101 protein-coding genes, 2 tRNA genes and 2 pseudogenes (1 of these 105 running past the window's edge) are annotated in these 115343 nt (G+C 54.1%); 53 read left to right on the forward strand and 52 right to left on the reverse strand.

The window, feature by feature from the left end:
• Positions 1 to 724: 724 nt before the first annotated feature.
• The 6 genes from FKN99_RS07705 to FKN99_RS07730 form a co-directional block, all read right to left on the reverse strand.
• A complete protein-coding gene (locus tag FKN99_RS07705; protein ID WP_172117333.1) occupies positions 725 to 1186 on the reverse strand; it encodes a DUF2892 domain-containing protein in 462 nt (153 codons plus the stop codon).
• 137 nt (positions 1187 to 1323) lie between these two features.
• Positions 1324 to 1737, reverse strand: a complete 414-nt coding sequence (locus tag FKN99_RS07710; RefSeq protein WP_041158399.1) for a DUF6691 family protein — start codon at positions 1735 to 1737, stop codon at positions 1324 to 1326.
• Entirely contained in the window at positions 1734 to 2195 is a 462-nt protein-coding gene (locus FKN99_RS07715; RefSeq protein ID WP_041158400.1) for a YeeE/YedE family protein, read from the reverse strand. Before FKN99_RS07715 ends, FKN99_RS07710 begins: the two co-directional genes overlap by 4 nt.
• 5 nt (positions 2196 to 2200) lie before the next feature.
• On the reverse strand, positions 2201 to 3967 hold the full coding sequence (locus tag FKN99_RS07720) for a SulP family inorganic anion transporter (protein ID WP_172117334.1): 1767 nt from the start codon (positions 3965 to 3967) through the stop codon (positions 2201 to 2203).
• 7 nt (positions 3968 to 3974) lie between these two features.
• Positions 3975 to 4421 carry a TIGR01244 family sulfur transferase gene (locus FKN99_RS07725; protein ID WP_041158402.1) on the reverse strand — a complete coding sequence of 149 codons (447 nt, stop codon included), beginning with the start codon at positions 4419 to 4421 and terminating at the stop codon, positions 3975 to 3977.
• A 20-nt stretch (positions 4422 to 4441) separates the two neighbouring features.
• Positions 4442 to 5356: an MBL fold metallo-hydrolase gene (locus FKN99_RS07730; protein WP_039857571.1), complete on the reverse strand. Its 915-nt coding sequence runs from the start codon at positions 5354 to 5356 to the stop codon at positions 4442 to 4444.
• A gap of 167 nt (positions 5357 to 5523) precedes the next feature.
• Between FKN99_RS07730 and FKN99_RS18120 the strand changes: the two are divergent.
• The 5 genes and pseudogenes from FKN99_RS18120 to FKN99_RS07750 all read left to right on the forward strand — a co-directional run.
• Positions 5524 to 5742, forward strand: a pseudogene (locus FKN99_RS18120) (transposase); the annotation flags it as partial.
• 4 nt (positions 5743 to 5746) lie between these two features.
• A complete protein-coding gene (locus tag FKN99_RS07735; protein ID WP_083868688.1) occupies positions 5747 to 5821 on the forward strand; it encodes a YgaP family membrane protein in 75 nt (24 codons plus the stop codon).
• Between the two features lie 292 nt (positions 5822 to 6113).
• Positions 6114 to 6890 carry a sulfate reduction electron transfer complex DsrMKJOP subunit DsrO gene (gene dsrO, locus FKN99_RS07740; RefSeq protein WP_039857572.1) on the forward strand — a complete coding sequence of 259 codons (777 nt, stop codon included), beginning with the start codon at positions 6114 to 6116 and terminating at the stop codon, positions 6888 to 6890.
• Positions 6874 to 8103 carry an NrfD/PsrC family molybdoenzyme membrane anchor subunit gene (nrfD, locus tag FKN99_RS07745; RefSeq protein ID WP_041158403.1) on the forward strand — a complete coding sequence of 410 codons (1230 nt, stop codon included), beginning with the start codon at positions 6874 to 6876 and terminating at the stop codon, positions 8101 to 8103. The genes dsrO and nrfD overlap by 17 nt, the downstream gene beginning before the upstream one ends.
• Positions 8096 to 11191, forward strand: coding sequence for a molybdopterin dinucleotide binding domain-containing protein (locus FKN99_RS07750; RefSeq protein ID WP_039857575.1), 3096 nt, complete (start codon positions 8096 to 8098; stop codon positions 11189 to 11191). Before nrfD ends, FKN99_RS07750 begins: the two co-directional genes overlap by 8 nt.
• A gap of 883 nt (positions 11192 to 12074) precedes the next feature.
• On the opposite strand, the gene FKN99_RS07755 is transcribed toward FKN99_RS07750, so the two are convergent.
• Entirely contained in the window at positions 12075 to 12980 is a 906-nt protein-coding gene (locus FKN99_RS07755) for a L,D-transpeptidase family protein (protein ID WP_253927005.1), read from the reverse strand.
• A 289-nt stretch (positions 12981 to 13269) separates the two neighbouring features.
• Between FKN99_RS07755 and FKN99_RS07760 the strand changes: the two genes are divergently transcribed.
• Positions 13270 to 13947 (forward strand): response regulator, encoded by a 678-nt coding sequence (locus FKN99_RS07760; protein ID WP_087108432.1) that lies wholly within the window; start codon positions 13270 to 13272, stop codon positions 13945 to 13947.
• Complete coding sequence (locus tag FKN99_RS07765; protein WP_172117336.1) at positions 13944 to 15251, forward strand: ATP-binding protein; 1308 nt, start codon at positions 13944 to 13946, stop codon at positions 15249 to 15251. The genes FKN99_RS07760 and FKN99_RS07765 overlap by 4 nt, the downstream gene beginning before the upstream one ends.
• 11 nt (positions 15252 to 15262) lie before the next feature.
• Here the strand turns inward: FKN99_RS07765 and dsbG are convergent, their stop codons facing one another.
• From dsbG to dsbD, 3 genes are read right to left on the reverse strand one after another with little or no spacing between them, the layout of a single operon-like run.
• Positions 15263 to 16045, reverse strand: coding sequence for a thiol:disulfide interchange protein DsbG (gene dsbG / locus FKN99_RS07770; protein WP_225733647.1), 783 nt, complete (start codon positions 16043 to 16045; stop codon positions 15263 to 15265).
• A gap of 26 nt (positions 16046 to 16071) precedes the next feature.
• A complete protein-coding gene (locus tag FKN99_RS07775; RefSeq protein ID WP_041158406.1) occupies positions 16072 to 16896 on the reverse strand; it encodes a TlpA disulfide reductase family protein in 825 nt (274 codons plus the stop codon).
• Positions 16893 to 18800, reverse strand: a complete 1908-nt coding sequence (dsbD, locus tag FKN99_RS07780) for a protein-disulfide reductase DsbD (protein ID WP_253927000.1) — start codon at positions 18798 to 18800, stop codon at positions 16893 to 16895. Before dsbD ends, FKN99_RS07775 begins: the two co-directional genes overlap by 4 nt.
• 217 nt (positions 18801 to 19017) lie before the next feature.
• Between dsbD and FKN99_RS07785 the strand changes: the two are divergent.
• Positions 19018 to 19901, forward strand: a pseudogene (locus FKN99_RS07785) (DMT family transporter).
• 305 nt (positions 19902 to 20206) lie between these two features.
• On the opposite strand, the gene FKN99_RS07790 reads toward FKN99_RS07785, so the two are convergent.
• Together FKN99_RS07790 and FKN99_RS07795 are read right to left on the reverse strand one after the other, a co-directional pair.
• Positions 20207 to 20416, reverse strand: a complete 210-nt coding sequence (locus FKN99_RS07790) for a type II toxin-antitoxin system VapB family antitoxin (RefSeq protein ID WP_172117337.1) — start codon at positions 20414 to 20416, stop codon at positions 20207 to 20209.
• A gap of 80 nt (positions 20417 to 20496) precedes the next feature.
• Positions 20497 to 21915 (reverse strand): tyrosine-type recombinase/integrase, encoded by a 1419-nt coding sequence (locus FKN99_RS07795; RefSeq protein WP_172117338.1) that lies wholly within the window; start codon positions 21913 to 21915, stop codon positions 20497 to 20499.
• Positions 21916 to 23073: 1158 nt separating this feature from the next.
• On the opposite strand from FKN99_RS07795, the gene FKN99_RS07800 reads away from it, so the two are divergent.
• The 3 genes from FKN99_RS07800 to FKN99_RS07810 all read left to right on the forward strand — a co-directional run bounded on the left by FKN99_RS07800 (position 23074) and on the right by FKN99_RS07810 (position 24949).
• Positions 23074 to 23286 carry a con-10 family general stress protein gene (locus tag FKN99_RS07800; RefSeq protein WP_172117339.1) on the forward strand — a complete coding sequence of 71 codons (213 nt, stop codon included), beginning with the start codon at positions 23074 to 23076 and terminating at the stop codon, positions 23284 to 23286.
• A 281-nt stretch (positions 23287 to 23567) separates the two neighbouring features.
• A complete protein-coding gene (locus FKN99_RS07805; protein WP_172117340.1) occupies positions 23568 to 24404 on the forward strand; it encodes a manganese catalase family protein in 837 nt (278 codons plus the stop codon).
• Between the two features lie 41 nt (positions 24405 to 24445).
• Entirely contained in the window at positions 24446 to 24949 is a 504-nt protein-coding gene (locus FKN99_RS07810; RefSeq protein WP_172117341.1) for a ferritin-like domain-containing protein, read from the forward strand.
• A 133-nt stretch (positions 24950 to 25082) separates the two neighbouring features.
• Here the strand turns inward: FKN99_RS07810 and FKN99_RS07815 are convergent, their stop codons facing one another.
• Both FKN99_RS07815 and FKN99_RS07820 read right to left on the reverse strand, forming a co-directional pair.
• Complete coding sequence (locus tag FKN99_RS07815) at positions 25083 to 27125, reverse strand: CocE/NonD family hydrolase (protein ID WP_172117342.1); 2043 nt, start codon at positions 27123 to 27125, stop codon at positions 25083 to 25085.
• Between the two features lie 11 nt (positions 27126 to 27136).
• Positions 27137 to 28432: an ATP-grasp domain-containing protein gene (locus FKN99_RS07820; protein ID WP_253927001.1), complete on the reverse strand. Its 1296-nt coding sequence runs from the start codon at positions 28430 to 28432 to the stop codon at positions 27137 to 27139.
• A gap of 460 nt (positions 28433 to 28892) precedes the next feature.
• Here FKN99_RS07820 and FKN99_RS07825 point away from each other — a divergent pair, with 460 nt between their 5' ends.
• The 3 genes from FKN99_RS07825 (at position 28893) to FKN99_RS07835 (ending at position 32103) form a co-directional block, all read left to right on the forward strand.
• The gene (locus FKN99_RS07825) at positions 28893 to 29702 is read left to right on the forward strand and encodes a Crp/Fnr family transcriptional regulator (protein WP_172117343.1); all 810 of its coding nucleotides are present in this window, start codon (positions 28893 to 28895) and stop codon (positions 29700 to 29702) included.
• Between the two features lie 635 nt (positions 29703 to 30337).
• On the forward strand, positions 30338 to 31321 hold the full coding sequence (gene thpD, locus FKN99_RS07830; protein WP_172117344.1) for an ectoine hydroxylase: 984 nt from the start codon (positions 30338 to 30340) through the stop codon (positions 31319 to 31321).
• Positions 31322 to 31437: 116 nt separating this feature from the next.
• Positions 31438 to 32103: a fumarylacetoacetate hydrolase family protein gene (locus FKN99_RS07835; protein WP_172117345.1), complete on the forward strand. Its 666-nt coding sequence runs from the start codon at positions 31438 to 31440 to the stop codon at positions 32101 to 32103.
• Between the two features lie 94 nt (positions 32104 to 32197).
• Here the strand turns inward: FKN99_RS07835 and speA are convergent, their stop codons facing one another.
• Together speA and FKN99_RS07845 are read right to left on the reverse strand one after the other, a co-directional pair.
• A complete protein-coding gene (gene speA, locus FKN99_RS07840; protein WP_172117346.1) occupies positions 32198 to 34111 on the reverse strand; it encodes a biosynthetic arginine decarboxylase in 1914 nt (637 codons plus the stop codon).
• Positions 34108 to 35067, reverse strand: a complete 960-nt coding sequence (locus tag FKN99_RS07845) for a homoserine kinase (RefSeq protein ID WP_172117347.1) — start codon at positions 35065 to 35067, stop codon at positions 34108 to 34110. The genes speA and FKN99_RS07845 overlap by 4 nt, the downstream gene beginning before the upstream one ends.
• Positions 35068 to 35230: 163 nt before the next feature.
• On the opposite strand from FKN99_RS07845, the gene polA reads away from it, so the two are divergent.
• Positions 35231 to 38005, forward strand: a complete 2775-nt coding sequence (gene polA, locus FKN99_RS07850; RefSeq protein ID WP_172117348.1) for a DNA polymerase I — start codon at positions 35231 to 35233, stop codon at positions 38003 to 38005.
• Between the two features lie 68 nt (positions 38006 to 38073).
• Here the strand turns inward: polA and FKN99_RS07855 are convergent, their stop codons facing one another.
• Positions 38074 to 39099, reverse strand: a complete 1026-nt coding sequence (locus FKN99_RS07855; protein WP_172117349.1) for a Fe(3+) ABC transporter substrate-binding protein — start codon at positions 39097 to 39099, stop codon at positions 38074 to 38076.
• Between the two features lie 236 nt (positions 39100 to 39335).
• Between FKN99_RS07855 and FKN99_RS07860 the strand changes: the two genes are divergently transcribed.
• Positions 39336 to 40436, forward strand: coding sequence for an ABC transporter ATP-binding protein (locus FKN99_RS07860; protein WP_172117350.1), 1101 nt, complete (start codon positions 39336 to 39338; stop codon positions 40434 to 40436).
• Between the two features lie 6 nt (positions 40437 to 40442).
• Here FKN99_RS07860 and FKN99_RS07865 read toward each other — a convergent pair whose 3' ends face one another.
• Positions 40443 to 42143 (reverse strand): ABC transporter permease, encoded by a 1701-nt coding sequence (locus FKN99_RS07865; RefSeq protein WP_172117351.1) that lies wholly within the window; start codon positions 42141 to 42143, stop codon positions 40443 to 40445.
• Between the two features lie 231 nt (positions 42144 to 42374).
• Here FKN99_RS07865 and FKN99_RS07870 point away from each other — a divergent pair, with 231 nt between their 5' ends.
• Both FKN99_RS07870 and FKN99_RS07875 read left to right on the forward strand, forming a co-directional pair.
• Positions 42375 to 44567, forward strand: a complete 2193-nt coding sequence (locus FKN99_RS07870) for a tRNA(Met) cytidine acetyltransferase TmcA (protein WP_172117352.1) — start codon at positions 42375 to 42377, stop codon at positions 44565 to 44567.
• A gap of 39 nt (positions 44568 to 44606) precedes the next feature.
• A complete protein-coding gene (locus FKN99_RS07875) occupies positions 44607 to 46073 on the forward strand; it encodes an aminoacyl-histidine dipeptidase (RefSeq protein ID WP_172117353.1) in 1467 nt (488 codons plus the stop codon).
• 71 nt (positions 46074 to 46144) lie between these two features.
• On the opposite strand, the gene FKN99_RS07880 is transcribed toward FKN99_RS07875, so the two are convergent.
• On the reverse strand, positions 46145 to 46621 hold the full coding sequence (locus tag FKN99_RS07880) for a Dps family protein (RefSeq protein WP_172117354.1): 477 nt from the start codon (positions 46619 to 46621) through the stop codon (positions 46145 to 46147).
• Positions 46622 to 46854: 233 nt separating this feature from the next.
• On the reverse strand, positions 46855 to 47994 hold the full coding sequence (locus FKN99_RS07885; protein ID WP_172117355.1) for a glycerate kinase: 1140 nt from the start codon (positions 47992 to 47994) through the stop codon (positions 46855 to 46857).
• A 121-nt stretch (positions 47995 to 48115) separates the two neighbouring features.
• Here FKN99_RS07885 and FKN99_RS07890 point away from each other — a divergent pair, with 121 nt between their 5' ends.
• The 4 genes from FKN99_RS07890 to FKN99_RS07905 are packed head-to-tail and all read left to right on the forward strand — an operon-like array spanning position 48116 to position 50817.
• Positions 48116 to 48676: a hypothetical protein gene (locus FKN99_RS07890; RefSeq protein WP_172117356.1), complete on the forward strand. Its 561-nt coding sequence runs from the start codon at positions 48116 to 48118 to the stop codon at positions 48674 to 48676.
• The gene (locus FKN99_RS07895) at positions 48673 to 49047 is read left to right on the forward strand and encodes a hypothetical protein (RefSeq protein WP_172117357.1); all 375 of its coding nucleotides are present in this window, start codon (positions 48673 to 48675) and stop codon (positions 49045 to 49047) included. Before FKN99_RS07890 ends, FKN99_RS07895 begins: the two co-directional genes overlap by 4 nt.
• A gap of 53 nt (positions 49048 to 49100) precedes the next feature.
• Positions 49101 to 49733, forward strand: coding sequence for a DUF1007 family protein (locus FKN99_RS07900; RefSeq protein ID WP_264298632.1), 633 nt, complete (start codon positions 49101 to 49103; stop codon positions 49731 to 49733).
• Between the two features lie 55 nt (positions 49734 to 49788).
• Complete coding sequence (locus tag FKN99_RS07905) at positions 49789 to 50817, forward strand: nickel/cobalt transporter (protein WP_226913401.1); 1029 nt, start codon at positions 49789 to 49791, stop codon at positions 50815 to 50817.
• Positions 50818 to 50823: 6 nt separating this feature from the next.
• Here the strand turns inward: FKN99_RS07905 and FKN99_RS07910 are convergent, their stop codons facing one another.
• Positions 50824 to 51243 (reverse strand): HIT domain-containing protein, encoded by a 420-nt coding sequence (locus FKN99_RS07910; RefSeq protein WP_172117359.1) that lies wholly within the window; start codon positions 51241 to 51243, stop codon positions 50824 to 50826.
• Between the two features lie 187 nt (positions 51244 to 51430).
• Here FKN99_RS07910 and FKN99_RS07915 point away from each other — a divergent pair, with 187 nt between their 5' ends.
• Positions 51431 to 51562 (forward strand): entericidin A/B family lipoprotein, encoded by a 132-nt coding sequence (locus FKN99_RS07915; protein WP_087105855.1) that lies wholly within the window; start codon positions 51431 to 51433, stop codon positions 51560 to 51562.
• Between the two features lie 131 nt (positions 51563 to 51693).
• Positions 51694 to 52011, forward strand: coding sequence for an I78 family peptidase inhibitor (locus FKN99_RS07920; protein ID WP_319941253.1), 318 nt, complete (start codon positions 51694 to 51696; stop codon positions 52009 to 52011).
• Here the strand turns inward: FKN99_RS07920 and FKN99_RS07925 are convergent.
• The 8 genes from FKN99_RS07925 to FKN99_RS07960 form a co-directional block, all read right to left on the reverse strand.
• Positions 52008 to 52613: a LysE family translocator gene (locus FKN99_RS07925; protein ID WP_172117361.1), complete on the reverse strand. Its 606-nt coding sequence runs from the start codon at positions 52611 to 52613 to the stop codon at positions 52008 to 52010. The two genes, FKN99_RS07920 and FKN99_RS07925, sit on opposite strands and share 4 nt — an antisense overlap.
• Positions 52606 to 53610 carry an ion transporter gene (locus FKN99_RS07930; protein ID WP_172117362.1) on the reverse strand — a complete coding sequence of 335 codons (1005 nt, stop codon included), beginning with the start codon at positions 53608 to 53610 and terminating at the stop codon, positions 52606 to 52608. Before FKN99_RS07930 ends, FKN99_RS07925 begins: the two co-directional genes overlap by 8 nt.
• A gap of 136 nt (positions 53611 to 53746) precedes the next feature.
• Positions 53747 to 54262 carry an acyl-CoA thioesterase gene (locus FKN99_RS07935; protein ID WP_172117363.1) on the reverse strand — a complete coding sequence of 172 codons (516 nt, stop codon included), beginning with the start codon at positions 54260 to 54262 and terminating at the stop codon, positions 53747 to 53749.
• 51 nt (positions 54263 to 54313) lie between these two features.
• On the reverse strand, positions 54314 to 55624 hold the full coding sequence (locus FKN99_RS07940; RefSeq protein ID WP_172117364.1) for a short-chain fatty acid transporter: 1311 nt from the start codon (positions 55622 to 55624) through the stop codon (positions 54314 to 54316).
• A gap of 130 nt (positions 55625 to 55754) precedes the next feature.
• Positions 55755 to 57044 carry an MATE family efflux transporter gene (locus FKN99_RS07945; RefSeq protein ID WP_172117365.1) on the reverse strand — a complete coding sequence of 430 codons (1290 nt, stop codon included), beginning with the start codon at positions 57042 to 57044 and terminating at the stop codon, positions 55755 to 55757.
• Positions 57045 to 57056: 12 nt separating this feature from the next.
• Complete coding sequence (locus tag FKN99_RS07950) at positions 57057 to 57305, reverse strand: YfhL family 4Fe-4S dicluster ferredoxin (RefSeq protein WP_087105869.1); 249 nt, start codon at positions 57303 to 57305, stop codon at positions 57057 to 57059.
• 80 nt (positions 57306 to 57385) lie between these two features.
• On the reverse strand, positions 57386 to 57880 hold the full coding sequence (coaD, locus tag FKN99_RS07955) for a pantetheine-phosphate adenylyltransferase (RefSeq protein WP_172117366.1): 495 nt from the start codon (positions 57878 to 57880) through the stop codon (positions 57386 to 57388).
• Complete coding sequence (locus FKN99_RS07960; RefSeq protein ID WP_172117563.1) at positions 57877 to 59760, reverse strand: beta-ketoacyl synthase; 1884 nt, start codon at positions 59758 to 59760, stop codon at positions 57877 to 57879. The genes coaD and FKN99_RS07960 overlap by 4 nt, the downstream gene beginning before the upstream one ends.
• Positions 59761 to 59970: 210 nt before the next feature.
• Between FKN99_RS07960 and trmB the strand changes: the two genes are divergently transcribed.
• The 4 genes from trmB to glnE all read left to right on the forward strand — a co-directional run bounded on the left by trmB (position 59971) and on the right by glnE (position 65612).
• Positions 59971 to 60636, forward strand: coding sequence for a tRNA (guanine(46)-N(7))-methyltransferase TrmB (gene trmB, locus FKN99_RS07965; RefSeq protein ID WP_172117367.1), 666 nt, complete (start codon positions 59971 to 59973; stop codon positions 60634 to 60636).
• A gap of 162 nt (positions 60637 to 60798) precedes the next feature.
• Entirely contained in the window at positions 60799 to 62226 is a 1428-nt protein-coding gene (gene dacB / locus FKN99_RS07970) for a D-alanyl-D-alanine carboxypeptidase/D-alanyl-D-alanine endopeptidase (protein ID WP_172117564.1), read from the forward strand.
• A 31-nt stretch (positions 62227 to 62257) separates the two neighbouring features.
• Positions 62258 to 62629, forward strand: coding sequence for a diacylglycerol kinase (locus FKN99_RS07975; protein ID WP_172117368.1), 372 nt, complete (start codon positions 62258 to 62260; stop codon positions 62627 to 62629).
• 28 nt (positions 62630 to 62657) lie between these two features.
• Positions 62658 to 65612 carry a bifunctional [glutamate--ammonia ligase]-adenylyl-L-tyrosine phosphorylase/[glutamate--ammonia-ligase] adenylyltransferase gene (gene glnE / locus FKN99_RS07980; protein WP_172117369.1) on the forward strand — a complete coding sequence of 985 codons (2955 nt, stop codon included), beginning with the start codon at positions 62658 to 62660 and terminating at the stop codon, positions 65610 to 65612.
• A gap of 146 nt (positions 65613 to 65758) precedes the next feature.
• On the opposite strand, the gene FKN99_RS07985 is transcribed toward glnE, so the two are convergent.
• Positions 65759 to 66130 (reverse strand): hypothetical protein, encoded by a 372-nt coding sequence (locus tag FKN99_RS07985; protein WP_172117370.1) that lies wholly within the window; start codon positions 66128 to 66130, stop codon positions 65759 to 65761.
• A gap of 132 nt (positions 66131 to 66262) precedes the next feature.
• On the opposite strand from FKN99_RS07985, the gene FKN99_RS07990 reads away from it, so the two are divergent.
• The 6 genes from FKN99_RS07990 (at position 66263) to FKN99_RS08015 (ending at position 71656) form a co-directional block, all read left to right on the forward strand.
• Entirely contained in the window at positions 66263 to 67297 is a 1035-nt protein-coding gene (locus tag FKN99_RS07990; RefSeq protein WP_172117371.1) for a methyl-accepting chemotaxis protein, read from the forward strand.
• Between the two features lie 243 nt (positions 67298 to 67540).
• The gene (locus tag FKN99_RS07995) at positions 67541 to 69166 is read left to right on the forward strand and encodes a BCCT family transporter (protein WP_172117372.1); all 1626 of its coding nucleotides are present in this window, start codon (positions 67541 to 67543) and stop codon (positions 69164 to 69166) included.
• A 43-nt stretch (positions 69167 to 69209) separates the two neighbouring features.
• Positions 69210 to 69374, forward strand: a complete 165-nt coding sequence (locus tag FKN99_RS08000; protein WP_172117332.1) for a hypothetical protein — start codon at positions 69210 to 69212, stop codon at positions 69372 to 69374.
• A 153-nt stretch (positions 69375 to 69527) separates the two neighbouring features.
• Positions 69528 to 70871 carry an MFS transporter gene (locus tag FKN99_RS08005; protein WP_172117373.1) on the forward strand — a complete coding sequence of 448 codons (1344 nt, stop codon included), beginning with the start codon at positions 69528 to 69530 and terminating at the stop codon, positions 70869 to 70871.
• Positions 70872 to 70895: 24 nt separating this feature from the next.
• Positions 70896 to 71405, forward strand: a complete 510-nt coding sequence (locus FKN99_RS08010; RefSeq protein ID WP_172117374.1) for a retropepsin-like aspartic protease family protein — start codon at positions 70896 to 70898, stop codon at positions 71403 to 71405.
• Between the two features lie 71 nt (positions 71406 to 71476).
• Complete coding sequence (locus tag FKN99_RS08015; RefSeq protein ID WP_172117375.1) at positions 71477 to 71656, forward strand: PLDc N-terminal domain-containing protein; 180 nt, start codon at positions 71477 to 71479, stop codon at positions 71654 to 71656.
• Positions 71657 to 71758: 102 nt separating this feature from the next.
• Here the strand turns inward: FKN99_RS08015 and FKN99_RS17995 are convergent, their stop codons facing one another.
• Positions 71759 to 71893 carry a hypothetical protein gene (locus FKN99_RS17995; RefSeq protein ID WP_254908543.1) on the reverse strand — a complete coding sequence of 45 codons (135 nt, stop codon included), beginning with the start codon at positions 71891 to 71893 and terminating at the stop codon, positions 71759 to 71761.
• Between the two features lie 220 nt (positions 71894 to 72113).
• On the opposite strand from FKN99_RS17995, the gene FKN99_RS08020 reads away from it, so the two are divergent.
• The gene (locus FKN99_RS08020; protein WP_319941254.1) at positions 72114 to 72872 is read left to right on the forward strand and encodes a winged helix-turn-helix domain-containing protein; all 759 of its coding nucleotides are present in this window, start codon (positions 72114 to 72116) and stop codon (positions 72870 to 72872) included.
• Between the two features lie 25 nt (positions 72873 to 72897).
• Positions 72898 to 74493: an ATP-binding protein gene (locus FKN99_RS08025; RefSeq protein ID WP_172117376.1), complete on the forward strand. Its 1596-nt coding sequence runs from the start codon at positions 72898 to 72900 to the stop codon at positions 74491 to 74493.
• Here the strand turns inward: FKN99_RS08025 and FKN99_RS08030 are convergent.
• The 3 genes from FKN99_RS08030 to hemB all read right to left on the reverse strand — a co-directional run bounded on the left by FKN99_RS08030 (position 74456) and on the right by hemB (position 78897).
• Positions 74456 to 75394, reverse strand: a complete 939-nt coding sequence (locus tag FKN99_RS08030; RefSeq protein ID WP_172117377.1) for a LysR family transcriptional regulator — start codon at positions 75392 to 75394, stop codon at positions 74456 to 74458. The two genes, FKN99_RS08025 and FKN99_RS08030, sit on opposite strands and share 38 nt — an antisense overlap.
• A 175-nt stretch (positions 75395 to 75569) precedes the next feature.
• Complete coding sequence (gene ppk1 / locus FKN99_RS08035) at positions 75570 to 77762, reverse strand: polyphosphate kinase 1 (RefSeq protein ID WP_172117378.1); 2193 nt, start codon at positions 77760 to 77762, stop codon at positions 75570 to 75572.
• A 121-nt stretch (positions 77763 to 77883) separates the two neighbouring features.
• On the reverse strand, positions 77884 to 78897 hold the full coding sequence (hemB, locus tag FKN99_RS08040; protein ID WP_172117379.1) for a porphobilinogen synthase: 1014 nt from the start codon (positions 78895 to 78897) through the stop codon (positions 77884 to 77886).
• Between the two features lie 172 nt (positions 78898 to 79069).
• On the opposite strand from hemB, the gene elbB reads away from it, so the two are divergent.
• The gene (elbB, locus tag FKN99_RS08045; RefSeq protein ID WP_172117380.1) at positions 79070 to 79729 is read left to right on the forward strand and encodes an isoprenoid biosynthesis glyoxalase ElbB; all 660 of its coding nucleotides are present in this window, start codon (positions 79070 to 79072) and stop codon (positions 79727 to 79729) included.
• Positions 79730 to 79845: 116 nt separating this feature from the next.
• Here the strand turns inward: elbB and tatC are convergent, their stop codons facing one another.
• The 13 genes from tatC to FKN99_RS08110 form a co-directional block, all read right to left on the reverse strand.
• Entirely contained in the window at positions 79846 to 80628 is a 783-nt protein-coding gene (gene tatC / locus FKN99_RS08050) for a twin-arginine translocase subunit TatC (RefSeq protein ID WP_172117381.1), read from the reverse strand.
• Entirely contained in the window at positions 80625 to 81056 is a 432-nt protein-coding gene (gene tatB, locus FKN99_RS08055; RefSeq protein WP_172117382.1) for a Sec-independent protein translocase protein TatB, read from the reverse strand. The genes tatC and tatB overlap by 4 nt, the downstream gene beginning before the upstream one ends.
• 3 nt (positions 81057 to 81059) lie before the next feature.
• Positions 81060 to 81326 carry a Sec-independent protein translocase subunit TatA gene (gene tatA / locus FKN99_RS08060; protein WP_172117383.1) on the reverse strand — a complete coding sequence of 89 codons (267 nt, stop codon included), beginning with the start codon at positions 81324 to 81326 and terminating at the stop codon, positions 81060 to 81062.
• 36 nt (positions 81327 to 81362) lie between these two features.
• Positions 81363 to 81722 carry a phosphoribosyl-ATP diphosphatase gene (locus tag FKN99_RS08065; RefSeq protein WP_172117384.1) on the reverse strand — a complete coding sequence of 120 codons (360 nt, stop codon included), beginning with the start codon at positions 81720 to 81722 and terminating at the stop codon, positions 81363 to 81365.
• An 84-nt stretch (positions 81723 to 81806) separates the two neighbouring features.
• Positions 81807 to 83429: a ubiquinone biosynthesis regulatory protein kinase UbiB gene (gene ubiB / locus FKN99_RS08070; RefSeq protein ID WP_172117385.1), complete on the reverse strand. Its 1623-nt coding sequence runs from the start codon at positions 83427 to 83429 to the stop codon at positions 81807 to 81809.
• Complete coding sequence (locus FKN99_RS08075) at positions 83426 to 84085, reverse strand: ubiquinone biosynthesis accessory factor UbiJ (RefSeq protein WP_087105919.1); 660 nt, start codon at positions 84083 to 84085, stop codon at positions 83426 to 83428. The genes ubiB and FKN99_RS08075 overlap by 4 nt, the downstream gene beginning before the upstream one ends.
• Positions 84086 to 84125: 40 nt before the next feature.
• Positions 84126 to 84881, reverse strand: coding sequence for a bifunctional demethylmenaquinone methyltransferase/2-methoxy-6-polyprenyl-1,4-benzoquinol methylase UbiE (ubiE, locus tag FKN99_RS08080; protein ID WP_172117386.1), 756 nt, complete (start codon positions 84879 to 84881; stop codon positions 84126 to 84128).
• Between the two features lie 183 nt (positions 84882 to 85064).
• Positions 85065 to 85448: a gamma-butyrobetaine hydroxylase-like domain-containing protein gene (locus FKN99_RS08085; protein ID WP_172117387.1), complete on the reverse strand. Its 384-nt coding sequence runs from the start codon at positions 85446 to 85448 to the stop codon at positions 85065 to 85067.
• 92 nt (positions 85449 to 85540) lie between these two features.
• Positions 85541 to 86863 carry an ATP-dependent protease ATPase subunit HslU gene (gene hslU, locus FKN99_RS08090; protein ID WP_172117388.1) on the reverse strand — a complete coding sequence of 441 codons (1323 nt, stop codon included), beginning with the start codon at positions 86861 to 86863 and terminating at the stop codon, positions 85541 to 85543.
• A gap of 10 nt (positions 86864 to 86873) precedes the next feature.
• On the reverse strand, positions 86874 to 87407 hold the full coding sequence (hslV, locus tag FKN99_RS08095; protein WP_172117389.1) for an ATP-dependent protease subunit HslV: 534 nt from the start codon (positions 87405 to 87407) through the stop codon (positions 86874 to 86876).
• Positions 87408 to 87581: 174 nt separating this feature from the next.
• Positions 87582 to 88337, reverse strand: coding sequence for an SPOR domain-containing protein (locus FKN99_RS08100; protein ID WP_172117390.1), 756 nt, complete (start codon positions 88335 to 88337; stop codon positions 87582 to 87584).
• Between the two features lie 3 nt (positions 88338 to 88340).
• Positions 88341 to 90026, reverse strand: coding sequence for an arginine--tRNA ligase (argS, locus tag FKN99_RS08105; protein ID WP_172117391.1), 1686 nt, complete (start codon positions 90024 to 90026; stop codon positions 88341 to 88343).
• A gap of 168 nt (positions 90027 to 90194) precedes the next feature.
• A complete protein-coding gene (locus FKN99_RS08110) occupies positions 90195 to 92414 on the reverse strand; it encodes a primosomal protein N' (RefSeq protein WP_172117392.1) in 2220 nt (739 codons plus the stop codon).
• A 148-nt stretch (positions 92415 to 92562) separates the two neighbouring features.
• On the opposite strand from FKN99_RS08110, the gene rpmE reads away from it, so the two are divergent.
• Both rpmE and FKN99_RS08120 read left to right on the forward strand, forming a co-directional pair.
• Positions 92563 to 92778 carry a 50S ribosomal protein L31 gene (rpmE, locus tag FKN99_RS08115; RefSeq protein ID WP_087105934.1) on the forward strand — a complete coding sequence of 72 codons (216 nt, stop codon included), beginning with the start codon at positions 92563 to 92565 and terminating at the stop codon, positions 92776 to 92778.
• Positions 92779 to 93134: 356 nt separating this feature from the next.
• Positions 93135 to 94406, forward strand: coding sequence for a malic enzyme-like NAD(P)-binding protein (locus FKN99_RS08120; protein ID WP_172117393.1), 1272 nt, complete (start codon positions 93135 to 93137; stop codon positions 94404 to 94406).
• 109 nt (positions 94407 to 94515) lie between these two features.
• Here the strand turns inward: FKN99_RS08120 and FKN99_RS08125 are convergent, their stop codons facing one another.
• Positions 94516 to 95343 (reverse strand): acyl-CoA thioesterase, encoded by an 828-nt coding sequence (locus FKN99_RS08125; protein WP_172117394.1) that lies wholly within the window; start codon positions 95341 to 95343, stop codon positions 94516 to 94518.
• Between the two features lie 107 nt (positions 95344 to 95450).
• Here FKN99_RS08125 and tadA point away from each other — a divergent pair, with 107 nt between their 5' ends.
• A complete protein-coding gene (tadA, locus tag FKN99_RS08130) occupies positions 95451 to 95903 on the forward strand; it encodes a tRNA adenosine(34) deaminase TadA (protein ID WP_217883834.1) in 453 nt (150 codons plus the stop codon).
• 139 nt (positions 95904 to 96042) lie between these two features.
• On the opposite strand, the gene fni is transcribed toward tadA, so the two are convergent.
• Together fni and mltF are read right to left on the reverse strand one after the other, a co-directional pair.
• Positions 96043 to 97188 carry a type 2 isopentenyl-diphosphate Delta-isomerase gene (fni, locus tag FKN99_RS08135; protein ID WP_253927002.1) on the reverse strand — a complete coding sequence of 382 codons (1146 nt, stop codon included), beginning with the start codon at positions 97186 to 97188 and terminating at the stop codon, positions 96043 to 96045.
• Between the two features lie 262 nt (positions 97189 to 97450).
• Entirely contained in the window at positions 97451 to 98917 is a 1467-nt protein-coding gene (gene mltF / locus FKN99_RS08140) for a membrane-bound lytic murein transglycosylase MltF (protein ID WP_172117395.1), read from the reverse strand.
• 182 nt (positions 98918 to 99099) lie between these two features.
• Here mltF and purL point away from each other — a divergent pair, with 182 nt between their 5' ends.
• The 8 genes from purL (at position 99100) to nadA (ending at position 109445) form a co-directional block, all read left to right on the forward strand.
• Positions 99100 to 103035, forward strand: coding sequence for a phosphoribosylformylglycinamidine synthase (gene purL / locus FKN99_RS08145; RefSeq protein ID WP_172117396.1), 3936 nt, complete (start codon positions 99100 to 99102; stop codon positions 103033 to 103035).
• Positions 103036 to 103163: 128 nt separating this feature from the next.
• Entirely contained in the window at positions 103164 to 104924 is a 1761-nt protein-coding gene (locus FKN99_RS08150) for a DEAD/DEAH box helicase (protein WP_172117397.1), read from the forward strand.
• A gap of 122 nt (positions 104925 to 105046) precedes the next feature.
• On the forward strand, positions 105047 to 105964 hold the full coding sequence (locus FKN99_RS08155) for a segregation and condensation protein A (RefSeq protein WP_172117567.1): 918 nt from the start codon (positions 105047 to 105049) through the stop codon (positions 105962 to 105964).
• Positions 105961 to 106773: an SMC-Scp complex subunit ScpB gene (gene scpB, locus FKN99_RS08160; protein WP_172117398.1), complete on the forward strand. Its 813-nt coding sequence runs from the start codon at positions 105961 to 105963 to the stop codon at positions 106771 to 106773. Before FKN99_RS08155 ends, scpB begins: the two co-directional genes overlap by 4 nt.
• On the forward strand, positions 106760 to 107626 hold the full coding sequence (gene rluB / locus FKN99_RS08165) for a 23S rRNA pseudouridine(2605) synthase RluB (RefSeq protein WP_172117399.1): 867 nt from the start codon (positions 106760 to 106762) through the stop codon (positions 107624 to 107626). The genes scpB and rluB overlap by 14 nt, the downstream gene beginning before the upstream one ends.
• Positions 107627 to 107900: 274 nt before the next feature.
• Positions 107901 to 107976 (forward strand) — tRNA-Lys (locus FKN99_RS08170).
• Between the two features lie 54 nt (positions 107977 to 108030).
• Positions 108031 to 108106: transfer RNA gene (locus FKN99_RS08175), tRNA-Lys, on the forward strand.
• A gap of 307 nt (positions 108107 to 108413) precedes the next feature.
• The gene (gene nadA / locus FKN99_RS08180) at positions 108414 to 109445 is read left to right on the forward strand and encodes a quinolinate synthase NadA (RefSeq protein ID WP_172117400.1); all 1032 of its coding nucleotides are present in this window, start codon (positions 108414 to 108416) and stop codon (positions 109443 to 109445) included.
• Between the two features lie 92 nt (positions 109446 to 109537).
• Here the strand turns inward: nadA and FKN99_RS08185 are convergent, their stop codons facing one another.
• On the reverse strand, positions 109538 to 110998 hold the full coding sequence (locus tag FKN99_RS08185) for a M48 family metalloprotease (protein WP_172117401.1): 1461 nt from the start codon (positions 110996 to 110998) through the stop codon (positions 109538 to 109540).
• Between the two features lie 155 nt (positions 110999 to 111153).
• On the opposite strand from FKN99_RS08185, the gene FKN99_RS08190 reads away from it, so the two are divergent.
• Both FKN99_RS08190 and FKN99_RS08195 read left to right on the forward strand, forming a co-directional pair.
• Positions 111154 to 111414, forward strand: a complete 261-nt coding sequence (locus tag FKN99_RS08190; RefSeq protein ID WP_172117402.1) for a sulfurtransferase TusA family protein — start codon at positions 111154 to 111156, stop codon at positions 111412 to 111414.
• Positions 111414 to 112511: an AI-2E family transporter gene (locus FKN99_RS08195; protein ID WP_172117403.1), complete on the forward strand. Its 1098-nt coding sequence runs from the start codon at positions 111414 to 111416 to the stop codon at positions 112509 to 112511. Before FKN99_RS08190 ends, FKN99_RS08195 begins: the two co-directional genes overlap by 1 nt.
• Positions 112512 to 112617: 106 nt before the next feature.
• Here the strand turns inward: FKN99_RS08195 and FKN99_RS08200 are convergent, their stop codons facing one another.
• Entirely contained in the window at positions 112618 to 113094 is a 477-nt protein-coding gene (locus tag FKN99_RS08200) for a peroxiredoxin (protein ID WP_172117404.1), read from the reverse strand.
• A gap of 251 nt (positions 113095 to 113345) precedes the next feature.
• Here FKN99_RS08200 and dapA point away from each other — a divergent pair, with 251 nt between their 5' ends.
• The 3 genes from dapA to purC all read left to right on the forward strand — a co-directional run.
• Positions 113346 to 114230, forward strand: a complete 885-nt coding sequence (gene dapA / locus FKN99_RS08205; RefSeq protein WP_172117405.1) for a 4-hydroxy-tetrahydrodipicolinate synthase — start codon at positions 113346 to 113348, stop codon at positions 114228 to 114230.
• Between the two features lie 95 nt (positions 114231 to 114325).
• Positions 114326 to 115309 (forward strand): outer membrane protein assembly factor BamC, encoded by a 984-nt coding sequence (gene bamC, locus FKN99_RS08210; RefSeq protein ID WP_172117406.1) that lies wholly within the window; start codon positions 114326 to 114328, stop codon positions 115307 to 115309.
• Between the two features lie 30 nt (positions 115310 to 115339).
• Positions 115340 to 115343, forward strand: the 5' portion of a protein-coding gene (gene purC / locus FKN99_RS08215) for a phosphoribosylaminoimidazolesuccinocarboxamide synthase (protein ID WP_172117407.1). The gene runs 713 nt beyond the window's last position; the window shows 4 of its 717 coding nt (coding positions 1–4); it begins with the start codon at positions 115340 to 115342; the stop codon falls past the right edge of the window.

A 115343-nucleotide genomic window follows, 5' to 3' on the forward strand; every position in this document is an offset into this window, starting at 1 on the left:
TTACGGCACTGATTACTCAATAACTTTTGCGTAACCACTTAGTTTCACGTGATTTCAAGGGTATAGATCGTGAATGAAATGCGGTATAACCCAAATGAACGTGCCAGCGGGTCAACTCAATAAATGAGTTGGCAGTCTTATACCTGTTAAGCATACGACACTATGAATCTTGAGAGGGCGTTGAAAAGTCAGCTGGCATTGTTCACACCTTGCACAGTCATTGCATTTCGTTCAACAAGCTGCACCAGATCGCAGTGCGGCTATTTATCGACGTGGGCGGCGGTTAATTTGCGTTAGCCGATGATCTTCTCAAACTTGGCTATCAGAATTTTAGTGTTCTAGGTATTTCAAACGAAGCAATCCAAGCAACCAAGCAACGTTTCGAGACAGTCTCAAACACTGTGGAATAATTGTTCGTGGATATTACCACTCATACAACTCTGCCCAAACAGCGCTACGTTGTTTGGCATGATTGCGCAGTATTCCACTTTCTAGTTGTGCCAGGAACAGCTGTTTTAGCACGTAAACATAAACCTTGAGCAGGGTAAGTACATTACTCAGCGGACTGAAAGACACTGGGGGGAGGTGTAGCGTGCAGAAATAAGCTCTACTCTCTTAATAAAGGAGAGCAGAGCGGTGATTTGGCATGTACATTTTGGTCCTGCCGCTAAGGGTCGGACTTGCTTGGCCTGACGAGCATTCGCTTGGATAAGCGGGAGCGCTCTTAACGTTCTACTCTGTCCAGCACTTCATGCATGCGGTCATGCGGGCTTGCCGGCGAAACGCTTTCTAATTGGGAAAAATCTCCACGTAAGGCTTTAAGCGCATAGCGTTCTTGGTCAATTTCTTTTGAAGTGCGTACGTCACGTTTACGGAAGATAACAATGGGTGGACACCATCCTTGCAATGCGTGTTGCAGCAGAAAGCCGGTTACCGCCGCAGGCAACAGGAGCCATCGCTTATCGACTAACGCCCCAAGGGCCACTCCAGCCAAGCTCAGGGTAGCCGCGTTCGCTTCCAGAGTGCGTTCAATATCCCACTCATGGTCGAGCTCATGCAGACGGTGCTCAATTTCATGAGGATATTGGGCGAAGTACGCAATGTTGTCTTCGGTGCGCCGCCGGATATGCTGGTTGATGCTTTCGGCAGTATTCTGCTCAACGCGTGAAGTCGTTGAAGGCAGCATGTGACCTCCTTATCCTTAAGTTAATATGTCCAAAGATATCTTTAACCAAGAGCTAGCAATCTTAACGCTAATCTAGATCTACACTTTTAGTTCTATAATTCACTCTTAGCAAGCGGTGGTTTAAGCTCAAGCGCTGGTCAGCGGCTGCCTGAGAACCGCTTTGCTAACCACCACCCGCCAATCATTGCCACAAGCATCGCGACGAGAGGCGTGCTCAGTCCGACGACCGAGGCGATGGCAGGACCTGGACAGTAGCCCGAAAGCCCCCAACCAATGCCAAAGAGCGCCGCCCCACCGAGCAAACGGCTATCGAGTTCACGCTTGGTTGGTAGTTGAAATTTATCACCAAAAAAAGGGCTGCTCCGACGCAACACCAACCGGTAGCCGATGAAGGTAGTGATGACGGCCCCGCCCAGTACAAAGGCCAAGGTAGGATCCCATTCGTCGGCGATATCCAGAAAGCTGAGAACACGCGCCGGATCGGTCATGCCTGAAATGGCGAGGCCGAGTCCGAACAAGAGCCCTGCGGCGTAAGCCATTAAGGTTCTCATGCCCCACCTCCTATCACATGTCGGGTGATATAGACGGTTGCCATGGCACTCAGCAAAAACGTGACGGTAGCCGCCATCGAACGCGGCGATAGACGTGACAGGCCACATACCCCATGACCACTGGTACAGCCGCTGCCGAGCCCTGTCCCGACACCCACCAACAGCCCCGCAATCAACATCAGCATCACGCCACCGGCGGGATCACCAATAACCTCATTGGGCTGTCCCACCACGTTTCCCAGACCACCTCCCGCCAGAACGAGCACAACAGGCCCGGTGACCAGGCCAACCAAGAACGCGGCCCGCCAAGCGCTGTGGCCCTTTGGAGGCGTCGTCACCAGCGTGCCGGCGATGCCGCTGATACCGGTGATACGTCCTAGCGTGGCCATCAACCAGGTAGCGGAAATGCCGATGAGTATACCGCCGGCCAATCCTTGCAGATTTGAAGTCCAATCCACTTCGTTTACTCCTTAGTTTGGTGAACCTGTTGGGTGTTGGTTGCCTGAGCCAACGACGTTTTCTCTTGATGCAGGCTGCGCCAAGCATCGTAGGTACTGAGGAAGACCTCGCCGCCGAGCGCTTTCATGAAATCGGAGCCACGAAGCTTGTCCATAACCGGCCCCTTGACCTCGGCCAGATGCAGCGCCACGTCGGCATCCTTCAACCGAGCGTTGATCTCCTCTAGGCTCTCCAAGGCCGAGGCGTCGATGGTATTAACTGCCTGACACGCCAGCACGATATGCTGCAATTCGAAGTCACGGGAAATCAAGGCCATCACGGTATCCTCAAGGTAACGGGCATTGGCGAAATAAAGGCTTTCGTCGATGCGGAGTATGACCAGACGCTTATCGGTCTCAACGTCGTGACGCAGGACATTTCGGAAATGCTCGCTGCCCGGCACTCGGCCGACCACGGCGCTATGGGGACGGCTGGTACGGTAGAGATGCAAGGCGAGCGATAGCCCTACGCCGGCCAGGATGCCGCTTTCCACCCCATGGCCCAGGGTGGCGATGATGGTTACCAACATGGCTACGCCATCACTGCGGGAGTAGACCCAGTTTTTTTGCACCGCGCCCAAATCCACCAATGACAGGACGGCGACGATAATGGTTGCGGCGAGCGTGACGATGGGGAGATAGGCGATCAACGGTGTCAGCAGCAACGCGGCCAGTGTGATGCCTATGGCCGTGAACGCACCTGCCGCCGGAGTCTGAGCGCCGGCATCGAAATTGACCACCGAACGGGCAAAGCCACCCGTCACCGGCATGCCGCCAGAGAAGGAAGCCGCGATATTCGAAGTGCCAAGACCGATCAGTTCCTGGCTTGGCTCGATGCGTTGCCGACGCTTGGCGGCCAAGGACTGACCTACCGATACTGACTCTACGAAACCGACCACGCTTATCAGCAAGGCAGCTACTAACAGTTCACGCCATAGCCCAAGGTCCAAACCTGGTAAGGTAAGCGGAGGTAGGCCGGCCGGTACTTCTCCCACGACGGCTACGCCGTGCTGGTCGAGCTGCCAGGCCCAGCTCGCTAGGGTGGTCAGCGCCACGGCAAGAATCGGTGCTGCCTTGGACAGCATATCCGCTGAGCGTGACGGCAGGCCTAGCGACAGGAGCCCTGGCTTCAACCAACGCCGGGCAGCATAAAGAAAGACCAGCACACCTAAACCGATGGCAAGAGTAATCCCATGGAGGCTGCCCACGTTTACCCACAGGTCGCCCAGTAATTCGATCATGTTGTGACCCGAGGCTTCCACCCCCAGCAGGTGTCGGGCCTGACCGATCGCGATGAGCAGCCCCGAGGCGGTGATGAATCCGGAGATCACGGGATGACTGAGGAAATTGGCCAAGAAGCCCAGTCGCGCCACCCCCATGAGGATGAGAAGCAAACCAGACATCAGTGCCAGTACCAGTGCAGCGCCCAAGTATTCCGGCGACCCTTGCGGGGCGACGCGACCGATGGCCACCGCTGTCATCAGCGAGACCACTGCCACTGGCCCTACCGCAAGGGTGCGGCTGGTCCCGAAAATCGCATAAACGAACAGCGGAGCGATGCTTGCATAAAGCCCCACCTCGGGGGGAAGGCCCGCCAGCATGGCGTATGCCAGCGACTGCGGGATCAGCATGACGGTCACGATTACCGCTGCCAACAGGTCGCTGGCCAACGTATCGCGTCCATAGCCGGGCAGCCACTGGAGTATAGGTAGATAATGCTTCAGGCTGGCCATAGCACGCTCACGACCCAGAATCACCCTTTGCCTGATGGGCTTGTTGTTCAAGCCTGTCGCGCAAGGGCTCCAAGTCATAGCCAGCCGCATTGGCTGATTCGATCAGCTCGGATACCGGACGCTGCGGGGCGAGTGATAATGCCCACAAATGGGCCACGCGTTTTCCCGTTCGGCAGAAGCCGAGCACGGGGGCCTTTGCAGAATGCAGCACATCTGAATAGGCATCGATGTCCGCCTTTGCGTATTCCCCAGGCTTTACGGGAACTTCATGCCAGGCCATGCCCAGTGATTTGGCCTTAGCCTTGAGGGCATCGGGATCCGGCTGGTCATCACTTTCCCCGCGCGGGCGATTGGAGATAATGGTGCGGAACCCTTGTTCGGCAAGCTGTTCAAGTTCGTCGAGGCGAGGTTGTGCTGCCACGTAAAGGCGATCATCGAGTGGTTTGATATCCATAGGTTACCTCCTTGGTCGCTTTAGGAACGCGCCTCATCATCCCAGGCGGCCCCCGGTAGAGCATCGAGGGGAATCTTCAGGTAACGACGACCATTATCCTCTGGCTCTGGCAGGTCGCCGCCCCGGATATTGACTTGCAAAGCGTGCAGGATCAGTTTCGGCATGGGCAGCTTGGCGTCACGTTCGTTACGCAAAGCGATGAAGCTTTCCGCTGTCGGGCTGTCTTGGAGATGAATATTGGTTTCGCGCTGGACACTCACCGTGCTTTCCCACTCTGGCTCGCGATCGCCGGGCATGTAGTCGTGACCGGTAAAGAGCCGAGTGTCGTCCGGCAGTGCCAGGATGGCCTGAATGGAATCCCACAGTTTGTGAGCATTGCCCCCAGGGAAATCGGCACGGGCCGTACCACCATCCGGCTGAAACAGCGTGTCGTGCACGAACGCCGCATCGCCGATGACGTAGGTGATCGACGCCTTGGTATGGCCGGGCGAGAACATAATCCGGCCTTCTATCTCGCCCACGTGGAAAGTATCGCCCTCTACAAAAAGGTGGTCCCACTGTCGGCCGTCATCCGGAAAGTCGGGCCAGTTGTATATATCCTTCCATAGCGCTTGCACTTGCGTAACGTAAGCTCCTATAGCCGTTGGTGCCCCTGTCTTTTCCTTAAGATACTGTGCTGCCGAAAAATGGTCGGCGTGTGGATGCGTATCGAGTATCCAGTCAACGATGAGCCCCTCCCGTGCGACGTAATCTAGTAACTCATCAGCATGGTGGGTTGCAGTGGTCCCTGACTTCTCATCAAAGTCCAGGACAGGGTCAAGGATGGCACAGCGCCGTGTCGCAGGGTCACTGATAATATATTGAACGCTTGAGGTTCTTTGATCGTAAAAGCCGGCCACGTCCGGCCTGCCTGGTGAGTGTCGGAAATTACGCATATTCTTCCTCATTCTCCATTTTAGTTACAAGCCTAGACCATATTGGAATAACAAGAAAACAATGAAACATGTTTATACAAACATCAAGTAAAAGTGACATCTCCCCCTCTGATTGGGTTGCGCTACACTTTAGATTTCGATCCTACTAGCAAGGAGCACGGACATGCATGAGCGTTAGCACACAACAGTTCATAGGTCTCTTGGGTGAAGCAGATGCGGGGCTGCCTATTAATGAGCCATACCGTCGGCATGGTTTCTCGGAAGCAAGTTATTACTTATGGTGCAGCGAATTGGGTGGAATGAGCTAGCCAGATTCCAAGCGACTCAACGAACTCGAAGTCGCGAAGACAAGATTAAAGAAGCTTTTCACTGAGTCGCTACTGGAGATGATTGCCGCTAGCCACCGGGCTATTTAACTTCTGCCCAGCTTATAAATTAATAGGCATTAATACATGTAAAATTTAATAGTGCCTATTAAGCAAACAAAACCATAGAAAAAGCGCTTGCCATGTTTATTGGGGCAAGCGCTTTTTTACATATGCGCGCTAAAAAATTCCCATGTAACAAGCTAATTACTTAATGCTAGATGAAATTCCATATACAGAACAGCTACTTAGTCATTTAACATTAAGAGAGCATTAAGCGATATATCATAACACATTGACACGTATCAACTTTCTACCTTGAGCAAAGGCGTAATCTAAGGGTATTCCGACATTCGCCCTGCGAATGCCGTTTAATTCGCCAAGGAGGCGCTATGGACGCAATACGTCGCTCGCTCTTGGGTCAAATGGCACGCTTAAGTGCAGGCGCTGCGCTGATGCCGTTTTCAAGCCTTGCCCAAGCTGGCATTAATCAGCAACCTGCCCGCCGCGAAGGCGACCCAACTAAACGCTACGGTATGCTTATCGACTTACGCCAGTGCATCGGCTGCCAAGCCTGTACGGTGTCGTGTCATATCGAAAACGCTGCACCGCTGGGACAGTTTCGCACCACGGTCTCCCAGTATGAAGTACAGCATCAGGAAAGCGGCGAATTAGCCACCTTTATGCTGCCCCGGCTGTGTAACCACTGTGAAAACCCACCCTGCGTCCCGGTCTGCCCTGTAGAAGCCACTTACCAGCAGCAGGATGGCATTGTGGTGGTCGATAGCGACCGCTGCGTAGGGTGTGCCTATTGCGTCAATGCTTGCCCCTACGATGCTCGCTTTATTAACCAACGCACTCAAACCGCCGACAAGTGCACCTTCTGTGCCCATCGTCTAGAAGCCGGACTATTGCCCGCTTGCGTTGAGAGCTGCGTAGGCGGTGCCCGCGTGATTGGAGATATGCGCGATCCTCAAAGCCAAATCAGCCGCATGATTCATGAACATCGCGATGCATTGATGGTGCTACAACCAGAAAAAAACACCCTTCCTCAGGTGTTCTACCTAGGCATGGATGAGCGCTTCACCACGCGTCCTAAGGCCGAGCCCGTTGCGCTCGAAGTACTCGACCCCCACGGTCAGGAGATGGGCTATGAATTCCACCATTGAGCTACTGGCACCGCGCTATGACATCGCCTGGTACCCGTGGGCGGTTCAGTACTTTTTTATGATTGCGGTTTCCTACGCCAGCCTATGGCTAGCCGCCCCAGCACTGGTATTCGGTAAAAAAACCTGGCTGCCTACCGCACGTCTGGCGCTAATCGCTTGCGTTAGCACTACGCTAGTGGCGCCCGTTGCGTTACTCGCGGATTTGCACCAGCCACTGCGGTTCTGGCACTTCTACGCTTACGCCAATAGCCACTCGTGGATGTCGATTGGCAGCGTTGTTCTGCCGCTTTATTTGGTTAGCGTGCTTGGCCTTGCTTGGTTGGCATGGCGGCCCGCGCTGCAGGCACAGTGCGGCACTCCAGGACTCGGTGGCATGCTAGCCACCTGGCTTTCACTGGGCAGAGGCACAACGCCACGAGCAATGGTCGCGGTGGTAGGTCTGGCTGCGCTGGGACTTTCCAGCGGCATTATGCTTTACACCGGTGCGGAACTAGCAATCGTAAAGGCCCGTCCGCTTTGGAACACCGTGTGGCTACCGCCCATGCTGGCGACCACCGGATTTATCGCCGCCTCCGGTCTGGTGTTAGTGCTGAACAGGGTTAGTGGGCTTTGTTCGCAAACCGCTATACGACAGATGCTGTATGTGCTGCTAGTGGCCTGTGCGCTAGCAGGATTGATCGCGCTTAGCTGGTTTTTAGATGGCGTAAATGCCCACGTAGGCTCAGTCGCCACCGCGCTGGAATCCGTGCGCCATAGCGCCTCGTGGCGCAACACTGCCCTCTGGGGAGGCATTACCGGCATCGCGCTGTTTGCCGCCGTGTTGTTTTTATTGACTCGCCCTACCCTGCGCCAGCCCGGGCCGAGCGGCGCTCCAACCTCTAGCCAGCCAGCACTGTTTGCCTGGGCATGGTTGCTAGGCCTCGTCGCCATACACATGGGCTGGATGTTTCGCTGGGTGGTACTGATGGATGTTCAGCATGTGGCGCGCAATAGTGCCGGATTTCACCACTATGGTATTCCCGCCGGCTCTTCCGGCATTTTAGGCATTGTTGGCACCTTCGGTCTCTGGCTCGCCGTTATTCTCCTGATTGAACTGTTTATTCCCTGGCGACAGGCCCAACAAGGCGGCCTTATAGCAATGCCAACCCACGCTGCCCAAGATGCTTCTACTCATCCTCTCACCGCTAAAAAAGGAGCGTCTAGTCATGTCTAAGTCTGCTCAAGACCCGTCACGCCGCCGTTTTCTAAAAGGCGCTGCCGCCGCTGGTGGTGCAGCCACCTTTGCCGTGGGCTATGCCGACCCACTGGCAAAAATGGCCAAGGGCATTACCGGTAGCGCGGGTGAAAAACCCAGGCACAATATTCATGGCAACTCGCTGACCCCAGAATACCGCGTCGATTTAGACACTGGCGAACTCACCTTAACCCCCGGCCAGCGAGTCGCCTTCACTATTTGTTACGGCTGTACTACCCGATGCGGCGTGAGAGTGAGGGTCGATGACACCCTTGGCGAAGTACTGCGGGTATCAGGCAATCCCTACCACCCGCTGTCCGCCGACGACCATTTACCTATGCGTACACCGGTGGCGGATGCACTGCGTAGTGTTAGCGCCTATGGTGAACAGGGTCAGATAAACCGCTCCACCGCCTGCGCCCGTGGCAACGCCATGATGAGCCAAATTACCAACCCTTTCCGAGTCGACAACTGCCTGAAACGAGTAGGTGAACGTGGTAGCCGTCAATGGCAGAAAATCTCCTTTGAGCAGCTAATTGAAGAAATCTGCGAAGGCGGCGACCTGTTTAACGAAGGCCACGTTGATGGACTGCGCGATATTCGCGATCACGACACCCTGATTGACCCTGACAACCCTGAATATGGCCCCAAGGCCAACCAATTAATGGTGATGGAAGCCACTGACTACGGGCGTTCAGACCTACTCAAGCGCTTTACCCTCAATGCCTTTGCTACCCGCAATTATGGTCACCATGGCGCTTACTGTGGTTTGGCTTTCCGCATGGGATCTGGCGCGGTGATGAACAATATTGTCACCAACGCCCACGTTAAGCCAGATATCCAAAACGCACGCTTCATCATGTATATCGGCTGTGCGCCCAGCCAAGCGGGCAACCCGTTTAAACGCCAAGGCCGCTTGATTGCCCAAGCCCGTGCAGCCGGTACGTTGGAGTACGTGGTGGTCGACCCAGCGCTCAATGCCGCCACCTCCCACGCAGCCGACAACAACCGCTGGGTGCCTATTCGTCCTGGGACAGACAGCGCTTTTGCCATGGCAATCATCCAGTGGCTACTCGACAACCAAGGCTATGCTAGTGACTTCCTAGCTCTGCCCGGCCAAGCCGCCGCCAATGCAGCGGGCGAAACCACCCACTCCAACGCCACTCATTTGGTGATTGACACCTATGAACACCCCCGCAGAGGTTATTTTCTTCGCGCCAGCGACCTGGGCCTAGCGGAAGCGGATAACGATGCTGACTCGCCGATGGTAGTCGCCAATGGCGAACTCGCGCTAAGCGAAGAGGTGATGACCGCCGAGCTCTTTGCCGAACGTCCGGTTGAGCTTGCCGATGGCACCACCGTGACCGTCAAAAGCAGCCTGACGTTGCTAAGCGAATCTGCCCACGAGTACGACCTAGACACCTATGCCGAGCATTGTGGCATTCCCAAGGCGACGATTATTGAATTGGCCAGCCGCTATGCCAGCCATGGCAGAAAAGCCGCTGTTAACTGTCACGGCGGCATGATGTCGGGTAACGGTTTCTACGCCGCGTTCAGCGTGCAAATGCTGAACTTACTGGCGGGCAACTACAACATGAAGGGTGGCAGCGCCGTGGGCGGCGGCACTTACAGCGGTACCGGCGAGGGCCCACGCTACGACTTAGCCAACTTTCCTGGTAAGCGCGCACCTCAGGGGGTATTTCTATCCCGCTCGCGCTTCCCCTACGAAAAGTCTTCCGAGTATCAGCGCAAAGTCGCCGCAGGCGAAAATCCTTACCCGGCTAGAGCGCCGTGGCGCTCGTTGGCACCGCCGACACTCACAGAGCACCTACCCTCTGCACTAGATAGCTATCCTTACCCCATCAAAGCGGTGATTGGCTGTATGGCCAACCCGATTTATGGTCAGGCCGGTCTGAAAAGCGTCATTGTCGACAAGCTGAAGGACCCTAAGCGTCTAGGGCTCTTTGTCGCCGTGGATGGCTTTATCAATGAAACCAACCGCTACGCCGACTACATCGTGCCTGATTCCGTGATGTACGAGGTGTGGGGGTTTACTGGCGCGTGGAAAGGCACCCTCGGCAAACTAACCACCGCCTGCTGGCCCGTAGTTGAGCCACGCCAGCAAAAAACCGCCGAGGGAGAACCGGTGTCAATGGACAGCTTCTTTATTGCCGTGGCCAAGCGCCTGGGTCTGCCCGGCTTTGGCGACAACGCAATTCCCGATGCCCAAGGAAATCTGCACCCGCTCAATCGCGCTGAGGATTACTACCTGCGAGCCGCGGCCAATATCGCTTTTCAAGAAGAGCCACTGCCAGAAGCAGATGACGCTGATATTGCTCATGGAGGCATTGCCCCACTGCTGCCTAAAATCGCAAGAACGCTAAAATCTGATGAACGCGCTAGAGTTGCCTATCTCTATGCCCGGGGTGGACGCTTTGAAGATGCCAGCGAGCACTTCATCGGTGAAAAATTGAAATACCAGTGGAAGCAAACGCTGTGTGTTTACAACGAATCGGTAGGCACCAGTATTGATACCACTAATGGCCTGCCCAATAGCGGCGTCCCCTGCCATAAGCTGCCTCAGATGGCGAACAAGCAACCTATGCGCGAGATATTTTCTGAGCAGGAGTGGCCGCTGCTAGCCTTCTCGTTCAAATCCAATCTGATGAACTCTTACGCCATTGGGAGTGAGCGGCTACGTATGATCAAGCCTTATAACCCGATACAAATGCACCGCCAAGACGCCGAGCGCTTTGGTATCCAGCACGGTGATACCATTCGCATAGAAAGCCCTGGCGGAAGCGTTGTGGGATTGGCACTAGTCAGTGAAAGCGTAATACCTGGCGCCCTGGGCATTGAGCACGGCTATGGCCACAAGGATTTAGGTGCCACGCCACATGTCATCGACGGGGTATCCCAGCCGGATATGCCCTGGATGCGTGCAGGTATCAATATTAATGACCTAGGCTTTCAAGACCCCACACGGAAAGTAGATGGCACTTGGCTAGAGCCAATCAGTGGGGCCAGCGTGCGCCAAGGCTTACCAGTAAAAGTTAGACGAGTCTAACCAATGCAGAGCAATAGAATATATACAGCTAGCTTTGCAAATTTGGAATGAAAAAAACAAGGACGCCCTCATGAGCTTCTAAGGGTGTCCGCTAAGGCTGTAGTGGTCAATTAAAACTGGCCAACGGTTTATAGTTAACTCAGTATTTTTTCTCTGCCTGGTTCGGACACTTATCAACTTGACTAGAAACGCAACATTTTAACTGTCACTTATCTGCTAATTGCTGGCGATATGGTCGTTATATTCATTCATGAGTGGGTGCTCGGAGGAATTGTTGGCCTATTAGGCCGTAGCCACAGGCATGATCTTGTGTCATCAGATGACGAGGTTCAAAGGTCCAAAAGTGGTGGAGCCTAAATGCCCTAGATAGGGAACCATCTTTAAGTACACGGCTCATCCAGCCCAGACTCCCATAAGCAGCCAGCACGAATAGTCAGCGAGCTGGTTACAGTGCTGGGCTGGTACTGTGACTTCTCTAGGACTTTGGAGCGTTCGGCTCGTCCAAGGTGTCGTTCAAAAATTGACTAGCCATAGCCTAGAGCTTGCCGATCCTTTCAAACATCCTAAATCAAACAATGAGAGTGTACCTTGTGAGGCCTCCGTGCTTAATGCATTTAGCAAAGTTGAAATTACACGCGATGATCTGTCTTAAAGCCTAATTTTAACTAACACTCTGCAAAGAGTTTCTCGCTGCTTACCACCATACTTTATTCCCTTTGAATGCCCCATTTATTCCTGAAGAACGCTGTAAATGATGCCTTGTATGGATGGCAGGGGAATCCCAGGATACAGTAAACCCTGCGACGGACGTGACGGCATCACTTATGAAAGCACTTGGCCACATTGAACCCATAACAACCGCTAAAATTTACTAAAAAGTGGGTTAAATTAGCGGCTCTATACGTCCACTACCTCTTTTAAGCGCTTTCTGCATCACTTCATAATCAATGTTTGAGCGCTTTTGTTCCGGCAGTTCGTCAGCTTTGTTAACGATATTCAGCAAGTCGCTTATGCTCGTTTCTTGTTCATTACGCGAAGTAAATGCCTGCAAGTACAGCAAGTGGTCGGCGTCCCAGCCAAGCTTGATCGGCTCATCGATAATATTGACCTGGGTACCGTTGGGTATTTGCTCAAATACGGCTTTAATATCGTCGGGGTGCATACGGATACAACCTCGACTGGCGCGCATGCCAATGCCATCTGGTTGGTTCGTGCCATGAATTAAATAACCAGGAATATCCAATAAGATGGCGTGCTGACCGAGGGGATTGTCGGGCCCTGGCGGAACAACGTCAGGCGGTGGGTCGCCGCGTTCAGCCGCTTCCTGACGAACGGATTCGGGAGGATACCAAGCGGGGTCCTCAAGGCGCATGGTGGTTTTGGTAATCCCCAATGGTGTATCGAATCCATCGCGGCCGATGCCAATGGGGTAGGTTTCGACGCGAGGTGTTTCTCCATCTTGCACCTCGGGATAGTAGTAAAGCCGCAGCTCCGCGATATTGATAACCACTCCTTTACGCTCTACATCCGGCAGTATGTGTTGCCCCGGAATCTGAACCTGCGTTCCTTTCCCAGGAACCCAAAGACTAGTGTCGGGATTGGCCCGTCGAATTTCTTCGTAGCCAACACCATGTGCGTGAGCAATATCGAGCAGGGTATCCTCTTCGTTCTCTACTTGAACGGTATAAGCTTCACCCACGATATTGCCGGTTTCAGGCAATAGATAATGTCCTGGCGGCCGTGAGGTCTCGCCAAAAGCCGAAAATGAAGCAAGCCACAATGCCACCATGAATACGCAGCGAAGCAGTCGACCACTGACTGCAGGTTTTACAAAGCAAGAGTTCATAAGAAACGTTACTCACTATACGACCAAAAGCTCATTAGGCATGATGAACATTAACTGTAAATGAAGCGTGGATGTGGATAATGGCGGCTTTTGGCATTACATAATGCTGTTTAGTTGTTGGTTTGGATGGTTTCGATCTATCGGCTGCAAAATGGGGCTGCCTCATATTAACTTCATCCCCTAATGGCATACTGCTGATAGAAACCATTTTCTATGACCTTGAGGAGTAAGTATGCGGGTATTACTGGTCGAGGATGATGCCCCGGTAGCGGCTGGCGTCGAAGCAGGATTGGCACTGAGCGGCTTTGTGGTTGATACCGTCACCACCTTGGATACTGCGAAAGGCGCGCTAGCCACCATTAACTACGATGCTGTTATTCTCGACCGTCGATTGCCCGATGGAGATGGTTTGACGTTATTGAAGCATTGGCGTCATGCGAGCGTGGCGACGCCAGTGCTGATGCTAACGGCTCGAGATGCGGTAGCGAGCCGCGTCGAGGGCCTTCAGGGAGGCGCAGACGACTATTTGGTCAAGCCGTTTGATCTTGACGAGTTAACAGCCCGGCTCCAATCGTTATTACGCCGTACGGCAGGGCAAGTGGATCACGCCATTCGTCACGGCAGCCTGGCATTAGACCCCGTCACACGTAGCGTCACGTTGGATGGAGAACCCGTCGTCCTGTTGCGACGCGAGTTAATGCTGCTGGAAGCATTAATTCGAGCTCGCGGGCGAATTCTGAGCGCCGATCAATTGAAGGACTGCCTTTACGGTATTGATGATGAGATCGAAAGCAATGCGCTTAATGTGCACATCTACCAACTGCGTCGCAAGTTGGGACGCAACGTGATCGAAACCGTGCGAGGTTTGGGTTATCGACTTGGCAAATACAACAGTGATGCGACCTCATGAATCTGCGCTTACGTCTGGTTGCTACACTTGGAATTACTCTCGTGCTGCTATGGAGTATCACTGCCATATGGTCAATGCGCGACCTGTCGGCGCAGTTGGAAGAGTCTCTGGATCAGCGTCTGGCTCAATCGGCGCGAATGGTGGCTGGTTTGTTGGATCGCGTGCCAGCAACGTCTTGGAACGGTACAGAAGATGAAACGCCAACGATTCCTTCGCTGGATGGTATCGCTTGTCGAGTATCATCGCTTCGTGGTCAAGTGGTGGCGGGTACGCATCCGGAAATGAACGACGTGCTTGCCGTTGAGGCTGAGGGGTATCGTTATCGCGAGCACAACGGGCAGCGCTGGCGAGTTTACACGTTAGTTGATAACGACAAGCGTATTACGGTGGCTGATCGTCTGAAAGAGAGAGAAGCACTGCTGCTGCAGGTTCGCCGGGCCGCGCTTTACCCATTTCTACTGGCGCTGGTGGGCAGTCTTGTTGCGCTATGGTGGGGGGTAACACGAGGACTTGCGCCGCTTGCCAAGTTACAACAACGACTTATTCTGCGCGAACACAATGACCTTTCGGCACTACCTCTTCATGGATTGCCTGGTGAAATTCGCCCGCTGATCGATAGTTTCAATACGCTACTGGCACGAACGCGACGTATGCTTGAATTGGAGCAGCGCTTTACCGACGATGCTGCCCACGAACTTCGTACACCGTTAACTGCCGTTCGCACACATCTGCAAATCGCGAGGCGTGTTGACGGTCACCAGCAGTACGAAGCGATGCAGCAAGCTGAAGCTGGGGTAGATCGACTAACGAAAACGCTTGGTCAGCTTTTGCTATTGGCGCGAATGGAAAGTGAGGACATCACACGTGCCCGTCGTCCTGATCCTACTCCTCTTGGGGGGGCATTGGTGGCTGCGATGACAGAAACCGGTAGCCGTGATCATTGTCATTATCCCCAAGGCGTTAACCAAGTACATGTCGCCCTATCTGAGCCGCTTCTCGTGACGGTTCTACGCAACCTGCTCGAAAATGCGATGCGTCACGGCGCACCCGGTGCGCCGATAGAGATTTCCGTACAAGAATCAAAGGGAATGACAGTCATCGATATCACTAGTCAAGGTGAAACCATTGCTGCCGAACACCTCTCCCGACTGACGGAGCGCTTTCATCGGGGAGATCATCCTAAAGGTAGTGGCTTGGGTCTTTCGATCGTCGAGGCGATTGTCACCCGGGCAGGAGGCCGAGTGACGTTCGCATCTGGCAATGGTGTTGGGCTACGAGTGACGCTTCAATTGACTTCGGGTTGAACCCGTTTAGATTAAGGTGAATCACTCCCCATAATGGCTCGAAGCTTATCGGGCGAGGGAGCACCCATCACACTGTGCACGTCACCGTTGTCATCCTGATAAAAGGTCGCTGGCGTTGCGAAGAGTTGGCCATCGCGCATTAGCTGGGTGTTTTCGCTAACCCACTGCTCGCTTTGGTCATCCCCTTGATTTTCGGGCATGGCATCGTTGCGGTAATGCTCAGCCAGCGCTTCGCCAGGATTATCCGCATTGAGTATCGCAGCTGCCTTTTCAGGGCTGTCTGCTTTGAGAATACCTACCATCAAATGACGAACCTGAACGTCGCCACTTTCAACCCAGGGTTGGGCGTCTTCCCACAGTTGGCGGCAGTAAGGACAGTTGGGGTCACTAAAGGTATATACGATACGGGGTGCCTCTTTATCGCCATCGCGCACCCAGTGTTGGCTATCCATTTCTTGCCATAACTCGGCGTTTCTTTGACCGTTGACGAGTTGCTCTAGCCGCTCAGCTGAAACGTCCTGGCCCTCGGCATTGATCAGTGTACCAACTAGCGCATGCTCGCCTCCCGAGGTAAGGTATGCCGCAATCGTCTGGCCACGAGCACTACCTGCATATCCAGTCAGCCCGTCCGGCGCATCGAATTCTCCATGAATCGTGAGACCTTGCTGTTCGAGCTCTTGAATAGGGGCGGGCCACTCAGCGGCAGTTGCAGGCAGACTTGTTGCCAGCGCAATGCTAGTCCCAAGCGTTAGTGTGAGGCGTAGTGGTGTCATACAGGCGTTGAAAGCGGCCATGTGTGTTGTCTCCAAAGTGAGGTGAGTTAGAGGTTGAAACGCGCTAGACTGCGATCGAGCGTGGCGCGAGACAGCTCTCCAAAGTGGGTGTCGATAAGCGTGCCATCGGCGTTGTAATAAAGCGTGGTGGGCATGGCCATGGCACCCACGTCATGGCCGAGCGCATTGTTCCGGTCGAGGTAGACATTATCGAGGGTGAGTGACTCTTGCTGTAAAAAGGCACTAACGGTGCTGAGGCTCTCGCCCTGATTGACGAACACGAACGTCACGTCGTCTCGCTCTTGTTGAGCCTGCTCAAATACAGGCATTTCGCGTCGACACGGCGGGCACCAACTGGCCCAAAGATTGACCACCATGGGGCGATCAGCTTCGCTTAGCATAGTGGGAAGAGTCACTTCGTCATGCTTAAGCGTGGTTAACGCCGTCGAAGGAATGCTAGCACCTTGAGATACCATGAGTGTCAGTGCCCCCGCCGTCAGCGACCAGGTCAGAGCCCCTGATATTACGGCTGTCCCGAGAGGGCCGCGCTCGTGAGGTTGGCGCCATAGCCGCCAAGCAAGGTAAACCAAGGCGACGACAAGGCCCGCTAGCGGCTCGAAGCCGCGATCGCGTATGTCAAACCACGACCAGAACGTATCGTAGCTTTCGCCATATTGAACGATGAAAACAAGTCGCGCCCCGATCACACCCAAGAGCATGGCATTGAAGATGCTATCGCCAACGTTGACCTTTCGACGGCGGCCTAGCCAGCCTCCGATGATCAGTGCGATAACTATCGAAAGCATCAGCAAAAGCTGCCCTACGCTCAGAGCTAACGGGCCGATAACGAGGCTGCGATCCAGGGGACTCATGAACCACCTCCAGTGGTACTGCTGCCGGTTTGTTTGGCCTGATCGAAGCGCTTCAGAAATGTGTCAGCGTCTAGTTCGCCGATAATGCGCGCACTGCGCCGCTCGTGCCCGTCAGAGCCGAACCACATTAGCGTTGGCGGCCCAACGATGCCGAAGTGCTCCATGATCTCCTTGTCAGATGCGTCGTAGTTAGTTACGTCGATGCTCAACCGTTGCACATTCTCCAGTTCGGCTTGAACAGTGGGGTCAGCGAAAACTTCCTGTTCGATCACCTTACAAGAGATGCACCAGTCGGCCGTAAATTCGACGAGCGTCATCTGGCCGCTAACCCCGGTTTGGTCAATACGGGCATCAAGCGTGGCTAGATCTTCAACCTCATCAAAGGTAAGCGGTTGCTCATTGTTTGACATCGAATCTGCTGTGTTTGAGCCTCCATTAGTTGATGTAAAAATCGCTAGCGGACGCCAAGGATCAGAGGCACCGCCGGCAGCGCCGATTAACATTAGCGCGCTCCATATGGCTATGCTTGCTGCACTGGCCATCAAGACTTGAGACGTGATGCCACTAAGGCCTTCGTTCCGAGCAAGCGACATGAGGGCTATCGCAAAGCTAAGTGTTAGAGCGCCCCAAAGGCCGAGAACGATGGCATCAGGTATTACGCGAGCCACAAACCAAATCGCCATCCCCAGTAATACAAAGCCGAAAAGCGCTCTGATGCGAATCATCCAGGCACCCGGCTTAGGTAGAAGCTGGCTACCCACGGTGCCGATCAGGATGAGTGGTAGGCCCATTCCGAGTCCAAGCGATAACAGGGCTGCGCCGCCCAACCAGGGGTTGCCACTATCAGCAATGAACAGTAGCGCTCCCGCTAACGGCGCGGTCATGCAGGGACCCACCAGCAGTGCAGAGAGTACGCCCATGATGGCAACCCCTTTCAAGCGACCACCACGTTGACGCGACATGCCTGAATCAAGCCGCTGGCGAAGCGCTCTCGGCAGCTCTAATTCGAATAAGCCGAACATGGCCAAGGCGAGAACGATAAACAGTAGCGAGAACAGGCCGATAAACCAGACGTTCTGAAACAGCATCTGTAGATTGGCGCCTGCCATGGCAGCGGCCACGCCGAGTAACGCATAGGTGGCCGCCATGGGAAGGACGAAGGCAGTAGACATCACTAAGCCTGCCGCTCGGTGGCTCTCGCCCACCTCTCGTCGCCCCGCGATCAAGCTCGAAAGGATCGGTATCATCGGCAACACACAAGGCGTGAACGTCAGTAACAGCCCCATGCCGAAGAATGCCGCCAGCGTCCAGAACCAATTACCTCCGGCCAGTTGCGCCGCCAGTTGCTGGTCTTCTGCCATCGTAATTTCTGGGTCAGAAGTAGGGTTTTCTTCAAATGAGGATTCGTTCGTGGCATCCGATGGTTCGTCGGTTTTGGATATGTCCTGGCCAGCAGACGCTAAGTCAAAGGTCTGTTCCTGAGGTGGATAGCAAAGGCCCGCATCGGCGCAGCCCTGCCAGCGAAGAGTAATTGTTTCAGCATTGCCAGGCTGGGTGATCATACTCAACGAATGACGATAAACCTCAGAGCGTCCAAAATACTCGTCCTCAATGGTTTCCCCGTCAGGGATATTCAGCGATAGCTCACGCCCATCGGCTTCAGCAGAAAAACGGTGGCGGTAAAGGTAGTAGTCGGGCTCGATTTGCCAATCAATCTCCAGAGATTCGCCATCATGGCTAAGTGTTGGCTTGAAGACTTGCTCTGGAGGAAGAACGCTCTCCTGCTGGCCAAAAAAAGATTGTGCAGTGGCTACTGTGGTAACGCTTAGCAACCCCAGTAATAGTACCCACTGCACCAGCCTAAAGCACATGGCCTCTTGTATCGGCCTGTTCATAGCTCGCATTTCCAGCACTCCTGATTCGATGCTGGATAGGATGGCTTATGGGGATTAACTGAAAATGAAGGTTTTCCTGCCTAGTGGCTTGGCTGGCGTACAGACGGCCCTACCTGATACTCGGGCAGTGACCGACGCACTGCTTTCAGCGGCCCGGAGCAGGGTCCCATGACGCCCTTCCCCGCCGTCAACGATGTTAGTTCAACACGAGAAGCGAGGTTACAGGATGGGTGCGAGTACAATTTTTGTGGTGCTGGCGGCGCTTTTCTGGGGGTTATCTGGCGGGATCGGCGGAATCCTTATAGCCGACGGTTGGGACGCGTTCGTGGTTTCCTTCTACCGGGTGCGATCGGACTACTGTGCGTCCTCATCTGGCTAATACTGCGTCCACACAGTAGTGGCCTGACAAAACGCCGGTTATGGTTCTGGTCAGTCATCGCCGGTGTCGGCGTAGGGGGTAACTTCTCGTTCTATTTCTTAAGCATTGCGCACGGTAGCGTTGCTGTTGCGGCTACATTGATGTACAGCGCCCCAGTCTTCGTATATCTCGTATCCTTCGCTCTAAGGCTCGAAAGTCCCACGCCGCTGAAGTGGGCCGCGATCGCAGTAGTGATTCTTGGTGTCGTATTGCTTACACTGATTTATGACGTCGGTGCGAGTGGCGTTACGGCGATGGGTGTAGGTGCTGGTCTGCTTGCCGGACTGTCCTACGCAATATTCATTTTCGGCTTCAAGTATGCGGCGCCACACGGTAGCCCGCAGGCTATTCTCTCTATCGCGCTTATGGTACTTGCCAGTATTCTTATCTGGCCGAGTGATGTTGGCCAGACGGTTGCTGTCCTGAGCACGCCGGATTGGCCGCTATTCGCAGTACTCGGTGTACTCGGCGCAGGTTTGTCTTTTGTTCTTTATATCATTGGTTTGAAACATACTGCCCCGGCCGTGGCCTCCGTTGTCGCAATGGTCGAACCGGTCACCGCGACGCTGTTCGGCGTCGTGGTGTTAAGCGAAACCCTGGTAGGGCCGCAAATTCTGGGTATGGGACTGATATTAGTCACAGTGACCGCGCTGAGCGTCTTTTCAAGCTCTGGACGGCCACCCTCCGGATAGAATCACTAGCTGGTTATCGTTCTGATCTAGGATCCAACGCTGTGATTACAGCTATCTGTAGGTATTGACGACTTGCGACTTGCGAAGGGTGAACAGAGAAAGGTAACGAGTTTTTTCTTGGCTTATTTGATATTTGCCTAACTAAATATTACAGAAGGCGCGGAGTAGCCAAACCGCTCAAACTACCCATTATATCAAAACTTACTAAATTTCCGCTATTGGCCGAAAGCTGCCATGGAGAAACCGTACTTGGGGCGCGACGTCGACCCACGTTTCTAAAATAATAAGTATGTAAGACAACACTTTCATTCCATTGGAGGTTCCCCACGACGTCGTGGAATATCCGACATCGACGGTGCATTACCGCCTGCTTTAGCAATACGGCGCGCTGCTGTTACTCGCACATAGGTTTGCAACGCAGCTTGAACAATGTCTGATGGTTTATCTAAGCCTGGTTCGGAAAGTTCCAGCGCCTGAGTATATAGGTCATCATCAACAGTGACAGTAATTTTCACAGTTAAGTCCCAGATTAATATAGTTATATGAGGCTATAAACCTGTCCGCTAGTGATAGCGGACAAGTTGTTGCATGTCAGCTAGTTTAGGAAGCTAAATTTATATATGTCATCCTTGTCGAGGTCTTTGCCTTTTAAAATATCGTTTAAGGCTTCTTCAAATAAATTGATGGTGTTCCAGTTCTTAGGCATAAAAGCGTAGGGATTGTTTCGATAGTGCTCTTCTACAACACCGTTTATTCCATGGGATTGAAGAATGTCAGAGTCTAGATTGGTTATTCCTTTTATTTGCATTAGCTGTGAACATGTCCTTCTTAAATCTCGCGGTGTAAATTTTTCAAATTCTTTGCCATCCATTTCTGATATAGGTGAGGAAAGCCATTTATTTACTGCACCTCGTAAAGTGTTAATATCAATGGGTATTTTGCCACTTGTTGACCAGGGATATTTTGAATGAGGGTTGACAGAATGTACGTCTTGCAATAATTTAATTGCCCTTTCAGTGAGCGGCACTAAATGTATGCGAGGCGGGGTGTTCCCCTTGCGGTGCTCTGTCTTCAATATCCCTTTACGTAAATCATAGCTTGTCCAAGGTTCCCTAGCTACCTGCATAACCCTTTGCCCACCAGTAGCAATAAGAAAAAGTAAAAATCGCGTGACTACAGGGCCAACTGATTCGTACTGTAAAAATGAATGCCAAAAATAATTAAGCTCTTTTGCACTTAAAGCCCTTTTTATTGCCTTTGTCTTATGGTCCTTGGGAATTGATGAGACCGGGTTTCTCTCCAAGCAATATATTGATTTAGTTTTTCGTTTAAGTGAGTTCTCATTTTTTAACCCGTACTCAAACGACGAATGAAGATAAGCACGAACTTTCCCGGACATATTTTCCGATCCTCGGTCCCAAATGGGTTGCAAGATCTCAAGTATGTCTTTAGGGATGATGTCTTTTGCCTTTTTATCCATGATAAATTGGTGATTAGGTTTCAGTACATTGTTTAATACTCGCTTCAATTCTTTTATATACGAGGGCCCTGTGGTTCCTTCCAGGCTCTCAATATAGTCTGTAAATAATTCCTCAAAACTTGCTGTTGTTTTTTCTGTTTTAACTGCCATCAGTGCTTCAGAAAAAGCGAGTTCACGTTCACTAATTTCACGCTCTTTCGCATCTTTTTGCTCTTGAAAAAAATTCTTAACGTCTCCGTGCTCAAGAGCGATAAGCGAATAAGTACGAGCTATCTCTCGAATTTCTGCCAAGGAGAGTCCAGTACTTCGTGCGGACGATTTGAACATACCAACCTTTATCTTTTGTGACTTGTTATTAATCCGTACTCGGAAATAAGACTCAATATTGCCCGATGGACGAGCCTCGAACAGGATTGCACCTGTTCCTCGCCCTGGTAATGATTCTGTCGCGGTTTTGCCCACCGCTAGCGAGCGTATAGCGGCGTCTGTGAGGATTCGCCTCTGGGAGTGATTCGTGCGTGTTTTCGTTTTCACATTGCGTACCGTTTTGCGTGCCGTTTCTCACGACACTATATGAGATCCAATGAGAGTAAGCGGCACGGCAAAATGCGAAATAAACGAAATTTGGCACGTAGTATCAGTGGGTTATAGTGTGTTAGACAGCTTTTTCTAATACAGCTTTAGACTACATGATTCATTAAAATGGTTGACTTGTAATCAGTAGGTCCCGGGTTCGACTCCTGGTGTCGGCACCATCAAAAAGATGGTTAAAAGCAACACATTAGAGAATTAGATCAAGCCGTCCGAAAGGGCGGCTTTTTTGTGCGTGCTATAAAAATAAACATAAAGAAGTAACGATAAAGGCAGGCATAACGTCTATTAGCTTGCGCGATGAGTGCTGGCAAAAAGATGAGTAAGGTTGGTGCTGAAAATGGCGGGCTAATAATGTAGCAGAGGTTATCTAACATGGATGATAAGGCCGTCCGTGGCCTGTCGCGCGTCCTTGATCCTTTCGCATATTGCTTTCCGAAACCCTTCCATGGGCTGGCGCGACTCAAGTGAGCTACTGCGATCCGTAGCAGGTACGATTCTAACGGCTTTAGCAGGAAATAATGTAGTCTATCGCTGATATTTTTGTAAGCATTCTCTTACACAGATTCCACATTGTGTTTATTTTCAATGGCTTATGATCGTCATGTTGGGTTTTCGATAAATAAAAAAATAGGCTTTCTGGTAGCTGCTTGACCATCATTTCCGGCTTGGGCAGCGCTGGTATTCATTTTTCCGACCTTGGCACCCCGCAGCTGCAAAACAGGAGCAGGAAGCACCATGGCTCAACTAATTCTTGTGAGTATGCAAGAAGGTTGTTTTAACCATCGCTTTCACTCTATTACTTCCAGCTTTATCTAAAAATAGTTATACGAAAAAGTTACGTAAGTTAAATAGTAAGAGGGTACGTTCTCTTTATGTCTTTGCTTACGGTAGAAGCAAGCGTTGTTAGTTCTGTGTTGTTTTATCTTAGGGCTGTATTTTAATAACAACAAAACAACGTGGCGACAAAGATTAAATATTTCCATTATCTGTCGTATCTCTTGAAATGGCTTTGGGGTTAGCTACGCTCAAATTACTCGATTGGTTAATCGAGTTAATGATTGATATGTTTTTGCCGAAAGCATGAAAAGGAGATGAATCATGGCTAATGATCGCAAAGATAATGGAATGAGTCGCGAACAGGCAGGACAGAAAGGTGGTGAAGCCACCTCAAAAACGCATGGTAAAGAATTTTATGAAGATATCGGCCATAAAGGTGGCCAAAAGAGCGGAGGTAACTTCGCTAATGATCCGGAGCGAGCTTCCGAAGCCGGTAAGAAAGGTGGAGAGAACAGCCACGGTGGTAATTCCTGATGGCGGCCGGTCAGGTCGATTAGGTTTTACATAACCACTTAGCTTAAACGTTGCCCCCTTGTAAATATGCCAGTAATAGCATCTAAGCGAGTTACTGCTTAAAGGGGAGTGTACAGAGGTCTTCAATACTTAACTAAACGCGATCAGATATTTCATTTGATGGGTTCGCAAGGAAGCGCTTTATTTAGAAGGAGCTGTTAGTAATGAGGCTGGTACTGCGTAACGTTTAAGTCTGCTGCCAGGAAGTTTTCTTCCTGGCAGTTAATCTAGGAGGCTGTACTATGTTCCACCACTCAGCAAAGCTGCAATATCCAGTTAAAGTCGATAAACCTAATCCTGAATTTGCCATGTTGCTCCAACAGGCTATCGGCGGTGTAGAAGGGGAAATCCGGGTAGCAATGCAATATTTCTTCCAGGCAATGGGGGCGCGGGGCGATGATCGCATTCGCGATCTTCTTATGTCGACGGCTACAGAAGAGCTTGCGCATGTCGAAATGCTTGGTCATGCGGTTGCGCTTAACTTGGAAGGTGCGCCCGTCTCCTACCAGGAGGCTACCGCAGAAGACCCCGTCATGAATGCCATACTAGGCGGAGCGAACCCACGCCACCTGTTGTCATCTGGGCTTTCTGCCATGCCGGTCAATGCTAATGGCGTGCCGTTCGATATGAGCCACATCTATGCCACGGGTAATGTGGCGGCAGATATGCTCGCTAACGTAACCGCTGAGGCAAGTGGTCGAGTATTGGCATCGCGTCTTTATAATTGGACGGACGACCATGGCATGAAAGACTTCCTCTCTTTTCTGATTGCGCGTGATACCTACCATCAGCAGCAGTGGTTAGCCGTCATTGAAGAGTTAGGCGGACTTGGAGCACACCTTCCGATACCGAACGCTACCCCTGAAGATCACGAAGCCATGCAGCATTCGTACTACTACCTCAATACCTTGCTGGATAAAGAGGCGCCGAAAGGCCGCTGGGCGGAAGGCCCCTCATTTGACGGACGTAGCGAGTTCTCGGCCCGCCAACAGCCAGAGCCGGAAGGCCAGGCGCCTACGCTCGGCATGGCAAAGGAGAAATCGGGCGCTCAGAAAGAGCAGATTGATCCGTCAAAATAAGTCGTTATACATAACTCAGTTATTTAAAAGGAGTCAGCACGATGGAAACCAAGTATTTGGAAAACTGGTTACGTGATGCGCATGCTATGGAAAAGCAAGCTGAGGAAATGCTGGAAAAGCAGGCAGAACGATTAGTTGATTACCCTGAGCTTAAGGCGCGTATTGAGCAGCACTTAAATGAGACCCGCCATCAGTCGGATCGCTTGGAGCAGGCCATGGCTGGTTTGGATATTGATACCTCAGCCCTCAAGGATCTGGGTGGTAAGATAACCGCCTTTGGCCAAGCGCTTGGCGGCATGATGATGGGCGATGAAGTCATGAAAGGAAGTATCGCCTGTTACGCTTTTGAGCACTTTGAAATCGCCAACTATAAAGCTTTGATTCAGGCTGCGGAAAGCGCGGGCCATACGGGCGTCGCTCAAGTATGCAAAGAGATCCTTCAGGAAGAGATTGCCATGGCGGATTGGCTGGCGGATCATCTGGAGTCTACGACCACACAATTTTTGCATCGTGCTGATGACGATGACCAGCGCGCTAAACGTTAAGCGCTACCTATCGAAATTCGTTTAACCTGCTACTTTTTAATGCACAAAAAAAGCCGCCTAATGCATGTAGGCGGCTTTGCTCGGTTGGGGAAGGTGGTTTGTTAATCCCCGCCTTTTTTCCATGCCAACTTTTCTACAGCAGGTCGCGTGGAATTGTAGACTCCCAGTTTTTGGAAAATACCCGATACTGCCCTTCATAAGCATCCATCTGGGCATGAATAATAAAGTTCGTTTCAGTGCAGCTCAGCACGGTCCGGGTATACACTTCTGTATGCCAGTCATCCCGCTGAAACGAGCTTTCCGTCATCGTCTCGCCACGTGCTGACGCAAAATCATTCCCTACCGTGGTGTAATATTCGCGGGCGCACCGATGAATCTCTGTACCGGTATCGTTAATGCGAAAGCACCCTTGGTCATTGATGACTTCCAGCGTTGAACCCTTGGCCGCCAGATCTTGATGCAGCAACCAATTATGCTTGCTGGGTGCCAAGTGAGTGATCTCAAGAGGCGGTGCCGACTGGGGCGCTCCAAAATGCGTTAAGCCATCCCCATGATGGTCTGCGGTACGCACCGGTAGTTTAAGTACGCACTGGTTAAAAGTCATATCCACTTGGGCAGGCTTGGGAGGGAGCCAGGCAAGGGGCCAGTAAGAGGTTGAAATAGAAAGCCGTAATTGGTGTCCTGCGGGAAATTTCTGGGCAATACCGTTCATCTCTATCGTCACCCGGTAGGTGCGATGCGGTTCAAGCGGCGTTGGCTCTGCATTGCTATCACGGTGGGTAAGGTTTAACAGGCCATAGGTGACGCGAGTTGCTTTCCCATCCGGCGCCACATCAGAAAGCCTGACGGCCAACATGGCCTGTGGTTGATTACTGGAAACTTCCAACTCTAAAGAAGGCGTGCCAAAGATATTTAACGACTCTGTTAATGCATCTGTACTAAAAATAAGGGAGCCGCCGTCTTCTTCGCGCTGGTCGCCGGGTAAGTCAGGTGTTGCGGCGTAGGAGCACCATTTTCCGGCTGACAAGCCAACGCTTAACGGCGACTGTAGCCCCATCGTGACGGGCTCAACGTTAGGTTCAGACGTACCAACTGAGCAGGTTTGGGGAGTAAGTCGGTAAGGCGACAAGACAAAACACTGCTCTTGCAAATTACTCGATGGCCACTCGGACTCTGTTAACCAGCGGCCGGGTCTTTCTTCATAAGCGTTGTCAGGTGGTACGCTATCCTGCTCCCAGGCGCGCAGCATGGGTTCATCCATAATGCCGTTGTCATCACCTTTCAGCCAATAATCCCACCAGCGCAGTGCTTCTTGTAAAAAACCAATGGCGGGCCCGGGTATTCCCTGGTGAGGGTACTTATGACCCCAGGGGCCAATTAAACCTTTACGCGGAACATCTAGATGCTCCATTAATCTGAAGACGGTATTGGTAAAACCATCGGCCCACCCACCAATCGCATAAACCGGACACCGAATAGCATCATAATTTTCACACACTGAGCTGGTGGTCCAGTACGCATCCCTGCGCTGGTGGCGAAGCCACTTGTCAATCCAAAGGCCGCTGTCTTCCATGCGTTCATGCCACATGTCCCGCCAGCGGTCGCCCACTATCAAAGGATCCGGGGGCAGGGCGTTAAACGCCAGCATTACGGTCGCTTCCGACAAATTGTCTCCCAGTAGGCAGCCTCCCATGTAGTGCATATTGTCGGCATACAGGTCGTCGCTTGAACAGAGGCTGATAATGGCTTTAAGAGCAGGCGGCTGTTTAGCAGCGACTTGCAGGCTATTAAAGCCGCCCCAGGAAATACCCATCATGCCGACATTGCCATCGCACCAGGCCTGGCGGGCAATCCACTCGATCGCATCCACCGCATCAAGCTGCTCTTGCTGGGTGTACTCATCCGTTAATACGCCATCAGAGTCACCGCTACCGCGCATATCCACACGAACACACACATAGCCATGACCAGCAAGGTAAGGGTGATTGGATGCATCGCGGCCTCGCGTAATATCGCGCTTGCGGTAAGGGATGTACTCCATAATCGCGGGAAGAGGCGACGCCAGGCTTGCCTCGGGGAGCCAGATGCGCGCGGCCAACTGCTTGCCATCACGCATAGGAATAAAGACGTTTTCTATCTCGCGGACGTTATAAGGAAAGTCATTGATAACTTCCATGCTACCTCCTTTTAAAGATCCACTTTTTCGATCTCAAAATCTAAAAAATCCAAACAAAATTTATAGTTCTCTTCGATCTCCTCGTGGTTATTGCCGGTGATGTAAAGCGTGCCTAGTCGATAACAAAAGCTGTCCTGATGCAGTAAATCGCCAAGGCGTTGGCCTGGAGCAACATCAAGGCAGACATCGGTGTGCGGTAAGCGTTGTTGAAGCGCCTGTATATTTTCCTGACTAGGCACCCGCGTCACGATGCCATCCTCATGGGCGTAGGGAATAAAGCATTTTGCCGCCACAGGCGCCACGCCTTGGCGGTTTAATAGTGAAGGACGTTGTCCCAAGGCAATATCGATAGCCACTTCATGGTTGGACATGCCGTCAACCAGGACAAATATCTCGCTATGTGACTGAGAAATACGTGTATTAACTTCAATCAGCCAAAGATTGTCAGTCGCCTCGTCCCACATAAATTCAGCGTTAAAACAGCCATTATCGTAGCCAATATGGGTAAGAAACATTTTGGCCGTTTCTACCATTTTGTGGTGAACATGTTCAGGCAGGTTGCTTGGATACTCCAAGCGGTCAAAAAGTGTTTGTGACCCATCCGATTTAGGTTGGGAGATAATACCGTGCACGTTGAACTCGCCCTTAAAAACCGTACCTTCAGGCGCGGCTTGTACACCCTTGACGATCTCTTCAACAATGCAGGAGTTACCATCCAGCGCTTGAATCTCCTCGGGCAGGTCAGCATACGCAAGCGCTTCGTTAAAAGGGTCGCCCAATTGACGAATGCCCATGCGTATTTCTTCAATCGCATGGTCAAACTGCGCCTGATTCTCCACCCTAAATCCCAAGTGAGAAGAGAAGGCCTTTACCGGTTTTATCCAAAAGGGAAAGTCGAGGGCTACCTGGTCAATCGGATTATCTTTGAAAGGATCGACACCACAGAAGGCAGGCACCACATCAGGAATCACCTTTTGCTGCTCCAGGCGGCTCCAGAGCTTATGTTCACACGTTAAAACGCTCTTAATAGAAGGAGAAGGAAGGTCATAATGCTGGCAGAGGAGAGGAACGAGTACGCTGGTGGGAAAATCCCACTGCGCGATAATGCCATCTATTGACCCTGAGAAGCTGTCTAGTTTCGCCTTGATCTCTTCAAAAAGCTGATTAAACGATAGCTCTTCAGCCTCAACCGCGGTATCCACGCTCAGCAGCTCATGAATATTTAATGCTTTTGCCTCACGCAAGGTCTCCATCGCATGACGCTGCTTATCTTCTAGAGCAATTACAAAAATATTACGTTTCATCATTATTCTCTCCGTGAATAAGGTTGTTCTCCTAATGCCGCATCATTAGCGTAAGACAGCTGGTAGCGTTTATCCTTGATATATGTAATTTATTAAAGATCAATCTATGACTTTATTAGTTAACTTGCTTATAAGTTGTCTTGTTGTTAGCTGACCTTTGTTTATGACCCGGTAAGTTTCATTTTGTTTGTAAACGTAACGCTTTTTTTCAAACCTGTGTTACCTGAAAAACGTAAATCGATGATTGATGATACAAATTAATATAAAAATGTTAACAATTGTTAATTTTTATCGCTTAATAGTTTAGTAACATCCTTTATCCAAGTGGGGAAAATAAATAATCCTTGTTTATCTTTTTTTCGTTGACTATATTTTTTTTGCCTCTTACCTATTTTAGTTATATAAACTTTTTACCTTTTGGCTATCATGTATAGCTTACGTCTAACTACAAAGGAGTGTAGAAATGGATAAGGTAATGGCAGGAAATTACGATATTATGGACAAAAAAAGCTTTAGCTTTAATGGTGGCACTGATGATTTCGATGCCTTGAGTTTTGATATAACACTAGAGAGTGTTCTGGGGTTGTATGGAGATTTGGGCAGCGACTCTTTAGAAAGCTTGCGGTCAACGCGCAAAAAACCGGTCGAATTAAAGAGAAATCAAAAGATGCTCTCATTATGTGATGGCCGGGCCGATATGTTTCTAGTAAAAGAAGGATGGGCGAGCCTTTGCCATGCCACCGATAAGCGAGGCCAGGATATATGTAATGTATTTATGCCTGGCGATATCATCGGTGTTCGAGAAAGCTTTTTTGACAACCACGATATTACTATACTAGCGCTTACTAACTGTAAGTTTGAAAAAATATCGGTCGAAGATATACATAAACTTTTTAAAACCGATATGGACGTTAGAAAAGCGGTAATGTCCTATATCATGGTCAATGACAATATTACGATTGAACGATTAAGAAGCTGTACGCACCACCGCTCTGAAGAGCGTGTTGCCCACTTTTTATTAGAAATTTATACACGGTTCTGCTTTAAAGGGTTGTTGAAGACCAATATTTACGCATTTCCTATTACCCAGGACGTGGTAGGCGAGCTATTAGGCATTACTAGTGTCCATGTTAGCCGCTGCATGACCGCGCTGGAGCAAAAGAAGTTTATACGTAAAACACGGAGTAGTATTAAGCTCCTTAAGGCGGAGGAAATGGCGGCAGCAACAGGTTTTGATAGTGAGTTTATTTATGGTCATGTCCTTATAGAGTAACGCTATATCCGTTTTTGAGTAGCCGTATGTTATGGTTTTTTAATGAAAGAGTTACGATAATTGATCAGTGAATCGTATTTTCTTTTGGTTGGTTTTGTTAAGCTGTTGTCGTAGTTGTTTTTTGGTTTAAATGTTGGTCGTCTAGAATGAAATTGCCACTTTCTAAAGCCCTCTCCACTGGAGAGGGCTGTTGGCATGACTTGGATAGCATGAAACCGCATGGCTGATTTGAGTTGGTAAAGTGTGTTAAAGTTAGTGCTGATAATCCCTTAAAGCGTCAATGTGGTGGCAAGGATGTTTTCCATCGCTACGGTCCAAGTATGAAAACTGGTCAGACATTTAAATAGCGAAAGGTGGCTTTGATAGAGCAGTAAGAAATCTTTTTTATAATTCGTGAAAACTCAATGTTTGTTATCTTTAGGGTTGGCGTTTTCAGTCAATTTTGATTGGGTGTTGTAAGTGATTGACGGGTTTGGTTAAGCTTTACTTTATTAAAACGTTAAAAATCGCTTAAGCGATGTTGGTTTAATCCACGTTATAAAGGCTGTGTTATGCCTTGCAGAGACGTATAAGTTAGCTACCTTGTTATGGCAATGACATTGGTCTGAAATTTAATCATACAAGGAGTGGATTAGATGACAGTCAGCAATCTATCTTTTCATAATGTGACCGCCCATAAGCATTACAGCGAGTTAGCGGATTCGCCCTCTTCGCAACATGCAAAATTTTATGACCCCTATCCATCGCGCTTGGCACAGCCTCCTCAAGCGCTTTGGCAGGCGCGTCAGGACGCCGTTGTGAAAGGGCGCCACTTGGCAGGACCTTTAAGCGAACCTCAACTGGATGAATTTGAACGTAAAGGCTTTTTGTTTATCCCGAATCTGATTAGCGGTAGTGAGCTTGATGAGCTGCGTGCTGAGATGCAGGCACTTATGAGTACGGATGCTTACCGCGATAAAGACTTCAGTATTACTGAGCCTGAAAGTAATGAAATTCGTTCACTGTTTGCGGTACACCACCTTTCAGAACGCTTGGGCGCGCTGGCCAGAGATGAGCGCGTGGCAGGTGCTGCTCGGCAGGTGATTGGTGATGATCCTTATGTGCATCAGTCACGGATTAACTACAAGCCAGGGTTCGCCGGTAAGGGCTTTAACTGGCACTCGGATTTTGAGACCTGGCACGCTGAGGATGGTATGCCCGGCATGCATGCAGTGAGTGCGTCCTTGATCCTGACCGATAATCACGAATTTAATGGCCCGCTGATGCTGATTCCTGGCTCGCACAAGAAGTTTGTGCCCTGCATGGGGGAGACGCCAATGGATAACCATAAGCGTTCGTTGAAAGCGCAGGAAGTGGGCGTGCCAAGCCCAGAGGCTCTCACTGAACTGGTTGCCGAGCACGGTATTGAAGCGCCGAAAGGTAAGGCCGGTGGGCTATTGCTGTTTGATTGCAATACACTGCATGCCTCAAACGCTAACTTGTCGCCGGACCCGCGCAGTAACGTGTTCTTCGTCTTTAACCGCCCCGATAATCGCTGCCGCGAGCCGTATGCGGCCCCGCAGCAGCGTCCGGACTTTCTGGCCCATGACCCAGGCCAAGAGTGGCGAGTCGATAAGTGATTGGGAGGATGAACGATAACCTCGTATTAGGTTGTGGAACATGCACATAGGTAGGGTAAACTGTTGCGTCTGTTGTTAAGAACGCGGCACGTATAATGAGAAGGAGAGTACCCGCCATGCGTCTTGTTCCACAATTTACTGACGGTCAGGCATTTCCCCATGCATTGGGCAAAGTCGTATGTGTTGGCCGCAACTATGCTGATCACGCGAAAGAGCTGGATAATCCCGTTCCCAGCGAGCCGCTGTTATTTATTAAGCCTGCGACGAGTGTCGTGGATATAGAGCAGCCGCTGAGCCCGCCTTTTTCTCAAGGCGATGTACACTACGAAACCGAACTGGCCCTGTTAGTTGGGGAAACCCTCACCCACGCGACGCCGGATGAAGCGGAACGTGCGATTGTGGGTATTGGTTTAGCGCTCGATTTAACACTACGCGATGTACAAACGAAGCTGAAAGAGAAGGGCCACCCGTGGGAGATTGCCAAGGGTTTTGATGGGTCTTGCCCGCTATCCAGATTCCTGCCGCTAAGCCGAGTACCCAACTGGAATGCGCTGGCCTTTACGCTGGAGGTTGATGGTGAAGCGCGCCAGCATGGGGAAGGTTCGGATATGATCTTTGCGATTCCCTCGCTGGTCGCGGAAATGAGCCGTCATTTCACGCTTGAGCCGGGCGATGTCATTTTAACTGGCACCCCCGCCGGTGTCGGTGAGTTAACTCGAGGCACATCACTGCGCTTAACGCTGACCGGTGGTCTGGAAGTGACAACCACTGTTACTGAATAAGCCAGCGTTGCATAGTGAAAGCGCCCCTTGGTCGTCCAGGGGGGACGCTTTCTATTGGTGCTGAAAAGTAAGGCAAAAAAGTAAGGCGATAGCGTTACTCTAAATACGTATAGCCTTCCAGTCCTTCGTGCAGGCTTGCCGCAAAGCTTTCCTGCTCTTGCTCTGAGAAATCGCTATTGACGATCTGCTCAGTCAGCTTTTGCATAAGTTCCTTGGCGTCAAAGTTGACGTAGGCCAGTACATCGGCAACGGTATCACCCGCCAGCGGATTGGAAAGCACCCACTCGCCGTGCTCGTTTAATGCGGCGTCAACCGAGTCGGTATCGCCGAACAGGTTATGCAAGTCACCCAGAATTTCTTGATACGCCCCCACCAGGAAAAAGCCTAGCCAGCGCTCATCTTCCGAGGGCCATTCGGGAAGGGGCAGGGTGCTTTCTACACCTTGTCCATCAACGTAGCTGTCGATACGTCCGTCTGAATCGCAGGTAATATCCTGAATGACAGCACGGCGTGTTGGGGGTTGATTCAACCCGCTTAATGGCAGCACCGGGAAAATCTGCTCAATGCCCCACACATCAGGCACCGACTGGAACAGCGAAAAGTTAACAAACAGCTTGTCAGCCAGCTTCTCGGCCAGCTCGTCCATAATTTCGCGGTGTGCCCGATTACGAGTATCCAATTGACTGCGCAAACGCGCACAGGCGGCCAAATACAGGCGCTCGCCTTCGGCACGGGCATTGATATCGCTCAGGCCCAGCACAAATCTGTCCTGTAACTCGCTTACTGCCTGCAAGAGGTCATGCCAGGCCTCGACCAGCATGCGCGGCTCCTGAGGCGTGGCAAGCTGGTCGAACACGCGCCACAGGGCATCAACCTGTATATCGTCCTGAGGCGCCTTCTCGGGCGGCGTATCATCAATGCGCTCTTCGCCAATCACGTTGGTAATAAGCACCGCGTGGTGGGCCGTCAATGCTCGGCCCGATTCGCTGATTAAATGGGGCTGAGGTAAATGGGACTCTTCGCACAGCTGAGCAAAGGCGCTCACTACGTTACGGGCATATTCGCGCATCGAGTAGTTGGCAGAGCAGTAACTGCGCGAGCGAGTGCCTTCATAGTCAATGCCCAGGCCGCCGCCCACATCGACCGTATCAATGGGCGCACCCAGAGTGATGAGGTTTTCATAAAAACGGGCGCACTCACGCAGACCGCGCTGAATGTCGCGAATATTGGCGATCTGCGAGCCCAAGTGGAAATGCACCAGTTGCAGGCTTGCCAAGGCGTCCTGGGCGCGCAGCGTTTCCACCACTTCCAGAATTTGGCTGGCAGTTAGGCCGAACTTGGACTTTTCGCCGCCGGTATTTTGCCACTTGCCTTTCCCCACTGAGGCCAGGCGCGCACGCAGGCCAATACGCGGTGTAACACCCAGCTCCCGGGCCTCTTCCATGATCATCGCAAGCTCGGAGAGCTTTTCCACGACCAGGTAAACACGGTGGCCAAGCTTCTCACCCAGCAGGGCAAGGCGCACGTACTCACGGTCCTTGTAGCCGTTACACACGATTAGCGATGACCCGCCGCCCGAGAGAGCAAGCACGGCAAGAAGCTCGGGCTTGCTGCCTGCTTCCAGGCCTACTCGGCCATTACCGCGCTCGGAAGTCGCCAGAATTTCCTCGACCACGCGGCGCTGTTGGTTGACCTTGATGGGGTAAACCGCCGTGTAGCCGCCCTGGTAGTCAATATCACTCATGGCAGCATCAAAGGCGCCGCACAGCTGTTCAACCCGGTCGTGCAGAATATCGCTAAAGCGCACCAGAACAGGCAAGCGTAGGCCCGCCTCCTGCAACTGAGTAACCAGCTCACGCAGGGGCAGGGTAGGGCCTTCGGCGTCGCTGCCCAAGGGGCGCACCAGCGCTTGGCCGTGGTCGTCTACATCAAAGTAGCCGCTGCCCCATTGGTCGATATTCCATGTGCGGCGAGCACTTAGTGCTGACCCACTTTGCGTTGCACTCATAAGTCAGCCTCAGGAAGAGGTAAGGCGCCATACGCAATGCGCGCGTTTAAGATGGTATGAAAACGCTCGGGGTCGTGAGGTGTTAAATCGTGAGCCGGTGGGTCAACGTAGACGACCAGCAGGCGCGATAACCAATAGCGTAGCGCCGTCATGCGCAGCATTATCGGCCATACGTCACGCTCCTCGTGGGTGAGTGGTCGGCGTGCCAGGTAAGCCCCCAGCAAGGCATTATAGCGCTCTGCATTGAGCGTGCCGTCTTCATTTGATGCCCAGTCGTTAATCACGATGGCGAGATCAAACAGTAGGTCACCAGTACAGCCATTATAAAAATCAATGATGCCGCCAAGCTGATCGCCATCGAACAGCGTGTTGTCGCGAAACAGGTCACCATGGATAGCCCCTTGGGGCAGCTTGGCGTACTGACTGAAGGCGCTTTCAAAATCCTCGACTTCGTTTTTCATTAATGCCTGATCATCAGGGCTTAAGTACGCCAATACTTTATGGTGCATGGCCTGTAGCCAGTGCAAGTCGCGGGGGTTCGGACGATGGCCGGAGAAGTGCTGTGAGATCACATGCAAACGCCCCAGCGTGTCCCCAAGCGCCCGGCACTGCGCCAGGTTAGGGGCGACGGGATGACGGCCCGGCATACGCGGAAATAGCAGGGCCGGTTTATCCGCCAGGCTGTGCAGTGCAATGCCATCGCGGTCATGAACCGGGCCTGGCACTGGCAAACGGTGTTCATCCAGGTAGTCCAGCAGGTCGACGAAGAACGGCAGCTCTTCATGTTCACCTTGTTCAAACAGGGTGAGCACCAGTTCTCGGCGCTGCGTGGTAACAAAAAACGTTGAATTTTCGGTGCCGCCCGCGACTCCTTGCAGAGATACAAAGCCACCAACATCAAAGTTGTCTAAAAACGTAGCGACCTGTGCGTCGCTAAGCGGGGTGAATACAGCCATGAAAGTCTCGCCCAGGTTGCTAAGCTGATTATTGTAGCGGCTTGCTGGCTGAGTTGGCAGCGTTGTTAAGCGCTTAAGCGTATTTGTATCCGCCAGTTTATTTCAGCCGCTGGCGCTTAGCGCGTATCATGACCCTATACTTTTTTTGCAATGGATATTGGTTATGGCCCGTGCCCCGATCGTGCTCGTCGATGGTTCCTCGTACTTGTATCGTGCCTTCCACGCGCTGCCGCCGTTAACAACCTCTAATGGCCAACCGACGGGAGCCGTTAAGGGCGTGCTGAACATGCTCAAACGGCTCATAAAGGATTATCCGCAAAGCCCAATGGCGGTGGTGTTTGATGCGCCGGGCAAAACCTTCCGTGATGAGCTCTTTGAAGACTACAAGGCGCATCGCCCACCGATGCCGGATGATTTACGCAGCCAGGTCGCCCTACTGCATGCCTGCGTAAAGGCGCTTGGCTTGCCACTTTTATGCATTGACGGCGTGGAGGCGGATGACGTGATAGGTACGTTAGCGCACCGTGCCACGCAGGCGGGTCGGGATGCAGTGATCTCCACCGGCGATAAAGATATGGCGCAGCTGGTGAATGCGCATATCACGCTGGTCAATACCATGAAAGATGAAACCTTGGATGAGGCCGGTGTGGAAGGCAAGTTTGGTTTGCCGCCTGCTCTGATTATCGATTACCTCGCCTTGATGGGCGATAAGGTCGATAACATCCCGGGCGTGCCGGGTGTGGGCGAGAAAACCGCCTTGGGGCTGCTGCAGGGAATGGGCGGCGGGCTGGATACCATTTACGGGGATTTAGAGCGGGTTAAAACGCTCTCGTTTCGTGGGGCCAAAACGTTATCCAAAAAGCTTGAAGAGCACCGTGAGCAGGCCTATCTCTCCTATCAGCTCGCCACCATCAAAGTCGACTGCGATCTGCCGGTTGGGCTGGATAATTTAGATATTGCGCACCCGGATCGCGAACAGCTGGTTGCGCTTTATAAAGAGCTTGAATTCAGGCAGTGGCTGGCTGAACTGCTGGAGGGAAAAGATGAAGGCGTGGATGACGTAAAAGGCGGCGAACCGGTATCTGACGATGCTGAGGAAACCAGTGATGCGCAGTCAGCCAGCCCTCAAGAGCGCCAGGACCATGTCATCGTTGAGCAAAGCGAACTGGACGCTTGGCTCAAGCGCTTAAAAAGCGCCAAGCGGTTCTGTTTTGACCTGGAAACGACCAGCCTGAATTACATGGAAGCCGAAATTGTGGGAATTGGCCTGGCGCTCGACGCCGGTGAAGCGGCCTATATTCCGCTGGCCCACGACTATTTGGATGCTCCCGCTCAGTTGGATAGAGCCAAGGTTTTAGCTGCGCTTAAACCGCTGTTCGAAGATCAAAAGACCATCAAGATTGGCCAGAACCTCAAGTACGATATTTCCGTATTGGCCAACTACGACATTATCGTTGCTGGAACGCTGGCCGATACCATGCTGGCCTCTTATGTATTGAATTCCACAGCGACGCGCCACGACATGGATTCGCTGGCACTTAAGTACCTGGGCGAGAAAACCACCTCGTTTGAAGAGATCGCTGGTAAAGGCGCCAAGCAGCTGACCTTCAACCAGATAGCGTTAGAGCAGGCAGCGCCCTACGCCTGTGAAGACGTCGATATTACCCTGCGCTTGTACGATGTGTTGCGCCCGCAGGTAGACAAAGAGGGGCGCCTGGCCCAGGTGCTGGATCACCTGGAACTGCCGCTGATCAAGGTAATTTCCCGCATTGAGCGTAACGGCGTGGCGATAGATGCTGAGCGCCTACACGCGCAGAGCCAGCAGCTGGATAAGCGCATTCGTGAACTGGAAATTGAAGCGTTTGACCTGGCCGGGCGTGAGTTTAATCTTGGCTCGCCCAAGCAGTTAGGCGAAATTCTGTTTAACGAGCTGAAGATCCCTGTTCTCAAGAAAACACCCAAAGGCGCGCCATCAACGGCCGAAGCGGTGCTTGAGGAGCTGGCGCTGGATTACCCGCTGCCCAAGGTCATCATGGAGCATCGCGGGCTTTCCAAGTTGAAGTCCACCTACACCGATAAGCTGCCGCGCTTGATCAACAAGGCAAATAACCGGGTACACACCAGTTATCACCAGGCGGTCACCGCCACCGGTCGTCTCTCTTCATCGGACCCGAACCTGCAGAACATCCCCATTCGCACCGAAGAGGGGCGCAAGATTCGTCAGGCGTTCATTGCCCGGCCCGGCTATCGCATTGTTGCCGCTGACTACTCGCAGATCGAGCTGCGCATCATGGCGCACCTTTCAGAAGACAAGGGCCTGCTGGAAGCGTTTGCCGAGAATCGCGATATCCACACGGCCACTGCCGCGGAAGTCTTCGGCACCGCGCTGGACAAAGTGTCCAGTGATCAGCGGCGTAGTGCTAAAGCGATTAACTTCGGGCTGATTTACGGTATGAGCGCGTGGGGCCTTGCGCGCCAGCTGCATATCGAGCGCAATCAGGCGCAAACCTATATCGACCGCTACTTTGACCGCTACCCAGGCGTGGCTCGCTATATGGACCGGATTCGCACCCAGGCCGCGGAAGATGGGTTTGTGGAAACCGTGCTGGGGCGCCGCCTGTACCTGCCGGAAATCCACTCGCAAAACCGCAACCGCCGTCAGGGCGCCGAGCGTACCGCGATCAACGCGCCCATGCAGGGCACCGCCGCGGATATCATCAAACAAGCCATGATCGACGTGGACGCTTGGCTTGCAGAGGGCGAGTTCGATGCGCTGATGGTCATGCAAGTACATGATGAACTGGTGTTTGAGGTGAAAGAAGAGCAGGTGGAAGCGTTTATTGGTGAAGTGCAAACGCGTATGCAAGCCGCCGCCGAGCTTAAAGTGCCGCTGATTGTCGAAGCCGAAAGCGGGGTTAATTGGGATGAAGCGCATTAAAAAGTAAATAGTGCGCACATGAAAACGGCCCGCCAAGTGGCGGGCCGTTTTGTATGCGTGGGGAGGGCTTAGCGCCAGCCGACGCGGTCAAAAATACGAATGGCTTCGGGGTTATTCTCACCCAGCACATTAATATTCAGCTCATCCTTTTTGAAGTCACCCCATGACTCTAATACCGGGTCTTTCTTGACACCGTCGACGACCGGGAACTCATAGTTACGCTCGGCGAAGATTTCCTGGGCGCCATCAGATGATAAGAACTCCAGGAATTTAATGCCGTTTTCCGGGTTTTGCGCATTGGCTACCAGGCCTGCACCGCCAACGTTAACGTGGGTGCCACGGTCGTTCTGGTTGGGGAAAATTACCCCCACCTTGCGCGCTGCTTCACGGTCAGACTCGTTGTCGGAATGGAGCATACGAACATAGTAGTAGTGGTTGGCAACGGCCAAGTCACACTCGCCACTAGCGACCCCAAGAATCTGGTCAGTATCACCACCTTCCGGGTTACGTGCCAGGTTGTTAACCACGCCCTGGGCCCACTCTTCTGCACCCTCTTCACCGTGATGCTCAATCATGGAGGCAAGCAGCGACTGGTTATAGATGTTGTTGGAGGAGCGAATGCACAACTGGCCTTCAAACCGAGGATCGGCTAAATCTTCGTAGCTTTCGATCTGGCTGGGGTCGAAGTTATCGCGGTTATAGAAAATTACCCGTGCACGCTGGCTAAAGCCAAACCATAAATTGTCAGGCTGGCGCATTGACTCCGGCAGACGCTCGCTCAGTACCTCAGAATCCACGCTTTGGAACAGACCGTCCTGCTCGGCGCGCCATAAACGGCCCGCATCGACCGTCAGCATGACGTCGGCGGGGCTGGCAATGCCCTCACGCTGCATGCGCTCCATCAGTTGGTCGGAGTCGCCTTCCAGAACGTTCACTTCGATGCCCGTCTCGTCGGTGAACGCTTTATAGAGGATTTCATCCGAATCGTAGTGGCGGGCAGAGTAAATGTTAACCGCATCGGCAAGTGCTGTACTTGATACAGCAGCGCCCGCAAGAATGGCGGCGATAGAGACTGAAAGACGTGTTGTTTTCATATAGTTAGCGTCCTAAATGATTATGAGAATAAGTTGCATTAAGTTTTAGTATTGAATACTTTCGCAGTACCCGCGTCAAGGGAAAAAAGAACAAGGTGTTCGTGGTTGTGCAACCCTGCGTGCATATCAAGCGAATGAAAAATACAATGGTGTTGATATTCAACGCAGCCTGCCTAGCAGCACGCCAAAAGTGCTGGCTAAGTGAGACGCTGGTTCAACGAGAACATGGTGACATTATGGCAGTAACCGTATCAGCACCCGATAACGCCACACTACAGGCGCTTTCGCTACACGATGTTCACCATACGTATGCGGCAAACCAGGTGGTGAAAGGTGTCTCGTTAGAGATTTCCCCTGGAGAAGTCGTGTGCCTGCTGGGGCCATCGGGATGCGGTAAAACCACGCTATTACGTATTGCCGCAGGGCTGGAAGCCCTTCAACAAGGTAGCGTTAGCCTGGAAGGGCAGGCTGTCGCATCACCCGGCCAACGCCACCTTCCGCCGGAAAAGCGTAATGTCGGCTTGGCATTTCAGGACTCGGCGCTTTTCCCGCACTTAAGTGTGCTGGAAAACGTCACCTTTGGGCTCAAACAGATGCCCGCGCGTCAGCGCCGTGAACGCGCGGTCGAGCTGTTGACTCAGTTGGGGATGGCGGATTACATCGATACTTACCCGCACATGCTGTCTGGCGGGCAACAGCAGCGCGTCGCCTTGGCCCGGGCGCTTGCGCCAACACCCAAGCTGATGCTACTCGACGAGCCCTTTTCAAGCCTGGATGCACGCCTGCGTGACCGCATTCGCGACGACACGCTGCACGTGCTGAAAAAACTGGGGTCAGCCACGTTACTGGTGACCCACGACCCGGAAGAAGCCATGTTTATGGCTGACCGAATTGCCCTCATGCGCGATGGCCGAATTATTCAAACGGGCACGCCGCGCGAGCTTTACTGCACACCGGTCGACCCGTTTGTGGTGACCTTTTTTGGTGAAGTAAATGAGCTCAGCGGCACGGTTAAGCAGGGCAGTGTGCAGACCCCGGTAGGCGAGATAGATGCCAGTTGGCTGCCCGAAGGCAGTAAGGCGCGGATTATGATTCGCCCTGAGGCGCTGCGGCTTCAGGAACGCGACTTGCCCGCAGCCGTCCACCGCCATAGCCACGTGGTCATGGCAAAGCTACTCGGGCGTTCTAGCCTCATTCATTTGTGCGCCCACGGGGCTGATGGCCAGGAGGCGCATCTACATGCCCGCGTGCCCGGCGTCTTTCTACCCCAGGAGGGCCAGCCGATTGATATCGACCTGGACCACTCTCAGGTGTTTGTTTTTCAGGATGAAGCCTAGGTAGATTTACTGAGCATGGCTGCCGGGCCGCGCCCGGCGCATGGCCAGGCTAAGCAGAATCACCGGTAAGATGCCGACCACCACAATAGCCAGCGACGCGGTGGAGGCCTCAGCCAAGCGCTCATCAGACGCCAGGCTATAAGCACGTACCGCCAGAGTATCGAAGTTAAACGGCCGGAGGATAATCGTCGCGGGCAGCTCTTTCATCACATCCACAAACACGAGAATTCCGGCGGCCAGCAGGCTGCTACGCATCAGCGGCGTATGAATACGGCGCAGCGTGCCGCCCGCAGTTTGGCCTAAAGTGCGCGAGGCGGCGTCCATATTGGGCGTCACTTTGCCCAGGCTTGCCTCAACCGCATTAAATGACACGGCCAAAAAGCGCACGACATAGGCATAAATTAAAATAAACGCCGAGCCGCTAAACACCAGGCCGATAATTTTTCCGTAGTGGGCGTGTAGCCACGTATTCAGCGTGTTATCCAGCCAGGCAAAGGGAATCAAGATACCTACTGCAACCACCGAGCCGGGAATGGCATAGCCCATCGCGGCGATTCGGGTAAATAGCCGGGCCCCGGGCGAGTTATGTAGCCGGACGCCATAGCTCAACAGCACCGCTAGGCCCACGGCAATCAGCGCCGCGACCATGGCAAGGCTTAAGCTGTTGGTAGCGAAGCGGATAAAGCGCGTGCCCAGCAGGGCGTCGCCCTGCTGAATGGCAAGGTTCAGCAAGATGCCGCTCGGCAATAAAAAACCAATCACAATAGGCAACAAGCAGGCGAGTGTTGCGCCGAGGGCGCGCCAACCATGCAGGCGGTACTCGGGCAACTGCTGGTAGCGGTTGGTGGTATGAAAATAGCGCCGCTTCCCGCGCGAGAAGCGCTCCAGCAGCACCAGTACAATCACGAATGTCAGCAAACAGGCCGCCAGTTGAGCGGCTGCCACGGGCTCGCCCAGCCCAAACCAGGTGCGGTAAATGCCGGTGGTAAAGGTATCCACGCCAAAAAACTGCACCGCGCCAAACTCGTTGAGAGTTTCCATCAGCACCAGCGAAACGCCACCCACCAGGGCGGGGCGCGCCAGCGGCAGGGCAACGCTTGCAAACAGATGCCAGGGGCCGCGACCCAGCGTGCGCCCTACATCGAGTACGCATACCGATTGCTCAAGAAAGGAGGCGCGGGCGAGCAAATAAACGTAGGGATACAGCACAAACGTGATCAGCGTCGCGGCGCCGCCTAACGAGCGCACGTTGGGGAAATAGTAGTCGCCGTATTGCCAGTCAAACCACCCGCGAAGCGCACTCTGTAGCGGCCCCGCCACCTGCAAAAAATCCGTGTAAGAGTAGGCGATGACATAGGTCGGCACCGCCAGCGGTAATAAAAGTGCCCACTCAAAGATTCGTTTGCCTGGGAAGCGACACATCACCACCAGCCAAGCGCTACCGGCGCCCAGGATTAACGTGCCCAGCCCCACCCAGAGCACAAGCCAAAAGGTATTCGATAGATAGCGGCTCAACACGGTGCTCGCCAAGTGCTGCCAGACGCCTTCCGTCGGCACAAAGATATAGCTCAAGACAACCAGAATCGGCAATGCCACCGTCAGCGCAATCAAGAACAACGCACATGACCAGGGTGTGAGTGATAGCCTAAAGCGGGATATACCGTCAGCGAGTAGCGCCAATCGTGAACGGCGAGCGGGAATGGGCACGTCGTTGTCTCCTAAGACGAGGCTGGCAGGCTGACTCGTCAATGCGAAAAAATAACAGCTGTAAATGGTATCACTTGGGTAGTGTGGCTGCAGCTATCTCCACGCCCAACCGCTCGTTAAGGTAATCAGCACTCCGTTTAGCCAATGAGTGTTGTACAAAGGGGAAAAACGGCGAAAATAGACCTACTTTCCGAGCTGTATTTTAAGCAATAACGCGTGTCAGGAGTCTTGATGCTAGGGTTATCACCACCAAGCGGGCTGGCGGAAACGTTAAGCATGATTAGTGAGCGGTCAGTTCAAGCGCTAGTTGCTCATTCCAGGCGGCTGGAGAGGAGGCGTTGGCGTCAACTGGTATGGCTAGCCGGTAGGCCTTGCGAATGCCGTGCCCACGCGCATCGTCTATGGCAGGCGGCTAACTGGACAGCACCTTTATGGGTCGCTCATCAGGCCGATGATGTGCCCGTTGCGCCCTGGATAACGCCCCGTAAGGCGCGCACGCGTTTAGGTGCAGAGCATCAGCTCATCGTGCTGGATGCCAGTGGTGAGGCGGGCCTTGATCCTGACGCGCTAGGCGCGCTGGCAGGCACGTTGATAGCGGGAGGCTTGCTGGTGCTTATTACACCCAGGCCTTGGGGTAACCATCCGGACCCGGATTACGCGCGTTTTGCTGACCACCCTTGGCACTGGGAGCAGTTAACGTCGCACTATCTGGCGCGATTGGCTCGCCTGCTTTATGAGCGTACAGATGTCATCCCTTGGCATGCCCCAGGAGTGCCAAAGCTTCCCCGTTTACCCGCCAGCACGAATTGTCCACAGAGCGTTAGCGATAGCGCGTGTCTCACGGCGGATCAATCGGCTATCGTTGCCCAGCTTGTACGTTTGAAGCGCCGCCGCCCGGTGGTGATTACCGCTGATCGTGGGCGGGGTAAAAGTGCCGCGCTTGGGATCGCTTGCGCACGCCTTTTAGAAAACGGGACCTCGAATATCATTGTGACGGCTCCCAGGTTAAGCGCCGTGGAGAGTCTGTTCGCTCGGCTTGAAGCCCTGTGCCCTGACGGAGCGCGCATCGCTCCTGGGCGCTTTCAACTCGCAGATAACCGCGAGCTGAGCTTTTTGCCCCCGGATGTATTGACCGAGCACGTTGCGGCCAAACAGTTGGGAGGCGATGGCAGCTATTTAATGGTGGATGAAGCCGCGGCGATTCCTGCTGCCTTGTTGGGTCAGTGGCTGGCGGCGTTTCCACGTATTGCGTTTGCGACCACCGTTGATGGCTACGAAGGTTCGGGGCGAGGGTTTGCCTTGCGCTTTAAAGACGTATTGACCCGGCTGACGCCGCAATGGAAAGCCTTGACGCTGGACACCCCCATTCGCTGGAGTGCCGGTGATCCTCTTGAAGCCGCGATTAACCGGTTGCTGCTACTCAAGGCGCCTTTGCCAGCGTTAGGGCAACGTGACGATGACGCGGATGGCTCATATACACTCGAACGTGCCTGCCTTGCCCAGGAGGAAGCTGCTCTTGAAGCGCTGTTTGGCTTGTTGGTGCAGTCTCACTACCGGACCTCTCCAGGTGACGTGCGTCAGCTGTTAGACGGACCCGGAACCACGCTGCGTCTACTGGGGCACAAACATGCCCCTCAAGCGGTTCTAGTGGCACGAGAAGAGGGCGGTTTTGATGCCTCGCTTGCCGAGCAAGTCGCACGGGGCGAGCGCCGCCCGCAAGGGCATTTGATGGCGCAGTCGCTGGCCGCCCACATGGGCAGCCGTACAGCACTGACCGCCCGCTGGCGACGTGTCGTGCGTATCGCCACTCATCCAGACCGCCGCCGGGAAGGCCTGGGGCAACAGCTTATTGCCGAGGATGTTCAGGAGGCCACGCAGCAAGGCATTGCGCTTTATGGCGCCACCTTCGGTGCCGAAGCGTCGCTACTACGCTTCTGGCTTGCCCAAGGGTTTCAGCCGGTGCGGCTGGGCATCACCCGTGAAGCCGCCACGGGTGAATTTTCGGTGATGGTTGCCAAAGCGCTGAACGTTGAGGGACACGCGGTATTGCATGCGTTAACGGCAGGGTTCAGCGCTGCGTTACCTGGCTTGCTGGCGTTTGAATTAACCACGCTGCCCGCCGAGGTAGTCACACTGTTACTACGCGGACTGCCTTCTACGCCGCTAACCGCAAAGGAGCGCCAAGCCATCAACGATGTCGCCTATGCGCATCGTGACCCGGCGCTGGCGCGGCCTGCGCTACAAGCGCTAGCGCGAGAAGCCAGCCACGTGCCCTCATCAGGCATGGCAACCGCGCATCACCAGCTGGCGGCGTGGGCCTTTCAAAATCAGCCTTTAGCCGCCGCGCATAATGCGTCCGTTCGTGCACTACGCCAAGCGGTGGGGCAGGTGGCATCAATGCATGCTTTTCCCTCGTCGCCTTGAGGAGTAAAGTGGGTCGGTTACCGATAATGAAGAGCTTTTATGAACGCACATTTAGACGCGTTAACGCCGCCTATCGTTTGGCGCCATTTTCGTACGCTGTGTAATACGCCGCGCCCTTCTGGCCAGGAAGCTGCGTTGGTCGCGATACTAGAAGCCTGGGCCGATGCTCAAGGGCTTGCTCACGACCGCGATAGTTTTGGCAATTTACGCATTTGTAAGCCGGCATCACCTGGTTGTGAACACGCCCCAGGGGTTATTTTGCAGGGCCATCTGGATATGGTGGCCCAGGCCAATGCTGACAGCGCCCATGATTTTTCGCGTGATCCAATAAGCACCTACGTCGCCGATGGTTGGCTGCATGCTGAGGGTACGACGCTCGGGGCTGACAACGGAATGGGCGTAGCGGCTATTCTTGCCGTACTTGAGGATGCAGAGCTCACCCATGGTCCGCTTGAAGCGCTGTTTACTCTGGAAGAAGAGACCTCAATGGGAGGCGCGCTGAACCTGGCAGAGAACTGGCTGAAAGGTTCATTGCTGCTTAACTTGGACAGTGAAGATCGCGGTGAAGTGTATATCGGCTGCGCGGGCGGTGGCGATGTGGTGGTGGATGCCCAGCTACCCGTTGCCAAGCTACGCGACGATGAGCAACTGGTCGAGATTGCACTGACAGGCCTTAAAGGCGGCCATTCAGGCATGGATATCCACAAGCCGCTGGGCAATGCCAATCGCCTGCTGGTGCGTGCGCTGCGTACCCTTGAGGGGTTTGATGGGCGGCTGGTTAGCTACCACGGCGGCACGCTGCGTAATGCGATTCCTCGTGAAGCATTTGCTCAGCTGGCCTTGCCCGCTGACGAAGTGGATGCCGCCTTCGACGCGCTAAAAGCGCTGGAAAGTACCCTGCGTGCCGAGCTTGGCAGTGGCGATAGCGGTCTGGTGCTGACGGCAACGCGTGCGGTGAATAATGCGTCAGTAGACCCGCTAACCCTGGACGCCAGTGCCATGTTGGTGGCCGCGCTTCACGCAGCGCCCTGCGGCGTCGAGCGCATGAGCGCTGATGTGCCCGGTGTTGTTGAAACGTCCAATAATCTGGGTGTACTCAGCCTGAAAGAGGGGCGTTTGCATCTGTGTGCGCTGGTACGCTCCTTGCACGATACCGCAATGATCGCTTTGGCCGACCGTTTTGAGGCACTGTTTGGGTTGATTGGCGCACGTGTCCGTGTCGAGAATAGCTACCCCGGTTGGGCGCCGAATCCTGGCAGTGCGCTGTTAGCGATTTTTAACAAACGCCATGCCGCGCTGTTTGAGAAAGAGCCCGCTGTTAAGGTTATTCACGCGGGGCTTGAGTGCGGTATTCTGGGCAGTAAATATCCCCACCTGGATATGATCTCGTTTGGCCCGCTGATTCGTGGGGCTCACTCCCCGGATGAGCGGGTGGAGCTTGCATCGGTCGATGAGTTCTGGCGTATGCTGCGTGCGTTGATGGAAGATTTGGCCCAGAAAGGCTAGCCAACCTCGGGCTAAACAAAACGGCACCGCGAGGGTGCCGTTTTTGCATCTATCGCTAAGAAGAGCGCTTATCACTTACCGAGATAAGCGTTCAGCATCCAGATGGTTTTTTCCTGCTCGCGAATGTAGTCGCTGGCTAGTGAGGCTGTCCCTTCATCATCAGCGTCAGAGGCGAGTGAGAGCACTTCGCGCTGAAGCTCAATCAGGACCTGGTATCCTTTGATAATGCCGTTAACGCAGGCTTTGCCGTCGTGTACGTCTTTATCTTCCTGAATATGCGAAAGCGTGGCGTAGTCACTGTAGGCATGCACCGGCTTGTGGCTCAGGGTGAGGATACGCTCGGCGACTTCATCTACCTTGGTAAGCAGGTCCGTGTAAAACTCTTCAAACTTGGCGTGCAGTTCAAAAAAGTCGCTACCCTTCACGTTCCAGTGGTAGCCGCGCACGTTCATGTAAAAAATCTGATAGTTCGCCAGCAGGTGGTTGAGTTTCTCGGCAAGCTGGCTGGCACTGCCTTCATGAAGGCCGATGCTATTGGTATCGGTCATGCTGTCTCTCCTTGTTGGAGCCGTGTAGCACGGCTATCAAATCGTTTGATTAGCATAAAACGCTGCTGGAACATTGCAAAACAGGTTTTTTGCATCGTACTCATAGCGTTATGACATTACCGTGACGGCAACACCGTCCGGTTTTAATAACTGGATCTTAAAACGGACCATGTATCGACGTGGCTTTCACGAACGCTGCCTAACAACAGTAATGCTGCCGTTCGAGATGTTTTTCAAGGGGCCGCCGGGGTTAACCATAAACGAATAATTGTTTCACAGCGTGCCGCCAGCAGCTCGGCTGTTCTGGGTAAAGCCTGTTCCAGCGTCATGGGGCCATCGGCCAAGGCAAAGGCCGCGGTTACACCTTCATCAAGACAGGCTTGCCAGCCATCGCCCAGGCTGCCCGCTAAAATAATCACTGGTTTACCCAAGCGCTTGGCCGCACGGGAAACGCCAATGGGTGTTTTGCCCGACATGCTTTGCCCATCCAGGCGTCCCTCACCGGTAATGATCAGGTCAGCGTTATCGAGCAGAGTGGGCATATTCGCGTGCTGCATAATCAATTCGATGCCCGGTTTTAGCGTCGCGTTAAGAAACGCGCTGGCTGCAAACCCCATTCCGCCTGCGGCACCTGCGCCGGGCAGGTCTCGGTAGTCCTGCGCCAACGTGCTGGCGCAAATGTCGGCAAAGCGGGCAAGCGCCAAGTCAAGCTGAGCTACCTCTTCAGGGGAGGCGCCTTTTTGAGGGCCAAATACCGCACTGGCGCCCCGTTCACCCAGCAGTGGGTTATCCACATCCACCGCTGCTTCCACGTTGAGTGAGGCCAAGCGTGGGTCCAGCCCAGAAATATCCAGCGATTCAAGGCCTGCAAGCGCAGCACCGCCTGGCGCAAGTGGCTTGCCATGCGCATCCTGAAACCTGGCGCCCAGGGCTTGTAGCATGCCAGCGCCGCCATCGTTGGTGGCGCTTCCTCCCAGCAGTAGCAGTACGTTTTCGGCGCCCTGGTTAAGCGCTGCGAGAAATAACTCGCCTACCCCAAAGGTGGAGGTTTGTAGCGCGTTGCGCTCTTGAGGGCTTAAGTGTTGTAATCCGCTGGCTTCTGCCAGTTCGATAAACGCGGTACGCTGTTCGCTAAGCCAACCCCAGGCGGCATCGCGGGGTCGTCCAAGTGCATCGTGAACCGTTTGATAGCACCGCTTGGCAACGGTTGCGGCAATTAATGCATCCAGACTTCCTTCGCCACCATCAGCCAACGGGCAGCAGTGTGTTTGCGCGCCGGGGACCGCACTACGTACGCCTTTAGCCATCGCCTTGGCTGCTAATTCAGCGCTTAGGGCGTCTTTAAAACTATCGGGGCAAAGCAGGATATTCATCGCACAATCTCCGCAAATGACGGTCTCTAATCTATTGTAATGATGAGAGGAGCTTAACGCGCTGCTTGCTGATAGACCAGTTGCTGATAGACCCGTTGTGATCATCGCTCGAGGATCTAACATGAAGTCGATACCGATTAGCTTAACCTGCCTGCTGGCGCTGGCTGGCTGCCAGGTGACGCCAGATCGTCTGCCCCAGGCCGAGCCTGCCCCCTCAGCGGCCTGCTATTTTTCTAACAGTGCTGAAAGAGACTCCCAGGAAGTGCTTCGCCAAAGCGTTGCGCTGCTCACCGAATCGGGATTTGAACTGAATTCGACGGATGCGACGTTAGGCCTGGTCACTGCTAGCCGCACCCAAGCGCTGCGTGGCTATTACGATCCTTATGATAACGCCTACGGTTATGGTCGCGGCATACGTGCCTTCGGCGGGTTTGGAGTGGGAGGCGGCGGCGGTATCGGCATCGGAATGGGCTTTGGGGGCGGGCTGCAACAGCAGCCAGTCGAGGTCGAACGGGTCTCACTCCTGATCCACGACGACCATATTCGTATCTCGCGCGATATCCGCCGCTTCGACCATCTGGGCGATATGCGGGAGTCGTACAGTGCGAGCAACGATGATTTTTGTCAGCGCTTTCAAACGGCGCTTGAGCAATACAGGATGCCAACCGGGAGAGGGTTATGAGGCGAGGCCGTTGGGATATCAGGTGGGTAGGCGTGATGCTTTTGAGTACATGGCTTACCGGCTGCGCAACGACGTCGCCGTCTGTCCCGCGTGAGCTTGTCTATCCAGCCTCGGTCGATACGACGTTTCGAAGTGCTGTTGAGCTGATGATGAAGCAAGGGTACGTGATACGCCATGCCGATTTGACCCTGGGGCGTGCAGAAGCCTCGCTAGCCCGCTGGCCTGAATACCGTTTGCAACTGCAGGTGAGTGAAGCCGGGAGTGGTAGCCAGGTGAGTGTCATGGCTTGGCGTGGCAATCAACCATTGGCGCCTTATTTATTGGATCCGTGGCTAGTGGATTTACAAGCAACGTTGGGATTAGCACCGTGAAGCAGTGTGGTGATCAAAGAGTAAGTACTTTTTATAGCGGCAAATGTTGGGCGCTGGGCGCTGGATTGATCGGCTTGCTGATGAGCCCGCTTGCAACCGCACATCCGCATGGCTGGATTGATTTCAGTATCCGAGTCATGACCGACGAGGAGGGCGTTGTGCGCGGGTTGCATCACGCATGGCGGATGGACCCTTTTTATAGCCTGGTGGTGTTTGAAGAGCTCCAGCATGTGGATGGCGTTAGCCTGGAGGTTGGGCTTGACCGGTTAGGCACTGAAATACGCGATAATCTTGCGGGTCAGCACTACTTTACAGACGTTCGTCTGGATGGCGAGCCGTTGGCATTGGGCGAGGTAACCGAATACACGGCCAGGGAGCATGACGGGCGGCTTAGCTTTACGTTTATCCTCCCGCTACAAACGCCCCAACCCTTGGCGGGCCACGTGCTTGATTATCAAATATACGATCCAACGTATTATATCGAGATGGTTCATGAGTCAGAAAATAACCAGCCTAAAGACGACGCCTTGGTGCTGCACGGGGAACCTGCCTGCGAGCTAAGCATCTTAATCGCCGAACCTGACCCTGAGCTGGTCCTGCAAGCTGCTCTGCTGGACCAGGATGAGGAAGCCGAACCAGGGCTTGGACGGTTTTTTGCCGAAACAGGGCGTGTTGATTGCCGCTAATCACAAGCTGCAGACCCGACGAATTCTATGAATGTATGAAATAAGGTAGTGCTTTATGCGATCACTCGTTATGCGCAGGCCCATTATGCTGATTGCGCTATTAGCACTTGCTGCTGGGGCAGTGATATTTTTATGGGAAGGGGGATTACAGGGCACAAGCTACCAGATGCTGGCTTGGCAGCGGAGCTTTAACCGCTCGCTCACGCTGGCGATTACCGAGCTTGCCCGCGAACCTTCTCAAGCCACCTGGTGGGTATTATTGAGCGTCAGTTTTGGTTACGGCGTTTTTCACGCGGCAGGGCCTGGGCACGGGAAGGCGGTGCTGGCAACGTATCTGGCCTCTCATGGGGGCGCCGTGCGGCGAGCATTAGGGCTTTCGTTTGCCGCGTCGCTGTTGCAAGGCGTGACTGCCATCGTCATGGTAGCCATTCTGGTGCACGGCCTGGGGTGGCTAACGCGTCAGGCCATGGGCAGTGTTGTTTGGGTTGAGCAGGCCAGTTTTTTACTCATAACGCTATTGGGTGTTTGGCTATGCGTTCGGGCTTACAAGCAGCTGCGCCGCGCTTATCAGCCTATTGCGTTTTATCCGGTTCAGCACGACCACGGCAATGGCCATCATCTCAATCACGATCACAGCCATGGCCACCACCACTGCTGTGGCGGCGCGCATCATATTGAACCCGAGCAAGCGTTGGATTGGCGTACCGCCATCATGACGGTCGGTGCGATTGGTATGCGTCCTTGCAGTGGCGCGGTACTTTTACTCGGCGCCGCCAGCCTATTGGGGCAGTTTTATATTGGCGTTTTATCGGTACTGGCCATGTCGTTGGGTACAGGAATGACGGTGTCGGCGTTGGCGCTTGCCAGCGTGTTTGCACGCCGCTGGGCAACGCGGCGTTTAGCCAGGCAGCAGCACGCTTCTCAGTCGGCGCATAAAGTGGTGGGCTGGGCGGCGCTTGCCGGCGGCATATTGATTGTTCTATTGGGCGTTATGCTTGTCACGACGAGTGTTTCTCAACCTGCCGGGGCGCCCTTGCTTGGCGAGCCGCCCGCAAGGCAAAGCAGCCCGCTTTTAAGGCCCTGACAGCAGCTAAGCGTTTAAGCGGTCAATATGCGCAATAAGTTGATCGCGCAGGTCGGCAAGTGACTCCAACTCATACGGTTCGGCGCTGCCATTGCCCCATACCGGCGCAGGCCAAGTGGCATCAGCTTGGTGGCGCACGACCACGTGGATATGCAGCTGTTTGACGACGTTGCCCAAGGTGGCGATATTCAATTTATCGCCCTCGAAGAGGGTTTTCATCACGTTGCCCAGTTGGGTGGCTTCCCGCCATAACTGGGCCTGGTCAGGCTCGGAAAGCTCAAATACTTCGCTGATATTATTCAGCCGAGGCACCAGAATCACCCAAGGATAGCGCGCATCATTCATTAACAGCACACGGCAAAGTGGCAGGTCGGCGATGGGGAAGGTGTCAGCATCCAGACGTTGGTCGAGAGTGAAATCGTTCAAAGAGCGCGCTCCAGGTAGTCTTCAATGGTGTATATGATAGCCGATGCTTTGGGTAGATGACGCGGTGTAGGGAGCAACCTTCGGGAAAACAGGCGAAATTAACCAAACACTGTTACGCTGAAAGTACCCCTTGGAAAGGGTAGACGCTACTAAAGGGCTGTTGCTAGACACGTTAAGGAGAACTCAAATGAAAAAACTTTTAGCGACTGGTTTTATTCTACTTATGACAGCAGGCGCGTTGGCCGGTTGTAACACGGTGGCTGGCGCAGGCCAGGATGTGGAAAGAGGCGGCCAGGCCGTTCAGGACGCCGCAAGCTAAGGTCCATGAACCCTTGACGATGTTGAGTGGGCCAGGCAATTGCTTGGCCCACTGTGTGTTTGGCCTGCATGTTAATAATCATTCGGGGTAGGTTTATGAATACGTGGCGATTCACTTATGGGTTTCAGTACGTGAAATTATTAGCCGCCAGCGGCGGCATTGTTCTGCTTTCTGCATGCGCTGCCGGTTCTGACGCGGCTAGAACGTCGGGTTCGGGTGATCAAAATGGCCAACCGATACCCATGGACAGCTGCGATACCGCCTCAATTCGCTACGCCATAGGCGAGGCCTTCGATGAAGCGAACGTTTCGCAGTTGCAAAGCGAAAGTCAGTCGCGCCAGGTGCGCGTGCTACGTCCAGGCGATGTGGCCACTATGGACCACCGACCGGACCGCTTGAATATCCATGTTGATAGTAATGAAACGGTCGAAGCTTTACGCTGCGGTTAGCGCAATATCAGCACTACACAAGCGGCGGTGAGCACTCCCATGGTGACGTTAAATATTCGCCAGGCACCGTCGCTTTTAATCCAATGACCGATCGCCATGCCAAACCCCGCCCATAGCGCCAAACAGGGGAAGGCAACCAGCTCTACAAAACCCACCAGGATTAACGCGTTTGCAACGGTTGAACCCTGATCAGGAATAAACCCCGCGATTAACGCAAGCCCCATGACCCACGCCTTGGGATTGGCGAATTGAAACGCAGCGGCCTGCCAGAAGGTAAGGGGTACGCTGTGTGCCTTGCTCTTTAAATCAGGCGGTGGTGCGCTGGCAATTTTCCATGCGAGGTAGAGCAAGTAAGCACTGCCTAACCAGCGCAGGGCGAATTGTAGGGAAGGATAGCGCTCAAACAGCACGCCTAACCCCAAAGCAATACTGAAAAACAGCAAAAAGCAGCCGCCGACAATACCCACCATATGCGGCAGCGTGCGCTTAAAGCCAAAGTTGGCGCCTGACGCGGTTAACATAATGTTATTAGGGCCGGGCGTTAGGGTCATCGACATCATGTAAAGGGCGGCTGGCCCAAGAATAACCCACTGACTATTCATAACGATCCTTCCAACGCTGGCGATTCACCTGCTCTTTAAGCATTTCAAGCATATCGTAAAGCACCAATTCTGTGATTCGTTGGCTGCCTTCATCGACGGTCAGCCAGCTGTTAAAGCCGCTCTCTGCGGTGCGTTCAACCACTTGCCTAAACTCGGGAGAATGGATACCCAGCGCAAGCTCATCCACTAACCGTTGGGCAACGCCGCTAATAGACGCCTGCATGGCATTCGTGGCGGTTTGGCCCATCGGCAGGCGGTGCAAGCGCTGGATCTCAGGGCTTTCACGTAGCGTGCGGCTTACAAGTTCATCAATGGCTTGCATAGCGTGCGTGCGATTTTGTTGGTACGCCTCGCCCACGGTACTTTCCAGACGCTGCACAATTTCACTAATCAACTGCTTTTTGCGCGGCATGATGACTCGGTCGACCACACGCTCAGTTAGCGAGTCGCTGGCCAGAATTTGCTGCTGTACATTGCCCAAAAGCCGTAGCGCGATACGATCAGAAAGCTCTTCAAGCAGGATATCGTAATATTTAAAGAAAAATTGATATATCGACCAGTGAGTAATGTTAATAAGCCGCAGACGATGTAAGCGATGAAGTAATGACACCACACGCAGTATTCTGAGTAGGCGAAAACCGCTTAATGGAATACAGCCCAGAACGTCATACCAGTGCACAAAGGGGTAGAAAAACCAGCGATGATAGCGCCTTTCGGCTACGGCGACGGTCCAACCCAGCAGAACATCGGCAACAAAAAAAGCGACAAAGAATAGATCAATCGTAAAAAAGCGGCTATGGACTTGGGTGTCATAAAATGTATAAAAGGCGGGTGCCAAGCCTGCAATAGCCTGGTTAACAGGCTCGATTAAAAACAGTGAATCAAACAGCAAAAGCCCTAAATTAAGCACCACCGCGATGAGAATCAGTAAATCCCAGCCAATATGAGCGTACTCAACGGGCTTGGGCAATTGTGGGTAGCGCCGTCTGGTGGGCATGTAACCTCCTTGTGAATGGGTATTAAAGCAGCATCAAGCGCTTAGCCCACCTGATTCGGCCGCTGCCTGCGACGCCTCGTAATATCCGGGCTAGCCTATTAAGCCTGCGCCTGGCAGTTAAGCCTGCGCCTGACAGTTAAGCCTGCGCCTGATAGTGCTGCTGGGTAAGTTTTTCTTCCTGCTCTGCCTGTTTACGATGCTTTTTTCGCAGTGCTGCTTTTTCAAAACGGAGCTGTTGAATAGGGGTGGTAAGCGTCAAAGGGGGAACGCTGGCGGGTTTTCCGTCAGGGTCCACCGCGACCATGGTGAGGTAGCAACTGTTGGTATGGCGGATGAGCTTATTACGGATATCTTCGGCGACCACCTTAATGCCGATCTCCATTGAGGAGCGACCAACATGGTTAACGCAGGCCAAAAAAGTGACGAGTTCGCCCACGTGAATGGGCTGTTTAAATAGCACCTGGTCGACGGAAAGGGTGACGACATAGTGGCCCGAATAGCGGCTGGCACAAGCGTAAGCGACTTCATCCAGTTTTTTAAGAATAGCGCCCCCGTGTACTTTACCGCTGAAGTTCGCCATATCGGGCGTCATTAGTACGGTCATTGACAGCTCATGCTGTCCTGGTAAGGCCGTGTGTGCGGCATCTGACATAACGTGTCCTTGGTTAACGCTGCCCGCCCTGTGGGGCGGGCAGATAAAAGCTTAGAACCAGACCAAGCCTATGGAAATAATCACCCCGGTGACAAACAGCTGAATCAGGCAGAAGCCCATAATATCTTTGGCTTTTAGGCCAGCGATGGCAAGCACCGGCAGCGCCCAGAAAGGTTGCAGCAAGTTAGTCCAGGCATCGCCCCAGGCAACGGCCATGGCCACCCGTGAGATATCGGCACCCAGCGCCTGGGCCGCTGGCAGCATCACGGGCGCTTGCACTGCCCACTGGCCGCCGCCGGAAGGCACAAACAGGTTAACAATGCCCGCGCTAATAAACGACCAAAAGGGCAGCGAGGTTGCTGTCGCAAACGAGATTAGCCACTCTGACATGCTTTGGGCCAAGCCTGACTGCACCATAATGGCCATAATGCCGGCATAAAACGGAAACTGAATAACGATGCCAGCGCCACCCTTAATGGCTTCGTTAAGGCTAATCAGTAAACTGCGTGGCGTGCGATGAAGTACGATAGCTAAAAACAGAAACAGGAAGTTCACGATATTCAGGTTTAAGCCGCCGCCCCGAAGAATAAAGTGATCAAGCAGATACAAAAGCCCCGGCACGCCCACCAGTAGCGAAAGTACCAGGCTATTTTCGAGTTTTTCCGCCGGGCGGGTAATACGCTCCTTCGGCGCGGGGGCATCTTCAAGCAGCTTGCTATCGACATACACACTGTCTTTTTCGTCGGGCAGCATTAACCGATTAACCAGTGGTACCGCGATAAACAGACACACAACAATCGCCAGGTTAAAAAAGGCGAAGATCGTTGAGCCGGTGCCAATCACGCCAATCGCATCGGCAGTGAAGTGTCCTTCGGTGGCGATAGTCAGCGGCACGGAACCCGCAAGGCCACCGTGCCACACGATGAAGCCCGAGTAGGCACTCGCCACGAGCAAGCGGTAATCCACGCGTACCAACCGAGCTAACTCCTTGGCAAACAGTGCCCCCACCACCAGGCCAAATCCCCAGTTAATCCAGCTGGCCACAAGCGAGACCAGCGTCACCAGGATAATCGCGCCACCGGCACTTTTTGCCGTTCCGGCAAGCTTTTGCAGGATACGCTTCACGGGTGGTGAGCTTGCCAGCATAAAGCCGGTTACCAGGACCAGCAGCATTTGCATCGAGAAGGTTAACAAGCCCCAAAAGCCGTCTCCCCACATGCGCATCACCGCAAGGGGCGTTTGGCGCTCCACGGCAATGGCGGCAGCGGCCGCCACGATCGTCAGTAGCAAAACAAAAATATACGGGTCGGGTAGATAACGCTCAACCAGCTTAACCGCTGGTTTCGATATCATTTTTAGCATGGCGGGCTCTCTTGTTTGTTATAGGAAGTACATGGCTAATATACGGTGATGCGCCATGGCTTTCACATTTAAAGACGTACTTTAGAACGATAGCGCAGCTAGCCAATAACGGGAGGACGGGTTTAAACGCTTATTGCCAACGCGAGTGACGGTAGCGTCGATAGTAACCAATCAATACACCTGAACGCACCGTAATAAACAGGGTAAAAGCGAACCATAAGCCATGATTGCCAAGACCTTGGGTCAGCCACCAGGCCGGCAGGTAAACCAGCATGGCGATAAAGATACTATTGCGCATTTCACGCACGGCGGTAGCACCAATAAACACGCCATCCAGAAGATAGCTCCAAACGGCAATCAGCGGCATCACCACCATCCACGGAAGGTATAACGCGGCGGCAGTGCGTACTTCGTCAAGCCCGGTTAAAAGTGCCACCAACTGATTGCCGCCAAGGGCAAACCCCAGAGAGGCACCGGCCGCTGTCCAAAAGGAGAACTGCGCTGCCCTGCGAACAATGAGTGAAAGCTCCTGCCAGTCACGGCGACCAAAGGCGCGACCCACCAGCGATTCTGCCGCGTGGGCAAAGCCATCCAGGGCGTAGCTGGTGAGCATAATAAATTGCAGTAGCACCGCATTGGCGGCCAGCACCGTATCGCCTTGACGCGCCCCTTGAGCCGTAAAGAAGGCCATGACGAACAGCAAGCCAAGCGTGCGTACAAACAGGTTGGCGTTGATATTGAAAAGGGCCGTATAGGCCGACAGTGCCAGCAAGCGTACACGCGATAAATGCCCAGAAAGCGTTTTAAGTTGGCGCGTCACCAAATAGCCGCCAAACGCTAGTGCACTGTAGTCGGCAATAACGCTTGCCCAGGCAACACCATTGCTGGTCATGCCCAGGCCCACCACAAACCACAGGTCGAGAACGATATTGACGCTGTTGGTCAGCAACAAAATCATCAGCGTAACGCGAGAGTTTTGTTGGCCTAAAAACCATCCCAATATTGCATAGTTGGCCAACACGGCAGGCGCCGACCATAGGCGTATTTCGGCATATTCACGGGCCAGCGGCGTAGCTACCTCGCTACCGTCCAGCAACCAAAGCCCTAAGGAAATAAGCGGTGACGAGAAAAGAATCAGCAGTGCACCAATCGCCCCAGCAATGATCAGCGATTGGCCCAGTAACAGGCGCACATCGCTATCACTTTCACGGCCGATAGCCTGAGCTACCAGCCCGGTGGTGCCCATGCGCAAGAAACCAAAGCCCCAGTAAAGAAAGCTGAAAAGAGTGGCGCCCAGCGTCACCGCCGCCAGATAGCGTGAATCGGGCAGGTGCCCAACCACCGCGGTATCGACCAGGCCCAGCAGTGGGACGGTAATATTGGAAAGGATAATTGGCCATGCGATGGCCCATATACGCACGCGAATCGTCGCTTAGGCAGCGGTAATAATGCGGTACTTCTCTAACAGCTGCTGCTGCGTTTCCTTGCGTGCCGGGTCAAGCGGAATACAGTCTACCGGGCAAACCTGCTGGCACTGTGGCTCATCGAAATGGCCAACGCACTCGGTGCACAGGTTTGGATTGATGATGTAAATCTCTTCGCCGGGCGAGATAGCATCGTTCGGACATTCGGGCTCGCAGACGTCGCAATTAATGCATTCATCGGTGATCATCAGTGCCATGGGCATACCTCGCAAATGGCTGGCACACCCGGGAATAACGGCAAGAAATACCCGAGTGTTTTACTCAACAATGTTAGTGGTTACGTAGTGTAGTGCTTACGCAAGGCTTCTGCGACCTGGGAAGGTACCAGTGGTGAAATATCGCCGCCCAATTTGGCAATTTCACGCACAATCGTGGAGGAAATATACGAGTTTTCTACGCCAGGCGTTAGAAAAACGCTTTCCAGCTCCGGGTTTTGAGCGCGATTCATGTTGGCAAGCTGAAGTTCGTACTCAAAATCGGAGGCGCCACGCAGACCACGTAAAATGATGGTGGCGCCTTGCTCGTGCATAAAGGTCGTCAGCAGATTGGAAAAACCCACTACTTCAACGTTGGAAAGCGACGCACAAACGTCTTTAGCCAAGGACATGCGGGCTTCTAAATCAAGGCTTGGCCGCTTGCCGGGGCTGGCTGCTACGGCAATGATGACCTTCTCGAACATCCTCGCGCCACGCGCTATAAGGTCCATGTGACCGTTGGTGATCGGATCAAAAGTGCCAGGGTACACGGCAATATTGACGCGTGGCATGTTCATTCCGAGGGCTCCTCGTTGATGCTACCAAAGGGGTTATCACTGGTAAGCGATACCGCCTGGGCATAGCCTGGAATATGAATGCGGTCAGCGTGAATATCCAGCTCCGGCCCTTCCAGCACCTCTTCGCCAAACTGATAGCGCGGCGCATAGTGGCCTCTATCCGCTTGAGCCAGATAGGCATCTGCTTGGGCGCGTACGGTTTCACGACGCGTTTTCCAAGCATTGATGGCATCGGCGCCATGGCGCTGGAGCAACAGGCGTTCGGTAACATCGGGTGAAAGCACCACGCCGGTGGCGTTATTGCCGCCAAAGCCCTTGGCATTAATAAAGGCAGCATCTGCTTTAAAGGCGATAGGGGTTTGGAAAAAACGCAGCCGGTCGGCGTAGACATCGTCAGCCACTTCATTAAGCGTGGGGATGCCGGGCAATATGTCATGGGCAAAACTGCCGAGCGCGCTTACGAGCTGGTCGCCCGCTGCCGAGCCTTGGGAGTGGCCAATAAATGACTTGATGGCGACGACTGGCCAGTCGGTAATGCCATTCGCACGGGCAATTTCATCCAGCACATGGGACTCAGTCGTGCGATTTTTCGGCGTGCTGGTGCCGTGAGCATGCAGAAAACTGCGCTCTCTTAGTGCTTTTTCGCCTAACAGGTCGCGCACCAGCGATGCGGCCTTGCCCAGGGTAATGTAATTGCCAATACCCGGCGCGGAAATCGAGCGTTTAAAGCCGTCAGCGTTAACAAAGACATCCGGTACCGAGCCCAGAATGTCTGCGCCCAGTTCAAGCGCCAGCGAGTCATCCATTAGCAGGATAAACTGGCTGGCTTCTGCCATGGTAAAACCACAGTTAAGCGCAAACGGTCGGCTGGCGCGCTGGTAATCCGCATCTGTTAATAGCTCCAGGGCATCCAGCGCTTTTAAGCTAGCGTCGTCTGCCAGGGCGCCCATCGCGCGAAAGCCTTCAATAATTTCCGGGGTGATCGGCGCATCAGCGGTGCCTACCATGACCACTCTGCGTCGCCCCGAACGAATATCTTCAGTACCCAAGCGCAAGTTATAGAGAAAACTGGCGCAGGCGCCTAATACCGCCCCGGTACTGCCAACGCTACCCAGCACATAGGCATTTAAAAAGTCGGCGGGCATTTGCCCGTACCCTAACGGCATCTGTTTTGAGGTGGCGCGTTGACCGCTCACCAAACTCTTCATCAAACCGCCCCAGCCAGCATCATCCAACTGACCAATGGAGTTGCCTGCATAAACAGCGATGTGGTCAGGATTAAGCGTTTGGCGCAGCGTCTCCCAGGATAAACCGCTGGCACCCAGGCAGTCGCTGGCGCCAAAAATCGCCATCGAGAGTCCGCGAGGGTGATGCACGCTGCGGTACAGGCTTGCCGGTTCAAAACCGTGAGGAAGCTGCGCTGCTGCACATACCTTGGGGCGCTGAGCGTCGGGCAGCAGCGTCTCAAAAACGCCTGCCGGTACGGTGACCTCTACCTCACGGGCGCCCAGTTCGCGGACCTGCCAGTTTTCCGGTAAATTTTCCGGAAGCTGGCGGCGGCGCAGCGTAAAGCGCAGCGGCTCGCTCAACTGAAGGCTGGCCTGACGATTGGCAGGCAGCCCCGGCTCCAGGAACCTGGGGTCCTCGTTGCGGCGAACCAATGTGTGGTTAAGCACCTGATCACGTAACGACTGAGCAGGCGAATCTACGGGCAGGCCTGCGCGATCGTGCCACCCTTTTTCGGAGTGCTCGACAAGCTGCATAAGGGCCGCCAGGCCCTCCAGGGTCTGGCGCTGCTGGTCAGCGGGAAGGGCATCAAGCACGGTACGACGGAAGGCCTGATGGCCTGAGGTCCTGCCGGCGGGATTGATGCCGCCCATGCCGACAATCACCGGTAAGTGTGACAAGCCGGGTTCCTCGTGGTGCGGTGGTTTTTAATAACAGTTATCGTCAATGGCAGGGTAAAAAGTACGCGGCCATTGAGCTTAATAAATATCTCGGGCGTGATCATAGCACCGGGCACCTTATGACGTCATGCTGCAAGCGCAGGAGACTGATAGAATCACCTCTTTTTAAGTCTGAGGGATGGCATGCAGAACACTTCTCGCCCCGTTATATCCAATCAGCCAGGCCCTCACCATGATCTAGCGCGCCGGATCGATCGAGCGTTGGCAACGCCACTACGTAAACCCATTGCGGCTCATACTCAGGAAGCATTTGAGCAGGCTAACCGCTGGTATCAAGCGCGTCATGCGCCGCTGATCATCGATGCCGGGTGCGGTGTTGGAATTTCGACCCGCCAATTGGCTGCACAGTTCCCTGACCATGCCGTGATCGGGGTCGATCGCAGTGAAGATAGGCTAGGGCGTGATCATGGCGCGCTACCGGATAATGCGTTGCTGGTCCGGGCGGACCTGGTTGACTTTTGGCGCCTGGCGGATCAGGCGCGGTGGCAACCTGAACGCCACTATTTGTTATACCCCAATCCGTACCCCAAGGCCGCTCATTTAAAGATGCGCTGGCATGGGCACCCGGTTTTACCCACACTGTTGGCACTTGGTGGCCAGCTTGAGGTGCGCTCCAACTGGCCGCTTTATATTGAGGAGTTTGCCTTGGCAGTCGCGCAAGTAACGGGAAGGCAAGCAGACATCGGCGTATGGACGCCCGATAGTGAGTACTTAACCCCCTTTGAAGCTAAATACGATAAAAGCGGCCAAACGCTTTGGCGCTTACAGGTTCAACTCGAGCGCTTATAACGTTTGTGTTAGGCGAAAAACCTGGCCTGTCCGCGCGGATGGATATCGCCCTGATAGTGGTAGGTGTGGTGGTGATGCACGTGTTTTCAAAATGAATAGACATTGAGGCCGATAACAGTGACGTACTTCTTTAAAGCAACGGTGCGCAAGTGGCGTGTGACGATGACCGCCGGGGTAGCCGCCGCTTCACTACTGGTGAGCCCTGCGCTATTTGCCGATTTTAGCCGTTTGGGGCAGTTGCAGGATAAGGGGTTTGCGATAAGCGCGGAGGCGCGCCTGCTTGATACTGATGCGCCTGAGTTGCTGGGAAGCATTAACCCGGCGAGCCAGATGGCGCCCGCCTCTGTTACCAAAGCCTATATGGCGGCCGCCCTATTAAATCGCTTTGGCCCTCAGCATCGCTTTACCAGCCAGCTGGTAAGCAGTGGCGCTATCGATAACGGCATTTTGCGTGGGGACCTGGTGTTTGAAGGCGGCGGCGACCCAGGGCTTACGACAGAAAATCTGTGGCGCCTGGTGCAGCGCTTACAAATGGCCGGTGTTAATGAAGTTGATGGTGCGCTCGTCGTAAGCCAGTGGCGTTTTGGCCCTGTCGACTGTATTACCAACGACCGCTGCAACGCCCGCACCCGTGTGACCAATGCTTATAGCGCGCCGCTTACCTCCGCGGGGGTTAATTTCGGCAGCTGGTGTGTCAACGTAGCCCCTTCTCAAGTGGCGGGTGAACCCGCTCGTACCACGCTTTGCGATAGCCAGTTACCATTAATTGATATCGATAACCAGGTCATCACACGCTTGGCCAATAGCGGAACCGAAATTAGCGCCGAGCGCGTAACCGATGAGCGTGGCGATGTAATGCGCCTGAGTGGGCAAATTTCGACCAACGCCATGGCTCGGGATATTTATCGAGGAGCCGGCGACGCCGCTGAAGAGACCGCGCAGATACTGCTTGGCATGCTAAACCAGGCGGGCATTGCTGTCAGAGACCCATGGCGTGTCACTTCAACTCAGCCTCTTGCCAGTGCGAAGCGCTTGGCGGCGGTGGATAGCCAGCCGCTACAAGAACTCCTGCTGCGCACCATGAACTACTCCAATAACTATATGGCTGATGTGCTGGCCTTAAACCTGGTGGAAACGCCGCAAGCCCAACTGCGTCAGGCGGGTTCAGCGCTGGAAGTTTATGCCGAGAGCTTATCAGGCCACGGCCCTGTCACCTTATATAGCGGTAGTGGACTGACGACAGAAAACCGTACCTCGGCTCATGGCGTTAATGTAATGCTGGAGGACATGTATCTGAAGAGTTCGCTGTTTCCAAGCTTCGTGGCCGCCTTTCAGTCGCCTGCCAACGGCGTCATGCGATTTATTCGACGCGGCTCATCCACGTTTCAAAATAACGTCATGCTCAAAACAGGTACGCTGAATCAGCCTTTTGCCGTACGCGCTGTGGCAGGTTACTTTCGTACGGCCTCCGGGCGTTGGGGTGTTTTTAGTGTATTGGTGAACGGAAGTGGTAACACTCCTTATATAAGCTGGTCTGAGGTGCTTGATCCGTTGTCGCTCGATTTGGACGCAATGATTCTGGCTAATTAATTTCCTCGACGCTTAAAGTGAGACGACTTGCATGAAACCAGAGCATACCGGTCTAACCCATTTGGTGTACTCAACGCGCTACTCCTGGAAAGGATTAAAGGCTGCCTTTCGTAACGAAACGGCCTTCCGACAGGAAGTGTGTATTACCGCCGTGTTGTTGCCTTTTGCCTGGTGGATCAGTAATGACTCGCTAAGCTGGTTACTGCTGGTGGGCAGCTTGTTTTTCGTGCTCATTGTTGAGCTGTTAAACAGTGCGATTGAAAACGTGGTCGACCGCATTGGTACAGAGCATCACGAACTTTCCGGGCGGGCCAAGGATATTGGGTCCGCCGCCGTCATGCTGTCGTTAATAATGGCCGGGCTTACCTGGGGGCTCTTGGGTTGGCAAAAAATCTTTGGCTAGCGTGTAAGCGCTTGGCGGTGAGGTAGCTATGCAACAGGATAATTCGTTTATATCTTTAAACGCGCTGCCTGAGGTGCTTCAGCAAGAGGGCCAGAAGGTGGGCCAGCGACTGAACGATGCGCTTGGTCAAGCGGATAATACTGCCTCATTGACCCAGCAACCGCTGCCCTCGGAAGGTTGGCAAGCGCTTACTCAACCACGTCGCGAGGCGCTGGCCAAGGTGCTAAGCGTATCCACCTTTGTGCTGGATACGTTCACCCGCTACCCGGGCTGGCTTACAGCGCTTGAAGCCAACGGCGAATTGGATATGGCACCGGCCCGCCATGATCAACAACAGTGGCTGCACGACGCACTGGAACGCGCAGAAGATGAAGCGACCATGCAGCGTGTGTTGCGGCGTTTTCGGCGTGCACGAATGGTGGGCATCATCTGGCGGGATCTAAATCGGCCTGATGGTTATACCATGTGGGATACCGCTCACGCGGTTTCTCAACTGGCTGAGCTGTGTCTTGAGGCCGCGTTACGTTGGCTTGAAGGTTTTTATGCGCCTCGTTGGGGTATGCCAGCGCCCCGTGCCGATGGCGCTGCCCAGCGCTTGGTCGTTCTTGGAATGGGGAAGCTGGGCGCAGGCGAACTGAATCTCTCCTCTGATATCGACCTGATTTTTGCCTTCCCTGAAAAAGGAGAGACGCAGGGCGGGCGCAAGCCGCTGGAGCATCAGGAATACTTTACCAAGCTGGGCCAAAAGCTGATTGCCGCGCTGGATGCCATGACCGCAGATGGCTTTGTCTTTCGGGTGGATATGCGCTTGCGGCCGCTAGGCGATGGCGGACCGCTGGTAGGCAGTTTTGCCATGCTCTCAAGCTACTATCAGGACCAAGGACGCGAGTGGGAGCGTTACGCTCTGCTCAAGGCGCGCCCGGTGGCGGGAGATATAGAGGCGGGGGTTGAGTTATTGGCTGGCCTGCGCCCGTTTGTATATCGCCGTTACCTGGATTTTGGCGCCATTGAGTCGCTGCGCGAGCTAAAAGCCATGATTAACCGTGAAGTAAAGCGCAAAGGGATGCAGAGCAATATCAAGCTCGGCCCTGGCGGCATTCGCGAAGTGGAATTTGTGGTGCAGGCGTTCCAACTGATTCGTGGCGGGCGGGATACGGAGCTGCAGGTAACGTCGTTGAAAACGGCCTTGAATCGCTTGCCCGAGCTGGGGCTACTGCCCCAAGCGGTGGTCGATGAACTCATGCCTGATTATGCGTTTCTGCGCGACCTGGAGCACGTCATCCAAGCGCTTGAAGACCGCCAGACGCAAATGCTGCCGACAGATGAGACCGACCAGGCCCGGATTGCTTTTGCCATGGGCTATCAAGATTGGGCACTACTGATGGCGGCGCTTGATGATGTTCGAGAGCGTGTTCGGCGTCATTTTGATGCCGTGATTGCTGACCCCGAGGAGGATGCGGAAGAAACCAACGACGCAAGCCGCTTGGCGCCTGCGCAGTGGCGTTTGATCTGGCGCAACGAGCTGGAAGCGGACGAAGCAACCGCTTACTTACACAGTGCAGGATTTGCCGAGCCCGATCAGGTATTGAAGCGTCTGCAGAGTTTCTATCAATCGCGCCAAGTGCAAAGCATGCAGCGAATCGGTTTTGAGCGTCTTGATGCGCTAATGCCGCTACTGCTGGCTGCCGTGGCTGAAAATGAGACACCGGATATTGCGCTTGCCCGCGTGCAGCCTTTGATTGAGGCGGTACTAAGGCGAACCGCTTATTTAGCGCTGCTGCGTGAAAATCCTCAGGCGCTTGAGCATCTCATGCGCTTATGCGTTGCCAGCCCATGGATTGCCGAGCGCCTTTCTCGTTATCCGATTCTGTTGGATGAGCTGTTAACGCCAGAAACTCTCTACACCCCAGCGGATAAAGCACGCTTGGCCGATGAGTTGCGTCAAACGTTAAACCGGCTGCCTGAAGATGATGAAGAAGCCCAGCTTGAAGCATTGCGGGTATTTAAACATGCCAAAATGCTTCATGTTGCCGCCTCTGATATCGCTGGTACACGGCATTTAATGAAAGTAAGTGATTACTTAACCTATATCGCTGAAGTGATTCTGGATGCCGTTTTGGCGATGGCCTGGAAACATGTGACCCGTAAGCACGGAGTGCCCAAGGGGCTTAACGACCATGAACCGGCTTTTCTGATTATTGGCTATGGAAAGTTGGGCGGTATCGAGCTGGGTTATGGCTCTGATCTTGACCTGGTTTTTCTGCATGATAGCGACGGTAAAGGGGCAACCGACGGTCCTCGACCCATTGATACGCCGCTGTTTTTTACCCGTTTGGGCCAACGCATTATCCACCTGCTAACCGCGGTGACGCCCGCAGGCAGCTTGTACGACGTCGATATGCGCTTGCGCCCCTCAGGCAATGCGGGGCTATTGGTGACCTCGCTTGATGCCTTTGCCGACTATCAACAGCAAAATGCCTGGACTTGGGAGCATCAGGCGCTAGTGCGCGCACGGGTCATCGCCGGAAGCAGTGCGCTTGCCGAACGGTTTAACCAGATTCGTGGAGACATCCTGGGCAGGCAACGTGATAAACACGCCCTGCGTGATGATGTAGTCAACATGCGCCACAAAATGCGAGACCACTTGGGCAGTAAAACCCAGGAACCGCGCTTTAATTTAAAGCACGATGCTGGTGGCATGGTGGACATTGAATTTCTCTGCCAGTACGCAGTGTTAGCGCTGGCTAACCAAACACCCTCGCTGGCTACCTACAGCGATAATATGCGTATTTTAGAGATGCTTGCCGAGAGTGGGCACTTACCTTCAGAGGAGGCTGAGCAGTTAAAAGAAGCTTATCTGGCCTACCGCAGTAGAACACACCGCGCAGCACTGACTGGCGAGAAACTCATTGGTGAGGTCGATGACTTTAAGGAGCATCGCGCTGCCGTCGAAGCCCTTTGGCAACGCTTTTTAGAGCCCTAAACCAGGGCTTGAAAGTTGGGCTCGAGTAGTTTGTTCTGGAGAATTAGCTTTGCGTCTTTCAGTCAAACGCCGCTATTCAGAACAGAGGAGCCGTCATAAAGGCTTCCTTATTGCTTTGGGAAGCCTCATGCCGATGATTAGCGCCGTTAATCACGCGGCGTTGCCTTGTTATCTTCGTGTGTTTTTACCTCGTAACTTCCTTCCAGAACATCCTGCTGATGTGACCGCGTATGAGGCTCTGCGTAGCCGCCGCCAATATCCTGAGCTTGCTCAGCGCGCATCTGCTCCATTCGCTTTTTCATTTTATGGCGCACAAAAGGCATCATGGCCCAGCCAATTAAAAGAAAGAACAGGCCTAATATGACGCCAACCACCATTAGCACGCCAAACGCCAGCCACGTTAGCAGCAATTTTAAGCTGCCCATTAGCCCGCCGGGCTGCGACTGCGCTGCGCGTGTACGCCATTGTTGAGCAGCTTGCCAAGCGGCGTTACGTTGATCGCGATTCATCTGTGGCATAAAAGCCTCCATCGTCGTGTGCCTTATTGGAACATAGTTTGTTAGCCAAGTTCACTGAAGGCTGGCCTATATCTTGCTTTACTAGCGTTAGGGAAACGGTTTGCCTTGAAATACCTCCTATAAGGAACGCTCATGCAAGATAATAGTATTCTTGAACTTGCTTACGGCATTACAACGATTACGCGAGAAAAAATCGGCATGATTGAAAAAATCATGCAGCAAACTGAAATTTTGGCTTTGAATGCACGTATAGAAGCGGCAAGAGCAGGTCCCAGCGGTGCGGCCTTCTCTGTCGTTGCTCAGGAGATGGGACGTGTATCCGGTGCGATCAATGAAATCGCCCGTGATTTTCGACACCAGGTGGAGGCGCACACTGAAAGTATTGAAACGGCCGGTACGTCAATGGCCAATGAGTTTCGCGGGCAGCGCTTTACCGATATTGCTTTGAATGCAGTTGAAATCATTGACCGTAATTTGTTTGAGCGCTCCTGCGATGTGCGCTGGTGGGCGACGGATAGCGCTGTGGTCGAGGCCATACAGCATCCCAATCAGCAGCGCTGTGATTATGCGAGCCATCGGCTGGCCACTATTCTGCGCTCGTATACCGTTTATCTGGATTTATGGGTGGCAGATGCAGAAGGCAATGTGATTGCCAGCGGTCGTCCTGACCACTATCCTGGCGTAAAAGGTGTAAACGTAGCCGACACTGAATGGTTCAAGCGTGCCATGAAAACACCTGATGGAGACGCGTTCGTGGTTAACGATATTGAGCACAATGCCCTGTTGGACGACGCAGCGGTGGCAACGTATGCCACGGCTATTCGCAAAGGCGGAGAGAGTGATGGTGTTGCCATTGGCGTTTTAGGCATATTTTTTGACTGGGCCCCTCAGGCAAAGGCGGTTGTTGAAGGGGTCGGGTTAACCGAAGAGGAGCAGGCTTGTAGCCGCGTTTTATTACTCGACTCCAAGAATCACATCATTGCAGATACTCAGCAAAATACCGTTGGCAACCGGTATCCGTTAGCACGCGACAGCGAACAACGCGGGTATTATCAGGAGAAGGGGAGCTTGATAAGTTTTGCTGAAACGCCCGGCTATGAAACGTATCGAGGATTAGGCTGGTTGGGTGTTGTTGAATATCAGGTAATAGAAAATCCGACTGGATAGGATTGCTAGCACCAAAATAATGCGACTTGGCTAAAAAAGAGCATTTAATGTTCTGTTTTGGTGCAGTGAGCGCGCTAAAGAAGGTGACGGAAAACAATTGTTTGCCCATTTAGATAACGGCGTTAAATACGCATGCCCTTCATGAATAAACGAAGACTGTACATAAACATCGTTAACCCGCTAGGGTTACAGCGTCTATGTATAGTTTCTTTCATTCAATTACTTATCTAACAAGGTGGTTGTATGGCAAATCATGGAGGAAAGTCGGTGTTTATTGCATCGGCTGTCATCATTTTCAGCCTGGTCGTAGTGGGCGCAGCCTTTCCCGAAGGGTTCGGAAGTGCAGCCGAGTCGGCTCTCGCATCGGTAACACGGCTTTTTGGTTGGTTTTATCTATTTTCTGTATTTGGGTTCGTTGTGTTCCTGTTTTCACTCGCCTTTAGCAAATATGGCAAGGTGCGTTTGGGGCCTCAGGACAGTACGCCCAACTACACTTTTTTCTCATGGATTAGCATGCTGCTGGCAGCCGGGTTTGGTGTAGGGCTCGTGTTTTATGGTATGGCCGAACCCATGACGCACTATATTGAGCCGCCCTATGGCGATGTGCCGGCCGAAACGGAAGCCGCTGCCCGCTACGCTATTCAATACAGTTACTTCAACTGGGGCGTTCACCAATGGGCGGCCTTTTCGGTGGTGGGCCTGATCATTGCCTATTTCCAGTTTCGCAAAGGCCAAGCGGGGCTTGTTTCATCGGTGCTTTCGTCCGTTACCGCTAAAAGGCCGCGGCTTCGTCCTTATGCCTCGTGGTTGGATGTATTTGCGGTTGTCGCAACCGTAATGGGGGTGGCAACCTCGCTAGGGCTTGGGGTATTACAGATGAACGGCGGCTTGAACGCTGTTTTTGGCTTGCCGGAAAATGGATTTTGGCAGTTTATTATTTTGCTGGTGATGTTCTGCGCCTATATGGCGTCAACATGGTCAGGGCTTGATAAAGGTATTAAGCGCCTTTCAAACCTGAACATGGTGCTGTGCATCGGGCTAATGGTGTACGTATTGGTGACCGGCCCGACCATTGCGATCCTTGAAACGATTACGCTAGGCATTGGTGACTACCTTCAGAACTTTATTGGGATGAGTCTACGTATCTCCCCGTATAGTGATAATGAGTGGGCCAGTAGCTGGACGATTTTCTATTGGGCCTGGGTCATTGCATGGTCACCGTTTGTAGGTACGTTTATTGCGCGCGTGTCCCGTGGCCGTACAATTAAAGAGTATGTGTTTGGTGTATTGCTGGTTCCGCCGCTGTTGGCTTGTCTCTGGATTGGCGTATTTGGGGGAGCAGCGCTAAACATGGAGCTTAACGGCACAAATGTAGGCTTAGCGGCTGCCACTCAGGAAAATATCACCGTGGCGCTGTTTAAAATGTTCGAGTTGATGCCGTTCTCTAACGTACTTTCTGTTGTTGCCATGATGCTCATCTTTATCTTTTTGGTAACATCGGCTGACTCTGCTTCTTATATCGTGGCGCAGATGACCGACAACGGCTCTATTAATCCCCCGCTTTATAAACGTATCATCTGGGGTGTGCTGATTGCGGCAATTTGTTTAACGTTGATTGTGGCGGGAGGCCTTTCCGGGCTTCAGTCGGCAGCGGTGCTGTCGGCACTACCGTTTACCTTTATTCTGTATATGATGGTCATTGTGCTGGTACGTGAGCTACGCGCAGACCGTAAGGCTATGTTGACCCAGCTTTATCGTCGCCACGGTGAAACGCCTGTTGGCGCCGATGCCTTTGAAGCTGAGCAGATGGGCGAAGAGGAGCGCTTACGCCGTGCACCGAATGTTATCAATCGGCGTATTAATAGCTAGGTGAACTTAATCAGGTCTTCAGGAGCAAACACATGGAGCGAGGATGCTGATGGCTCGGCGAGGACGCCACGGTGCAACACGACGCCAGCCCAAGGGGCAGGCGCTTGAGCGTTGGCTGGACCGCTGGCTGGACCGCGTCGTTACGGTCGCCGTTGTAACGGCACTGGTGATTGGTCTGTCGGCTGTCTTGGCACATTGGCTTTTGTAGGCCAACCTGGTGTAACGCAGTCCTGATTGAAATGCAGTCAAAGCGCCCGGCGATAAGCCGGGCGTTTTCTTATACAGTAAGCTTTAAGCGTTTTGTCATACTTTACAGGCGCTAATGTGCAGGCTTGCCACTGCCCCTAAAGAGAGACTCCCGATGTTGCTAAATGCTGCCAAGGCTGCTTCTTCCTACGCTTCACGCCGCGAAATATTCGGCTGGGCCATGTTTGATTTCGCTAATCAGGCGTACACCTTGCTGATCATTACGGTGGTGTTTGGTGAGTTGTTTACCACCGTGATTGTAGGGGATCGAGGCGATGGTTTTCGGTTGGCCAACTTTCTATGGAGCTTGGCGCTAGCGGTCAGCTATTTAATGGTGGTCGTAACGGCCCCACTTTGCGGTGCGATTATGGATTATCGGGCCGAGAAAAAACGCTTTCTGTTTTTTAGCTATCTGGCCACGGTCGTCACCACCGCGATGCTTTACTTTGTATCTCCCGGCTATGTCGTGCTGGGGCTTGTCCTGATTGTGCTGTCCAATTACGCCTACTCCATGGGGGAATCCTTTATTGCGGCCTTTCTACCGGAGCTTGGGCCGCCTGAAAAGCTTGGCAAGATTTCCGGGTTTGGCTGGTCGCTTGGGTATATTGGCGGACTGTTTGCTGCGGGCTTTACCCTCGTCGTACTGGGGGAGGCAACCGTTGAAAACTATGAGCGTATCCGCTGGGTGGGGCCCTTCGCGGCCGGTTTTTTCTTGATTACCGCTATTCCCACCTTCCTGTGGCTTAAAGAGCGCGGCACGCCCAAACCTTCTGGGGTGGCGTACTGGGACATTGCTCAACAGCGCGTACGTTCAACCCTGCATGAGTTGCGCTATTTCAAAGACTTGAGTGTGTTCCTGGTCTCGCTGCTGTTTTCCATGGCGGGGGTCTACATCATTATTGCGTTTGCGTTTATCTATGGCGCCCAAGTGATTGGCTGGGATGAAAGCGTACGTAATATCATGTTTATTATCGTTCAGATAACCGCGGCGGCCGGAGCGCTCGGGTTTGGCTGGCTTCAGGATCGGTTAGGCGCGAAACACACCTATCAAATAACGCTTGGCCTGTGGGTGGTTGCGATCATTGCCATTTGGGCAACGCCCGAAATAACCGCTTGGGCCAATGTGCGTTTTGGTTGGCAGTGGCAGGCACAGCATGTCTTTCTAGCGGTTGGCTGCCTAGCGGGGCTCAGTTTAGGATCTAGTCAGTCGGCAAGCCGCGCCTTGGTGGGGGTGTTTTCACCGCTTGAAAAATCGGCTGAGTTTTTTGGCTTTTGGGGCCTGGCGAATAAATTGGCAGGCGTGATGGGCATCGTGATGCTGGGTGTACTGCAAACGATGGTTGGCCTACAAGCGTCTATCCTTTTATGTGCAGGCCTGTTTGTTATCGCAATGCTGATTTGTGCAAACGTTAATGAGCGACGAGGGCGTGATGCCGCCATCGCGTGGCAGAGCGCTTAATATACCGCAAACGGGGAGCACATAATGCAGACAGCACAGCGTGGCAGCATCGTGATGATGCTGCTTTTCTGGGTACTGTTAATCGGCTTGGGTACCTGGTGGCTGGATGGGGGGATGGAAAAAATACTGAACCCTAATGCCCATATCGTGCAGACTGCGACTGACGGCGGCCCTGTTACTTTACAGCGTAACCGTTCGGGGCACTTTGAAGCACCGGGCGAAATTAATGGTGAGCCGGTGACGTTTTTACTGGATACCGGCGCTACCTATGTGGCCGTTTCAGATGAGCTGGCCAATCGGCTGGGGCTCGAACGTGGGCGCAGCGCCTGGTTTAATACGGCCAACGGTCGCGTACAAGGAAACCTTACTCAGCTTGATGAAGTAACGCTGGGGGGGATCAATATCCGCAATGTACAAGGCTCCATCAGCCCCGGCATGGAGAATCATGTCGTGCTGCTGGGGATGAGTTTTTTGCATCTGCTGAATATTGAAATACGCAGCGGCGAAATGGTTCTGAGTCTACCCGATGCATAAGCGATACTTGTGAATAGTGTATTGGTGTGCTTAGCTAAAAGCCCACGGAAACAAATAGGCAAGGAGTGGCTATGGGTATTGAAGTCGGTGGATTACTAGGTCTGATTTGGCTCATTATCATTATTTGGGCCATTGTCAAAGTTGCTAAAAGTTCAGCAGGCGGTCTGGCTAAAGTGCTGTGGATATTAGCGCTGCTGATCTTCCCACTGGTAGGCCTGATTGCATGGCTACTATTAGGGCCCAAAGGATAGCCAAGCGGGCTAAAGGCTGCGCTGCCGGTTAGCGGTGGCGCTGCAAATATCGGCTTTAAAAAAGGCAGGCATCGCGCCTGCCTTTTCTATAAGTATGTACCATTACGCACTGTTTCCATTACTGGGCGGCGCTTTATAGTGGCCAGGGATGGTTACTCTTTCCCCATTGGGTAAATCGCGCACTTGAGTAGGAACATAAACACGCTTGATAACACTTTTAGCTTTACCATCTTTCATGGCTTACTCCTCCAGCCAGATTGTCGACAGTCCGCTGTCTACATTAGTCCTCTGTTTTGGAAGAATCAAGCGGTGTGCGACGGCGAGTAGAGAAAAGCGGCTACTGCTCAGAAGAAGTGTTTGCTGGGTTTTGAGGTATCCTGTGAACAGGTAACCGGCTACCTTTTGAGAACGACTGACGACATGAATGACTAACTGCCTAAGCGGAGTGAAGGATAAGATGGATAATCACTTGGAACAGAAATTTCAGGCGCTTGGGTCACAAGAAACCGTTATGCCTGACTATCCCGTTCAGGATCATATTCTGATCATAGAGGATGATCAGCGCTTGGCTGAGCTGACTCGCGACTATCTGGAAGCCAACGGTTTCCAGGTCACGCTAGAGGCCGATGGGGTGAAAGGGATGGACCGCATTCTTACGCTACAGCCTGACTTGGTCATTTTGGATTTGATGTTGCCCGGCGAGGATGGTTTGTCGATTTGTCGCCGAGTGCGGCCCAATTTTGCGGGCCCCATCATGATGTTGACGGCACGTACTGACGACGTGGACCAAATCCTTGGGTTGGAAATGGGGGCAGATGACTATGTGCCCAAACCGGTGCAGCCTCGTGTGTTGCTCGCCCGTATGCGTGCCTTGTTACGGCGTGCAGATGGCCCTGCGCCCAATGGCGAAATGCGCCTACGGTTTGAAAATTTGGAAATTGATAATGCGACCCGAGAAGCGTGGCTTGCCGGTGAACGTATTGATTTAACCAGCGCCGAGTTCGACCTGTTGTGGTTACTTGCCCGCAATGCGGGCCGGGTATTGACCCGTGAAGAGATCTTCAATGAGTTACGTGGCATTAAGTACGATGGTCAGGATCGTTCTATCGATGTACGCGTATCGCGTATTCGCCCCAAGGTGGGCGATGACCCCAACCAGCCTCATCGAATCAAGACAGTGCGCAGCAAAGGCTACCTTTTCGTGAAGGACAGCTGATCAACACAGGAAAGGAAAAGGATTTATGCAGCGGCTGCTTAGCCATAGCGCGTTTTTAAAATTCTATCTACTGCTAGGCTTGGCGCTTTGTGTCGTACTGCTCATCGCGCTCGGCGGCCGCTCTTTTATTGAACAAGTACGACGTGAGGATTACCACGAGCAGTTGGCAGCACTGCCCATGTCATTAATGACCCAGCAACTGGCCGATGCCTCCGAAGAAGAAAGAAATTCGCTGGTTAATTACTTTGCCGAGCGGCTGGGTATGCAGCTTACTTTGCGGCGTATGAGTGAGGTAGAGCTTGGCTACTTCGCTGATAAACGTATTGAGCGTGGTAGCGTATTGGTGACTGAAGATCCTTGGCGTCTTCGTCAGCGAGTGCCTGAAAGCCAATGGTTTTTGGAAGCGACCCTGCCTGCCTGGAGCGAACGCCAATGGGAGGGCAGCCTGCTGCTGCTGGGCGAGTGGCTAAAAGCCTTGCCACGTGACGAGCGAGAAGCCAACCTGACGTCGCTGCGTTCCGGCAACTGGCCGCTCACTCTGCTTAATACGCTGCCCGATAACATAACGTCTCAGCAGCAAAGCCAACTGGTGTTAGGCAACGTATTAACGCTGCTCGTATCCGAAAAACTGGCCGTTAGCCTGCTTTATCAACTGCCCGATGAAGACGTCTGGTTAATGGCTGGTCCTGTCTCGCGCGGTGATACGCTGCCCATGAATTTACAATTGCCGCTGTTGATTGGTGTCATGGCTGTGCTGGGTTTAATTATCTATCTGATTATGCGCAGCATCGAAGCACGTATGGCGCGCCTTGAACTGGCGGCTACCCGGATTGCCAGCGGCCGTCTTGAAACGCGCGTAAAAATAGAAAGTGACGACTTTCTGGGCCGGTTAGGCATGGCGTTTAACGGCATGGCCAGCCAAGTGCAAACGCTGCTGCGTGGCCAGCAAGAGATGATTCGTGCGGTCTCCCATGAGCTTCGCACGCCGGTGGCGCGTATTCGCTTTGCCGTACAGATGGTCGAGGACATGACTGATCAGCCCGCTATTCGGCGCCAGTTGCAGGGAATTGATGCCGATATTTCGGAGCTTGACGAGTTGGTGGATGAAATCCTTACCTATGCTCGCTTGGGCGGTGAAACGGTGAACGGGGCCGAGCTTGAAATGGCGCTGGTGGACTGCCGGGCAATGGCCGAGCGTGTGATTGATACGCTGGCGCCACTCAATGAAGGGCTTACTATTGAACTGGCGGATGGGCCGGATATTGAGCTTTTAGCCGAGCCTCGCTATTTACAGCGGGCGCTGCAAAACCTGGTGGGTAACGCCTGCCGCTATGGCAAAAAACACCTTATTATCCGGCTTTGGAGCGAAGATCAGCTAGTGCGTATTGATGTTGAGGATGACGGTCCAGGCATTCCGGCAGATGCCCGTGTGGATATTTTTAAGCCGTTTACTCGGCTGGACGATAGTCGGGCCCGCAGCCTGGGAGGCTACGGTTTAGGCCTCTCTATCGTGCAAAAGATTATGGCGGGCCACGGCGGCAGCGTCACCGTGGATACCAGCCCTGCGTTGGGTGGCGCACGCTTTACGTTGCTGATTCCTCGTCGTGAGTCGCTGGTTTAATGCCTGTGAGTACCGCAAACGAGGTTTCACGTGCGGTACGTAGAAAATCCTTCATCCAAGGCGCTTCCAGCGTCTCTTCTCGAACGGCCGCGTACAGCGTGCTCCAAATGCCGTTTTCACCCAGCTTAACGGCGCTGACGTAATCGCGCTCCAGATACTCCGTTAGCGCCCAGTTGGGCAGGGCACATACGCCTCGGCCGCTGGCGACCAACTGCATCATCATGATGGTAAGTTCGGCGGTGCGAATCTCCTGAGGACGTACGTTTGCCGGGTCTAAAAACTGCGTAAACACATCCAGGCGTGCCTGCTCTACGGGGTAGGTGATCAGCGTTTGGTCTGCCAAGGCTTGAGGCTCAATAAAGAGCTTCCCTGCATAAGCGTGCTGACGCGCTACGGCTAAAAGCCCTTCATAGCGAAACAGCGGCGCATAGTGAACACCCTCCAGTGCCTGAGGGTCGGCAGTAATGACCAGATCCAACTGCTCGCGTGCCAGCGCTGGTAGCGGGTCAAAGTGATGGCCGCTGGGAATATCAATTTCCACTTCCGGCCAGTGGTCGCGAAAGTAATCGACGGTAGGCATTAGCCATTGAAAGCAGCTGTGGCACTCAATGGCCATGTGCAGCCGCCCCTGCTCGCTCCCCGCCAGCCGGGCCACGTCGCGTTCGGCTTTACGCACTTCCGGAAGTATCTGGTCGGCCAGGGCTAATAGCCGTAAACCTGCCCGAGTAAACTCGACGGGCCGTGTTTTACGCACAAAAAGCGGGCTGTTAACCCGACCTTCCAGGTCTTTGAGCTGGTGCGAAAGGGCCGACTGGGTAAGGTGAACGCGTTCGGCAGCCTCCACCAGTGAACCCGTTTCACGTAGGGCAAGCAGTGTGCGTAGGTGGCGTAACTCAATCATGGATAATATCTTTCAATTTGAAAGGATTTATCATGACAGTCTCTCATGTACTTGGCTATTGGCGTAGGCGCCTTTGCATGAGTTTAAAAGTGTGAGAAGCGTGCCTGCCAGCAGTAAAGCCGCTTATTAACGGCAATACTGCGCTTACTGGATTTTTCCGGTCATGCACATTGTGCTAGCTTTTGGATGCGAACGCGTAAAGCAGGGTCTCCTGAGCGCTGATCGCATCGCTATCACCTGGGTCCTGTAAGCGATAGGAGCCATCGCTTTGCAGCAGCCAGCTCTGGCAATTATCGACCAGGTAGGTTTCCAGGTCTTTACGCACTCGGGTGGCGAGCTTTTTGTCCAATAGCGGAAAGCAGGTTTCGACCCGGTGGAACATGTTGCGCGACATAAAGTCAGCGCTTGAACACCAGGTTTCCGATTTACCGTCGTTATGGAAGTGAAATACCCGGGTGTGCTCCAGAAAACGGCCAATAATCGAGCGCACACGAATGTTTTCAGAAATGCCCGGAAGGTTGGGTTTTAGGCAGCACATGCCACGGATAATCAAATCGCACTCAACGCCCGCCTGGGAGGCACGGTAAAGCGCTTTAATCAGCCTGGGCTCGGTGAGTGAATTACACTTGATAATGATATGCCCGCGCTTACCCTTTTGTGCCAGCTGTGCTTCACGGTCAATCATCTCCACCAAACGCTCATGCAGCGTAAACGGTGCGTGCAGCAGCGTATCAATTTTGCGCGCCCGGCCCATCCCTGAAAGCTGCTGGAAGACCTTGTGCACATCGGCACATAGCGCTTTGTTGGCGGTTAACAGGCTGTAGTCGGTGTAAAGCTTGGCGGTTTTAGAGTGATAGTTGCCCGTGCCCATGTGCGCGTAGTGGCGCAGCTCGCCCTTTTCACGCCGGACAATATGCAGCATCTTGGCGTGGGTTTTATACGCCATAATGCCGTAAATAACGATGGCCCCGGCTTCCTGTAGGCGAGAGGCAAGCTGAAGGTTATCCGCTTCGTCAAAGCGTGCGCGTAGCTCGATAACGACGGTGACTTCCTTACCTTGACTCGCGGCATCCACTAGCGCGCTCACAATAGGCGATTCGGCGCCGGTGCGGTAAAGCGTCTGTTTAATGGCCAGAACGTTTGGGTCGCGAGCCGCCTCACGCAGTAGTTCCTCAATAGGTGAGAACGACTGGAAGGGGTGGTGAAGCAAAACATCGTTTCTGGCAATCGAGTCAAACATGGAGCCGATTTTAAGCGTCTTGGGCACACTCGGCGTATACGGGCGATACACCAGTTCGGGGCGATCAACGTCTCCCAGCACCGACATCATGCGGGTCAGGTTAACGGGCCCTTCAACGCGATAGAGATCCTCGGCATCAAGCTCAAACTGGCGCATTAAAAAGTTGGTCAAGTCGTCGGGGCAATTATCGGCGACTTCCAGGCGTACACCTCTGCCATAACGGCGGGCCAGCAGCTCGCCTCGCAGCGCCGAGGCCAGGTCAGAAACCTCTTCCGGGTCGACGGTCATGTCGGCGTTGCGCGTCAATCGGAATTGATAGCAGCCGCGTACGCGCATACCGGGAAATAGCTCCTCAGCATGGGCGTGAATCATGGAGGAGAGGAAGATATATTCAGAGTAGCCTTCGGCGCAGAGCGCTTTGGGAAGTGCCATTAAACGCGGGAGCGAGCGAGGGGCAGGAAGAATGGCCATGCCGCCTGCGCGGCCAAAGGCATCTTTACCTTCCAGCTCAACAATAAAGTTAAGGCTCTTATTGACCAGCCGTGGGAACGGGTGCGAAGGATCAAGGCCTATCGGGCTGATGACGGGCATGATCTCGTTATTAAACATCTCATGTACCCACTGCTTTTGCGCTTCGGTCCACTGTGCGCGGCGCCGAAAACGCAGGCCCTGTTGCTCCAGGGCGGGTAGCAGCGTGTCGTTAAGAATTTTGTACTGACGAGAGATCTGCTGGTGGGCAACTTCGGAAATTTCAGCAAGCACCGCCTTGGGCAAACGGCCATCGGCCGCTGTTGTATCATCGCCCATGGCCATCTGGTGTTTTAAACCCGCCACGCGAATTTCAAAAAATTCATCCATGTTGGATGAGAAAATAAGCAGGAACATCAGTCGATTAAGCAGTGGATGCGCATCGTCCAGTGCCTGTTCCAGAACGCGAATATTAAATTGAAGGTGGGAAAGCTCGCGGTTTAAATAGAGTTGGGGATCGTCCAGATCGGTTTCACTAAGGGTATCCTTGGCGTGCACACCGTTGGGCGTACGATTAATGCGTAACGGTAAACCATCCATTTCAACGTTGGGTAGTTCGCTAAGTGATAGCGCTGTAGATGGTGTAACGTGATCGTCCATATAAGGCTCCCCCGCATTAATGGCTTCAAACTAGCATAGCGTGATACCTGCCGTGCAAAGCAGTATGCGGGAGAAAGATGACAGAAAAATGTCATATATCTGTCATCTTGAGGGCGGGCTTCTAGCGTTGGTTCTGCAATAGTCGAGCGGCTTCCAGGGCAAAATACGTCAAGATGCCGTCGGCTCCGGCACGTTTAAAGCACATTAGTGATTCCAGGATCACCGGCTCGGCTTCCAGCCAGCCGTTATCGAACGCGGCGCGGTGCATGGCGTACTCACCACTTACCTGATAGGCAAAGGTGGGCACTTTAAGCTCGGTTTTAACCCGATGCACCACGTCCAGATAGGGCATGCCGGGTTTCACCATGACCATGTCAGCGCCTTCACTGATATCCATGGCCACTTCGTGCAGCGCTTCATCGCTATTGGCCGGGTCCATCTGGTAGGTACGCTTGTCGGCCTTGCCTAGATTGGCCGCCGAGCCGACCGCGTCACGAAACGGGCCGTAGTATTTGGAAGCGTACTTGGCGCTGTAGGCCATGATCCGCACATTGTGCAGAAGCTCTTGCTCCAGTACTTGGCGGATAGCGCCAATGCGACCATCCATCATGTCTGAAGGCGCGACAACATCCGCCCCGGCTTCAGCATGGGAAAGTGCCTGCTTAAGCAGCGTTTCTACCGTGCGGTCGTTCTGAACGTAGCCTTGCTCATCTAAAATACCGTCCTGGCCGTGACTGGTGTAAGGGTCCAGGGCGACATCGGTAATAATGCCCAGCTCAGGCAAGGCCTCTTTAAGCGCGCGCACGCTGCGCTGAACCAGCCCGTTGGCATTATAAGCCTCTTCGGCAAGCTCGCTTTTCTGTTCGGTACCTACCACTGGGAAGAGCGCCAGCGCGGGAATACCTAACGCAAACGCTTCCCTGGCTTGTTCAATCAATAAATCAATCGACAGGCGCTCAACGCCGGGCATGGAAGCAATGGCTTCACGCTGATTTTCACCCTCTAAAACAAACACCGGCAAGATTAAGTCAGACGGTGTCAGGGTCACTTCCTGCATCAACCTACGGGAAAAATCATCGCGGCGCATGCGGCGCAGCCGAGTGTTGGGAAACTGGCGGGGAGTGAGTGTGCTCAAGAGATCTCTCCGTAATAAAGGGTCATAAATAAAGATGCCCATAGGCTTGGATTGAGTATATCAGGCATGTCTTACGGCGAAAGCCGTCTTGTGGCAAACCGCCACACTGACTAAAGTGAGCGATTGCTTTGCTGTATTGCATTCGGCAGACACTGCGATAAGGGAGATAGGCATGACCAAACAGGTGGCAGTGGTATTAGCGGGTTGTGGCGTTTTTGATGGTTCTGAAATTTATGAAACCACGTTAACGCTGTTGCGTTTGGACCAGTTGGGCATCGGTTATCGCTGCTTTGCGCCCGATATTGAGCAACATCATGTTGTTAACCACCTCACTCAGGAAGCCGTAGAAGGTGAGTCACGCAACGTGCTTCAGGAGTCAGCGCGCCTTGCGCGTGGTGACATCCAGCCGATGACTGAGCTAGAGGCTGATGAGTTTGACGCGGTCATTGTGCCGGGTGGGTTTGGCGTGGCGAAGAATTTGTCTGACTTTGCAAGCGCAGGGGACGGCATGCAGGTGTTGGAGGCACTAAAAGACGCGCTTTCCGGCTTTCGGGAAGAGGAAAAACCGATTGGGTTAATGTGTATTGCGCCGGTATTGGTGCCACGGCTTTTGGGTGAGGGTGTTGCGGTTACCGTGGGCCATGACCCAAGTGTGTCGGGGGCTATCAGCGCCATGGGTGGCCTGCATCGCAGCTGCGCAGTGGATGACATCGTGGTCGACCTTGAGCACCGAGTGGTCACCACGCCCGCCTATATGCTGGCAACGCGTATCAGTGAAGCCGCCACCGGTATTTTTAAGCTGGTAGACCGCATTGACGAAATGATGGACTAATAAGCGGTAGGCGCTGCGCTATAAAAAAGCCTCTGTCATGAATAATGACAGAGGCTTTTTAACGTGGTGATAACGTCAATAGCGATGCGGCGGTTTCCAGGTGATAGAAGCGCCGTTTACGGCTCCTGCTCCTTGGTGGCTTGCTCATCACGCCGCTTGCGCACCAGGCGACCAAACAGCAAGCCTACCTCGTAAAGCAGGTACATGGGCAGTGCCAACAGGCTTTGTGATACCACATCTGGCGGCGTTAGCAGCATCCCTATGACAAAGCAGCCCAGAAAAACATAGGGCCGCTTTTTGGAAAGGCTCTCTACGCTGGTGGCGCCCGACAGGATTAGCAAAAAGGTCGCAATGGGGATTTCAAACGCCACGCCAAAGGCGAAAAAGAGCTTCAGTACAAAGTTCAGGTACTGGTTAATATCGGTCATGACCGTGACGTTTTCAGGCCCGGCCTGGGTGAAAAAGGCAAACAGTAGCGGAAATACCACATAGTAGGCAAAAGCCGCACCCGCATAAAAAAGCCCAATACTTGAGACCAGAATAGGGATGGCCAGGGCTTTTTCATTATCGTATAGCCCTGGCGCGATAAACGCCCATGCCTGATGCAGTACAAAGGGTATAGCGATAAAAACGGCGACCACCAGGGTTAGCTTAAAAGGCGCCAGAAAGGGCGAGGCTACTTCGGTCGCAATCATCTGCGAACCCGGCGGTAGCAGAGCCATCAGCGGCTCGGCCACAAAGCCATAGATATCATTGGCAAAAGCATAAAGGCCCAGAAAAACCACTAAAATGACCACCACCGCACGGACCAGGCGCATGCGAAGCTCAATCAAATGCTCAATCAATGGGGCTTGCTGCTGATCGTTCTGGGGTTCCCGAGCGTCGCCAGAGGTACTCATGGGTTCTGACTATCCTTTTTAGAGGTCGCCTTTAAGGGCTCGTTGGAAGTATGGGGCGCCGCTTCGTTGACTTCCCGCTGCGCTTCATCCAACTGGGCACTTGCCTGGGCTACACGTTGCTCCGTTTCACTCTGGCTTGTCGATGAAGAAGTACTGCGCGAGGAGGGAGTGTCGAGAATACTCTCAACGTCTTTTTTAGCACTCTTCAGACTATCGTTAATGCTCTTTTGCTGTTCGTTCAGCGTTTGGCGCAGCTCTTCTGCTTCAAGCTGCGCGCTAATTTCGCGCTGCATGCCGGATATCGTGCGCTTGATTTTACCAACCCAAAGGCCTGCCGTACGCGCCGCCCGAGGGAGGCGCTCAGGGCCAAGTACCAGTAGTCCCACGACACCGACAAGCATCAGTTCAAGAAAGCCGATATCCAACATAAATTATTTGGGCTCTTCGTTACGGGCCTTGCGATTTTCTTCGGCCTGAGCGTCATAAGTGTTGCCAGGTTCTTCGTGGCTAACCTTGGCATGCGGAGGCTCGGCGTCTTTCTTTTCGTCGTCTTTCTCGTCTTCATGCACCGCTTTTTTAAAGCCTTTAACCGCGCCGCCCAGGTCGGTGCCCACATTACGTAGCTTTTTGGTGCCGAAGATTAAAATAATGATGCCTAAGACAATTAGCAGCTGCCAAATACTGATGCCACCTAACATATGCGTATCCTCATTAATTCAAATGCGTGTTATTTATTATGGCGTACGTGCGGCTTTTTCGTCATGGCCGGAAATGCCAAAGCGCCGCGCCAACTCGTTTAACACATCCTGATGATCCAGCTCCAGGTGAGAGAGCATAACCAGCGTATGGAACCAGAGGTCGGCGGTTTCCGAGACCAGTGCCTGGCGCTGCTCGGGGCTGCCGTGTTCTGCATCCTTTGCGGCAAGCAGCGTCTCGGTGGCTTCTTCACCCACTTTTTCGAGTATCTTGTTCAAACCCTTATGATGCAAGGAGGCAACGTAAGAATCTTCAGAAGAAGCGCTGCGCCGCTGCTTTAGTACCTCGGCGAGGATGTCCAGCACGGGGGCGTGATTAGACGTTAAAGAGGTATTCATGAGTCTCCTTTACAACAGTGAGCATCATCATTCGTAAGTGAAAGTCCCACCACGTGCGAACGTCCAACCACGTTTATAACAACGCTATTGCCATAACAGTAGCAGCAAGCCAATGGCGGCTGCGCCTAAAATCGGCCAATCCTGAGTAGCGGCCCAACTGACAAGCGGCTGCCAGGCCAGTGTAATTGCTACCAGGAGCAGACCAATCCGTAAGCGGTGATGGCGTTTTCCTTGATCCGCCATTTGGCGCTGCATGTGATGAATCGAGTCGACCTGTTGGTGACGCTGGCGATGTTCAACTTCCATCCGGGTCAGCGCCTGGTGGGCAAGAACGGGCAGTTCAGGCAACTGATGAGAAAGCTCAGGCGCTTGGCGCTTTAACGACTCCCACAGCCCGCTAATGCCCGCGCGGTCTTTCATCCACTGCTCAAGATAGGGCTTGGCAGTGCTCCACAGATCAAGTTCCGGATAGAGCTGGCGGCCAAGGCCTTCAATATTGAGCAGGGTCTTTTGCAGCAGTACCAACTGAGGCTGGACTTCCATATTAAAGCGCCGAGCCGTTTGAAAAAGCCCTAACAGTACTTGGCCAAAGGAAATGTCTTTTAAAGGCTTTTCAAGGATCGGCTCGCAAACGGTGCGGATGGCCGCGGCAAACTCATTCGCGCGAGTATTCTCGCCCACCCAGCCAGACTCGATGTGCAGCGCGGCAACTTCATAATAGTCTTGATGGAAAAACGCCAAAAGGTTACGCGCGAGATAGTCCTGATCCTCGCGGGTCAAACTGCCCACAATCCCACAGTCGATCGCAATGTATTGAGGATCTTCGGGATTATCGCAATTAACAAAAATATTACCCGGGTGCATATCCGCGTGGAAGAAGTTGTCGCGAAATACCTGGGTAAAAAAGAGTTCTACGCCGCGCTCAGCGAGTTTCTTTAAGTTGACCCCACGGGCGGTCAGCGTCTCCATATCCGCGACGGGTACACCGCGAATACGCTCCTGAACCATCACGTGTCGACGTGTGAAAGGCCAATAAATAGTCGGTACAAACAGCAGCGGTGAATCCTTGAAGTTACGCTTGAGCTGTGAGGTGTTGGCCGCTTCTTTATAAAGGTCCAGTTCGTCGAATAGCGTGGCCTCATAGTCGCGAATCACTTCGACCGGGCGCAGTCGGCGGGCTTCGGGCACCTTGGCAAACAGTTTGGCAACCTGATACATCAGCGCCATGTCCTGGCGCATGATACGGTCGATACCGGGGCGGATAATTTTAACCACCACCTCTTCGCCGGTATGTAGCTTGGCCGCATGTACCTGGGCGATGGATGCCGAGGCAAGTGGCGCCTGCTCGAATTCAGCGAACGCTACATCAAGTGACATCTCCAGCTCTTTTTCGACCCGGGCGGCGGCAAGTTCGCCCGGGAAGGGCGGCACCTGATCCTGTAGGCGCCTAAGTTCGTTGGCGACATCATCCGGTAAGAGGTCTCGACGCGTGGAGAGCATCTGGCCAAATTTGATAAAAATAGGCCCCAGCGCTTCCAGCGCCAGGCGCAATCGCTCGCCACGGCTGCGATGACCAACCGAAAAAAGTCGCAGCGGTGAAAACCATAAAAGCGCTCGCAGCCAAAACGGCAGCCGCTCCATGGGGATCAGAGTGTCTAGCCGATGGCGCGCAATAATCCAAAGAATTTTGAACAGACGCAGGCTCATGCCGACGGCTCCTGTGAGGCAAGCGATGAGTCACGCACCAGACGGCGATGGAGTCGGTTAAAGCGGGCTTCCAAACGGTCAGTTGCCACTTCAAGTTCGGTTAAGTGGTCACGCAGCACATCACGCTGCTGGCGGCCTGGCAGTAAACGCGCTTCTTCAAATACATACTCTGAGACATCCTGAAGAAGCTCATTTTTGGTACGCAGCCCCCAGCGCGTCAGGCGGCGCACGCCTTCGGCCAACGAGTGAGCGGGGATATCGCCCAACCAATTGGCAAGCTCGGCTTCCCAGTCGATATCCAGGTCAAACAGCAGGTCGCGGGTAGCCTCCAGCAGATGAAGGCGTCCGCGCACCGCGAGCTTGCCGTCAAACATGAGCCGCTCAATGGAGGCGCCGCTGATCCATTCAGAGAAGGTTTCAGGCGTGAGTTCTACCACTGCGTCGACATCGGCTTCGTCTACGTCGTCGCCACGGAGTAGGTCAATACCTGCCAAATGGTAATGCAGTACCAGCTGCAGATGTGGCTTTTCCAAACGCACCAAAAGCCGACTGCCCGCCAGGGCCGCTAAGCGAGCCGGTGCGGCAGGGTCGCGAGCGAGCAGGGCATTAAGCGTACGTTCACAACCGGCCAACACAAGTGTCGGGGTTAACAGCATGCTGACCTCGTGATCGTTGATACCACTATCGACGATAACGTCATAACTTGATGCCACGGTGCAGGGCCACAATGCCGCCTGTCAGGTTGGTGTACTCCACCCGCTCAAGGCCTGCTGCTTCCATCATCGCTTTAAGTGTTTCCTGGTTCGGGTGCATGCGAATGGACTCAGCTAAATAGCGGTAGCTTTCGCCGTCTCCAGCGACAAGCTCGCCCATTTTAGGCAGCAGGCGGAAAGAGTACTCATCGTAGGCTTTAGAAAGCAGCGGGTTATTGGGCTTGGAGAACTCCAGCACCAGCAAGCGGCCGCCCGGTTTTAGCACGCGGGCCATGGAGCGTAGCGCGGCGTCTTTGTTGGTCACATTACGCAAGCCGAACGCAATCGTAATACAGTCAAAGCTATTATCAGGGAAGGGCAAGCACTCAGCGTTGGCCTGAACGTATTCAACATTGCCACCGACGCCATTATCCATCAGCTTGTCGCGGCCAACCTTCAGCATGGAGGCGTTGATGTCGGCAAGCACGACTTTGCCGCGCGGGCCAACAATACGTGAGAACTTAAGGGTTAAATCTCCGGTGCCCCCCGCGATATCTAAAACGTGGTGGCCGGGGCGAACGCCCGCACGCTCAATGGTAAAGCGTTTCCATACACGGTGGATGCCCATCGACATTAAGTCGTTCATAACGTCGTAACGGGCGGCGACAGAGTGGAATACATCCGCTACACGTGATGCTTTCTCGTCGACCGGGACTTCTTGATAACCAAAATCGGTGGTGCGCTTTTCCGTGGGGCTCATGGGGCTTTAGCTCCCGAGTTCGAGGCGGTAACAATCGACCAGATGGTCGTCGTATAAAAAGGTTGGCGATATTGTAGCCTTGTCTGCCCCAATTTGTCTGCGCCTGGTCGGATGCGCTGGGTCATGGTTTTTGAGTTTGGTTCTTGGATTATGGTTCTTGAAGCATGCTTCTCGATTCTCGAATCACAGCTGCTTGAATTGGATACCTGCCGGCTCGCGCGATGCACCGGCTTCTTTTAGCCGCTGCAGGTAGTTCTCCCAATAGGCTTTTTGATGCGTGGCGAGTTCAAACAGGTATTCCCAGCTATAAATGCCGCTGCTATGCCCGTCATCAAAGTAAAGCTGTAGCGCATAGTTGCCTGTCTGGACGATGTTTTGTAGCCCAACATCCTTTTTACCGACTTGAAGCACAGCGGTATCACCGCCATGACCACGTACCTCCGCAGAGGGCGAGTAAACCCGCAAAAACTCTATCGGCAACCGGAAGCTCTCACCGCTGGCATAGCCAAGCTCAAGTTCGCGGGCCTTTTTATGATAGTGAACCCGGTTGGGGGCGGGAGCGTTCATGCACAAACCTCTTGGCTCATTGCCGAGATAGCTTGCCCACCTTCTGCGTCCCATTGAAACAGGCATCAGTGGGCAAGCGATTTAAGCGATCATTACAGGATATAGCGCGACAGGTCTTCGTCGACAGCCAGTTCACCTAGTTGGGCATTCACATAATTGGCATCAATGACCAGCGGGCTGTCCATATCGCCGCCCTTGAACGAGGCTTCTTCCAGCAAGCGCTCCATCACGGTGTGCAAGCGGCGAGCGCCGATATTCTCGGTGCCTTCGTTAACCTGCCAGGAGATCTCGGCGATACGCTCAATCCCGTCAGGGGTGAACTCAATACCCAGCCCTTCGGTTGCCAGCAGCGCCTGGTACTGTTTGGTCAATGATGCGGATGGCTCGGTCAGAATGCGCTTGAAGTCGCCCGGCGTTAGCGCATCAAGCTCCACGCGGATCGGCAGACGGCCCTGTAACTCGGGGATCAAGTCAGACGGACGCGCCAAGTGGAAAGCGCCGGATGCGATGAACAGGATATGGTCAGTTTTCACCATGCCGTACTTGGTGGAAACCGTAGAGCCTTCGATCAACGGCAGCAGGTCACGCTGAACGCCTTCGCGAGACACTTCACCACCGCTGGACTGTCCGCTGCCCTTGGCAACTTTGTCGATCTCATCCAGGAACACGATGCCGTGCTGCTCTACGGCCTCAACGGCACGCGCTTTGATTTCATCTTCATTCACCAGCTTGCCGGCTTCTTCATCGCGCAGCAGTACCAGCGCTTCTTTGACCGTTACGCGGCGCTGCTCGCGTTTCTGCTGGCCCATGTTAGAAAACAGGCTCTGCAGTTGATTGGTCATCTCTTCCATGCCGGGCGGCGTCATGATGTCGACACCCGCGCTCTGGGAAGATACCTCTATATCGATCTCTTTATCATCCAGCTGGCCTTCGCGCAGTTTTTTGCGAAAGCTTTGACGCGTGCTGGAGTCTTCACGAGGCTTGTCTTCCTGGCCGCGGGGCGGTGGTAGAAGCGCATCAAGCACGCGATCTTCAGCGGCATCGTCGGCACGATGGCCGACTTCCTCTTTGGCATGCTCGCGCACCATTTTCATGGCCGACTCCATCAAATCACGAATGATGGACTCCACATCGCGGCCAACGTAGCCTACCTCGGTAAATTTAGTGGCTTCTACTTTGATAAACGGCGCACGGGCGAGTTTTGCTAAACGACGCGCAATCTCGGTTTTACCCACACCGGTTGGCCCGATCATCAAAATATTTTTCGGGGTTACTTCAGGACGCAGGTCGTCGTCAAGCTGCATGCGGCGCCAGCGATTGCGCAGCGCAATGGCAACGGCGCGCTTGGCGTCTTGCTGGCCGATGATGTATTGATCAAGCGCGTGGACGATTTCGCGGGGTGTCATCTGAGTCATTAAGTCAGCCTCAACGTTCGTTGGTATTCAGCTCTTCGAGCGTCACGTGATGGTTGGTGAATACACAGATGTCACCGGCAATTTGGAGCGATTTCTCGGTGATTTCACGCGCGGAAAGCTCGGTATTCTCAAGCAGCGCTCGGGCACTTGCCTGGGCAAAGTTGCCGCCTGAGCCAATCGCGATAATGCCGCGTTCAGGCTCAACCACATCGCCGTTGCCGGTAATGATCAGCGAGGCGCTGTGGTCAGCGACGGCAAGCAGCGCTTCCAACCGGCGCAGGGCACGGTCGGTGCGCCAGTCTTTGGCTAGCTCAACGGCCGCCTTGGTCAAGTGACCCTGGTACTTTTCAAGCTGGGCTTCAAAGCGCTCAAACAGCGTAAATGCGTCAGCGGTGCCGCCTGCAAAACCGGCGAGCACCTTGCCACGGTAGAGGCGACGCACCTTGCTGGCGTTGCCTTTCATCACGGTGTTGCCAAGTGATACCTGGCCGTCGCCTGCCAGGGCAACCTGATTACCGCGACGTACGGATACGATAGTGGTCATGGAGATAACTCCTTGGGGGAGGCGTGCTCCCGATAACTGAACGGCCGCTTAAACGATGATAGAGCGACCGCCTATAAAAGACGATGAACAATAAAATGCGGGCGGCTGATAAAAAATCAACCGCCCGCTGGGTAACGCCTACCGCTTTATTCGTTGGAGGTCCGGTTCTTAAAATCAGTTTTGCAGCTGTATCAACAAGGGTTCAATGCCTTGCGTGGTCATTAAATCCTGGGCGCGGTTCAACTCGCGAGTGTCTTCGTAAGGGCCTACTTGGACACGGTGCCACGTATCGCCGCCCGCTTGCACTTCGCTGATTTGCGCCAGTAGGCTTAAGTTGCGTAACCGGCTGCGTAGTTGCTCGGCATCGCTTAGCTCACGAAACGAAGCGGCCTGCAATACGTAGCGATTAGGCGCGCTGGTGCTGGCAGGGGCTGTCGGCTGCGCGGTACTTGCCTGCTCTTCCGGACGCGTGTTGGCCGCAATCACTTGAGCGATAGGGTCGTCAGTTGATGACGTTTGGGTTGAGGCGCTCTCGGCGGCTTGCACATCAACCTGCTCGGCAACTTCTGGGCGGGTAACGCTTGAGGGAAGCGTGACACCTGGGGCAATGACCTCGGTTTCAGGCAGCAAGGTATAGAACTCGAACGTGGGCATCGAGGGTTCGCTTGCGGTTTCGTTTTCCCTGGCGGCGGCACGCTCGGCACTTTCGGGTTTGGAGAGTACCGTTGCCTGCGGCTGGTCACTTGGCGTGTCCTGCCAGGGCGCCGTGCCGTGCTGGTGCTGAGCAAGGAAAAAACCTGCGGCCATACCGGCAAGACCCCATACCCAGCCCGGTAGGCGAAACCCTCTGCCTTTGGAGGAGCGAGGGGCTTTACGCTGCGAGGTAGCGCCCTGGCGAGGGCGAGCAGGCTTTTTGCGCGGGCTGGCCATGGCTTACATCTCCTCGGGGGCGCTAACGCCCATCAAGTCCAAGCCATTACGCAGTACCTGACGGGTTGCCAGACCCAGCGAGAGACGCACGTTACGAAGCGTATCGTCTTCGACCATAACTTTGACCGCGTTGTAGCAGGTATGGAAATCCCCCGCTAGGTCCAGTAGATACTGCGCCACTTGCTGCGGTTCGCGGTTTTTCGCCGCGTTTTGAACCACTTCTGGATAGCGCGCCAGGCGGTTAAGCACGGCTTTTTCCTGGTCGCTTCCCAGTAGCGCGAGGTTGGCAAGCGCCAGGGCGTGATCAAAAGGCTGGCCCGCTGCCTCTGTTTTACGCAGCATGCTGCTTACGCGCGCGTGGGCGTACTGAATGTAGTACACCGGGTTGTCGTTGGACTGTGAACGCGCCAGGTCAATATCGAAAGTTAGCTGGGAGTCGGCGCGGCGTGCCGCGAGGAAGAAGCGCGTGGCATCACGGCCCACTTCATCAATCAGGTCGCGCACCGTAACGTAGCTGCCTGCCCGCTTGGAGAGTTTTACTTCAACGCCAGAGCGCGTGACCATCACCATCTGGTGCAGTACGTAGTCAGGCCAGCCTTTGGGAATGCCCACTTCCAGTGCTTGAAGGCCCGCACGCACACGGGTAACGGTCGAGTGGTGGTCGGCCCCCTGCTCGTTAATCACGGTGGTAAAGCCGCGCTGCCATTTATCCAGGTGGTAAGCAACGTCGGGCAGGAAGTAGGTATAGCCGCCTTCACGCTTGCGCATGACGCGGTCTTTGTCATCGCCAAAGTCAGTGGTACGCAGCCACATGGCGCCATCTTCTTCATAGGTGTGGCCGTTGGCGACGAGTTTTTCAACCGCTTCGTTGACCTTGCCGTCCTGATAAAGCGATGACTCCAGGAAGTACACATCAAATTCAACGCCGAAAGCCTTGAGGTCCAGATCCTGTTCGCGGCGCAGCCAGGCAACGGCAAACTCTTGAATGGCCTCCAGGTCATCAGCGTCTGCCTTGGCGGTTACTTCACGGTCATCGGCAGTGACCGTTTTGCCCGCCAGGTAGTCGTTAGCGACATCGGTAATGTATTCGCCGCGATAGCCGTCTTCCGGCCAGCTTTCATCATCAGGGCCCAGATTTTTGGCGCGCGCCTGTACCGAACGGGCCAGGTTGGCAATTTGCGCGCCGGCATCGTTGTAGTAAAACTCACGCGTGACATCGTAACCGGTTGCTTCCAGCAGGCGGCACAGGCAGTCGCCAATCGCGGCACCGCGGCCGTGGCCTACGTGTAACGGGCCTGTTGGGTTGGCCGATACAAATTCGACCTGCACTTTTTCCGCCTTGCCCATCATGCTGCGGCCAAAGGCGTCGCCGCTATCCAGCACTTGCGCCACAATTTGGGCGGCGGCATCTGCGGCGGCAAAAAAGTTGATGAACCCTGGTCCAGCAATTTCGGTTTTTTGAAGTGCATCGCTTTCTGGCAGCGCGGCAATCAGCGCCTCGGCCAGCTCACGAGGGTTTTTACCAGCAGGCTTGGCCAGCATGAGTGCCAGGTTCGTGGCGTAATCGCCGTGCGCTTTGTCTTTGGTGGGGTCAACTTTGATGTTGGGCTGAAGGTCATCAGGCAGCACGCCTTGGTGCTTAAGCGCATCAATGGCGCCGTTGAGCAGGGAAACAATCGTGTCTTTCATTTAGGTATCCGGGTAACGTCGGTGGCGGCGTGTGCAAGTGCGCACTTACGAAGTGCATCAGCAAAGCGGCCATTATCAGCATTTGGCGCGCAGTTTCAAAGGTGTTGATGCGATCCTTGCATAAGTGTCCTTGGTAATCCTGGCTATTTTCAACGGCGGCGCCGCAGGCTAGGCAAGCGTTTGAGGGTCGATATCAATCGACCAGCGCACCTTACGCGCCTCGCGGTTGGCCTCAAGCCATTGCACCAGCCAACTGGCCGCCACGTGCAATTGACTGCGCTTATTGGCGGTCAGCATCAAGTGCATGTGGTAGCGATTTTGGCGTCGCTCCATAGGCGCAGGCACGGGGCCCAGGCAGTAAGTGGTAAGGCCTGAGGTTTTCAGCCACTCGCGCAGCGTTTGGCCCGCCTGTTGCGCTAAGGCAAGGGCCGCCGGTTCCTGGGGGCTTTCGATCCGTAGTAGTGCCATAAACGTGAACGGCGGCAGGTGTGCCTGGCGGCGCTCTTCCAGCAAGTTTCTCGCCAATGCTCCGTAGCCCTGTTCGGCCAGCAGCCCTAAGTGAGGGTCATCCGGATGCAGTGTTTGCACCAGTACCCGCCCTTGGTCGGCTGCACGTCCTGCGCGCCCGGCCACCTGTTCCAGCAGCTGCGCGCTATGCTCCAGGGCACGGAAGTCGGCGGCGTAAAGGCCGCCGTCAGCATTCACCACAACCACCAGCGTGACGTGAGGCAGATGGTGCCCCTTGGCAAGCATCTGCGTCCCCACCAGCAGGCAAGGCTCACCCCGCTGAATCTCCTTTAGGATCTGCTCAAAGCTGTCTTTCTTGCGGGTGCTGTCGCGATCAATACGGTGCACGGTGACCTTGGGGAAAAGGCCCTGGAGCGTCTCTTCGGTACGCTCGGTGCCGCTTCCCAGCGCGCGTAAGTCACCGCTGCCGCACTCGGGGCAGGCATCCGGCAGGGCACGACGGCTATCGCAGTGGTGGCAGGCAAGTAGCGGCGGCTGGCGGTGCAGCGTCATGCGTGAATCGCACTGGCCGCATTCCGCCATCCAGCCGCAGGCGTGGCAGGCAAGCGACGGCGCAAAGCCGCGCCGGTTGATGAAAATCAGCACCTGCTTGCCCGCACTCAAGGTGCTTTTGATCGCTTTGATAGCACCCGGTAGCAGGCCCCCCTGGCGGCGCTGGTGGCGTAAATCAAGAAGCTCCAGCTTGGCAGGCTGATGGCGGCTGGGCCGCTGAGTAAGGCGCAGGTGGCGATAACTACCGGAAAGCGCCTGCTGTAGGCTCTCAAGCGAAGGCGTGGCGCTGCCCAGCAGTAGTGGAATGCCGTGGTAATGAGCGCGTGCAACGGCCAAGTCGCGGGCGTGGTAACGCAGCCCGTCGTGCTGCTTGTAAGAGCCGTCGTGCTCTTCATCGACAATGATCGCGCCTGGGTTGGCAAGCGGGGTAAAGATCGCCGAGCGTGTTCCGATGATAATCAGCGCCCGCCCGTTTGCCGCGGCTTCCCAAACGTCCAGCCGTTCGGGGTCGGTTAAGCCGGAGTGGAGTGCCACCACGGGCACCCGAAAGCGGCTTCTAAAGCTCGCCAGGGTTTGCGGCGTCAGGCCGATTTCCGGCACCAGCACCAGCGACTGCTTGCCTTTGGCGGCAATCGCTTCAATAAGCTGAAGATACACTTCTGTCTTGCCGCTGCCGGTAACGCCTTCCAGCAGGCAAGGGTGGTAGCTTTCAAGCTTTTCGTGTAGCACCGCAAGGGCGGTGGCCTGCTCACGATTGAGCGGCAGTGCCGGTGTGGCAAGCAAACTGCCACTCGGCGTCTCGGGGGCGGTCAGGGTGATTTCCTGGTGGGTGACCAGCCCCTTCTTGCCCAGTGCTAGCAGCTGGTCGCGGCTAAAGCCGTGGGCGCTGACAGCCCGCGAAGGCAGGCCGTGCGGATGCTGACATAAAAGCGCATACAGCTCGGCTTGTTTGGGCGCTCGGCTTAAATCCGGCTGGGTATGCGTTACGGCAAACCACAGCGTTTGCGTGCGCCCAGCCATTGGGTGGCCCTGGCGCAGCCGTGCAGGCAGCGCATGATGGAGCGTATCGCCCAGGCTGTGTTGGTAGTAGCGTGCGGCAAACCGGCATAGCCACAGCCAGTCATTGGGAAGTGGTGCATCATCCAGCGCTTCGCTGACAGCACGTAACTGGCTGCGTGGTAGTTCACTGGTGGCAGCCAGTTCAACTACCACGCCCACCACTTCGCGCCGCCCAAAGGGTACGCGTACACGAAGCCCAGGCTGCCAGCCGCAAGGGGGAGTGCGGCTGGCGGGCAGGTAATCAAACAGGCGTCGGAGTGGGGACGGCAAGGCGACTTTTAGCACCTGCAAAGAAACAGTGTCAGGCAATTGGCCTCCGGCGATAAGTTTTGCTAAAATATGCGGCCGCTCTGAATCTAAACGATCAGACGGTTAACCGGTTAGTAGTTTTTCCAAACCCGTATGCGGTGCCTGGCAACGGATCAGGTGGCGGCATACCGCTTGAGAGATCATCACGATGAGACAAGGTATTCACCCGAATTACAATACGGTCACCGCTAACTGCTCTTGCGGTGCTAGCTTCCAGGTAGGCTCTACTTCTGGCCAGGATTTCTCCCTAGACGTATGCTCCAACTGCCACCCGTTCTACACGGGCAAGCAGAAGCAAGCGACCACCGGTGGCCGTGTAGAGCGCTTCAACAAGCGTTTCGGCGCTGCTGTTAAGCGCGGCTAATCCTGACGGATCAGCCACACTGCAAGTGCGGGTAAAATACCAGGTACTTGTAAGAAAAACCCACGCTACGGCGTGGGTTTTTTTATGGGCGAATTTCTATAAATGCCTGTTTGGACGAACAAATGGCGAGATGGAAGGGGTTTTCATAAATGCTGCGATACAGCAATAAGTAATGCGTTATAGCTGAAATGCTTCTGCATAAGATTCAGCAAATGGTTGGGAAAAGTAATTAACGTGAAGGAAAAATCGCTAAAAAAAGCGTTTTCTTTTTGAGTTGGCGACGCGCTTGAGACGCCTTGGGTTTTTCTATATTCTGAAAGCACTTATATCTATTTTAGGCTAATTGGACCCTCATTATGACGGATGCAAATAAGCAGGCAGCGCTGGACTATCATGCGAAACCGATTCCTGGCAAGCTATCGGTGGAGTTAACCAAGCCCACCGCTACAGCCCGGGACTTGGCACTGGCATATAGCCCAGGCGTTGCTGAGCCGGTTCGCGAAATTGCCCGCGATCCTGAAAATGCTTACCGTTATACGGGCAAGGGTAATTTGGTCGCCGTTATTACCGATGGCAGTGCCATTTTAGGCTTGGGGAATCTTGGCCCGCTGGCCAGCAAGCCGGTGATGGAAGGCAAGGGCGTATTGTTCAAGTGCTTTGCCGGGATCAACTCGGTAGATGTTGAAGTAGACGCAGAAAGCCCGCAGGCGTTTATCGACACCGTTGCCCGCATTGCCGATACCTGGGGCGGCATTAACCTTGAAGATATCAAAGCGCCCGAGTGCTTTGAGATTGAAAAAGCGCTGGTTGAGCGCTGCAATATCCCCGTCTTCCACGATGACCAGCACGGCACGGCTATTGTAACGGCTGCGGGTATGCTGAACGCGTTGGAAATTGCTGGTAAAACGATAGATAGCGTGAAGATCGTTTGCATGGGGGCCGGTGCGGCAGCTATTGCCTGCATGCGCCTACTGGTTTCGTGTGGCGCCAAAAAAGAGAACCTGGTGATGCTGGATCGCCGTGGCGTTATCCATACCGGCCGTGAGGGTATCAATGAGTACAAGGCAGAGTTTGCGCTGGATACTGACATGCGCACGCTGGATGACGCTATCGACGGCGCCGATGTGTTTATTGGACTTTCTGGCCCGGGCTTGCTGTCGGCTGAGCAGGTTAAAAAGATGGCCGCTGACCCGGTGATTTTCGCCTGCACCAACCCGGACCCGGAAATTCATCCTGACGTTGCCCGTGAAGCGCGCCCGGATGTGATTATGGCGACCGGCCGTTCAGACTTCCCAAACCAGGTAAACAACGTGTTGGGCTTCCCGTTTATTTTCCGTGGGGCGTTGGATGTGCGCGCTACACGGATTAACGAAGCCATGAAGCTTGCCGCTGTGCATGCGCTTAAGGATCTGGCCCGCGAGCCGGTTCCCGAGGAAGTGTTGAATGCCTATGAGCGTACGGAAATGAGCTTTGGTCGTGAGTACATTATCCCCACGCCAGTCGATATTCGCTTGCTGGAGCGCGTTTCTTCCGCGGTGGCTCAGGCGGCAGTAGATTCAGGCGTAGCGCGCAAACCGTACCCGGCTCACTACCCGCTCAAAACGATCGATGAGGCTTATGGCCAGTGATGTTTCGGGTGTTGTTTAATACGCCGGTTTAATCGCTTCTTTCAACGCCCGCACTTGCTGCGGGCGTTGTGCTTTTGAGGAGCGACGTCTAAAGGCTTTTGTACGAAGCTTAGCGAATCGGCGCGTCATGCATGCGTGTCAGCCCTTCCTGTGCGGTAGAGGCAATCAAGCGGCCATCACGGCGATAGATATGACCGCGTGCCAAGCCTCGCGAGTTGCCTGCCCAGGGGGAATCTATGACGTATAAAAGCCACTCATCCAGCCGTGCGTCCTCATGAAGCCATAGCGCGTGGTCAAGGCTTGCGATACGCAGCTTCGGGTCAGTGAACTGAATGCCATGGGGCAGTAAGCTGGTGGTCAGCAGATTGAAATCAGAGGCGTAGGAGAGCAAGTGCCGGTGCAGGGCGGGGGCATCGGGCAGCGTGCCTGCAAAGCGGAACCATAAACACTGCCCGGCCGGGTCGCCGCCATCCGGATTGCCTTTAATATGCAAAAACTCGATAGGGTGGCCCGGAAAGCGTGAGTGCTTGGCGGCGCCGCTCTCAATCAAGGCTTCCGGCGACTCGACTTGAGGCATGGCGCGCTGGTGATGAAAACCTTCTTCAGGGCTGTGAAACGACGCGCTACAGAAGAAGATCGGTCGGCCTTTTTGAATCGCCGTAACGCGGCGCGTGGTAAAGCTCCCGCCATCGCGTACGTTATCCACCTGATAGACCACTGGGCGGTGCGGGTCGCCAGGGCGAAGAAAGTAACCGTGTTGAGAGTGTGGGTGACGCTCAGCGGGTACTGTACGTGAGGCCGCCGCGAGCGCTTGACCAAGCACCTGTCCACCATAAAGCTGAGGAAAGCCCAGGTCCTGGCTTTGCCCTCGAAAGAGCGTCTCTTCGAGGACTTCAAGCTCAAGCAGGTTTACTAACGTATTCAGCGCGTCGGTCATTCCAGGTATCCTTGGTGCTATCTATTGTTGCCCATAGTGGCGGACATCACATACGGCGAGGCCGCCGTTGCTACCATCATTTTGCTACCTTAGCGGAGTTTGCCTTGATACGCAGCGATGAATTTTACATGCACCGTGCCCTTGAACAGGCACATTTGGCGGCTGAGGCGGGTGAAGTGCCGGTAGGGGCCGTCGTGGTGAATAGCGAAGGAGAGATTCTTGCCGCTGCCCACAATGCGCCGGTGCTGAGCTGTGACCCTAGCGGCCATGCGGAAATTCGTGCCCTGCGTGAAGCCGGGCAGCAGAGTGCCAATTACCGGCTGGAAGGGTGTACGCTGTATGTCACGCTGGAGCCGTGCATGATGTGCGCGGGCGCCATTGTGCATGCACGCCTAAAGCGTTTGGTTTATGGCGCTGCTGAGCCTCGTACCGGTATGGTGGAATCCAAGGCTAACCTGCTGGCCCAGCCGTGGTTTAATCACCATGTGGAGGTGACGGCGGGCGTGCTGGCGCCATCGGCCAGCAAGTTGTTAAAAGCGTTTTTTGCGGCAAGGCGCTAGCGTGTTTTATAGCTCTCTGGCGTGTCAAGAAACCGCGGGATAAACGTCACCTGGTGGCCACGCACAATGACTTGCAGAGCAAAGGCTTGGAGTGCGTTAACGTGGCTATATAACGGTGGTGATATGACCGCGTAGTGGCTCATGCCCCCGCCTCAACCTGCGTAAGCGTCGCGTGCTTTAACGCCACCAGGTCCGCGCTGCCGGTACAAAAACAGGCAACGCGCAGCTGCTCAATGAGCGTTTGAAAGTGCTCGATAACGGCATCGCTTGAGGTGGTGGCACTGCCCAGCACCGCCGCTGCCTGACCTACCAGATGAGCGCCTAAACAGAGTGCTTTAGCCGCATCAATACCGCTGGCCACCCCGCCTGAAGCGATCAGCGGCATACCGGGCAGTGCCTGGCGCAAATCGTGCAGTGCTTGTGAGGTGGGGATTCCCCAGTCGGCGAAGGCCATGGCGATGGCACGCGCTTGTGGCGTGCTGGCGCGCTCACCCTCAACGGCCGCCCAACTGGTGCCACCCGCGCCCGCAACGTCCAGCATCGCCACGCCCGCTTCGGCAAGTTGACGACCCACAGAAACAGACAGCCCAGCCCCCACTTCCTTGACCACCACCGGCACGTCCAGTGCGGCAACGGTGCGCTCAATGGCGGTGAGTATGCCACGCCAGTCGCGATCTCCACCGGTTTGCAGCGCTTCCTGTAGCGGGTTGATATGAATAATTAGTGCGTTAGCTTCGATCATATCGACCGCGCGGCGGGCATAATCAAGCCCGCGTTCGCCTTTAATTTGGGCGGCTCCCAGGTTGGCCAGCAGTGGGATGTCCGGGGCAATTTGGCGCAGTTCGCTCGTGAGGCCCCAGTTGGCTTCGCCTTCAATGGCTACGCGTTGTGAACCCACGCCCATGGCAAGGCCCAGCGTTTGAGCGGCCTCTGCCAAGTGCCGGTTGATATCCTTGGCCCGACTCGCCCCGCCGGTCATTGAGCTGATGAGGATGGGCGCTTTTAGAGGTTGTCCGAATAGGTAGGTCCCCAGATCAATATCATCCAGGTTTAATTCCGGCAGCGCACAATGCTCAAAGCGCCAGTGTTCAAAGCCTGGACGAAGGGTACTAGCGGCCTGGTTTGGGTGTAGCACGATATCCAGATGGTCGTTCTTACGCTGCGTCAGTTCGGTGTCTTTCATCGTCACTCCCTTCAACCTGAACCTGGCGGAAGCCGCCTGCCAAGTAGGAAACAGTACGTGGTCGGTTAGCTGATGGCTGTGCATGCCTTCCGGCGAAGTCATTAATGGTTTTCGATGTAACCAACTCTTATCTATCTAACCCGTTTCTATTGGTCTAAGGTCTAACCAAACATGGCCAACTGCTTATCCAACCAGGTTGGCATAAAGTGCTGAGGTGCAATGCCCTGGTCGCAGACGCAGGATAAACGCTTGTAATCGCCAGTACGTTTTTACCTGCTATTTGAAAAGCGTAATCCAAACGCCAGAAATTTTCTTTAACCACGAAGGGCAACGTGGAATCGAGCGGGAGGGCTCTGTAGCGAGGCTATTGATTCAACGGCGGAATTAACTCAAATGGCAGTAGGAGAGAATCGCTGGTTGCGGTTTGACCTAACTGGAAAAATTGCTGACGGCTGTGCTCAACGTACTCCAGCATCTCGTAGTAGCGCCGGATATTGCGCACATAAATGACCGGCTCACCGCCACGCGCATAGCCGTGGCGCGTTTGGCTATGCCACTCCTGTTGCTGTAACAGGGGAAGCGCCTCGCGAACATCTTGCCAGCGGTTGGGGTCCCCACCGAGCTCTTGGGTAATTTTACGTGCATCGTAAAGGTGGCCAAGGCCAACATTGTAGGCCGCCATGGCCATATAAAGACGATCATCTCCGGTAATGCTTTCAGGCAGGCGGTCTTTCAGGCTGCGCAGGTAGCGGGCGCCCCCATCAATGCTTTGCGCCGCGTCTCGGCGGTTATCCACACCCATTTCGCTGGCGGTAGGGTGGGTGAGCATCATAACGCCTCGCACGCCGGTGGGGGACACCGCTTCCGCGTCCCAGTGGGATTCCTGATAACCCACTGCCGCCAGCAGTTTCCAGTCAAATCCTGTGTCACGTGCTGCCTGCTTAAACAGGTCGGTAAACTGGGGTAGGCGCGCATCCAGATGCGTCAAAAAGGTGCGCGTACCCACGTACTCCAAATAGTCGTCATGGCCAAAGTAGCGGTTAACCAGGTGGTCGAGCGTGCCATTTTCTTGAAGGGTTTGCAGGAAGTCATTGGCGGCTTCAAGCAGCCCTAAACCGCGGCCGCGAGGAAGCGCCCATACCATGGAAAGCGGGTCGCCCATTAAAAAGCCGCGCTCTACATTGGGGAAAAAGAGTCGGTTAAGCCGGAACTGATGATCAAAAATAACCGCTGCGTCGAGTACGCCGCTCTCGACCTGGACAAGCAGTTCATCGACATCCAATGCGTGAGACTCTTTCCAGCTTAAGTCAGCGTAGTCGCGCTGCAACTCGCGCAGCGCTTCGCTGGTACCTGCCTGGCTTAGCGTGCCAATCTCAAGGCCTACCAGGTCGCTGGGTGCCTTTATGCCGTGTAAACCGCGCCGGTACACCAGCAGTGGTTGCATTTGAATGATGGGGCGGGTGTAGTGCACATCGGATGCGTCAGGGAGTAGCGGCAGGGCGGCAGCGCCAAAATCGCCTTGTTCACGCACGGCCGACAATACGCTTTCAGGGTGATGTTTGGCGTTGAGGTTGAGGCTTACTCCCAAATACTCGGCAAACTGATGCATCAGCTCGTACTCAAACCCAGTGGGTCCCTGGCGGCCCTCGTAGTAAGTCGTGGGCGTGTTGCGCGTCTGAGCCGTGATAAAATCTTTTGCCTGGATATGCGTTAAATGCTCGCCAGGTGGTACCTTGGGCAAGGTGGGCGCAAGTATCAATAAGATAATGATAATAAAGGTTAAATAGAGGCGAATGTGCGCTAAAAAATGGGCATGGATCAATGTCGGCATAAGGTCTTGTCGGGATGAAACAAGCAGCCACAATACCCAGCCATCGTCATGCTGTCACCTTGTTGATTTCGTGTGGCCGCCGCTTTCCAGTATCATAGGGCCCAATGAGTGTCATTTAAGGGGCCGCTTGGCGGCCTGCTATTTCCCTGCACGAATTCTCCCTGCTCTAGAGGCTTCAGGATATGCTCGAATTGCGAGGCGCGCCCGCCCTTTCTACCTTCCGTCATACACGGTTGCTAACGGTGCTGCGTGAACGTGTTCCCGAGGTGGAGGCGCTGTCTGCCCACTATGTTCATTTGATTGACCACCGTGAAGAACTCAGTGATGCCTCTCACGAGCGTTTGGCGCAACTGTTGGATTACGGCACCCCCACCCATGCCGAGATACCTGCCGACGCTCAACGTTTTCTGGTCGTACCGCGGTTAGGCACCCAGTCGCCCTGGTCATCCAAAGCGACGGATATTGCGCATAACTGTGGGCTGTCGGGCATTCGCCGGATAGAGCGTGGTGTTGATTATCGGGTAGGGTTTAGCCGTGCGCCCAGCGAAGAGAGCCTGGCTGCGCTGATGGCGCTGTTGCACGACCGAATGACCGAAACCGTGCTTAATGATGCGGCTGAAGCGGCGGCGCTATTTGCTCACCACGACCCGGCACCGCTGGGTAGCGTGGACATTTTAAACAGCGGGCGCGAGGCGCTGGTAACCGCTAACCGTGAATTGGGCCTGGCGCTTGCCGATGACGAAGTCGACTACCTGGTCGATGCCTTTAACGAGCTTCAGCGCAACCCCACCGACATTGAGCTAATGATGTTCGCCCAGGCGAACTCTGAGCACTGCCGGCATAAAATCTTCAACGCGGATTGGGTCATTGACGGCGAGCCGCAGACCCATTCGCTGTTCAAGATGATCAAGAACACCTTTGCAACCTCCCCTGAAAATGTCTTGTCGGCCTATAGCGATAACGCTGCGGTTATCAAAGGCAGCCAGGCGGGGCGTTTTTATCCCACGCCGCTGACCGGTGCTGAGGGAGAGCGTGCGCTGTACGGAACGCATCAGGAGCCGATTCATATTCTGATGAAGGTGGAAACCCATAACCATCCGACAGCGATTGCGCCGTTCCCTGGTGCGGCGACAGGCTCGGGTGGTGAGATTCGCGATGAAGGCGCCACCGGTATCGGCGGCAAGCCGAAAGCGGGCCTTTCCGGTTTTACCGTTTCCAACCTGCGTATCCCCGAGTTTGTACAGCCTTGGGAAGCGTTTGATTATGGCAAGCCCGAGCGCATGCAGTCCGCCCTTGCCATCATGCTGGAAGGCCCGATTGGTGGCGCGGCGTTTAATAACGAGTTTGGCCGCCCGAACCTTACCGGTTACTTCCGTACCTATGAGCAGGACACCCTCAACGAGGGCGGTATTGAGCGTCGCGGTTTCCACAAGCCGATCATGCTGGCGGGTGGTTACGGTAATATTCGCGCACAGCATATTCAAAAGGGCGATATTCCTGTCGGCGGTAAGCTGATTGTGATGGGTGGCCCTGCGATGTTGATCGGCTTGGGCGGCGGCGCGGCCTCAAGCATGTCTTCTGGCACCTCAAGCGCTGACCTGGACTTTGCTTCGGTACAGCGTGAAAACCCGGAAATCGAGCGACGCGCTCAGGAAGTGATTGACCGCTGCTGGGCAATGGGAGACAAAAACCCGATCTGCTTTATCCACGATGTGGGGGCGGGTGGTCTTTCCAACGCGCTGCCGGAGCTTGTTAAAGATGGCAACCGGGGTGGGCTGTTCGATTTACGGGCGGTGCCTAATGCTGAGCCGGGTATGAGCCCGCTTGAAATCTGGTGTAACGAAGCGCAGGAACGCTACGTGCTGGCCGTTGCGGCTGAAGACCTGGCAACGTTTGATGCGCTGTGTAAGCGCGAGCGTTGCCCCTATGCGGTGGTGGGGGAAGCGCAGGCTGACCACCATCTTGAAGTGCGCGATGGCCACTTCAACAGCAAGCCGATTGACCTGCCCATGAGCGTGCTGTTCGGTAAAGCGCCGAAAATGCAGCGCAGCTTTGAGCGCCATGCGCCAGAGCTTTCCGGTGTAATGCTGGATAATCTCGACCTGCGTGAGGCGCTTGATCGCGTCCTACGCCTGCCCGCCGTGGCCTCCAAAAGCTTCTTGATTACCATTGGCGACCGCTCTATTACAGGCCAGGTGGCGCGTGACCAAATGGTCGGCCCTTGGCAGGTGCCGGTTGCGGATGTAGCGGTCACAACGGCCAGCTATGACACCCATGCCGGTGAAGCGATGGCGATGGGGGAGCGTCCGCCGGTTGCCTTGATTGACCCCGCCGCCAGCGCACGCCTGGCGGTTGCCGAGGCGATTACGAATCTCGCGGCAGCGCCCATTGCCAAGCTAAGCGATATCAAGCTTTCTGCTAACTGGATGAGCGCCGCTGATCACCCTGGCGAAAACCAGGCGCTTTATGATGCGGTTCATGCGGTGGGGATGGAGCTTTGCCCGGCGTTAGGTATTGCGGTGCCGGTCGGCAAAGACTCCATGTCGATGCGTACCTCCTGGCAGGATGTGAGTGACCAAGGGGATAGCGAAGAGAAAAGCGTTACATCACCGCTGTCGGTAGTGATTACCGGCTTCGCGCCTGTTACTGATGCGATGGCAACCCTGACGCCACAGATCAACCTGGATCAAGACGAGTCGGATCTTATTCTGATCGACCTGGGGAGCGGTCAAAATCGCTTGGGCGGCTCTGCGCTGGCGCAGGTATATGGTCAGGTAGGCGATACCTGCCCGGATGTCGACGACCCAGAAGATATCAAAGCCTTCTTTGAGGTGATTCAGGGGCTTAATCGTGACGGTAAGCTGCTGGCGTACCATGACCGTAGCGATGGCGGCTTGTTGGTCACGCTGTTGGAAATGGCCTTTGCGGCGCACACCGGCCTTGAGATCAAACTCGACTGGATGATTGACGAGCCCGTTGAAGCGCTTAATGCGCTGTTCTCGGAAGAGCTTGGCGCGGTGATTCAGGTCAACCGCGAGCACACCGAAGAGGTGTTGGCGCAGTTTGCAGTCGCGGGTATTGAAACCTGTGGCGTCATCGCCCGGCCGCGTTACGACGACCAGGTGCGCGTAACCCTGTTTGAAGAGCCGCTGCTGGAAACCACGCGCCAACTGACACAGCGTACCTGGTCTGAAACCAGCTATCGCCTGCAGGCACTGCGTGATAATCCCGAGTGCGCTAAAAACGAGTTCGACAACCTGCTCGATACGCGTGACCCTGGCCTCTCGGCGACGCCCACGTTTGATATTAATGAGGATGTCAGCGCGCCGTTTATCAATATGGCCAAGCCCGCTGTTGCGGTACTGCGTGAGCAGGGCGTTAATGGCCAGGTCGAGATGGGCTGGGCATTTGATAAAGCCGGCTTTGAAGCGATTGATGTTCACATGAGTGACATTCTGGAAGGCCGTGTTGCGCTTGATGAGTTCAAAGGGCTCGTTGCCTGTGGCGGTTTCTCTTACGGCGATGTGTTAGGCGCGGGTGGTGGCTGGGCGAAATCCGTGCTGTTTAACGAGCGCGCACGCGATCAGTTTGTCGCCTTCTTTACCCGCGAAGACAGCTTCTCGCTGGGCGTGTGTAACGGATGCCAGATGCTTTCGCAGTTGAAGTCGTTGATCCCGGGGGCTGAAAACTGGCCAGGCTTTGTGCGTAACGAGTCCGAGCAGTTTGAGGCGCGGGTAGCCATGCTGCGCGTTGAAAAAACGCCCTCGGTTCTACTGGCCGGCATGGAAGGCTCCCTGCTGCCTATTGCGGTGGCCCATGGGGAAGGGCGTGCTGAGTTCCGCGATGCCGCGCACCTGCGTAGCATGCAATCCAGCAATCAGATTGCGCTTCGCTACATTGATAACTATGGGCAGGTGACCACGCGCTATCCGGCTAACCCTAACGGTTCGCCGTCAGGTATTACCGGGTTAACCACCTCTGATGGCCGCGTCACGATCATGATGCCTCATCCGGAGCGCGTTACCCGCGCGGTCACCAACTCCTGGCGTCCGGCAGAGTGGACAGAAGATGGTGCCTGGCTGCGCATGTTCCGCAACGCGCGTGTTTGGGTCGGTTAATACCGCACACCGTTAAGCCATACGTAACACATAACGGCGGCCCTTGGGCCGCCGTTATGGCTAACGCTGTTCCTGGTTTCTCTTGTCCGCTTGAGCCAGCAAAGTAATTTTCTGGCTGTTGGAGTTATATGCCGCCACCTGCTTTACGCCCTTACCAAACGGACGCGGTGAAACGTGTTGTTACGCATTTTCGTGCGTCCAGCGAACCCGCGGTGGTGGTATTACCTACGGGAAGCGGGAAGTCGTTGGTGATTGCCGAACTGGCCCGCTTGGCGAGAGGTCGCGTATTGGTATTGGCGCATGTACGCGAGCTGGTGGAGCAGAATCACGCCAAGTATCAGGCCTATGGGCTTAAAGCCGATATCTTCAGCGCGGGTTTAAAGCGCAAGGAGGCGTCGCGCCAGGTCGTGTTTGGCTCGGTGCAGTCGGTAGTGCGTAATCTGGAGGCGTTCAATGACGAAGGCTTCACTCTGCTGGTCATTGATGAGTGCCACCGGGTGTCGCTTGATAAAGACGCAAGCTACCGCCAGGTGATTGATCACCTGCGGGCACAAAACGCGCATTTGAAAGTGTTAGGGCTGACCGCGACGCCTTACCGGCTAGGCCAAGGGTTTATCTACCATCGTCATTACTACGGCATGGTGCGCGGCAGTGACGCAAGCTTTTTTCGTGACTGTGTGTTCGAACAGCCGCTGCGCTTGATGGTAAAACAAGGCTATCTTGCCGAACCCAAACGCCTGGATATGGCGATTGAAGGGTATGATTTTTCCATGCTGGCGCCTGCAGAAAACGGCCATTACCGTGAAGTCGAGCTAAATCGCGTCGTGGCAGGCAACCGCGCCACCCCCATGATTATCAGCCAGATTGTTGAGCGCGCCACTGAGCGGCATGGAGTGATGATATTTGCGGCAACTGTCGCCCACGCTGAAGAGATCATGGGGTATTTGCCTGCCGACCAGGCAGCGCTGATTACCGGAGCGACCCCGTCGGCAGAGCGTACTGAGCTGATTAATGCGTTTAAGGCGCGTGAGCTTAAATACCTGGTGAATGTCTCGGTACTGACGACCGGCTTTGATGCGCCCCATGTGGATTTGATTGCGATGCTTCGGCCTACGGAGTCAGTCAGCCTTTACCAGCAGATTGCGGGCCGAGGGCTTCGGCTCTCACCGGGTAAGCAGGATTGCCTTATTTTGGATTACGCGGGCAACCCCTGGGACCTTTACGCACCAGAAGTGGGCGAGCCAAAACCGCCGGGCGACAATGAGCCGGTGCAGGTTGAATGCCCGGCCTGCGGCCACGCTAATCTGTTTTGGGGCAAGCGCGACGGCGAACTGGTCATTGAGCATTTTGGGCGTCGCTGCCAAGGGCTGCTTGACGATGATAAAGGCAAGCGCCACCAGTGTGATTTTCGCTTTCGCTTCAAGGTGTGCGATAGCTGTGGCGCTGAAAATGATATTGCGGCGCGTCGCTGTCACGGTTGCGAACAGCTGCTGGTGGATGCGGATGACAAGCTTAAAGATGCACTCAAATTAAAAGATGCCCGTGTATTACGGGTAAGTGGCATGCAATTGGATGCAACCCTTAATGGCCGTGGCCTGCCGCGTCTGAAAGTGACCTATTACGATGAGGATGGCACAACACTCTCTGAGTGGTTTGCCCTGGAAACCCCCGCCCAGCGCCGCGCCTTTTATGCCGCCTTTTTGCGTCGGCATTTGCGCGCTCCGAGCACGCCCTGGCAACCCCTCAAGCCAGAGGACGTTATTAGCGAGCAGCGCCGCTTGCGCCATCCGGATTTTGTGGTTGGGCGCAAGGTGGGCCGACATTTCCAGATTCGCGACAAGCTCTTCGACTACGAAGGACGCTATCGTAAAGCTGCCGAAGCAGGCTAACGCACCGTGCGCCAGGCGCAACGTCAGGTGCTGACTTTGTTACACTGCCTTCTAATGCCCACTGACCAAGAGATACCGACTGAGTGAGCGACACACAAAACGCCACCGCTGATCCTGAACGCATGGCGACGTTGGCACAAGAGCCCGTCGTCGAAGCGCTTGGGCGGCTGTTCGATGAGCCGATTACTCAACTGCCGGAGGATTTGTATATTCCTCCCGAGGCGCTGCGCGTTTTTCTGGAAACCTTTGAAGGACCGCTGGATCTCTTACTTTACCTTATTCGTCGGCAAAATTTAGATATCTTGACGATCAACGTGGCCGCGATTACCCATCAGTACATTGAGTACGTAGAGCTGATGCAGGCGATGGAAATCGAGCTTGCCGGTGAGTACTTGCTGATGGCCGCGATGTTGGCGGAAATTAAATCGCGCTCGCTACTGCCTCGGCCGCCCAAAGCGGAGGGCGAAGATGAAGAGGACCCTCGGGCAGAGCTGATTCGTCGCCTGCAAGAGTACGAGCGTTTAAAAGCCGCTGCTGAAACGCTGGATACGTTGCCTCGTGTAGGGCGGGATTGGTTTAGCGTGCAGGCGGGTTTACCCCCGCTTGAGTCGCGGGTGATTCACCCGGATGTAGAGCTTGATGAACTGCTGAGTGCGCTTTCCGATATCCTTAAACGTGCCGAATTAACCCAGTCCCATCAGATTAGCCGTGAGGTACTGTCTACCCGCGAGCGTATGCTCAAGATCATGGAGCAGCTCAGCGAAGACAGCGCGCACCAACGCTACACGCCTTTTGAAGCCCTGTTTATCCTGGAAGAGGGGCGGGCAGGCGTGGTCGTCACCTTTATGGCTATTTTGGAGCTAGCGAAGGAGGCAATGATCGAAATTGTCCAGAACGCACCGCTTTCTCCTATCCATGTTCGAGCGCGCAGCGGCGCGATAGTCGATGAAGAAGAAGCCGTTTTTGAAGCGCTTGCTTTAGAGGAAACAGACGGCGCCTTTGAAGAGCCTGCCTTTGAGCCTGATGAGGAGGCACCGTGAAGGACACGACCTTAGACAACATTATAGAAGCCGCGCTGCTCGCCGCAGGCGAACCGTTAGATGTCGAGCGGCTCGAAACCCTGTTTATCGACGATGAGTGCCCGCCGAGACGAGAGTTGCGTGACGCGTTAGCGCGCCTTGCTCTGCGCCATAAAGAGGGTGCGTTAGAGTTGGTAGAAACCGCATCAGGGTTTCAACTGCGTATTCAGCCACGCCTTGCGCATTGGGTATCACGCCTCTGGGACGAACGCCCCCAGCGCTATTCGCGTGCGCTGCTTGAAACGCTGTCGTTGATTGCCTATCGGCAGCCCGTTACCCGTGGTGATATCGAAGAAGTACGCGGGGTCAGCGTGAGCAGTTCGATCATGCGCACCTTAATGGAGCGTGGATGGGTTCGTGTGGTTGGTCACCGCGATGTGCCCGGACGGCCCGCCGTCTATGCCACTACACGAAGCTTTCTGGACGATTTTGGCCTGAAAACACTGGATGCACTTCCCCCCATGCATGAATTGGTTAATTGGGAGGAAAGAGAAGAGGCTGAGTTACCGGTTTCACAAGAGGCTCTCCTTGAAGAGGAGAGTGAGGAATCAAGGCCCAAAGAAACACTGGACGAAGCGCCAGAAAGCGTGCAGGATGCGCCACCCAAGACGGCTGAGAGAGCCGACGACCACGCCGAGACGGCGTTAACCCAGCCGCTAAGTTTTGCTGATTTAGAAGCTCGACTTGCGGCACGTGCGCAGCGCCCACATGATGACAGCGCACGCACGCAGACCAATGATATGAGGTCAGACGATCATGACTCAGAGTAACCACACCCCTCCCGTTAGTGAAAAACTCCAGAAAGTGCTTGCACGAGCGGGACTGGGTTCGCGGCGCGAAATGGAAACCGCTATTTCTGATGGCCGAGTAAAGGTCAACAGCCAGGTCGCCAAGCTGGGTGACCGCGTTGAAATGCGCGATAAAGTAAGTTTCGATGACCGCCCCGTTACACTGCGACCCGAGAACGAAGCGCCGCGTCGCGTCATCATGTACAACAAGCCAGAAGGCGAGCTGTGCACGCGTAAAGACCCGGAAGGCCGTCGTACCGTATTTGAGCGTTTGCCACGGCTAAAAGGCGAGCGCTGGATTGCCATTGGCCGACTGGATATCAATACCAGCGGTCTGCTGCTTTTCACGACCGATGGCGAGCTTGCCAACCGGTTAATGCACCCCTCAACCCAGGTTGAGCGTGAATACGCCGTGCGCGTAATGGGTGAAGTAAAGCGCGAACACATCGTAGCGATGGTGGATGGCGTTATGCTGGAAGATGGCCCTGCGCGCTTTACCGATGTGCAAGAGTTTGGTGGTGAAGGTATCAACACCTGGTTCCACGTCGTCATTCTTGAGGGACGTAACCGCGAGGTGCGCCGCCTGTGGGAGTCTCAAGAGCTTACGGTTAGCCGTCTGAAGCGTGTACGTTACGGCAACATATTTATTGATAAGCGTGCTAAAGCGGGAGAGTGGATCGAGCTTTCGCAAGACGAAGTCGATGATCTCGCCACGATCGCTAACCTTGAAACACGTAAGGTGCCTGAGCTGACGCCGGACGAGAAGAACCGTTGGAGTCGCGACAAAAATAAGCGTCGTCCGGTACAAACAATGCGCAAGCCTAAACGCCGCTGATTTTACACCTGCCCGAATCAGGGGGGCGGTTCGCACTGGCCAGCCATCAATCGCTTGATGGCTGGCTTTTAACTATCTGGGCACCTTAAAACGATTGTTGCTGTACCGGGCATGATCGTGGCGGAAGAGGCTCGCATGGGCCATAAAACCCGCTTTAATTAGACTGCGGGATCAAACGGCTAGCCTGGCTAACTCTGTGGGTGCAGTGCGGGAGAAAGTTAAAAACTTCTTGCCATGGCTGATCATGGTCTGTACTATATGCATCCGTTCGAAGGGGTCGTTAGCTCAGTTGGTAGAGCAGTTGACTTTTAATCAATTGGTCGTAGGTTCGAATCCTACACGACCCACCATCGAACAGCGCATCATTAGACATATCGCTATGTCAGCACAGTAAGCAAAAATTTGGGTCGTTAGCTCAGTTGGTAGAGCAGTTGACTTTTAATCAATTGGTCGTAGGTTCGAATCCTACACGACCCACCAAATTCAACGCCCTTGGTAGCTTGCTGCCAGGGGCGTTTTGCTGTGTGCCTGATGCGTACAGCCGCACAATATACCACTTGCAGAAGACAACAATTTGCCACCACAATTGCTTCATGCAATGTGATTAAGCAACGTTCATTAGAGAAAGCTGTTAAGAGAAAACAGCTTAGAGAAATAGTTAGTAGCGCAGTAGGCCACCGCGAGAGACGCAGCGGCCTGTTGCAATCGCGAGCGGCATGTGTGGATGACACAGGTCGCGACTAGTGTTTAACAGGGGGATTCCCTGTTCGTCACAGTGGTAGACACGATGACTATTATGACTTCTCAAGCTGAGCTTGATGCTCCGCTCCCTAGCCCGTATTGCCCTACTCGTATTCCCGCAGAAGACCAGGCGCGTGTTGAAGAGATAAAGCAACTGCTGCACACGCACAATGCCGTCTTGGTCGCGCACTACTACACCGATGACGCTATCCAACAGTTAGCGGAAGAAACCGGTGGCTGCGTGGCAGACTCCCTTGAAATGGCGCGCTTTGGCGCTCGGCATGACGCTACCACGCTGATTGTGGCAGGTGTGCGTTTTATGGGAGAAACGGCCAAAATCCTTTCGCCTGAAAAACGCGTATTGATGCCCACGCTGGAGGCAACCTGTTCGCTGGATATTGGCTGCCCGGTAGATGCGTTCAGCGCCTTTTGCGATGCGAACCCCGACCGAACCGTGGTGGTGTATGCCAATACATCAGCAGCTGTCAAAGCGCGTGCTGACTGGGTGGTGACGTCATCCATTGCCGTTGACGTGATTGAGCACCTGCAGGCAAAAGGTGAAAAAATCCTTTGGGCACCGGATAAGCATCTGGGGGGATATATTCAGAAAAAAACCGGCGCTGATATGCTGATGTGGGACGGCGCCTGTATTGTGCATGAAGAGTTCAAGGCGAAAGGTATTGAGGACTTAAAACGCCTTTATCCTGATGCGGCGGTGCTGGTGCATCCTGAATCGCCGGACGCGGTGGTCAACATGGCGGATGTGGCGGGGTCGACGTCCCAGTTAATCAAGGCCGCTCAAACATTGCCCAATAACCAGCTTATCGTGGCAACAGATCGCGGCATTTTCTTTAAGATGCAGCAAGCGGTGCCGGGCAAGACACTGTTTGAAGCGCCGACAGCCGGTAATGGCGCTACTTGCCGAAGCTGCGCACACTGCCCGTGGATGGCCATGAATGCACTTGATAATCTGGCGGATGCGCTGCGCTACGGCAGTGGGGAAATTCATGTTGATGAGTCGCTACGCCAGAAAGCGCTAAAGCCGCTTGAGCGTATGCTGAATTTCAACGCTAAATAGAACAGCTTCACGCTGTGATCAGTCCATCAGGCTCCTGGCCCTTCGCAGGTTAGGAGCTTGATGCGCGCCATTCATTTCAAAGCGTTACGTCGTTAAAAGTCATCCAGCGCTTTACGGTATTCAATAAAGGCTTCTCGGCGCTGTTCGATACGTGCAAGGGCTTGCTGGTCGTTCTCTTGCTCGGCCGCGTTGCGCGCCAGTGAGAGTTGCTGAATGCCTCGGTCAACTCGTCCTGTCAGCTGTAAATGCTCGGCGCGCGCCAAATGCCCCCAACCGTTGTGCCCGCTTCGCCCAGCGGCTTCGGCCAGCAGGTTAAAGCCAGGAGGGTATTCAGGGTTTTGCGCTGTTATGTTACGCAGGAGCTGATAAGCGGCTTCTGGGTCTCGCTGCAGCTGTGCCTCTGCCAAAATCAGTTGGGCGGGCAGATAAGATGGCATCAGCCTCAAAAGGCGCTGGCTTCGGGTAATGGCTTCATCATAGCGTTGGGCATCCAGCGCGACGCTTGCCGCAGACGCAGGCAGCATGCCGTAATCCGGTAGCTCAGTGGCCAGTTGATCGAGCATTTGTAAGGCTTGATCCGTTTGACCATTACGCGCAGTTATTAATGCCTCTAGATAGCGTCGTGCCGGCTCTTCTGCGTCATCCTGGGCAAGGCGGGAAGCGGCTTGTTGCGGGGAGTTTTGATAAATGCTCAATAGGGCGCGAGCGCGCATCATGTCGTAAAGCGTATTGCTGGTATAGGTGCTGGCCACACTGAGCTGCGAGGCACGCCCTTGTGCATCGCTTAAGCGGCTATCTGAAACTGGGTGGGTCAATAGAAACTCAGGCGGGTTGCCGCCTTGTAGTCGCGCCAAGCGTTGCATGGCAGAAAACATGCGGACCATGGCATGAGGGTCGTAGCCAGCATCGGCCATCGCCTGTAAGCCGATACGGTCAGCCTCTTGCTCAAAACGTCTTGAGTAGCTGAGCTGGTCCTGGATCAGGGCAGCCTGTGAGCCCATGGCGGCGGCAAGGCCCGCTTCGCCACCTCCGCTGGCCGCTACCAGCATGCCCGCTAGCATGGCCGCCATGGCAGGAAGTTGTGTCTGTTCTGCTCGCGCGCTACCTCGGGCGTAGTGACGCTGTGATAAGTGGCCAAGCTCATGAGCAATCACCGAGACAAAAGCACCTTCATCTTCAGCAAAGGCAAAAAGCCCGGAATTGATTCCCACCACGCCACCGGGAACGGCAAAGGCATTCAGTGATCGGTTATCGACCATCACCATCGTCGTTTGCAGGTCCCCCAATTGGCTGTATGGCAGCAGGCGCGCCACAAGGCTTTCCAGGTAATCGCTTACGATAGGGTCTTGCCATTGAGGCGCCTGGGCCCGGAACTGACGTAGCCATGCTCGGCCCAAACGGAACTCTTCACTGCTGGCTGATGACGAGGGACCGCCAAGCGTGGGCAGATGATAGTCATTAAGTGCGTAGCTTGGCGGGCTTGAGACGCTAATGCTGCAAGCAACAATTAGCGCGTAGAGCCCGCGGGGATAAGCAGTCCGTATGTGCGGCATGGCATCCTCATTGATAAGGGTAAAGCGCAGCGGTTACCGCTGTGACATTGATTGATGCTGTAAAGTGCCGTTAAATCAAGTGAACAGTGATCATCGCAACGTAAACAGTTTATGCAACAATGGCGAGATCATGCAGGCATTTTTAGGGAGCAGGTATGTCTGAATCATTCGTACGTTTTCATCCAGACGTGGTGCTTGATGCGTGTGGGCTGCCGTGTCCGATGCCGTTACTCAAGACTAAACAGGCGTTAGCCGGTTTGGCGGCTGGGCAGTTGCTTGAAGTGCGTGCCACTGATGCAGGCTCATGGCGCGATATAGCGTCGTTTACTGATCAAGGCAATCATGAGATGGCGGCGCGAGAGCAGCATGAAGGCACGTACTTTTTTTGGATACGTAAGGCGGGAGACGCACACTAATGACCATGCGTACTATTCTTAAAAGCTGGGTTGAACGCTATTTTTCTGATGAAGAAGCGCTCGTCTTATTGCTGGTGTTGGTGGCTGGCTTTACGGCCATTATCTTGTTTGGCCACATGCTGGCGCCGTTTTTTACCGCGCTGGTTCTGGCTTTTCTGCTGCAAGGGGTGGTGAGCGCTTTAACGCGAAGAGGGATGCCTCATCTTTTAGCCGTTACTCTTATTTTTCTAGCCTTTATCAGTGCTTTGCTAACCCTTGCGTTCATTTTAATGCCGCTGATTTGGAATCAGTTGGTAGGGTTTGTACATGAAACGCCGCGCATGTTTGCCAGCGGCCAGGGGTGGTTGGATGAGATGCAGGCGCGCTACCCAAACCTGGTTACGCCTGATCAAATGCAGAGCTGGATCGGTGTAGCAAGCCGTGAAATTAGCCAGTTAGGCCAGCGTGCGCTGACACTCTCATTGGCCTCTTTGGGTAATGTCATGTCGCTGATTATTTACCTCGTCCTTGTGCCCATTCTGGTCTTCTTTATGCTGAAGGACCGCGAGGCGCTGGTTGGGTTCGCGGTTTCGCTGTTGCCACAAAAGCGTGCGCTGTTAACGCGCATCTGGCAGGAAATGGATCATCAGATTGCGAACTATATTCGGGGCAAGTTCATCGAAATCATCATTGTGGGTACGGTAGCGTTTGGCACCTTTACCTTTTTTGGCTTGCCGTATACAGCGCTGCTGGCCGTTCTGGTGGGCTTTTCGGTGCTGGTGCCTTTTATCGGCGCTGCGGTGGCTACACTGCCGGTCATGGCGGTAGCAGGTTTTCATTTTGGATTAAGCGATCAGTTTATTTATGTGCTGGTTGCCTATGGCGTGATTCAGGCGCTGGATGGAAACGTTCTGTCACCAGTGCTGTTTTCTGAAACCAATAATATTCATCCCGTTTCCATTATTGTCGCGGTGCTTTTCTTTGGCGGTATTTGGGGCTTCTGGGGCGTGTTTTTCGCCATTCCGTTGGCCACGCTGCTAAAAGCGTTGGTCTACGCTTGGCCGCGGGGTGTTCGTGAGCAGGATGAGGAAGACGGTATTATCCAGACGGAGTCATAAGACCGTACAGCCGCTGCCCGGGTGTTAACAATGCCCTTGGCTTAACACGCTGAGTCTGTTGAAAAGTTAACGCCCGCTCGGTGACGACACCGGGCGGGCGTTTTTATTAACGACTCGCGTGTAGTGCTTCAGCGGCAGCCAGCACTTCCTCTACGTGGCCTGGCACTTTAACGCCACGCCATTCGTTGGCAAGGTTGCCTGCTGCATCTATTAAGAAAGTACTGCGCTCAATGCCAAGATGCTCCTTGCCGTACATTTTTTTAAGTTTGATAACATCAAATATCGTACAGACGGTTTCATCCTTGTCGGAAATGAGCGGGAAGTTAAAATCCTGCTTGGCTTTAAAATTTTCCTGGGCACGCAAACCGTCCCGAGACACCCCTAAAATAACCGTATTGGCGTTATCGAACGCTTTTTTATGGTCGCGGAAATCGCCGCCTTCGGTGGTGCAGCCGGGTGTGCTGGCCTTGGGATAAAAATAGATAACGACCTGTTTGCCACGTAGTTCCGACAGTGTGATTGTCGTATCGCCCGTCGCACTTGCAGAAAAATCGGGGACAAGTTGGCCTAATTCGATATGCATGCAGACTCCTAATCGTTGACGACTTATAGGGTGATTACACGCAACCTGAGGCAGCATGTCAAAGGCATGATAGGTGTGCATCACAAACTCACAGCGGTTTGCGCTGTACAGGCTCGAATCGCCTGAGTACCATTTACCCTCTGTAGGCCCAAACGGGCAGTCGCCATGATGCGTAAAAGAGTGGTTCGGCGCCTTGTCTGGATGTCCATGTTGGGCTTGGTCTCATAATTTTGTAGATGAGGAATAAACGGATGATCACAGGCAGCATCGTCGCCCTGGCGACGCCGATGAAAGTCAATGGCGACATCGACTGGGAGGCGCTTCGTCGTCTGGTGAACTTCCACCTTGATAACGGAACAGACGGCATCGTTGCCGCAGGCACCACTGGCGAGCCCACGACCATGACATTTGCAGAGCACTTTGACGTGATCCGCAGTGTGGTGGAGGAGGTCAATGGACGCATTCCGGTGATCGCCGGTACGGGTGCCAATGCGACGTCTGAAGCCGTTGAGCTTGCTCGGTACGCCAGTGAAGTAGGGGCTGATTACTGTTTGTCCGTTTGCCCCTATTATAATAAGCCGACTCAGGAAGGCTTGTACCAGCACTTTAAGGCGGTGGCAGAAGGCAGCAAACTACCGGTTATCATGTATAACGTGCCGGGGCGTACCTGCTCTGACCTGTACAATGAAACGGTTGTACGCTTGGCAGGCGTTGATAACATCATCGGTTTGAAAGATGCCACTGGAAACCTTGAGCGCGCAGAAGATCTAATTTCGCGCTTAAAGGGCAGTGATTTTATGCTGTATTCCGGTGATGACGCGACGGCCTGCGAGTTTATGCTGATGGGTGGGCATGGTGATATTTCGGTGACGGCGAACGTTGCCCCTAAGGCAATGCATGAGCTATGTGCGGCCGCTGTCGCTGGCGATGCAGATAAAGCGCATCAAATAAATACCCGTTTAATGCCGCTGCATACTAATCTGGGCATTGAATCCAATCCTATACCGGTCAAATGGGCGCTTAACCGGATGGGGTATATGGATGCAGGTATTCGTTTGCCACTGACATGGTTATCCGAGAAGTACCACGCCACTGTCAGTGAAGCGCTGCAGCTAGCGGGCGTGATTGAGGAGTAATGCTCTTTCATTACACCCAGCGCGATACCCTTTGTTACCGGGAGCACAGTGATGTGCTGCCGGTTAACTGATTTGTTGACTGTTAAGGTGGCTTGATGAGCTTTGTGCTTGAAAAACGTGCGCTTAAATGGATACCGCTGGCACTCGTAACGGCTGTCGCTCTGGCAGGTTGCGCGCGCGATGGTTATTACCACGACCGTAACCTGGATTACACAGAAGCCGCTCCGGCGCCCCCTCTGGTGCTGCCAGAGACCCGCAATGCGCAGCGCTATCAGGATGCACTGCCCGTTCCTCAAGCAGCCATGCAGGGTGCCCGCATCGAAGAAGCTGCGGAAATACGCGCTCCTCAGTCGTTATCGATTGGCAGTGGTCTAGAGCCTGAATACGTGGAACGCCGGGAAGCAGATAGCCAAAGCTGGCTAGTGGTGGCGGCCGATACGGGCGCCGTCTGGCCGCAGTTGGAATCCTTTGCGCGTAGCCGTCAACTAGGTGTGGAGCAAAGCGATGCGTCGCAGGGCGTTATCGTAACGTCGCAGGCCGATTTACGTCTGCAAAGTGCCATGCGTTCTGGCAGTAGTGAAGTGCGCTGTGAACGTGGTGGCCAGACCATGACGAGCTGCCTTGACGCGTTGGAAGAGTTTCTGGGGGCGCGTAGCGCGTCACAGAGCGTGGCTTCCTCCTGGAATGCCCAGCGCTTGAATACCCAGCAAACGCTACAGCTTCGTCAGCAGGGTGATGAGTGGGAAGCTGTCATTCCCCAGCCGATTGATCGTGTTTGGGCTGAACTCAATCACTATCTCGCGTTGGATTTCACCCTACAAGGTCAGCGTAATCTGCTCGCTACCAGCCCGGAGCGTCATGAATTTCTGGTGGAATACATGACCGAGACTGAGCGTGGTCGCAACCCGCTGCAAATTGTATTTAGTGCCGATGTGCGCAAGATGCCCCAGGAAATACGTATTGTGCTGCAGCCCGATGGCAATCAGACCATTTTACGCGCGGTGAATGCCAGTGAGCGTGAGTTTAATGCCGATGACCAGCGTGAGCTGTTAGAACGTGTTGCTGGCTATTTACGTTAATCTGTTTATTTGATCCCTTTCGGAGCTGTCATGG

Origin of the sequence: Halomonas hibernica, from assembly GCF_013183775.1 — a bacterium.
GTDB classification, from domain to species: Bacteria; Pseudomonadota; Gammaproteobacteria; order Pseudomonadales; family Halomonadaceae; genus Vreelandella; species Vreelandella citrativorans.

Bases quoted from the DNA above. Each gene is read 5' to 3' on its own strand.
- FKN99_RS07705 (WP_172117333.1), bottom strand. From the start codon at position 1,186: ATGCTGCCTTCAACGACTTCACGCGTTGAGCAGAATACTGCCGAAAGC.
- FKN99_RS07710 (WP_041158399.1), bottom strand. From the start codon at position 1,737: ATGAGAACCTTAATGGCTTACGCCGCAGGGCTCTTGTTCGGACTCGGC.
- FKN99_RS07720 (WP_172117334.1), bottom strand. From the start codon at position 3,967: ATGGCCAGCCTGAAGCATTATCTACCTATACTCCAGTGGCTGCCCGGC.
- FKN99_RS07725 (WP_041158402.1), bottom strand. From the start codon at position 4,421: ATGGATATCAAACCACTCGATGATCGCCTTTACGTGGCAGCACAACCT.
- FKN99_RS07730 (WP_039857571.1), bottom strand. From the start codon at position 5,356: ATGCGTAATTTCCGACACTCACCAGGCAGGCCGGACGTGGCCGGCTTT.
- dsrO (WP_039857572.1), top strand. From the start codon at position 6,114: ATGGACGCAATACGTCGCTCGCTCTTGGGTCAAATGGCACGCTTAAGT.
- nrfD (WP_041158403.1), top strand. From the start codon at position 6,874: ATGAATTCCACCATTGAGCTACTGGCACCGCGCTATGACATCGCCTGG.
- FKN99_RS07750 (WP_039857575.1), top strand. From the start codon at position 8,096: ATGTCTAAGTCTGCTCAAGACCCGTCACGCCGCCGTTTTCTAAAAGGC.
- FKN99_RS07755 (WP_253927005.1), bottom strand. From the start codon at position 12,980: ATGGTGGCATTGTGGCTTGCTTCATTTTCGGCTTTTGGCGAGACCTCA.
- FKN99_RS07760 (WP_087108432.1), top strand. From the start codon at position 13,270: ATGCGGGTATTACTGGTCGAGGATGATGCCCCGGTAGCGGCTGGCGTC.
- FKN99_RS07765 (WP_172117336.1), top strand. From the start codon at position 13,944: ATGAATCTGCGCTTACGTCTGGTTGCTACACTTGGAATTACTCTCGTG.
- dsbG (WP_225733647.1), bottom strand. From the start codon at position 16,045: ATGGCCGCTTTCAACGCCTGTATGACACCACTACGCCTCACACTAACG.
- FKN99_RS07775 (WP_041158406.1), bottom strand. From the start codon at position 16,896: ATGAGTCCCCTGGATCGCAGCCTCGTTATCGGCCCGTTAGCTCTGAGC.
- dsbD (WP_253927000.1), bottom strand. From the start codon at position 18,800: ATGCGAGCTATGAACAGGCCGATACAAGAGGCCATGTGCTTTAGGCTG.
- FKN99_RS07800 (WP_172117339.1), top strand. From the start codon at position 23,074: ATGGCTAATGATCGCAAAGATAATGGAATGAGTCGCGAACAGGCAGGA.
- FKN99_RS07805 (WP_172117340.1), top strand. From the start codon at position 23,568: ATGTTCCACCACTCAGCAAAGCTGCAATATCCAGTTAAAGTCGATAAA.
- FKN99_RS07810 (WP_172117341.1), top strand. From the start codon at position 24,446: ATGGAAACCAAGTATTTGGAAAACTGGTTACGTGATGCGCATGCTATG.
- FKN99_RS07815 (WP_172117342.1), bottom strand. From the start codon at position 27,125: ATGGAAGTTATCAATGACTTTCCTTATAACGTCCGCGAGATAGAAAAC.
- FKN99_RS07820 (WP_253927001.1), bottom strand. From the start codon at position 28,432: ATGATGAAACGTAATATTTTTGTAATTGCTCTAGAAGATAAGCAGCGT.
- FKN99_RS07825 (WP_172117343.1), top strand. From the start codon at position 28,893: ATGGATAAGGTAATGGCAGGAAATTACGATATTATGGACAAAAAAAGC.
- thpD (WP_172117344.1), top strand. From the start codon at position 30,338: ATGACAGTCAGCAATCTATCTTTTCATAATGTGACCGCCCATAAGCAT.
- FKN99_RS07835 (WP_172117345.1), top strand. From the start codon at position 31,438: ATGCGTCTTGTTCCACAATTTACTGACGGTCAGGCATTTCCCCATGCA.
- speA (WP_172117346.1), bottom strand. From the start codon at position 34,111: ATGAGTGCAACGCAAAGTGGGTCAGCACTAAGTGCTCGCCGCACATGG.
- FKN99_RS07845 (WP_172117347.1), bottom strand. From the start codon at position 35,067: ATGGCTGTATTCACCCCGCTTAGCGACGCACAGGTCGCTACGTTTTTA.
- polA (WP_172117348.1), top strand. From the start codon at position 35,231: ATGGCCCGTGCCCCGATCGTGCTCGTCGATGGTTCCTCGTACTTGTAT.
- FKN99_RS07855 (WP_172117349.1), bottom strand. From the start codon at position 39,099: ATGAAAACAACACGTCTTTCAGTCTCTATCGCCGCCATTCTTGCGGGC.
- FKN99_RS07860 (WP_172117350.1), top strand. From the start codon at position 39,336: ATGGCAGTAACCGTATCAGCACCCGATAACGCCACACTACAGGCGCTT.
- FKN99_RS07870 (WP_172117352.1), top strand. From the start codon at position 42,375: ATGCTAGGGTTATCACCACCAAGCGGGCTGGCGGAAACGTTAAGCATG.
- FKN99_RS07875 (WP_172117353.1), top strand. From the start codon at position 44,607: ATGAACGCACATTTAGACGCGTTAACGCCGCCTATCGTTTGGCGCCAT.
- FKN99_RS07880 (WP_172117354.1), bottom strand. From the start codon at position 46,621: ATGACCGATACCAATAGCATCGGCCTTCATGAAGGCAGTGCCAGCCAG.
- FKN99_RS07885 (WP_172117355.1), bottom strand. From the start codon at position 47,994: ATGAATATCCTGCTTTGCCCCGATAGTTTTAAAGACGCCCTAAGCGCT.
- FKN99_RS07890 (WP_172117356.1), top strand. From the start codon at position 48,116: ATGAAGTCGATACCGATTAGCTTAACCTGCCTGCTGGCGCTGGCTGGC.
- FKN99_RS07895 (WP_172117357.1), top strand. From the start codon at position 48,673: ATGAGGCGAGGCCGTTGGGATATCAGGTGGGTAGGCGTGATGCTTTTG.
- FKN99_RS07905 (WP_226913401.1), top strand. From the start codon at position 49,789: ATGCGATCACTCGTTATGCGCAGGCCCATTATGCTGATTGCGCTATTA.
- FKN99_RS07915 (WP_087105855.1), top strand. From the start codon at position 51,431: ATGAAAAAACTTTTAGCGACTGGTTTTATTCTACTTATGACAGCAGGC.
- FKN99_RS07925 (WP_172117361.1), bottom strand. From the start codon at position 52,613: ATGAATAGTCAGTGGGTTATTCTTGGGCCAGCCGCCCTTTACATGATG.
- FKN99_RS07930 (WP_172117362.1), bottom strand. From the start codon at position 53,610: ATGCCCACCAGACGGCGCTACCCACAATTGCCCAAGCCCGTTGAGTAC.
- FKN99_RS07935 (WP_172117363.1), bottom strand. From the start codon at position 54,262: ATGTCAGATGCCGCACACACGGCCTTACCAGGACAGCATGAGCTGTCA.
- FKN99_RS07940 (WP_172117364.1), bottom strand. From the start codon at position 55,624: ATGCTAAAAATGATATCGAAACCAGCGGTTAAGCTGGTTGAGCGTTAT.
- FKN99_RS07950 (WP_087105869.1), bottom strand. From the start codon at position 57,305: ATGGCACTGATGATCACCGATGAATGCATTAATTGCGACGTCTGCGAG.
- coaD (WP_172117366.1), bottom strand. From the start codon at position 57,880: ATGAACATGCCACGCGTCAATATTGCCGTGTACCCTGGCACTTTTGAT.
- FKN99_RS07960 (WP_172117563.1), bottom strand. From the start codon at position 59,760: ATGGGCGGCATCAATCCCGCCGGCAGGACCTCAGGCCATCAGGCCTTC.
- trmB (WP_172117367.1), top strand. From the start codon at position 59,971: ATGCAGAACACTTCTCGCCCCGTTATATCCAATCAGCCAGGCCCTCAC.
- dacB (WP_172117564.1), top strand. From the start codon at position 60,799: ATGACCGCCGGGGTAGCCGCCGCTTCACTACTGGTGAGCCCTGCGCTA.
- FKN99_RS07975 (WP_172117368.1), top strand. From the start codon at position 62,258: ATGAAACCAGAGCATACCGGTCTAACCCATTTGGTGTACTCAACGCGC.
- glnE (WP_172117369.1), top strand. From the start codon at position 62,658: ATGCAACAGGATAATTCGTTTATATCTTTAAACGCGCTGCCTGAGGTG.
- FKN99_RS07985 (WP_172117370.1), bottom strand. From the start codon at position 66,130: ATGCCACAGATGAATCGCGATCAACGTAACGCCGCTTGGCAAGCTGCT.
- FKN99_RS07990 (WP_172117371.1), top strand. From the start codon at position 66,263: ATGCAAGATAATAGTATTCTTGAACTTGCTTACGGCATTACAACGATT.
- FKN99_RS07995 (WP_172117372.1), top strand. From the start codon at position 67,541: ATGGCAAATCATGGAGGAAAGTCGGTGTTTATTGCATCGGCTGTCATC.
- FKN99_RS08000 (WP_172117332.1), top strand. From the start codon at position 69,210: ATGCTGATGGCTCGGCGAGGACGCCACGGTGCAACACGACGCCAGCCC.
- FKN99_RS08005 (WP_172117373.1), top strand. From the start codon at position 69,528: ATGTTGCTAAATGCTGCCAAGGCTGCTTCTTCCTACGCTTCACGCCGC.
- FKN99_RS08010 (WP_172117374.1), top strand. From the start codon at position 70,896: ATGCAGACAGCACAGCGTGGCAGCATCGTGATGATGCTGCTTTTCTGG.
- FKN99_RS08015 (WP_172117375.1), top strand. From the start codon at position 71,477: ATGGGTATTGAAGTCGGTGGATTACTAGGTCTGATTTGGCTCATTATC.
- FKN99_RS17995 (WP_254908543.1), bottom strand. From the start codon at position 71,893: ATGAAAGATGGTAAAGCTAAAAGTGTTATCAAGCGTGTTTATGTTCCT.
- FKN99_RS08020 (WP_319941254.1), top strand. From the start codon at position 72,114: ATGGATAATCACTTGGAACAGAAATTTCAGGCGCTTGGGTCACAAGAA.
- FKN99_RS08025 (WP_172117376.1), top strand. From the start codon at position 72,898: ATGCAGCGGCTGCTTAGCCATAGCGCGTTTTTAAAATTCTATCTACTG.
- FKN99_RS08030 (WP_172117377.1), bottom strand. From the start codon at position 75,394: ATGATTGAGTTACGCCACCTACGCACACTGCTTGCCCTACGTGAAACG.
- ppk1 (WP_172117378.1), bottom strand. From the start codon at position 77,762: ATGGACGATCACGTTACACCATCTACAGCGCTATCACTTAGCGAACTA.
- elbB (WP_172117380.1), top strand. From the start codon at position 79,070: ATGACCAAACAGGTGGCAGTGGTATTAGCGGGTTGTGGCGTTTTTGAT.
- tatC (WP_172117381.1), bottom strand. From the start codon at position 80,628: ATGAGTACCTCTGGCGACGCTCGGGAACCCCAGAACGATCAGCAGCAA.
- tatB (WP_172117382.1), bottom strand. From the start codon at position 81,056: ATGTTGGATATCGGCTTTCTTGAACTGATGCTTGTCGGTGTCGTGGGA.
- tatA (WP_172117383.1), bottom strand. From the start codon at position 81,326: ATGTTAGGTGGCATCAGTATTTGGCAGCTGCTAATTGTCTTAGGCATC.
- FKN99_RS08065 (WP_172117384.1), bottom strand. From the start codon at position 81,722: ATGAATACCTCTTTAACGTCTAATCACGCCCCCGTGCTGGACATCCTC.
- ubiB (WP_172117385.1), bottom strand. From the start codon at position 83,429: ATGAGCCTGCGTCTGTTCAAAATTCTTTGGATTATTGCGCGCCATCGG.
- FKN99_RS08075 (WP_087105919.1), bottom strand. From the start codon at position 84,085: ATGCTGTTAACCCCGACACTTGTGTTGGCCGGTTGTGAACGTACGCTT.
- ubiE (WP_172117386.1), bottom strand. From the start codon at position 84,881: ATGAGCCCCACGGAAAAGCGCACCACCGATTTTGGTTATCAAGAAGTC.
- FKN99_RS08085 (WP_172117387.1), bottom strand. From the start codon at position 85,448: ATGAACGCTCCCGCCCCCAACCGGGTTCACTATCATAAAAAGGCCCGC.
- hslU (WP_172117388.1), bottom strand. From the start codon at position 86,863: ATGACTCAGATGACACCCCGCGAAATCGTCCACGCGCTTGATCAATAC.
- hslV (WP_172117389.1), bottom strand. From the start codon at position 87,407: ATGACCACTATCGTATCCGTACGTCGCGGTAATCAGGTTGCCCTGGCA.
- FKN99_RS08100 (WP_172117390.1), bottom strand. From the start codon at position 88,337: ATGGCCAGCCCGCGCAAAAAGCCTGCTCGCCCTCGCCAGGGCGCTACC.
- argS (WP_172117391.1), bottom strand. From the start codon at position 90,026: ATGAAAGACACGATTGTTTCCCTGCTCAACGGCGCCATTGATGCGCTT.
- rpmE (WP_087105934.1), top strand. From the start codon at position 92,563: ATGAGACAAGGTATTCACCCGAATTACAATACGGTCACCGCTAACTGC.
- FKN99_RS08120 (WP_172117393.1), top strand. From the start codon at position 93,135: ATGACGGATGCAAATAAGCAGGCAGCGCTGGACTATCATGCGAAACCG.
- FKN99_RS08125 (WP_172117394.1), bottom strand. From the start codon at position 95,343: ATGACCGACGCGCTGAATACGTTAGTAAACCTGCTTGAGCTTGAAGTC.
- fni (WP_253927002.1), bottom strand. From the start codon at position 97,188: ATGACTTCGCCGGAAGGCATGCACAGCCATCAGCTAACCGACCACGTA.
- mltF (WP_172117395.1), bottom strand. From the start codon at position 98,917: ATGCCGACATTGATCCATGCCCATTTTTTAGCGCACATTCGCCTCTAT.
- purL (WP_172117396.1), top strand. From the start codon at position 99,100: ATGCTCGAATTGCGAGGCGCGCCCGCCCTTTCTACCTTCCGTCATACA.
- FKN99_RS08150 (WP_172117397.1), top strand. From the start codon at position 103,164: ATGCCGCCACCTGCTTTACGCCCTTACCAAACGGACGCGGTGAAACGT.
- FKN99_RS08155 (WP_172117567.1), top strand. From the start codon at position 105,047: ATGGCGACGTTGGCACAAGAGCCCGTCGTCGAAGCGCTTGGGCGGCTG.
- rluB (WP_172117399.1), top strand. From the start codon at position 106,760: ATGACTCAGAGTAACCACACCCCTCCCGTTAGTGAAAAACTCCAGAAA.
- nadA (WP_172117400.1), top strand. From the start codon at position 108,414: ATGACTATTATGACTTCTCAAGCTGAGCTTGATGCTCCGCTCCCTAGC.
- FKN99_RS08185 (WP_172117401.1), bottom strand. From the start codon at position 110,998: ATGCCGCACATACGGACTGCTTATCCCCGCGGGCTCTACGCGCTAATT.
- FKN99_RS08190 (WP_172117402.1), top strand. From the start codon at position 111,154: ATGTCTGAATCATTCGTACGTTTTCATCCAGACGTGGTGCTTGATGCG.
- FKN99_RS08195 (WP_172117403.1), top strand. From the start codon at position 111,414: ATGACCATGCGTACTATTCTTAAAAGCTGGGTTGAACGCTATTTTTCT.
- FKN99_RS08200 (WP_172117404.1), bottom strand. From the start codon at position 113,094: ATGCATATCGAATTAGGCCAACTTGTCCCCGATTTTTCTGCAAGTGCG.
- dapA (WP_172117405.1), top strand. From the start codon at position 113,346: ATGATCACAGGCAGCATCGTCGCCCTGGCGACGCCGATGAAAGTCAAT.
- bamC (WP_172117406.1), top strand. From the start codon at position 114,326: ATGAGCTTTGTGCTTGAAAAACGTGCGCTTAAATGGATACCGCTGGCA.